The 111,909-nt window shown below is 68.7% G+C and carries 118 protein-coding genes and 1 pseudogene (1 of these 119 only partly in view); 87 read left to right on the plus strand and 32 right to left on the minus strand.

The window, feature by feature from the left end:
- Positions 1-367 precede the first annotated feature (367 nt).
- Together ACFWCK_RS15795 and ACFWCK_RS15800 are read left to right on the plus strand one after the other, a co-directional pair.
- Complete coding sequence (locus ACFWCK_RS15795) at positions 368-763, plus strand: hypothetical protein (RefSeq protein WP_233312413.1); 396 nt, start codon at positions 368-370, stop codon at positions 761-763.
- 266 nt (positions 764-1,029) lie between these two features.
- Entirely contained in the window at positions 1,030-1,518 is a 489-nt protein-coding gene (locus ACFWCK_RS15800) for an FBP domain-containing protein (protein ID WP_233312412.1), read from the plus strand.
- A gap of 54 nt (positions 1,519-1,572) precedes the next feature.
- Here the strand turns inward: ACFWCK_RS15800 and ACFWCK_RS15805 are convergent, their stop codons facing one another.
- From ACFWCK_RS15805 to ACFWCK_RS15815, 3 genes are all read right to left on the minus strand, one after another.
- Positions 1,573-1,920 (minus strand): hypothetical protein, encoded by a 348-nt coding sequence (locus tag ACFWCK_RS15805; protein ID WP_378806769.1) that lies wholly within the window; start codon positions 1,918-1,920, stop codon positions 1,573-1,575.
- A 137-nt stretch (positions 1,921-2,057) separates the two neighbouring features.
- Positions 2,058-3,749, minus strand: coding sequence for an amidase (locus ACFWCK_RS15810; RefSeq protein WP_378806770.1), 1,692 nt, complete (start codon positions 3,747-3,749; stop codon positions 2,058-2,060).
- Positions 3,750-3,915: 166 nt separating this feature from the next.
- Positions 3,916-4,944, minus strand: a complete 1,029-nt coding sequence (locus tag ACFWCK_RS15815; protein WP_378806771.1) for an agmatine/peptidylarginine deiminase — start codon at positions 4,942-4,944, stop codon at positions 3,916-3,918.
- Between the two features lie 69 nt (positions 4,945-5,013).
- Between ACFWCK_RS15815 and ACFWCK_RS15820 the strand changes: the two genes are divergently transcribed.
- Positions 5,014-5,610, plus strand: a complete 597-nt coding sequence (locus ACFWCK_RS15820) for a TetR/AcrR family transcriptional regulator (RefSeq protein ID WP_378806772.1) — start codon at positions 5,014-5,016, stop codon at positions 5,608-5,610.
- 57 nt (positions 5,611-5,667) lie between these two features.
- Here ACFWCK_RS15820 and ACFWCK_RS15825 read toward each other — a convergent pair whose 3' ends face one another.
- Together ACFWCK_RS15825 and ACFWCK_RS15830 are read right to left on the minus strand one after the other, a co-directional pair.
- Positions 5,668-6,264, minus strand: coding sequence for a cysteine hydrolase family protein (locus tag ACFWCK_RS15825; RefSeq protein ID WP_378806773.1), 597 nt, complete (start codon positions 6,262-6,264; stop codon positions 5,668-5,670).
- A complete protein-coding gene (locus ACFWCK_RS15830) occupies positions 6,261-7,721 on the minus strand; it encodes a purine-cytosine permease family protein (protein WP_378806775.1) in 1,461 nt (486 codons plus the stop codon). The genes ACFWCK_RS15825 and ACFWCK_RS15830 overlap by 4 nt, the downstream gene beginning before the upstream one ends.
- 229 nt (positions 7,722-7,950) lie before the next feature.
- Here ACFWCK_RS15830 and ACFWCK_RS15835 point away from each other — a divergent pair, with 229 nt between their 5' ends.
- A complete protein-coding gene (locus ACFWCK_RS15835) occupies positions 7,951-9,324 on the plus strand; it encodes a pyridoxal phosphate-dependent decarboxylase family protein (protein WP_378806776.1) in 1,374 nt (457 codons plus the stop codon).
- Between the two features lie 155 nt (positions 9,325-9,479).
- On the opposite strand, the gene ACFWCK_RS15840 is transcribed toward ACFWCK_RS15835, so the two are convergent.
- Positions 9,480-10,766, minus strand: a complete 1,287-nt coding sequence (locus ACFWCK_RS15840; protein ID WP_378806777.1) for a M18 family aminopeptidase — start codon at positions 10,764-10,766, stop codon at positions 9,480-9,482.
- Between the two features lie 394 nt (positions 10,767-11,160).
- On the opposite strand from ACFWCK_RS15840, the gene helR reads away from it, so the two are divergent.
- Complete coding sequence (gene helR, locus ACFWCK_RS15845; RefSeq protein ID WP_378807375.1) at positions 11,161-13,341, plus strand: RNA polymerase recycling motor ATPase HelR; 2,181 nt, start codon at positions 11,161-11,163, stop codon at positions 13,339-13,341.
- Positions 13,342-13,344: 3 nt separating this feature from the next.
- Here the strand turns inward: helR and ACFWCK_RS15850 are convergent, their stop codons facing one another.
- The gene (locus ACFWCK_RS15850) at positions 13,345-14,361 is read right to left on the minus strand and encodes a DUF5937 family protein (protein WP_378806778.1); all 1,017 of its coding nucleotides are present in this window, start codon (positions 14,359-14,361) and stop codon (positions 13,345-13,347) included.
- A 67-nt stretch (positions 14,362-14,428) separates the two neighbouring features.
- Between ACFWCK_RS15850 and ACFWCK_RS15855 the strand changes: the two genes are divergently transcribed.
- Genes ACFWCK_RS15855 through ACFWCK_RS15865 form a run of 3 tightly spaced genes read left to right on the plus strand, consistent with a single transcriptional unit; the run spans position 14,429 to position 15,799 of the window.
- On the plus strand, positions 14,429-14,785 hold the full coding sequence (locus tag ACFWCK_RS15855; RefSeq protein WP_378806779.1) for a cupin domain-containing protein: 357 nt from the start codon (positions 14,429-14,431) through the stop codon (positions 14,783-14,785).
- Between the two features lie 39 nt (positions 14,786-14,824).
- Positions 14,825-15,118, plus strand: coding sequence for a DUF4287 domain-containing protein (locus tag ACFWCK_RS15860; RefSeq protein WP_378806780.1), 294 nt, complete (start codon positions 14,825-14,827; stop codon positions 15,116-15,118).
- 36 nt (positions 15,119-15,154) lie between these two features.
- A complete protein-coding gene (locus ACFWCK_RS15865; RefSeq protein ID WP_378806782.1) occupies positions 15,155-15,799 on the plus strand; it encodes a dihydrofolate reductase family protein in 645 nt (214 codons plus the stop codon).
- A 38-nt stretch (positions 15,800-15,837) separates the two neighbouring features.
- Here the strand turns inward: ACFWCK_RS15865 and ACFWCK_RS15870 are convergent, their stop codons facing one another.
- The gene (locus tag ACFWCK_RS15870) at positions 15,838-16,134 is read right to left on the minus strand and encodes a DUF4229 domain-containing protein (protein WP_233312399.1); all 297 of its coding nucleotides are present in this window, start codon (positions 16,132-16,134) and stop codon (positions 15,838-15,840) included.
- 160 nt (positions 16,135-16,294) lie between these two features.
- On the opposite strand from ACFWCK_RS15870, the gene ACFWCK_RS15875 reads away from it, so the two are divergent.
- The 3 genes from ACFWCK_RS15875 to ACFWCK_RS15885 all read left to right on the plus strand — a co-directional run bounded on the left by ACFWCK_RS15875 (position 16,295) and on the right by ACFWCK_RS15885 (position 19,242).
- A complete protein-coding gene (locus ACFWCK_RS15875; RefSeq protein ID WP_233312398.1) occupies positions 16,295-16,642 on the plus strand; it encodes a PLD nuclease N-terminal domain-containing protein in 348 nt (115 codons plus the stop codon).
- Positions 16,639-18,318, plus strand: a complete 1,680-nt coding sequence (menD, locus tag ACFWCK_RS15880; protein WP_378806784.1) for a 2-succinyl-5-enolpyruvyl-6-hydroxy-3-cyclohexene-1-carboxylic-acid synthase — start codon at positions 16,639-16,641, stop codon at positions 18,316-18,318. Before ACFWCK_RS15875 ends, menD begins: the two co-directional genes overlap by 4 nt.
- A gap of 66 nt (positions 18,319-18,384) precedes the next feature.
- A complete protein-coding gene (locus ACFWCK_RS15885) occupies positions 18,385-19,242 on the plus strand; it encodes a polyphosphate kinase 2 family protein (RefSeq protein WP_378806785.1) in 858 nt (285 codons plus the stop codon).
- Positions 19,243-19,446: 204 nt separating this feature from the next.
- On the opposite strand, the gene ACFWCK_RS15890 is transcribed toward ACFWCK_RS15885, so the two are convergent.
- Positions 19,447-20,745, minus strand: a complete 1,299-nt coding sequence (locus ACFWCK_RS15890; RefSeq protein WP_378806786.1) for an isochorismate synthase MenF — start codon at positions 20,743-20,745, stop codon at positions 19,447-19,449.
- Between the two features lie 153 nt (positions 20,746-20,898).
- Here ACFWCK_RS15890 and ACFWCK_RS15895 point away from each other — a divergent pair, with 153 nt between their 5' ends.
- Together ACFWCK_RS15895 and ACFWCK_RS15900 are read left to right on the plus strand one after the other, a co-directional pair.
- Entirely contained in the window at positions 20,899-21,480 is a 582-nt protein-coding gene (locus tag ACFWCK_RS15895) for a hypothetical protein (RefSeq protein WP_378806787.1), read from the plus strand.
- Between the two features lie 56 nt (positions 21,481-21,536).
- On the plus strand, positions 21,537-22,262 hold the full coding sequence (locus tag ACFWCK_RS15900) for a class I SAM-dependent methyltransferase (protein ID WP_233312393.1): 726 nt from the start codon (positions 21,537-21,539) through the stop codon (positions 22,260-22,262).
- Between the two features lie 16 nt (positions 22,263-22,278).
- On the opposite strand, the gene ACFWCK_RS15905 is transcribed toward ACFWCK_RS15900, so the two are convergent.
- Positions 22,279-22,689 carry an ester cyclase gene (locus ACFWCK_RS15905; RefSeq protein WP_378806788.1) on the minus strand — a complete coding sequence of 137 codons (411 nt, stop codon included), beginning with the start codon at positions 22,687-22,689 and terminating at the stop codon, positions 22,279-22,281.
- Positions 22,690-22,817: 128 nt separating this feature from the next.
- Here ACFWCK_RS15905 and ACFWCK_RS15910 point away from each other — a divergent pair, with 128 nt between their 5' ends.
- Together ACFWCK_RS15910 and ACFWCK_RS15915 are read left to right on the plus strand one after the other, a co-directional pair.
- A complete protein-coding gene (locus ACFWCK_RS15910; protein ID WP_378806789.1) occupies positions 22,818-23,879 on the plus strand; it encodes a polyprenyl synthetase family protein in 1,062 nt (353 codons plus the stop codon).
- 25 nt (positions 23,880-23,904) lie between these two features.
- Positions 23,905-25,278, plus strand: a complete 1,374-nt coding sequence (locus tag ACFWCK_RS15915) for an FAD-dependent oxidoreductase (protein WP_378806790.1) — start codon at positions 23,905-23,907, stop codon at positions 25,276-25,278.
- A gap of 101 nt (positions 25,279-25,379) precedes the next feature.
- Here the strand turns inward: ACFWCK_RS15915 and ACFWCK_RS15920 are convergent, their stop codons facing one another.
- Complete coding sequence (locus ACFWCK_RS15920) at positions 25,380-25,814, minus strand: hypothetical protein (RefSeq protein ID WP_378806791.1); 435 nt, start codon at positions 25,812-25,814, stop codon at positions 25,380-25,382.
- Positions 25,815-25,903: 89 nt separating this feature from the next.
- On the opposite strand from ACFWCK_RS15920, the gene ACFWCK_RS15925 reads away from it, so the two are divergent.
- A complete protein-coding gene (locus ACFWCK_RS15925) occupies positions 25,904-26,953 on the plus strand; it encodes an alpha/beta hydrolase (protein WP_378806792.1) in 1,050 nt (349 codons plus the stop codon).
- 49 nt (positions 26,954-27,002) lie between these two features.
- Here the strand turns inward: ACFWCK_RS15925 and ACFWCK_RS15930 are convergent, their stop codons facing one another.
- The 6 genes and pseudogenes from ACFWCK_RS15930 to ACFWCK_RS15955 all read right to left on the minus strand — a co-directional run bounded on the left by ACFWCK_RS15930 (position 27,003) and on the right by ACFWCK_RS15955 (position 30,129).
- Positions 27,003-27,638, minus strand: a complete 636-nt coding sequence (locus tag ACFWCK_RS15930) for a GntR family transcriptional regulator (protein ID WP_233312387.1) — start codon at positions 27,636-27,638, stop codon at positions 27,003-27,005.
- 188 nt (positions 27,639-27,826) lie between these two features.
- Entirely contained in the window at positions 27,827-28,021 is a 195-nt protein-coding gene (locus ACFWCK_RS15935) for a DUF1905 domain-containing protein (RefSeq protein ID WP_378807377.1), read from the minus strand.
- Positions 27,987-28,112: pseudogene (locus ACFWCK_RS15940) on the minus strand (DUF1905 domain-containing protein); the annotation flags it as partial. The gene ACFWCK_RS15935 and the pseudogene ACFWCK_RS15940, both read right to left, overlap by 35 nt.
- A complete protein-coding gene (locus ACFWCK_RS15945) occupies positions 28,109-28,498 on the minus strand; it encodes a VOC family protein (protein WP_378806793.1) in 390 nt (129 codons plus the stop codon). The gene ACFWCK_RS15945 and the pseudogene ACFWCK_RS15940, both read right to left, overlap by 4 nt.
- Before the next feature lie 97 nt (positions 28,499-28,595).
- The gene (locus ACFWCK_RS15950) at positions 28,596-29,084 is read right to left on the minus strand and encodes a YajQ family cyclic di-GMP-binding protein (RefSeq protein ID WP_233312384.1); all 489 of its coding nucleotides are present in this window, start codon (positions 29,082-29,084) and stop codon (positions 28,596-28,598) included.
- A gap of 25 nt (positions 29,085-29,109) precedes the next feature.
- Entirely contained in the window at positions 29,110-30,129 is a 1,020-nt protein-coding gene (locus ACFWCK_RS15955) for a LacI family DNA-binding transcriptional regulator (protein WP_233312383.1), read from the minus strand.
- Between the two features lie 325 nt (positions 30,130-30,454).
- On the opposite strand from ACFWCK_RS15955, the gene ACFWCK_RS15960 reads away from it, so the two are divergent.
- The 19 genes from ACFWCK_RS15960 (at position 30,455) to ACFWCK_RS16050 (ending at position 53,061) form a co-directional block, all read left to right on the plus strand.
- A complete protein-coding gene (locus tag ACFWCK_RS15960; RefSeq protein ID WP_233312382.1) occupies positions 30,455-31,693 on the plus strand; it encodes a maltose ABC transporter substrate-binding protein in 1,239 nt (412 codons plus the stop codon).
- A gap of 87 nt (positions 31,694-31,780) precedes the next feature.
- A complete protein-coding gene (locus ACFWCK_RS15965) occupies positions 31,781-33,409 on the plus strand; it encodes an ABC transporter permease subunit (protein ID WP_378806794.1) in 1,629 nt (542 codons plus the stop codon).
- A gap of 1 nt (position 33,410) precedes the next feature.
- The gene (locus ACFWCK_RS15970) at positions 33,411-34,337 is read left to right on the plus strand and encodes a sugar ABC transporter permease (RefSeq protein ID WP_378806796.1); all 927 of its coding nucleotides are present in this window, start codon (positions 33,411-33,413) and stop codon (positions 34,335-34,337) included.
- Between the two features lie 97 nt (positions 34,338-34,434).
- A complete protein-coding gene (locus tag ACFWCK_RS15975) occupies positions 34,435-36,327 on the plus strand; it encodes a glycoside hydrolase family 13 protein (protein WP_378806797.1) in 1,893 nt (630 codons plus the stop codon).
- Positions 36,328-36,424: 97 nt separating this feature from the next.
- Positions 36,425-36,568 carry a hypothetical protein gene (locus ACFWCK_RS15980; RefSeq protein WP_233312378.1) on the plus strand — a complete coding sequence of 48 codons (144 nt, stop codon included), beginning with the start codon at positions 36,425-36,427 and terminating at the stop codon, positions 36,566-36,568.
- A 131-nt stretch (positions 36,569-36,699) separates the two neighbouring features.
- Positions 36,700-37,836, plus strand: a complete 1,137-nt coding sequence (locus ACFWCK_RS15985; protein WP_378806798.1) for an ABC transporter — start codon at positions 36,700-36,702, stop codon at positions 37,834-37,836.
- 96 nt (positions 37,837-37,932) lie between these two features.
- Positions 37,933-38,370: a hypothetical protein gene (locus ACFWCK_RS15990; protein WP_378806799.1), complete on the plus strand. Its 438-nt coding sequence runs from the start codon at positions 37,933-37,935 to the stop codon at positions 38,368-38,370.
- A 199-nt stretch (positions 38,371-38,569) separates the two neighbouring features.
- Positions 38,570-39,217 carry a spermidine/putrescine ABC transporter substrate-binding protein gene (locus tag ACFWCK_RS15995; protein WP_378806800.1) on the plus strand — a complete coding sequence of 216 codons (648 nt, stop codon included), beginning with the start codon at positions 38,570-38,572 and terminating at the stop codon, positions 39,215-39,217.
- A gap of 106 nt (positions 39,218-39,323) precedes the next feature.
- The gene (locus tag ACFWCK_RS16000; RefSeq protein WP_233312374.1) at positions 39,324-39,800 is read left to right on the plus strand and encodes a DUF2975 domain-containing protein; all 477 of its coding nucleotides are present in this window, start codon (positions 39,324-39,326) and stop codon (positions 39,798-39,800) included.
- Positions 39,800-40,015, plus strand: a complete 216-nt coding sequence (locus ACFWCK_RS16005; protein WP_378806801.1) for a helix-turn-helix domain-containing protein — start codon at positions 39,800-39,802, stop codon at positions 40,013-40,015. Before ACFWCK_RS16000 ends, ACFWCK_RS16005 begins: the two co-directional genes overlap by 1 nt.
- Positions 40,012-43,977, plus strand: coding sequence for an SCO7613 C-terminal domain-containing membrane protein (locus ACFWCK_RS16010; protein WP_378806802.1), 3,966 nt, complete (start codon positions 40,012-40,014; stop codon positions 43,975-43,977). Before ACFWCK_RS16005 ends, ACFWCK_RS16010 begins: the two co-directional genes overlap by 4 nt.
- 299 nt (positions 43,978-44,276) lie before the next feature.
- Positions 44,277-44,645, plus strand: a complete 369-nt coding sequence (gene rpsL / locus ACFWCK_RS16015) for a 30S ribosomal protein S12 (RefSeq protein ID WP_017201609.1) — start codon at positions 44,277-44,279, stop codon at positions 44,643-44,645.
- Between the two features lie 5 nt (positions 44,646-44,650).
- Positions 44,651-45,121, plus strand: a complete 471-nt coding sequence (gene rpsG / locus ACFWCK_RS16020) for a 30S ribosomal protein S7 (protein ID WP_045271034.1) — start codon at positions 44,651-44,653, stop codon at positions 45,119-45,121.
- Between the two features lie 120 nt (positions 45,122-45,241).
- The gene (gene fusA / locus ACFWCK_RS16025) at positions 45,242-47,356 is read left to right on the plus strand and encodes an elongation factor G (protein ID WP_378806803.1); all 2,115 of its coding nucleotides are present in this window, start codon (positions 45,242-45,244) and stop codon (positions 47,354-47,356) included.
- A 155-nt stretch (positions 47,357-47,511) separates the two neighbouring features.
- The gene (gene tuf / locus ACFWCK_RS16030; RefSeq protein ID WP_105686027.1) at positions 47,512-48,702 is read left to right on the plus strand and encodes an elongation factor Tu; all 1,191 of its coding nucleotides are present in this window, start codon (positions 47,512-47,514) and stop codon (positions 48,700-48,702) included.
- A 206-nt stretch (positions 48,703-48,908) separates the two neighbouring features.
- On the plus strand, positions 48,909-49,133 hold the full coding sequence (locus tag ACFWCK_RS16035; RefSeq protein WP_045249928.1) for a hypothetical protein: 225 nt from the start codon (positions 48,909-48,911) through the stop codon (positions 49,131-49,133).
- Between the two features lie 255 nt (positions 49,134-49,388).
- Positions 49,389-50,912, plus strand: coding sequence for a polysaccharide biosynthesis tyrosine autokinase (locus tag ACFWCK_RS16040; protein WP_378806804.1), 1,524 nt, complete (start codon positions 49,389-49,391; stop codon positions 50,910-50,912).
- A 155-nt stretch (positions 50,913-51,067) separates the two neighbouring features.
- Positions 51,068-51,898: a helix-turn-helix domain-containing protein gene (locus tag ACFWCK_RS16045; RefSeq protein ID WP_378806805.1), complete on the plus strand. Its 831-nt coding sequence runs from the start codon at positions 51,068-51,070 to the stop codon at positions 51,896-51,898.
- A 260-nt stretch (positions 51,899-52,158) separates the two neighbouring features.
- Positions 52,159-53,061, plus strand: a complete 903-nt coding sequence (locus ACFWCK_RS16050) for a hypothetical protein (RefSeq protein WP_378806807.1) — start codon at positions 52,159-52,161, stop codon at positions 53,059-53,061.
- Positions 53,062-53,119: 58 nt separating this feature from the next.
- Here the strand turns inward: ACFWCK_RS16050 and ACFWCK_RS16055 are convergent, their stop codons facing one another.
- On the minus strand, positions 53,120-54,139 hold the full coding sequence (locus tag ACFWCK_RS16055) for a hypothetical protein (protein WP_378806808.1): 1,020 nt from the start codon (positions 54,137-54,139) through the stop codon (positions 53,120-53,122).
- A gap of 847 nt (positions 54,140-54,986) precedes the next feature.
- On the opposite strand from ACFWCK_RS16055, the gene rpsJ reads away from it, so the two are divergent.
- The 30 genes from rpsJ to rplQ all read left to right on the plus strand — a co-directional run bounded on the left by rpsJ (position 54,987) and on the right by rplQ (position 71,372).
- Positions 54,987-55,295 (plus strand): 30S ribosomal protein S10, encoded by a 309-nt coding sequence (gene rpsJ, locus ACFWCK_RS16060; protein WP_017201594.1) that lies wholly within the window; start codon positions 54,987-54,989, stop codon positions 55,293-55,295.
- 10 nt (positions 55,296-55,305) lie between these two features.
- The gene (gene rplC / locus ACFWCK_RS16065) at positions 55,306-55,965 is read left to right on the plus strand and encodes a 50S ribosomal protein L3 (protein ID WP_233312367.1); all 660 of its coding nucleotides are present in this window, start codon (positions 55,306-55,308) and stop codon (positions 55,963-55,965) included.
- A 5-nt stretch (positions 55,966-55,970) separates the two neighbouring features.
- Positions 55,971-56,627: a 50S ribosomal protein L4 gene (gene rplD / locus ACFWCK_RS16070; protein WP_233312366.1), complete on the plus strand. Its 657-nt coding sequence runs from the start codon at positions 55,971-55,973 to the stop codon at positions 56,625-56,627.
- Complete coding sequence (rplW, locus tag ACFWCK_RS16075; RefSeq protein ID WP_045249924.1) at positions 56,624-56,941, plus strand: 50S ribosomal protein L23; 318 nt, start codon at positions 56,624-56,626, stop codon at positions 56,939-56,941. Before rplD ends, rplW begins: the two co-directional genes overlap by 4 nt.
- 20 nt (positions 56,942-56,961) lie before the next feature.
- Positions 56,962-57,801, plus strand: a complete 840-nt coding sequence (rplB, locus tag ACFWCK_RS16080) for a 50S ribosomal protein L2 (protein ID WP_233312365.1) — start codon at positions 56,962-56,964, stop codon at positions 57,799-57,801.
- Positions 57,802-57,813: 12 nt separating this feature from the next.
- Positions 57,814-58,095, plus strand: a complete 282-nt coding sequence (rpsS, locus tag ACFWCK_RS16085) for a 30S ribosomal protein S19 (protein ID WP_233312364.1) — start codon at positions 57,814-57,816, stop codon at positions 58,093-58,095.
- Positions 58,095-58,475, plus strand: a complete 381-nt coding sequence (rplV, locus tag ACFWCK_RS16090) for a 50S ribosomal protein L22 (RefSeq protein WP_233312363.1) — start codon at positions 58,095-58,097, stop codon at positions 58,473-58,475. The genes rpsS and rplV overlap by 1 nt, the downstream gene beginning before the upstream one ends.
- On the plus strand, positions 58,475-59,230 hold the full coding sequence (gene rpsC / locus ACFWCK_RS16095; protein WP_233312362.1) for a 30S ribosomal protein S3: 756 nt from the start codon (positions 58,475-58,477) through the stop codon (positions 59,228-59,230). The genes rplV and rpsC overlap by 1 nt, the downstream gene beginning before the upstream one ends.
- Positions 59,230-59,649 (plus strand): 50S ribosomal protein L16, encoded by a 420-nt coding sequence (gene rplP, locus ACFWCK_RS16100; protein ID WP_184215346.1) that lies wholly within the window; start codon positions 59,230-59,232, stop codon positions 59,647-59,649. The genes rpsC and rplP overlap by 1 nt, the downstream gene beginning before the upstream one ends.
- A complete protein-coding gene (gene rpmC / locus ACFWCK_RS16105) occupies positions 59,649-59,963 on the plus strand; it encodes a 50S ribosomal protein L29 (protein WP_378806810.1) in 315 nt (104 codons plus the stop codon). Before rplP ends, rpmC begins: the two co-directional genes overlap by 1 nt.
- Positions 59,963-60,280, plus strand: coding sequence for a 30S ribosomal protein S17 (gene rpsQ, locus ACFWCK_RS16110; protein ID WP_052674221.1), 318 nt, complete (start codon positions 59,963-59,965; stop codon positions 60,278-60,280). Before rpmC ends, rpsQ begins: the two co-directional genes overlap by 1 nt.
- Positions 60,277-60,645, plus strand: a complete 369-nt coding sequence (rplN, locus tag ACFWCK_RS16115; protein WP_045249917.1) for a 50S ribosomal protein L14 — start codon at positions 60,277-60,279, stop codon at positions 60,643-60,645. Before rpsQ ends, rplN begins: the two co-directional genes overlap by 4 nt.
- 3 nt (positions 60,646-60,648) lie before the next feature.
- A complete protein-coding gene (rplX, locus tag ACFWCK_RS16120) occupies positions 60,649-61,008 on the plus strand; it encodes a 50S ribosomal protein L24 (protein WP_233312360.1) in 360 nt (119 codons plus the stop codon).
- Complete coding sequence (gene rplE, locus ACFWCK_RS16125; RefSeq protein ID WP_233312359.1) at positions 61,008-61,598, plus strand: 50S ribosomal protein L5; 591 nt, start codon at positions 61,008-61,010, stop codon at positions 61,596-61,598. The genes rplX and rplE overlap by 1 nt, the downstream gene beginning before the upstream one ends.
- 151 nt (positions 61,599-61,749) lie before the next feature.
- Positions 61,750-62,148 (plus strand): 30S ribosomal protein S8, encoded by a 399-nt coding sequence (rpsH, locus tag ACFWCK_RS16130; protein ID WP_233312358.1) that lies wholly within the window; start codon positions 61,750-61,752, stop codon positions 62,146-62,148.
- 6 nt (positions 62,149-62,154) lie between these two features.
- Positions 62,155-62,691: a 50S ribosomal protein L6 gene (gene rplF, locus ACFWCK_RS16135; protein ID WP_233312357.1), complete on the plus strand. Its 537-nt coding sequence runs from the start codon at positions 62,155-62,157 to the stop codon at positions 62,689-62,691.
- Between the two features lie 2 nt (positions 62,692-62,693).
- Positions 62,694-63,053: a 50S ribosomal protein L18 gene (gene rplR / locus ACFWCK_RS16140; protein ID WP_267920971.1), complete on the plus strand. Its 360-nt coding sequence runs from the start codon at positions 62,694-62,696 to the stop codon at positions 63,051-63,053.
- On the plus strand, positions 63,050-63,742 hold the full coding sequence (rpsE, locus tag ACFWCK_RS16145) for a 30S ribosomal protein S5 (protein ID WP_308192534.1): 693 nt from the start codon (positions 63,050-63,052) through the stop codon (positions 63,740-63,742). Before rplR ends, rpsE begins: the two co-directional genes overlap by 4 nt.
- Positions 63,742-63,927, plus strand: a complete 186-nt coding sequence (gene rpmD, locus ACFWCK_RS16150; RefSeq protein WP_045249910.1) for a 50S ribosomal protein L30 — start codon at positions 63,742-63,744, stop codon at positions 63,925-63,927. Before rpsE ends, rpmD begins: the two co-directional genes overlap by 1 nt.
- On the plus strand, positions 63,927-64,448 hold the full coding sequence (gene rplO / locus ACFWCK_RS16155) for a 50S ribosomal protein L15 (RefSeq protein ID WP_105686040.1): 522 nt from the start codon (positions 63,927-63,929) through the stop codon (positions 64,446-64,448). The genes rpmD and rplO overlap by 1 nt, the downstream gene beginning before the upstream one ends.
- A 103-nt stretch (positions 64,449-64,551) precedes the next feature.
- Complete coding sequence (gene secY, locus ACFWCK_RS16160; RefSeq protein WP_233312356.1) at positions 64,552-65,874, plus strand: preprotein translocase subunit SecY; 1,323 nt, start codon at positions 64,552-64,554, stop codon at positions 65,872-65,874.
- Complete coding sequence (locus ACFWCK_RS16165; RefSeq protein WP_233312355.1) at positions 65,871-66,485, plus strand: adenylate kinase; 615 nt, start codon at positions 65,871-65,873, stop codon at positions 66,483-66,485. Before secY ends, ACFWCK_RS16165 begins: the two co-directional genes overlap by 4 nt.
- Before the next feature lies 1 nt (position 66,486).
- Entirely contained in the window at positions 66,487-67,338 is an 852-nt protein-coding gene (map, locus tag ACFWCK_RS16170; protein ID WP_378806813.1) for a type I methionyl aminopeptidase, read from the plus strand.
- Positions 67,339-67,468: 130 nt separating this feature from the next.
- Positions 67,469-68,140 (plus strand): DsbA family protein, encoded by a 672-nt coding sequence (locus tag ACFWCK_RS16175; protein ID WP_378806815.1) that lies wholly within the window; start codon positions 67,469-67,471, stop codon positions 68,138-68,140.
- A 146-nt stretch (positions 68,141-68,286) separates the two neighbouring features.
- A complete protein-coding gene (gene infA, locus ACFWCK_RS16180; protein ID WP_017201569.1) occupies positions 68,287-68,508 on the plus strand; it encodes a translation initiation factor IF-1 in 222 nt (73 codons plus the stop codon).
- A gap of 65 nt (positions 68,509-68,573) precedes the next feature.
- A complete protein-coding gene (gene rpmJ / locus ACFWCK_RS16185) occupies positions 68,574-68,690 on the plus strand; it encodes a 50S ribosomal protein L36 (protein WP_005050492.1) in 117 nt (38 codons plus the stop codon).
- 147 nt (positions 68,691-68,837) lie between these two features.
- Entirely contained in the window at positions 68,838-69,212 is a 375-nt protein-coding gene (gene rpsM, locus ACFWCK_RS16190; RefSeq protein WP_045249906.1) for a 30S ribosomal protein S13, read from the plus strand.
- 27 nt (positions 69,213-69,239) lie between these two features.
- Entirely contained in the window at positions 69,240-69,638 is a 399-nt protein-coding gene (gene rpsK, locus ACFWCK_RS16195) for a 30S ribosomal protein S11 (protein ID WP_017829189.1), read from the plus strand.
- 126 nt (positions 69,639-69,764) lie between these two features.
- Positions 69,765-70,754 carry a DNA-directed RNA polymerase subunit alpha gene (locus tag ACFWCK_RS16200; protein ID WP_233312352.1) on the plus strand — a complete coding sequence of 330 codons (990 nt, stop codon included), beginning with the start codon at positions 69,765-69,767 and terminating at the stop codon, positions 70,752-70,754.
- Positions 70,755-70,820: 66 nt separating this feature from the next.
- On the plus strand, positions 70,821-71,372 hold the full coding sequence (gene rplQ / locus ACFWCK_RS16205; RefSeq protein ID WP_233312351.1) for a 50S ribosomal protein L17: 552 nt from the start codon (positions 70,821-70,823) through the stop codon (positions 71,370-71,372).
- Positions 71,373-71,832: 460 nt separating this feature from the next.
- Here rplQ and ACFWCK_RS16210 read toward each other — a convergent pair whose 3' ends face one another.
- Both ACFWCK_RS16210 and ACFWCK_RS16215 read right to left on the minus strand, forming a co-directional pair.
- Positions 71,833-73,410, minus strand: a complete 1,578-nt coding sequence (locus ACFWCK_RS16210) for a hypothetical protein (protein ID WP_378806816.1) — start codon at positions 73,408-73,410, stop codon at positions 71,833-71,835.
- On the minus strand, positions 73,407-74,222 hold the full coding sequence (locus ACFWCK_RS16215; RefSeq protein ID WP_233312349.1) for a glycosyltransferase family 2 protein: 816 nt from the start codon (positions 74,220-74,222) through the stop codon (positions 73,407-73,409). The genes ACFWCK_RS16210 and ACFWCK_RS16215 overlap by 4 nt, the downstream gene beginning before the upstream one ends.
- Before the next feature lie 161 nt (positions 74,223-74,383).
- Between ACFWCK_RS16215 and ACFWCK_RS16220 the strand changes: the two genes are divergently transcribed.
- A complete protein-coding gene (locus ACFWCK_RS16220; RefSeq protein WP_378806819.1) occupies positions 74,384-74,866 on the plus strand; it encodes a GtrA family protein in 483 nt (160 codons plus the stop codon).
- Between the two features lie 18 nt (positions 74,867-74,884).
- On the opposite strand, the gene ACFWCK_RS16225 is transcribed toward ACFWCK_RS16220, so the two are convergent.
- Positions 74,885-76,459: an AMP-binding protein gene (locus ACFWCK_RS16225; RefSeq protein WP_378806820.1), complete on the minus strand. Its 1,575-nt coding sequence runs from the start codon at positions 76,457-76,459 to the stop codon at positions 74,885-74,887.
- Between the two features lie 262 nt (positions 76,460-76,721).
- Between ACFWCK_RS16225 and truA the strand changes: the two genes are divergently transcribed.
- The 4 genes from truA (at position 76,722) to ACFWCK_RS16245 (ending at position 81,701) form a co-directional block, all read left to right on the plus strand.
- On the plus strand, positions 76,722-77,633 hold the full coding sequence (truA, locus tag ACFWCK_RS16230; RefSeq protein ID WP_378806822.1) for a tRNA pseudouridine(38-40) synthase TruA: 912 nt from the start codon (positions 76,722-76,724) through the stop codon (positions 77,631-77,633).
- 240 nt (positions 77,634-77,873) lie between these two features.
- A complete protein-coding gene (locus ACFWCK_RS16235; RefSeq protein ID WP_233312345.1) occupies positions 77,874-78,542 on the plus strand; it encodes an endonuclease/exonuclease/phosphatase family protein in 669 nt (222 codons plus the stop codon).
- Between the two features lie 366 nt (positions 78,543-78,908).
- Positions 78,909-80,219 carry a UDP-glucose dehydrogenase family protein gene (locus ACFWCK_RS16240; protein WP_378806824.1) on the plus strand — a complete coding sequence of 437 codons (1,311 nt, stop codon included), beginning with the start codon at positions 78,909-78,911 and terminating at the stop codon, positions 80,217-80,219.
- Between the two features lie 288 nt (positions 80,220-80,507).
- A complete protein-coding gene (locus ACFWCK_RS16245) occupies positions 80,508-81,701 on the plus strand; it encodes a hypothetical protein (RefSeq protein WP_378806825.1) in 1,194 nt (397 codons plus the stop codon).
- Positions 81,702-81,780: 79 nt separating this feature from the next.
- On the opposite strand, the gene ACFWCK_RS16250 is transcribed toward ACFWCK_RS16245, so the two are convergent.
- From ACFWCK_RS16250 to ACFWCK_RS16260, 3 genes are all read right to left on the minus strand, one after another.
- Positions 81,781-83,697 (minus strand): DUF4012 domain-containing protein, encoded by a 1,917-nt coding sequence (locus ACFWCK_RS16250; protein ID WP_378806826.1) that lies wholly within the window; start codon positions 83,695-83,697, stop codon positions 81,781-81,783.
- 82 nt (positions 83,698-83,779) lie between these two features.
- Positions 83,780-84,802 carry a UDP-glucose 4-epimerase GalE gene (galE, locus tag ACFWCK_RS16255; protein ID WP_378806827.1) on the minus strand — a complete coding sequence of 341 codons (1,023 nt, stop codon included), beginning with the start codon at positions 84,800-84,802 and terminating at the stop codon, positions 83,780-83,782.
- A gap of 18 nt (positions 84,803-84,820) precedes the next feature.
- The gene (locus ACFWCK_RS16260) at positions 84,821-85,126 is read right to left on the minus strand and encodes a PqqD family protein (protein ID WP_233312340.1); all 306 of its coding nucleotides are present in this window, start codon (positions 85,124-85,126) and stop codon (positions 84,821-84,823) included.
- A 446-nt stretch (positions 85,127-85,572) separates the two neighbouring features.
- Here ACFWCK_RS16260 and ACFWCK_RS16265 point away from each other — a divergent pair, with 446 nt between their 5' ends.
- The 10 genes from ACFWCK_RS16265 to ACFWCK_RS16310 all read left to right on the plus strand — a co-directional run bounded on the left by ACFWCK_RS16265 (position 85,573) and on the right by ACFWCK_RS16310 (position 95,600).
- Entirely contained in the window at positions 85,573-87,390 is a 1,818-nt protein-coding gene (locus ACFWCK_RS16265; protein WP_378806829.1) for a polysaccharide biosynthesis protein, read from the plus strand.
- Positions 87,383-88,516, plus strand: coding sequence for a DegT/DnrJ/EryC1/StrS family aminotransferase (locus ACFWCK_RS16270; RefSeq protein WP_378806830.1), 1,134 nt, complete (start codon positions 87,383-87,385; stop codon positions 88,514-88,516). Before ACFWCK_RS16265 ends, ACFWCK_RS16270 begins: the two co-directional genes overlap by 8 nt.
- 6 nt (positions 88,517-88,522) lie before the next feature.
- Positions 88,523-89,140: a sugar transferase gene (locus ACFWCK_RS16275; RefSeq protein ID WP_378807379.1), complete on the plus strand. Its 618-nt coding sequence runs from the start codon at positions 88,523-88,525 to the stop codon at positions 89,138-89,140.
- Positions 89,137-89,784 carry an acetyltransferase gene (locus tag ACFWCK_RS16280; protein WP_378806831.1) on the plus strand — a complete coding sequence of 216 codons (648 nt, stop codon included), beginning with the start codon at positions 89,137-89,139 and terminating at the stop codon, positions 89,782-89,784. The genes ACFWCK_RS16275 and ACFWCK_RS16280 overlap by 4 nt, the downstream gene beginning before the upstream one ends.
- 34 nt (positions 89,785-89,818) lie before the next feature.
- Positions 89,819-90,034 (plus strand): acyl carrier protein, encoded by a 216-nt coding sequence (locus ACFWCK_RS16285; protein ID WP_378806832.1) that lies wholly within the window; start codon positions 89,819-89,821, stop codon positions 90,032-90,034.
- Positions 90,035-90,039: 5 nt separating this feature from the next.
- Positions 90,040-90,804 (plus strand): SDR family NAD(P)-dependent oxidoreductase, encoded by a 765-nt coding sequence (locus ACFWCK_RS16290; protein ID WP_378806833.1) that lies wholly within the window; start codon positions 90,040-90,042, stop codon positions 90,802-90,804.
- A 45-nt stretch (positions 90,805-90,849) separates the two neighbouring features.
- On the plus strand, positions 90,850-91,854 hold the full coding sequence (locus ACFWCK_RS16295; protein WP_378806835.1) for a 3-oxoacyl-ACP synthase III family protein: 1,005 nt from the start codon (positions 90,850-90,852) through the stop codon (positions 91,852-91,854).
- A gap of 177 nt (positions 91,855-92,031) precedes the next feature.
- Positions 92,032-93,174 carry a glycosyltransferase gene (locus ACFWCK_RS16300; protein ID WP_378806836.1) on the plus strand — a complete coding sequence of 381 codons (1,143 nt, stop codon included), beginning with the start codon at positions 92,032-92,034 and terminating at the stop codon, positions 93,172-93,174.
- Positions 93,167-94,435, plus strand: coding sequence for a lipopolysaccharide biosynthesis protein (locus ACFWCK_RS16305; protein WP_378806837.1), 1,269 nt, complete (start codon positions 93,167-93,169; stop codon positions 94,433-94,435). Before ACFWCK_RS16300 ends, ACFWCK_RS16305 begins: the two co-directional genes overlap by 8 nt.
- A gap of 67 nt (positions 94,436-94,502) precedes the next feature.
- Complete coding sequence (locus ACFWCK_RS16310) at positions 94,503-95,600, plus strand: glycosyltransferase family 4 protein (RefSeq protein ID WP_378806838.1); 1,098 nt, start codon at positions 94,503-94,505, stop codon at positions 95,598-95,600.
- Here ACFWCK_RS16310 and ACFWCK_RS16315 read toward each other — a convergent pair.
- From ACFWCK_RS16315 to wecB, 3 genes are all read right to left on the minus strand, one after another.
- The gene (locus ACFWCK_RS16315) at positions 95,597-96,946 is read right to left on the minus strand and encodes an O-antigen ligase family protein (protein ID WP_378806839.1); all 1,350 of its coding nucleotides are present in this window, start codon (positions 96,944-96,946) and stop codon (positions 95,597-95,599) included. The genes ACFWCK_RS16310 and ACFWCK_RS16315 overlap by 4 nt on opposite strands.
- 23 nt (positions 96,947-96,969) lie before the next feature.
- Positions 96,970-98,124 carry a glycosyltransferase gene (locus ACFWCK_RS16320; protein ID WP_378806841.1) on the minus strand — a complete coding sequence of 385 codons (1,155 nt, stop codon included), beginning with the start codon at positions 98,122-98,124 and terminating at the stop codon, positions 96,970-96,972.
- 154 nt (positions 98,125-98,278) lie between these two features.
- On the minus strand, positions 98,279-99,349 hold the full coding sequence (gene wecB / locus ACFWCK_RS16325) for a non-hydrolyzing UDP-N-acetylglucosamine 2-epimerase (RefSeq protein ID WP_378806843.1): 1,071 nt from the start codon (positions 99,347-99,349) through the stop codon (positions 98,279-98,281).
- Positions 99,350-99,440: 91 nt separating this feature from the next.
- Here wecB and ACFWCK_RS16330 point away from each other — a divergent pair, with 91 nt between their 5' ends.
- The 7 genes from ACFWCK_RS16330 to ACFWCK_RS16360 all read left to right on the plus strand — a co-directional run bounded on the left by ACFWCK_RS16330 (position 99,441) and on the right by ACFWCK_RS16360 (position 107,219).
- Complete coding sequence (locus ACFWCK_RS16330) at positions 99,441-100,247, plus strand: glycosyltransferase (protein ID WP_378806844.1); 807 nt, start codon at positions 99,441-99,443, stop codon at positions 100,245-100,247.
- A gap of 54 nt (positions 100,248-100,301) precedes the next feature.
- Positions 100,302-101,201, plus strand: a complete 900-nt coding sequence (locus tag ACFWCK_RS16335) for a nucleotidyltransferase family protein (RefSeq protein ID WP_378806845.1) — start codon at positions 100,302-100,304, stop codon at positions 101,199-101,201.
- 74 nt (positions 101,202-101,275) lie between these two features.
- Positions 101,276-102,568, plus strand: a complete 1,293-nt coding sequence (locus ACFWCK_RS16340) for a nucleotide sugar dehydrogenase (protein WP_378806847.1) — start codon at positions 101,276-101,278, stop codon at positions 102,566-102,568.
- Positions 102,569-102,602: 34 nt separating this feature from the next.
- Positions 102,603-103,214, plus strand: a complete 612-nt coding sequence (locus ACFWCK_RS16345) for an acyltransferase (protein ID WP_233312326.1) — start codon at positions 102,603-102,605, stop codon at positions 103,212-103,214.
- Positions 103,211-104,308, plus strand: a complete 1,098-nt coding sequence (locus ACFWCK_RS16350; protein WP_378806849.1) for a DegT/DnrJ/EryC1/StrS family aminotransferase — start codon at positions 103,211-103,213, stop codon at positions 104,306-104,308. Before ACFWCK_RS16345 ends, ACFWCK_RS16350 begins: the two co-directional genes overlap by 4 nt.
- Positions 104,305-105,294 (plus strand): Gfo/Idh/MocA family protein, encoded by a 990-nt coding sequence (locus tag ACFWCK_RS16355; RefSeq protein ID WP_233312414.1) that lies wholly within the window; start codon positions 104,305-104,307, stop codon positions 105,292-105,294. Before ACFWCK_RS16350 ends, ACFWCK_RS16355 begins: the two co-directional genes overlap by 4 nt.
- 116 nt (positions 105,295-105,410) lie before the next feature.
- Complete coding sequence (locus tag ACFWCK_RS16360) at positions 105,411-107,219, plus strand: DUF4012 domain-containing protein (protein WP_378806850.1); 1,809 nt, start codon at positions 105,411-105,413, stop codon at positions 107,217-107,219.
- Between the two features lie 10 nt (positions 107,220-107,229).
- Here ACFWCK_RS16360 and ACFWCK_RS16365 read toward each other — a convergent pair whose 3' ends face one another.
- The 5 genes from ACFWCK_RS16365 to glmM form a co-directional block, all read right to left on the minus strand.
- Entirely contained in the window at positions 107,230-107,706 is a 477-nt protein-coding gene (locus tag ACFWCK_RS16365) for a VanZ family protein (RefSeq protein ID WP_378806852.1), read from the minus strand.
- 28 nt (positions 107,707-107,734) lie between these two features.
- Complete coding sequence (locus tag ACFWCK_RS16370; RefSeq protein WP_233312322.1) at positions 107,735-108,838, minus strand: glycosyltransferase; 1,104 nt, start codon at positions 108,836-108,838, stop codon at positions 107,735-107,737.
- Between the two features lie 17 nt (positions 108,839-108,855).
- Positions 108,856-110,313, minus strand: a complete 1,458-nt coding sequence (locus tag ACFWCK_RS16375) for a sugar transferase (protein ID WP_233312321.1) — start codon at positions 110,311-110,313, stop codon at positions 108,856-108,858.
- A 224-nt stretch (positions 110,314-110,537) separates the two neighbouring features.
- Positions 110,538-110,984 carry a VanZ family protein gene (locus tag ACFWCK_RS16380; protein WP_233312320.1) on the minus strand — a complete coding sequence of 149 codons (447 nt, stop codon included), beginning with the start codon at positions 110,982-110,984 and terminating at the stop codon, positions 110,538-110,540.
- Positions 110,985-111,079: 95 nt separating this feature from the next.
- Positions 111,080-111,909: the 3' portion of a phosphoglucosamine mutase gene (gene glmM / locus ACFWCK_RS16385; RefSeq protein WP_233312319.1), read on the minus strand. 526 nt of this gene lie beyond the right edge of the window; the window shows 830 of its 1,356 coding nt (coding positions 527-1,356); its start codon lies off the right edge, out of view; its stop codon occupies positions 111,080-111,082.

The raw sequence follows: 111,909 nt of genomic DNA on the forward strand, positions 1-111,909 counted from the left end.
GCCGATGGTACTGCAGGGGGGACCCTGTGGGAGAGTAGGACACCGCCGGACTTCCTTTAACAGAAAGGCCACCCAACGCAGGGTGGCCTTTCTGCATTTCTGAGTCTGAACGATTCAAGGCCGCCCCTCGGGGCGGCCTTTTTTCGTGCGTGCGCGGCCCCGCGACCTCCGCCGCTCCGCGGCGGGATTCGCGTGCCCGCTCACGGGGCCGCTGCGCCCGTCATGGTCCGTTTCCGCCGGCCGCGAGCTCTATGGAAGAAGGTCGCGAACGGAGCTCGTCTGGGCATCGACTCAACGGCGACGCGGGGCTACCCTGGGCGTCAGACGGGCCGTTCGCCCGCCTTCCCGGTGGACGAAGGAGCTCGCGATGGACGCGATGATGATGGACTCGATGAAGAGCATGGACATGATGCCCGGCATGGAGATGATGGACATGGCTCTGATGCAGGCGTGCATGGACGCGTGTTCGGCCTGCGAGCAGGCCTGCACGGTGTGCGCGACGCAGATGATGGACTGTTCGCCGTCGTGTATGAACTGCGCAGACATGTGCAACACGATGATGCGCTCGATGATGCGCATGCAGGGGATGACCCCGGCGGTCATGATGTCGATGCTCGACGCCTGCATGGCGATGTGCCAGCTCTGCATGGACATGTGCATGAAGCACGAGGCCCACAGCGAGGTGTGCCGGATGTGCGCGGCGGCGTGCAAGGCGTGCATGGACGCGTGCATGGCGATGCGCGACTCGATGATGGCGGCCTGAGCGGGAGCTGTGTCCCCGGCCGCGCCGGGTGACTTAGGATCGGAAACATGCTCGTTGTTCGAGGCGCCCGTCCGGTGCCGAAGGAGGTCACTGGCGCGCTCCGCGCCGGTGACAGAGGCTGACGCCCCTGCCGGTGGTTCTGCTGCCGGCTCGTTCGTCGCGCCTGCGTGAGTTCTCCGCAGGCAATCCTCCGGCTGCGTTCAGCAGCCGTCTTCTCGCGTCCATCCCCTGAGGCGGACGCTTCGATCTCGCACAGAGAGCACGACATGCTTCCCATCGACGAGCGCGCCATCCGCGCGTCCTTCCGCAACGCCTCCCGCAAGGAGGCGTCCTCCATGACCCTGCCGCCGGAGTTCGGCGCGTCCGACTTTCCCCAGCTCGACTTCCTGGGGTGGTCGGATCCGAAGATGCCCCGCCGCGCGTACGTCGTAGCGCACCGCGACGACGGTTCGCCGGTGACGGTGCTGTTGCAGCAGGCCGAGCAGCGCACGAGCGCTCGAGCACAGTGCTCGTGGTGCGAGGACGTCACGCTGCGCAACGACGTGCAGTTCTTCGCCGCGCGCAAGGCCGGTCCCGAAGGGCGCAACGGCAACACGCTCGGCGTGCTGATCTGCGCGAACTTCGGCTGCTCCGCCAACGTGCGGCGCCTGCCGCCGCTGGCCTACGAGGGATACGACCGGGAGGCGGCGCGCGAGCAGCGGATCCTGCGCCTGCAGCAGCACGTGCAGGGCTTCCTCCGAGAGCTCGGCGCCTAGTCGTCGGCCGGGGGCCTTCGTCTGACAGGGCGGAGGCCCCCGACCGGGCGCCCTTCAGGCGCGCGCGACGTTGTAGCGCAGAGCGCCGATCGCGAGCACGTCCCACCGGGTGTGCACGGCGACGGGCTGACCGGGCTCGACCTCGAGAGCCGCGCCGCCGGCGTTCCACAGCGAAAGCGTGTCGCCGTCGAGCGTGGTCACCCGCACGATGCCGGACGCGCGGTCGACGCCGGACACGAGCGCGTCGGTCCAGCCGGCGGCCGTCGCGGAAGCGAGGCGCGCCTGGATGAGGTGCAGCGCGTGGCCCGGGGCGTAGGAGGAGCAGACATCGCCGTGATCGCACATGCACGCCACAGCCTGTCGCGCCAGAACGGGCGAGAGCTGAGTGCGGTGCGTGGTCACGGTGTTCTCCTCACGGGATCGGTCCGACCAGGCTACGGCCGGGCGTGTCGCGGACGGTAACGCCCATGAAATGTGCCGACACACAGAGACGGATCCGCGCGCGATGCGCACGGATCCGCCTGGGTGCTGAACGCGGGTCAGAGCCGCGGAGTCCGCGACGGAGACGTGCGCCGGTCGCCGGTCGCCTCGAAGGCCGCGGCGAGCTGCAGCAGCCGGGTGTCGTCATAGGCGCGGCCCGAGATGGTCAGCCCGACCGGCATCGCGATGTCGGAGAGCGTGCCCATCGGCACCGTCACAGAGGGGATGCCGAGGTGGCGCGGCACGATGTTGCCGTTGGCGACCCAGACGCCGTTGCGCCACCCCTGGTCGGCGGACGCGGGATTCACGTCCATGTCCGCCGGGCCGATGTCGGCCATGGTCGGGTGGATGACCGCGTCCAGCCCGAGGCTGTCCATCCACTGCTCGAAATCGACCCGGCGCGTCTCCTCGAGCCCGCGCAGGCCGGCTTCCATGAGCGGGATCGCCGTCATGTCGGTGACCGGGTGCGCCCGGAACAGATCGGGCAGCTCGTTGATGTCGTCGTCGAAGCCGGTGTAGCGATCGGGGAGGGCACCCGCGGGTGCGGGGAAGATCTTCGCCCCGTCGACCTGCGCCAGCGAGCCGAGTGCCGGGTCGCCGTTCGCGCCGAGGAAGTCGTCCCACCCCCACGCGCACAGCTCGATGACCTCGCTGCGCAGGAACTCGGGCGGCACGATGCCGCGGGTCGCGATGGTCGGCGCGCCGGTGCGATCCCCCTCGTAGTTGGAGACGGCGGGGAAGTCGACCTCGATCACCTCGGCGCCGGCTGCTTCCAGGGCGGCGCGAGCGGCGCGCCACAGCTGCATGATCGACGCGCGGGTCTCGATGCGCTGACCCGTCGGCCCGCCGATCCCGGTGCCGGTGCCTGCCTCGGGATCCGCGTTGATGAACATCCGGGGGACGCCGAACCGCTTGCCGTGCAGATCGGCCGGCTCCAGGGCGACGTACGACTGCGGCCGCACTGCGGATGCCGCCGGCAGCGGCACCCAGGGCTGCGCCCGCCAGAAGTCCCCGCGCGTGGTGTGGTCGTCGGCGACGACCACGTCGAGGACCTCGAGCAGATCGGCGACCGTGCGCGCATGCGGCACGACGATGTCCTGCGTCGGCACGAGCGGCCAGTTGCCGCGCACCGAGATGACGCCGCGGCTGGGGCAGTAGGCGACGAGAGCATTGTGGGATGCCGGCGCCCGACCGCTCGACCACGTCTCCTCGCCCAGGCCGAACGCGCCGAATGACGCCGCCGTCGCTGTGCCCGAGCCGTTCGACGACCCGGATCCGAAAGCGCTCGTCAGCCAGTCCGCGTTGTAGGGGCTCTCGGCGCGACCGTAGACGCCGCGCTGCATGCCTCCGTTGGCCATGGGAGGCATGTTCGTGAGACCGAGGCAGATCGCACCGCCCGCGCGGAGTCGCTCGATCGTGAACGCGTCGCGCTGCGCGACGAGCTCGGCGAAGGCGGGGGATCCGGCCGCCGCCGTCAGCCCGCGCACGAGGTAGCTGTCCTTCGCGGTGTACGGAATGCCGTCGAGCGGGCCGAGCGTCTCGCCTCGGGCGCGCCGGGCGTCGGAGGCCTCTGCCTCGCTGCGCGCCGCGGGGTTGGACACGACGACGGCGTTCAGCGCCGTCGCAGTCTCCGGCCCGTCGTACGCCTCGATGCGGGCGAGGTAGGCGTCGACGAGAGCGACGGCCGTGGTCTCGCCGGACTCGAGGGCTTCGCGGAGACGGGCGATGGGGGTCTCGACGACGTCGAACATGGTGACCTCATTCGGATGGCGGGGCTGTCGTCCGGGCGGTTCCCGAGTGCCCCTTCGGCTCGATGTGCTTGTGCGGTGCGAGTCCTCGAGAGCCGAAGGGGGCTCGACGACCGGGGCGAAGGCGATCCGTCCCGGTCGCGCGGGGCGGCCGGGACGGGCGCCGGACTCAGAGCGTGGGCTGCTGCTGGGTGATGCAGTGGATGCCGCCGCCGCGGTCGAACAGCGGACGGGCGTCGACGGTGACCACGCGGCGACCGGGGTAGGCGTCCGCCAGGATCTCGCGGGCGCGCGCATCCGCGACGTCGTCGCCGAATCCGCAGGCGATGACGCCGTCGTTCGTCACGAGGTGGTTGACGTAGCTCCAGTCGACGAAGCCCTCCTCGTCGCGCAGGGTCGCCGGGGCCGGCAGATCGATGACCTCGAACGAACGCCCTGTTGCGTCGGTCTGAGCGGCCAGGTGCTCCCGCAGCGCGGCCGACACCTCGAAGTCGGGGTGTCCGGGATCCTGCTGCGCATGCAGGAGGATCCGGCCGGGGGAGGTGATCGCCGCGACGATGTCGACATGGCCGTTGGTGCCGAAGTCGTCGTAGTCGCGGGTGAGGCCGCGCGGCAGCCACACCGCCTTGGTGGCGCCGATCGTGCGGAGCATCTCCGCCTCCACGCGCTGACGGTCGAGGTAGGGGTTGCGGCGCGGGTCGAGCTGCACCGTCTCGGTGAGCAGTACCGTGCCCTCGCCGTCCACGTGGATGCCGCCGCCCTCGTTCACGAGCGCGGAGCTGACGAGCTCGGCGCCCACTTCGGCCGCGATGATGCGTGCGTGCTGCGCCGCGTCGTGCCAGCGGGCCCACTCCGGGGCGCCCCAGCCGTTGAACACCCAGTCCACGGCGCCGAGCACGCCGGGACGCTCGGGGTCGACCACGAACGTGGGGCCGGAATCGCGCATCCAGAACTCGTCGACCGGCGCTTCGAGGATGGTGACGTCGGAGGACAGCATGCGCCGGGCGCGGGTCATCTCCTTGGGATCGACGAGGATCGTGACCGGGGTGAAGGCCGAGACCGCGTGTGCGACGGCGGTCCATGTCGCGTAGCCCTCCTCGCGCAGGGCGTCGGTGTCGCCGAGGGTCTCGCCCTCGGCGGGGAAGGCCATCCAGACGCGGTCGTGTCGGGCGGTCTCGCTGGGCATCAGCCAGGGCATCGGTGCTCCTCGGATCGGGTTCATCACGCTTATTGAACAAGCGGCCAACTAGCGATACGGTATAGCCCCATGAGCACCTCGTCAACCCCCAAGCCGAAGAGGATGCCGCCGGCGCAGCGCGAGAGGGCGATCCTCGACGCCGCCATCGCACTCGCGCGGCAAGGTGGGATCGCGCCGCTGACGGTGCGCACGGTCGCCGCAGCCGCGGGCGTGACGCCGGCGCTCGTCACGCACTACCGGCCCAGCATGGACGCCTTCGTCGCCGACGTGTTCGGCGCGATCGTCGGTGCGGAGCGTGAAGAGGTCGTCGCCGATGGCCGCACGGGGGCCACCCTCCGGGAGCGGATCACGCGCATCGTGGAGACCCTGCTCGACGGCGATCGCGACGACGTCACACTGGTGTGGGTGCAGGCCTGGGCGGCCGGCGCGGGCAACGATGTGCTCGCCGCGCGGGTGCGGCTGGAGATGGATCACTGGCAGCAGGACCTCGAGGCCATCGTGGCGGAGGGCGTCGCGGCCGGGGAGGTCAGTGCGGCTCGGGCGGACGGCGCGGCATGGCTGCTGCTCGCGACCGTGGACGGGATGAACGCCCACTCGCTGGTGAAGTGGGCCCCGGAGGACCGGGGCGCGCTCGCGCGGCGCACGGTCGCGGCCGTCCTCGGCTGACGAACCGGATCCGATCGGTCTGTCGTCTCGCACCTGGGCAGGCGTTACGCGGTCCGGTCAGCGGGCGTCGTTCAGGATCGCGAGCGCCGCCTCCGTGTCGGCCACGGTCAGCTGCGGCGGATAGAGCCCCATGACCGTGAGGGCGGCGGCATGGTTCTCCGGCGTCGACCCCGCGCAGGCGTCGGCGGCGATCGTGACGCGCGCGCCCGCATCGGCCGCAGCGAGCGCGGTCGAGATCACGCAGCAGTCCGTCGAGATGCCCGCGAGCACGACGGAGGCGGATCCGATGATCCGTTCGAGCCCGGGCCCCCACTTGCCGAACGTGGGCAGATCAAGGCTCGGATGCGCAGAGAGGATCCGCGCTTCCGGCACGAGGTCGTACAGCGGATCGTCGGCGGCCTTGTCCGCGAACGGCCAGGCCGCGAAGTAGTCGCCCCACGACGTGCGCCGATCCGCGGTGGGCAGCCAGCGCGTCACGAGGACCCTGCCCTCCGCGGCTTCGGCGAGGCGGCGGATGTTCGCGAACGCGGCGGGGAACATCGGGGATCCCCAGGCCGAGTCCGGCGCGGCGAAGATGTTCTGCGGGTCGATCACGACCAGCCAGGGGGCCTTCGACGGGCTCAGAGTCGGGCCGATTCCAGGCCGCTCCGTCACGCCTGCTCCTGGCGGCGGATCCTGGCGGCGCGGGCGAACCAGGTCACGACGAAGCCCAGCACGAGCGCGAAGAACACTCCGAGATTCGCGTAGGCCCACTCTCCGTCCTTGCCGCCGATGAGGCCGAGGAAGTAGCCCTGCCAGTTGTTCCACGGAGCGGCCTCCGCGAAGGTGTTGATCACGAAGCCCCAGCCGATCACCGACGCGACGACGAGCGTGCCGATCGAGACCCCGTCCCAGGCGCCGTAGCGTCCGCGGGAGTCGAACAGCGCCGCCTCGTCATAGTCCTTCTTCCTGCGCAGGATGTCGGCGATCAGGATCCCCGCCCACGCCGCCATCGGGACGCCCAGCGTGATGAGGAACGACTGGAACGGGCCGATGAAGTTCTGCGCGAAGAACACCACCACGATCGTGCCGATCGTGAGGATCACGCCGTCGACGGCCGCGGCCGCGGGCCGGGGGATCCGGATGCCCAGGCTCAGCAGCGTGAGGCCGGAGGAGTAGATGCCGAGCACGGCGCCGGAGACGAGGGTGAGGATCGCGACGATGAGGAACGGGAAGAGCGCCCACGTCGGGAGCAGGGTCGCGAGCGCGCCGATCGGGTCGGCGGCGACCGCGGCGCTGAGCTTGTCGTTCGAGCCCGCCAGCAGCAGGCCGAAGAACACCAGCACGATGGGGGCGACGGATCCGCCGATCGTGTTCCACGTGACGATCTGCGCATCGGAGGCGGTGCGCTTCTGATAGCGCGACCAGTCGGCGGCGATGTTGATCCAGCCGAGTCCGAAGCCCGTCATCACCATGACCAGCGCGCCGATCGTCTGAGCGAGCGTGCCGTCGGGGTGCGCGAACGCCTTGGTCCAGTCGATGCTGCCCACCGTCAGGATCAGGAACAGGATCGTGAACGCCCCGGTCAGCCAGGTGAGCACCGACTGCAACTTCATGATCGTGTGATAGCCGAGCACGGAGGCGCCGACGATGAGCGCCGCGACCAGCACGGTGGCGATGAGATGCACGGCGACATCGCCGTCGGCGCCGACCCAGCCGAGCGCGTGCAGCACGGTCGTGGTCGCGAGCACGGCCGTGATCGTGAGCGAGGTCTCCCAGCCGATCGAGGTCAGCCACGAGACGATGCCGGGGATCTTCTGCCCCTGCACGCCGAACGCCGCCCGGGACAGCACCATGGTCGGCGCGGATCCGCGCTTGCCGGCGATCGCGATGAGTCCGCACAGTGCGAACGACACGACGATGCCGATGATCGCGACGAGAGTGGCCTGCCAGAGTGAGATCCCGAACCCGAGCAGGAAGGAGCCGTAGGACATGCCGAACACCGACACATTCGCGGCGAACCACGGCCAGAACAGGTCGCGGGGGCGCGCCGTGCGCTCCGACTCGGGGACGATCTCGATGCCACGCCGCTCGATGAGGGCGGCGGATCCGGGCTGGGAATCGGCGGACATGGCTTCATCCTGGCAGGGGTCTCGATCCTGTGGGTGCTCCCGCGGGAATTCGGTGCCCTCGGGCCGCGCTTCTGCGGCCGATCCGCGCTCGGATCCGCGTCATTGCAGGCATGTCGCGCCCGATGACGGGGCGGCGGCGACGCGGTACGATATCGCCGACCCGTTGATCCGGCGCGGCATTCTGCTCGTCGCCGGGCGCTCGTAGGCTTCCGGGTCGGAAGGATCCTCCATGGACGCCGCGCGCATGCATGCCGCCTCGCCCGAATCCGCCGCGATCGTCGACGCCGTGCTCGACTACTCGCGCCGCCGGATGCTCGCCACCGATGTGCCCCTCGACAAACCCCAGCCCGAGGCGGAGCTGCGCCGCCTGGTCGGCACCACCATCACGGACAAGGGGCTCGGCGGGCAGCGTGCGCTGAGCGTGTTCGAGCACATCCTCGCACCGGCCTGCCTGACCACGAGCCACCCCAACTACCTCTCCTTCATCCCCAACGCCCCGACCGTCGCGGCGATGGCGTTCGACCTGGTCGTCTCCGCGTCCGGGCTCTACGGCGGCAGCTGGCTCGAGGGCGCGGGCGCCGTGCACGCGGAGAACGAGGTGCTGTCGTTCCTGGCCGCCGAGTTCGGGCTGCCCGATACGGCCGGCGGCGTGTTCGTGCAGGGCGGCACGATCGGCAATCTCTCGGCGCTCGCCGCGGCGCGCGACAAGGCCGGACGGCGCCTCGACGCCGCGGGCACGCCGCGGCCCGCGCGGTGGAAGCTCGTGTGCAGCCTGGAGGCGCACTCGTCCAACAAGTCGGCCGCGAAGATCATGGACGTCGACGTGATCGCCGTCCCCGCCGGAGCCGACGGCAAGCTGCACGCCGACGAGGTGCGCGCGGCGCTGGAGGAGCACGGGGAGGCCGTGTTCGCCGTCGTCGCGACCGCCGGATCCACCAACTTCGGCATCCTCGACGACATCGCCGGCATCGCCGCGCTCAAGGACGAGTTCGACTTCTGGCTGCACATCGACGGGGCCTACGGGCTCACCGCGATGCTCGCGCCCGAGGCACGGGCGTGGTTCGCGGGCGTCGAACGGTGCGACTCGCTCGTCGTGGATCCGCACAAGTGGCTGTACGCCCCGTTCGACTGCTGCGCGCTGCTGTACCGCGACCCGGCAGACGGCCGTCTGGCGCACACCCAGCACGCGGAGTACCTTGACACGCTCACCGACACCGATGAGTTCAGCCCCTCGGACTACTCGATCCAGCTCACCCGTCGTCCGCGCGGGCTGCCGCTGTGGTTCTCCCTGGCGACCTACGGCGTGGACGCGTATCGCACCGCCGTCTCCGAGACGCTCGCGCTCACGCGCCGCATCGCGGACGAGATCTCCTCGCGTCCCGAGCTGCGCCTGGTGCGCGACCCCGAGCTCTCGGTGGTCGTGTTCGAGCGCGAGGGCTGGGAGCGCGCCGACTACGACCGCTGGTCGGACGAGCTGCTGCAGTCGCAGCGCGCGCTCGTCGTGCCGAGTTCGCACGCCGGACGGGTCAACACGCGCTTCGCGATCCTGAACCCGCTCACGACGTTCGAGGATCTCGTCGGGATCCTCGACACGATGCGCTGATCCCGTTCCGGGACGTCTTCCCGGGGTCGTTGAGCGACGACGCCGGAGGCGACGGAGACGAAACGCGGTCACCGACGAGTGCGCCGCGTTTCGTCTCGCTCCTCGCTGCGCTCGGGGCTCGCTCAACGACCCCGGGGCGGTGCCGGGCGGCTGACTCAGCCCGCGAAGAACGCCTTCGCGACGGCGGTGAGATCGTGCAGGTCGCTCACGCCCGCGAGCTCGCGCGCGGAGTGCATCGACAGGATCGGGATCCCGACATCGACCGTGCGGATCCCGAGCCGGGTCGCCGTGATCGGGCCGATCGTGGATCCGCAGGGCACGTCGTTGTTCGAGACGAACTCCTGCGTGACCACGCCCGCGGCATCGCACCAGCGGTGCCACGCCGCCGCGCCCACCGCGTCCGTGGCGTAGCGCTGGTTGGCGTTGATCTTGAGGATCGGCCCGGATCCGAGCACGGGCTGCACGACCGGGTCGTGCTTGCCGGCGTAGTTGGGGTGCACCGAGTGGCCGACGTCGCTGGACAGGCACCACGACGCGGCGTAGGCGCGGTGCACGTCGACCGCATCGGCACCGAGTCCGGCGTAGACGCGCTCCAGCACGTCCTCCAGGATCGGGCCGGCGGCGCCCGAGCGTGAGCCGGATCCGAGCTCCTCGTGGTCGAACGCGGCGAGCACCGCGATCGCCTGCGGGTCGCCGTGGGCCGCGATCTCGCCGAGTGCGACCACGCCCGCGTGGACCGAGGCGAGGTCGTCCAGGCGGCCGCTCGCGAAGAACGCGTCGTCCTTGCCGAACACGGCGCCGCGCGCACTGTCGGCGACGACCGCGTCGAAGCCGCGGATCTCGAGCGGATCCACTCCTGCCGCGTCGGCGAGCTCGGCCAGGATGTCCGCCTCCTCCGGGTCGCCCAGTCCCCAGACGGGCTGGGTCTCGGTCTGCTTGTCGAGCGCGAGTCCGTTGTTGACGCCGCGGTCGAGGTGGATCGCGAGCTGCGGCAGGCGCAGCAGCGGTCCGGTCGCGGCGAGCACGACCCGCCCGTCGGCGAGTGCGAGCCGTCCGGCCAGGCGCAGCTCCCGGTCGAGCCAGGAGTTCAGCAGCGGCCCGCCGTACACCTCGACGGCCGCCTGCAGCCAGCCGCGGGATCCGGTGGTCGGTCGCGGCTTGAGCTTGAAGCCGGGGGAGTCGGTGTGCGCGCCGAGCACGTGCACCGGCGTGGTGGTCGTCGCGCCGGCGGGCACGACCCAGGCGATGGCCGCGCCGTCGCGCACGATCACGAAGCGGCCGCCGGCCTGTGCCGGCCAGGCCTCGGTCTCGTCGAGGCGGGTGAAGCCCTGCTCCTCCAGGCGCCGGGCGACCTCCCCCGCCGCGTGGTAACTGGACGGTGAGGCGGCGACGAAGTCGGCCAGGTCCTCGACATGCGTGCGGGCGGAGGCGGCGTGGGACATGCGGATCCTTCCGGGGCGGGTGCGCGACCGCCGAGGCGGCGCAGAGCACCTTCGATCGTAGTTGCGCGGCCTGTGCCCGCGGCGGACGGGTGCGCAGGCTCAGATCGCGATCTCTGTTGGTGCAGGCGCGGATTCTGCGTCGAAAGTGCGACCTGAGCGGAGGGAGTGCGACCTGAGCGCGCGGGGCGGACGACGAAGGGAGCGGATCCGTGCGGACCGCTCCCTGCATCTCCAGGATACCGGAGGAGGTGGGGCTTGCGGCAAGGCCCCCCTGCCGGGGCAGACTATGTGGTTTCGCCCAGGAATCGGAGGATCCGTGCGCCCTGAATCCACCCCTGAAACCACTCCCGCTGCCACCCCGCCGACGACCTTCTCGACGGCTGCCTGGTCGCCGATGGTCTTCGCCCTTCCGGCCGCCCTCGCCCGCAAGGCGCATCAGGCACTCATCGCCGCCGACGACGCCCACCTCATCGCGATCGGCGACCGCCTCGCCGAGGAGATCGCCGCCCTCGAGGCGCGGCTCGTCCGGCTGCGCGCCGCACCCGCCAGGCTCGGGCAGGAGGCGCTGGACCGCGACCTCGAGATCCACCGCTCGAGCTCCCGCCTGCAGCTGCTGCGCCGCTTCGGGGTCGACCTGTGCCTCGGGCGGATGGCCGTCGCACCGGGCGGCCCTCACGGCGACGGACCCGCACCCGACGCCGCCGCCCCCGAACTCGTCTACATCGGGCGCATCGGGTTGTCCGACGCCGAGGGGCGGCGCCTGCTCGTGGACTGGCGCGCCCCCGCGGCGGAGCCGTTCTTCGCAGCTACCCATGCGGATCCGCAGGGCCTGGTCAGCCGCCGTCGGTACCGCTGGGCCTCGCGCCGCATCACCGACTACTGGGACGAGGTGTTCGACCCGGAGGGGCTCGAGGGTGCTGCCGCGCTGGACGATCAGTCCGCCTTCATCGCGAGCCTCGGCGCCTCCCGCTCGCCGCGGATGCGCGATGTGCTGAGCACGATCCAGGCCGACCAGGACGCGATCATCCGGGCGTCGTCGCGCGCCCCTCTCGTCGTGGAAGGCGGCCCCGGCACGGGGAAGACGGTCGTGGCCCTGCACCGCGCCGCCTACCTGATGCATGCCGAGCAGCGGCTCAGCCACGGCGGGATCCTGTTCGTCGGGCCGCACCAGCCCTACCTCGCGTACATCGAGGACGTGCTGCCGAGCCTCGGGGAGGACAGCGTGCGCGTGTGCACGCTGTCGGATCTGGCGCCCGAGGGCCGGGCTGGCGATCGCATGCCGGAGGAAGGGGATCCGCTCGCCAGGACGCTGAAGTCGGGCGCGGGGCTGCTCGCCGCGGTCACCGCGGCGGTCCGCTACCACGAGCATGCCCCGAGCGAGCAGCTGCTCGTGGAGACGCCGTGGCGCGACGTGATCGTGCAGCCGGCGGCGTGGACAGAGGCGTTCGACACTCCGGAGCCCGGCACGCCGCACAACGACGCCAGGGATGTCGTGTGGGAGGCGCTGATCGGTGCTCTCGTGGAGGACAACGCCGACGACGACGTGCCTCCGCACCAGCTCGATCGCGCCCTGCGTCGCAGCGATCCGCTGCAGCGCGCGTTCGTGGCGGCCTGGCCGGTCCTGGATCCGGCCGGGATCGTCGCCGACCTCTGGTCGACCCCGGCGTACCTGCGGATCTGCGCTCCGTGGCTCGCCGAGGACGAGCGCGCGGCGCTGCGGCGCGACGACCCGAGGGCGTGGACCCGGCAGGATCTGCCGCTGCTCGATGCGGCCCGTGCGCTCACCGGGGATCCGCAAGGCGCGCGGCGACGGCGGTGGCGGGAGGTCGTGACGGCCGAGGAACGGGAGCAGCGCGAGCGCGTGCTGGATGAACTGCTCGCCGCGGACGACGACAAGGAGAGCGCGATCACCGGGTTCTTCTTCGGCGAGGACAGCGCGGGCGTGCGTGCGATGCTGCAGGACGAGGCCGCCCTGCCGCGGCTCGACTCCGATGCGCTCGCGGGGCCGTTCGCGCACGTGATCGTCGACGAGGCGCAGGAACTCAGCGATGCGGAATGGGCGATGCTGCTGCGCCGGGTCCCGTCGCAGAGCCTCACGATCGTGGGCGACCGCGCCCAGGCCCGGCACGGGTTCCGCGAGTCGTGGACCGAGCGTCTCGAGCGGGTGGGCCTGCGTCGCATCGAGCACGCGTCGCTGCGCATCAACTACCGCACTCCGGAGGAGGTCATGGCCGCGGCCGAGCCCGTGATCCGCGCTGCGCTGCCGGACGCGAACGTGCCGGTCTCGGTGCGGGAGAGCGGGATCCCAGTGCGGCACGCGGCTCTCGCCGAGCGCGACGGCGTGCTCGCCGACTGGCTCGCCGCGCACGAGGAGGGCATCGCCTGCGTGATCGGCGACGACCGGCCGTTCCCGGACGCGCGGGTGCGGTTCCGCACACCGACCACGGCGAAGGGGCTCGAGTTCGACCTGGTCGTGCTCGTGGATCCGGAGTCGTTCGGCGACGGCATCGAGGGAGCGGTCGATCGCTACGTCGCGATGACCCGCGCGACCCAGGAGCTCGTCGTGCTCAGCTGAGGATCAGAGCGCGGCGCCGACCAGCGCCTCGCCGAGCGGGGTGCGCAGGTGCAGCATGCGGGCGCCGTCGCGCGTGCTCACGACCAGGCCCGCATCGCGCAGCACCGTGAGGTGGTGGGAGGCGGTGGACGCGGCGATCCCCGCCTCCTCCGCCACGCGGGTCGTGGTGCGCGGCACATGCGCGGTGAGGAGGATCCCGGCGCGCACCGGGCCGACGAGCGCCTCCAGCGCCCGGACGAGATCGTCGGAGTCCTGCGCCCAGCCGGCGGTCACCCCACGGGCAGGGTAGAACAGCGTCGGCTGAGCAGGCGGTTCGGTGATCACCATGCAGCCCCACGACGACATCACCGAGGGCACCAGCACGAGCCCACTCCCGCGGCAGTCGACGTCCTCGCTGTGCCGGCGCAGCCGCACCCGCACGGATCCGTCGCCCCAGCTCACCCACGGGTGGATGCCCGACGCCATCGCCGCCAGGCCCTCGGTCGCGACGCTGCGCGAGCGCACGGCCACATCGGCACGCAGGATCCGCTCGAGTTGAGGCCAGACCGGGGCCATGGCGCTCTCCCACACCTCGCCCCATGCGTCGGCGATGACCGCGCGCGCCCGCGCCGGATGCTCCTGCATGCGCCGCAGCGCCTCCTGGCGCCGGCCCGAGGAACGGACGACCATCTTGCCGAGGTCCACGCGCATGCCCGGGAGCGGCGCCTCGCGGAGCGCCGCGAGCTCGTCATCCGGCGTGAGCTCCCAGCGGGCGGTCGCGGTGAGGAAGTCGGGCATGTAGCCGTCGGCGCCGATCACGTGCGCGAGCACCCCGAACGCCTCGCGCGGCAGCCGACCACGCGCATCCTTCAGCCATCCCCACGCGAGCGGGTACTGCTCGGGCCGCAGCAGCACGCGCACGGCGTGCGCGAGCTCGTGACCGGGCGAGATCCCGAACCGCACCGCCTGGATGTCGCCAGGGCTGAGGCGGAAGTCGACGCGGTGATGCTCCCACTCCACGCCCTCCATGTTTCGAACCACATCGAAACTCTACGGGCCCGACGACGCTGCCGCGAGAGTGGGATCACACCACCGAGAGGACCAGATCATGAGCATCATCGCCCCCGATGTCGCCGTCGTCGGCCCCGAGGAGATCCGCCTCGGCACCGGCGCCGGCCGTCGCTTCGAAGGCGCCGGGCACGGCGCCGGCGTCTCGTACTTCTACGTCGACAACCAGCCCGGCCAGGGGTCGCTGCTGCACTGGCACCCGTACCCCGAGACCTGGGTCGTGCTGGAGGGCGACGTCGCCTTCACCGTCGGCGACCGCACCATCACCGCCACCGCGGGCGACACCGTCACCGGACCCGCCTTCGTGCCGCATCGCTTCGAGAACATCGGATCCGGCACAATGCGATTGATCGGCATCCACGCCTCGGCCGTCATCATCCAGACCGTGGTCGACTGACGCAGCTCGCACCGACCAGATCCTCACAAGGAGAAGAACATGTCCTTCCAGGCATATCTCGACGCCGTCGAGACCAAGACCGGCCTCACCCCTCGTCAGATCCTCGACCTCGCCGCTGCACAGGGCTTCGGCCCCGACACCAAGGCGACGCCGATCCTGGAGTGGCTGAAGACCGAGTACGACCTCGGGCGCGGCCACGGCATGGCGATCGTGCACGTCATCACGAAGGGGCCCACGATCAGCACCAAGCATGTCGGCACCGACGGCGTGCACCGGGACGAGAGCGATACGCTCTGGCTCGACGGCAAGGACTCCAACCCGCTCCGCGGCTGAGGCCCGACGACTCCCACCAGCGAAGGAACCCCGCACATGGCCGTTCGCGCCGACCTCAACATCTCCCTCGACGGATACGCGACCACCACCGACCAGACCCCGGAGAACCCGTTCGGCGATGACTGGGGGCGCCTGGTGGCGGCGTACACGGCCACGCGCACCTTCCGCGAGCGCGTCATGGGGGATCCGTCCGGCGGCACCACCGGGGTCGACGATCGCTACGGCGCGGAGTACTTCGAGAACATCGGCGCCGAGATCATGGGTGCAGGGATGTTCGGACTGCACAACTTCCCCGACGACGCGGAGTGGCGCGGCTGGTGGGGCGAGGAGCCGCCGTTCCACTGCCCGGTGTTCGTGCTGACGCACAGCACGGGCCGCGCGCCGATCTCGTTCGCCAACGGCACCGAGTTCCGCTTCCTCGACGCCGCACCCCTGGACGCGCTCGCCCTCGCGACCGAGGCGGCCCGTGGTGCGGATGTGCGCATCGGCGGCGGCGTCGACACGGTGCGCTCGTTCCTGGCGGCCGGGCTCGTCGATCGGCTGCACGTGGGCATCACGCCGATCCTGCTCGGGCGCGGGAAGAATCTGTGGGCCGAGCTGCGCGGGCTCGAGAACGATTACGCGGTCACGAGCGAGATCGCCGAGAGCGGCGTGGTGCACGTGACCTTCGCGCGCGACTGACGTCGGGCGCGAGGAACGTCGAGGCCCCGCGTCGCGGCTCAGGCCGCGTGGCGGGTTCCTTCGGCGTCGTCGGACCCGTCCGCATCCTCGATGTCCTCGTCGGAGGGAGCGGATCCGGTCTTCGTCGAGCGCTTCTCGTAGATCGCACGAGAGGCGTCCGACAGCGGGCTGCGCAGGAACAGCAGGGAGATGCTGATGCCGATGAGAGCGGCGAACAGGGCCGCCAGCCACCAGAACTCCCGGAAGATCGGGAAGAAGAACCACAGGATCCCCAGCGGCACGAGGAACGCCAGCAGGCGCAGCACCGAGTACACGAGCAGGGGAGGAAGTTTCACGGGTCCAGTCTAGGAGGACGCGTTCGGCATGCGCTGTGAGGGCGGTATGTCGTCCGCCTCGATCAGTTGTGCGTGGGATGTACGCCGTCGTGCAGGGCGGCGTCCCTCCGGCGACGACCGTGCCGGATCCGGGATCTCCCCGCACGCCTAGACTGGAACCGTGGCACGTTTCCTCGTGATCGGCGGCTTCCTGGCCGCGGTCTTCTGGGTGTACAGCATCGTCGACTGCATCGTGCAGCCGGCGAGCCGGCACCGCGGCGTGCCCAAGGGCGTGTGGATCGCGATCGTGGTCGTCTTCCCCGTGATCGGCGGCCTGCTGTGGTTCGCGATCGGGCGCACCCGGCGCGGCCGCACCGCGGACCAGGAGCGCTACTTGCCGCTCGACGATGTCGACCCCGCCGCGCGGATCAGCCCCGCCGAGCAGGAGCGGCTGATCCGGGAGCTCCAGGAGGAGCTGTCCCGTCTCGACGATCGCGGCGACCCCGACACCCCCGGCCCTCGCTCGTGACGGCCCTGCCCCCTGCGGGCCCCGCGGCCGCACCGGCCGGGCAGGAGGCGTCCCCCGCGACCGAGGCCGCGGTGCGCCTGCTGACCGGTCTCATCGCCCACGGCGTCCGCGACGTCGTGCTGTCGCCGGGGTCGCGCTCGCAGGCGCTCGCGCTCGCCGCCGTCGCCCTCGCCCGGTCCGGATCCGTGCGCGTGCACGTGCGGATCGACGAGCGCGTCGCCGGCTTCACCGCCCTCGGCATCGGCCGGGAGTCGGGTGCTCCCGCCGTCGTCGTCTGCACCTCGGGCACCGCGGCGGCCGGATACCTGCCCGCGGCGATGGAGGCGTTCCACGCGGGGGTGCCGCTGATCCTCCTCACCGCGGACCGGCCGCCCGAGCTGCGCGGCGTCGGGGCGAACCAGGCCACGATCCAGCCCGGGATGTACCGGCCCTGGGCGCGGCTGAGCGTCGACGCGCCCGTGCCGGGCGAGACGGATCCGGCCGTGTTCGCCGACCTCGCCGCCGATGCCGTGTCGGCCGCGGTCGGCGTCACGGGGGAGGGGCTGGCCGGCGTGGCCGGCCCGGTGCACCTGAACCTCCCGGCGCGTGAGCCGCTGTCCGGCCGGTTGCCGGATCCGTTCCGCGCCGCCCCCGGACCCGTTCCGCGCCCGACCTCTGCCGAGCCGCTGCTCGTGGCCCGGGGCCCGCGCACCCTCGTCGTCGCCGGGGCCGACGCCGGCCCGGACGCCGAGCGGATCGCCCGCGCCGGCGGCTGGCCGCTGGTCGCGGAGATCGTGAGCGGATCCCGCTTCGGCGATCACGTCGTTCCCGCATATCGCGAGCGGCTGCGCGACCCGGCGCTCGCCGGCCGGATCGAGCGCGTGATCGTCTTCGGGCACCCGACGCTTAGTCGCGAGGTGGCCGCGCTGCTGCGCCGCACCGACATCGAGGTCATCGCCGTGCGTCGCGGCGGCGAGCGGCTGAACCTCTCCGGGGCCGCGGTCGACGCGCGCGCGATCGAGGTCGAGGCCGATCGGGCCGCCCGTACGGACGACGAGGCCGCCTGGCTGGCGGCGTGGACCCGGGCGGAGGCGCCGCATGCGGACGTCGATCCCGACGGGGCGCTGGATCGCGCCGCGCTCGTGCGGGCGGTGTGGGCCGCGACCGGATCCGACGACCGCCTGCTGTTCGGCTCCTCGCGGATCGTGCGCGTGGCGGACCAGGTGCTCGCAGGCAAGGACGTGCGCGTGCACGCCAACCGTGGACTCGCCGGCATCGACGGCACGATCGCGACGGGCATCGGCATCGCGCTCGCCGCCCGAGCGGGCGGCGAGGCGGCCGACGGCGTTCCCGAGGGTGCGGGCGTCGGCGTCACTCGCGTCCTGCTCGGCGACCTGTCCCTCCTGCACGACGTCGGATCGTTCCTGCTCCCCGCTGACGAACCGTCCCCGCAGATCCAGGTCGTGGTCGGCAACGACGGCGGGGGGACGATCTTCGACGGGCTCGAGGTCGCCGGCACCGCCGCGGCAGGAGACCTCGACCGTGCCTTCTACACCCCGCAGTCCGTCGCGCTGGGGCCGCTCGCCGCGGCGTACGGCTGGACCTTCGTCCGCGCCGACACCCCCGCCGGGTTGGAGCGTGCGCTCGCCACGTCGGCCGCCGGACCGCACCTGATCGAGGTGCCGCTCGCGCGCTGACGCGCCCGGCGCGCCGACGCGGGCCGTGCCCCGGATGGCGCAGGCCGGATGCGGCATCATGGGGGCATGAGCCAGCACTCCGCCGGATGGACCGCCCCGGCCGCCGATGTCCTCCGTGTCACGTCCGCAGGCCTCGCCGGAGTCGATCCCGAATCCACGCCCGGCTATCGGGGCCGGAAGACGGACGGAGCCGAGTCGCTGACCACCGGGCTCGCCGCGCTCGGCGATCTGCAGGAGCGGCTGTTCGCGCGCTCTGCGGTGGGCGAGGCGCAGGCGAGCGTGCTGCTCGTGCTGCAGGCGATGGACTCGGCGGGCAAGGGCGGCATCGTGCGGCACGTCGTCGGCGGTGTGGATCCGCAGGGCATCGAACTGGCCGCCTTCAAGGCGCCGACCGCCGAGGAGCTGCAGCACGACTTCCTCTGGCGCGTCGAGAAGCGCCTGCCGGCCGAGGGCAAGATCGGCGTCTTCGACCGTTCGCATTACGAGGACGTCCTGATCGGCCGGGTGCGTTCCCTCGCGCCGGCGGAGGAGATCGAGCGCCGGTACCGGGCGATCGTCGACTTCGAGAAGCGGGTGGCGGATTCCGGGACGCGCATCATCAAGGTCATGCTGCACATCTCCCGCGATGAGCAGAAGCAGCGCCTCATGGAGCGGCTCGAGCGCCCCGAGAAGCACTGGAAGTTCAACCCGGGCGACACCGACGAGCGCCTGCTCTGGGACGACTACATGGCCGCGTACGACACCGTCTTCGAGCGCACCTCGACCGATGTCGCACCCTGGTACGTGATCCCGGCGAACCGCAAGTGGTACGCGCGGCTCGCGGTGCAGGAGCTGCTGCTCGCCGCACTCGAGGACATCGACCCGCAGTGGCCTGTCGCCGACTACGACGTCAAGGCCGAGATGAAGCGCCTCGCCGCGAGCTGAGTTAATTCGGGAGGCCAGGGCCACCCGCAGCTGGGGTTCGGCGCTGGTCGGGTCCGTTCGGGGCGTGGTCTGCCGTTTCGGGGCGCGTTTCGACGTGGTTCTCGGGGCTGCTGCGCCCCGAAACGACGGAATACGCCCCAGAACGAGGATGGAACGCCAGCAGCCGGACACCGCGATCAGCGCGCTGTCGAAGAGGGGTGCGGGTCAGGCCAGGGCGTCGACGATCGGGCGGAACTTCACCCGCGTCTCCAGCAGCTCCGCCTCGGGGTCGCTGCCGGCCACGATCCCCGCTCCGGCATAGGCGGTGAGCGGGATCGGGGATCCGGACCCGGTCACGTCGAACTGGGCGCACCGCAGCGCGATCGCCCACTCGCCGTTGCCGTGCGCGTCGATCCATCCCACCGGCCCGGCGTAGCGACCCCGGTCGAAGGGCTCGAGCTCGCGGATCGCTGCGATCGCGGCATCGGTCGGGGTGCCGGCGACGGCGGCCGTCGGGTGCAGGGCGGCCGCGAGATCCAGCGCGGATGCGCCGTCGCTGAGCCGCGCGCGCACGTCGGTCGCGAGATGGAACAGGTTCGGCAGCTCCAGGATGAACGGGCCGCCCTCCGCGTCGAGCGCGGCGGTGTGCGGCGCGAGCGAGGCCACCACGCTGCGCACCGCGAACGCGTGCTCGTCGTTGTCCTTGGGGCTGTCGGCCAGCGACGCGGCGGCACGGGCGTCGGTCACCGCGTCGGCGCCGCGCGCGGTCGTGCCCGCCAGGACGCGGGCCGTCACCACGCCGTCCTGCGCCGTGACGAGCGTCTCCGGGCTCGCGCCGATGAGGCCGTCCACGGCGAACGCCCACGTGTCGGGGTATTCGGTGCTGAGGGCGCGCACCAGCCGGCGCAGGTCGGATCCGGCCGGGACCGTGCCGACGAGGTCGCGCGCGAGCACGACCTTGCCGTAGCGGGCGTCGGCGATCGCGGCCAGCGCCCGGCGCACCGAGGCCTGGTAGCCCTGCGCCGACTGCGCACCGGGGCCGAGCGTGCCCGCCCAATGCGGGCCGAGGGCGGTGGGCGCCGGAACCGCGTCGGCTGCCGGTCCGGCCGCAGAGGCCGCGGCCTCGTGCCCGTCGCCGTCCGCATCGCCGGCGTCGAGGATGCGCGTGATCCAGGTGCGCCCGCCGTGCCGGCCGATCACGGTGCGGGGCACGATGAGCACACTGTCGGCGGCGGAGGCCTCGTCGAACACCAGGGCGGCGAACGCGACGAGGCCGGTGCCGGGCAGTCGCACGGCGTCGTCGATGCGGGCCGAGGACCGGATGTCGTCCCAGGCGCGGGTGAGAGCGGCGGTGCGCGGCTCGGATCCGGCGGCGACGCGCACGACGTGCGCGGTGTCGGATCCGACGGCGACGATCCCGTCCCCTCGGCGCAGCCACGCGCGCGGATCCGCCGGATCGGCATAGGCGAGCAGGTCATCCGCGAGGTCGAACTCTCGCGTCTGAACGACCAGGCCGGCACTCACGGATCCAGCCTATTGCGTGCCGGACCGGTCGCCGTTCGGGAGGATGACCCGCCTTGGGGAGGACGGTGCCGGGGGGATCCTCCTCCCGAGACTGTGTTCTCCTCCCGCACAGCGATGGGTGGGTCCGTCCGAGGCGCGACATAGAGTGGCACCGTGACCGCCGAACGACCTGCACCCGGAACCGAGATCACCTTCCAGTGGCGCAAGTGGGACGGCTCTCCGCACTGGCGTCACGAGTGCGTCTACCTCGGCGCGGACGAGTGGGGCGACTGGGTGGGGCAGCCCGTCGGATGGGGGAGCGAACGCCCCGGTCGCACCTTCACGGCGGCGGCGCCCAACGTCACGCTCGTGCCGCCGAGCGGTGACTACGCGCTGACCGTGAACCGCGAACACCCCAAGGGCATGCGCATCTACATCGATCTCGCGTGGGACGTGCGCGCCGCGGAGCCCGCCGCACCCCGGGCGGGCGAGACCCCGGTGCTCTTCACGGGCATCGACATGGATCTCGATGTCGTGCGCGTCGAGGGGGAGCGTGGCACCTGGATCGACGACCAGGACGAGTGGGACGAGCACCGCGTGCACTACGGCTACCCCGTCGAGGTGCAGCAGCACCTGGAGGCGCTCGCCGCCGACCTCGAGTGGCGCGTCCGCGCGCAACTGCCGCCCTTCGACGACGCCACCGCCGACGTGTGGCTGGACCGGCTCGAATCGCTCGCCCTGCCGCCGCACCCGTAGCGCGACGAGAAAGGGTGCCCGGCATGCGCACGGCTCCGCCCGCGTAGGCTGGGCGGGTGAGTGCGAACGAGCAGCCGAACCGCGCAGACCTCGGCAAGGATCCGTCCCGCGTCAGCGGCATGTTCGATCAGGTCGCGGCCGGCTACGACCGCACCAACACGGTCATGACCGTCGGCAACGACGCCCTCTGGCGCGCGGCGACGACGCGCGCGGTCGGACCGAAGAAGGGCGAGCGGATCCTCGACCTCGGCGCCGGCACCGCGTCCTCCTCGGCGTCCCTCGCCGGCAGCGGCGCCGATGTGGTGGCAGCCGACTTCTCGCCGGGGATGCTGGCCGAGGGCAAGCGCCGTCATGGACATCTGCCGAACCTCAGCTTCGTCGAGGCGGACGCGACGAACCTCCCGTTCGACGACGACACCTTCGACGCGGTCACGATGTCGTACAGCCTGCGCAACGTCCAGGATCCGAAGAAGGCCATCGCCGAGCTGTACCGCGTGACCAAGCCCGGCGGCCGCGTGGTGATCAACGAGTTCTCCACGCCGCCCGCCAAGCTCCTGCGCGGCTTCTACAAGCTGTACAACGCGCAGGTGCTGCCGCGCGTCGCCCGGCTGGCCGGCACGAACGGCGAGGCCTACGACTACCTCAACGAGTCGATCAGCGCCTGGCCCGACCAGCGCACGCTCGCGAGCTGGCTGCGGGAAGCGGGCTGGGTCGACGTGGCCTGGCGCAACCTGTCCTTCGGGATCGTGGCGCTGCACCGCGCCCGCAAGCCGAAGGCGTGACGCCGCCGGGGTGCGATCAACCGCGCGGGGGTGTCAGGAGAGCCGCGATGTCCGCGATCTCCCACGCCTCGGCGATGAGTCCGTCCCGCAGGTGGCAGACGATCGCCTGATCGATCGTGAAGAGGCGATCGACGCCGGTGGCCTCCGTGGTGACGCTGCCGAGGTCGCCCACGATCGTCCCGGTCACGATGACCCGGGCCATCTCGGTGTCGCCGTCGGTGAGGATCTCCTGGATCTCGTGCCGCAGCCCCTGCAGCGAGGCCAGCGCGTCGCGCCAGACCTGCTTCTCCTCCTCCCGGCTGGTGGTCGACAGCCCTGCCGGGGCATGGACGACGACGTCGGCGTGCATGAGCCGGTCGAAATCGTCGACGTTCCCGCTGTCGCCGGCGGCGAGCCAGCGCGCCGTCACGGAGGATCCGGAGATCATGGCCCTCAGCATAGGACCGCGGTGCGCCGTGCGGCAGGGGCGGGACGGCTCGATGCCGGCCAGGGGATCCTGACGCCGTCGCGGCACAGGGAACCGGGCACGGTTCGCGCCCAGGTAGGCTGGACGACGTGACTTCGAGCCCCGCCGCCACGGGTTCGCGCCTCGCGAGCCGTCTCGGTTTCAGCGACCGCGTGTTCGTCGGCCCCGCCGCGCGCAAGCTCGCCCGCGAGGTCGAGGCGGGTCTCGACCTGGTCGAAGAGGGCCTCGCCGTCGACCTGCGCGTCGCCGACTCGATCGCCGACGCCCCGAGCCGCTACCTCTACGAGGCGGGCGGCAAGCGCGTGAGGCCGGTGCTTTCCCTGCTCACCGCGCAGCTCGGAGCCGGAAACGTGCCCGCCGTGATCGACATCGCGAAGGCGCTGGAGATGACGCACCTCGGCTCGCTGTACCACGACGACGTCATGGACGGCGCGGACCGCCGCCGCGGCGTGCCGGCCGCGCAGACCGTGTGGGGCAACAACATCGCGATCCTCACCGGCGACATCCTGTTCTCCCGGGCGAGCCAGCTCATGTCCCGGCACGGCGACCGCGCGATCCGTCTGCAGGCCGACACGTTCGAGCGGCTCGTGCTCGGACAGATGCACGAGACCGTCGGCCCGCAGGAGGGCGACGACCCGGTCGAGTTCTACATCCAGGTGCTCGCCGACAAGACCGGCTCCCTCATCGCGGCGGCCACGCAGGCCGGGGCGATATTCTCCGGCGCCCCCGCCGAGTACGAGGAGCCGCTGCGCAGCTACGGCGAGAAGGTCGGCGTGGCGTTCCAGCTGCTCGACGACGTGATCGACCTCTCGGCGAAGCCGGAGGACACCGGGAAGGTGCCCGGCACGGATCTGCGTGCGGGCGTGCCGACCATGCCCTCGCTGCTGCTCAGCGTCGAGACGGATCCGGAATCCACCGCGCTCGCCGCGGAGATCGAGGCCGGCGTGCAGCGGATCGCCGCAGGCGAGGATCCCGCGATCCTCGACGACGCCCTCGCGCGCCTGCGCGACCACGCCGTCACCCAGAAGACCCTCGATCTCGCCCGCAGCTGGACCCAGGGCGCGATCGACGAGCTCGCCGTGCTGCCCAAGGGGCCCGTGCGCGAGGCGCTGACCCGGTTCGCGGAGTCGCTCGCGGACCGCAGCAGCTGACGTCCTGCTGCCGAAAGGAACCACCATGACCAAGCTCAGGCTTGCCATCGTCGGAGCCGGCCCCGCCGGAATCTACGCCGCCGACCTCCTTCTGAAGGCCGAACGGCGCTTCGACGTCTCGATCGACCTGTTCGAGCAGCTCCCGGCGCCGTACGGCCTGGTGCGCTACGGCGTCGCCCCCGATCACCCGCGCATCAAGGGCATCATCACGGCCCTGCGCGACGTGCTGGACCGTGGCGACATCCGCCTGTTCGGCAACGTGAACTTCGGCACCGACATCACGCTCGAGGATCTGAAGCGGCACTACAACGCGGTGATCTTCGCGACCGGCGCGCGGCGCGACACCGGCATGGACATCCCGGGGATCGACGCAGTCGGATCCTACGGCGCTGCCGACTACGTGAGTTGGTTCGACGGGCACCCCGACGTGCCGCGCGAGTGGCCGCTGGACGCCGCGTCCGTCGCGGTGATCGGCAACGGCAACGTGGCGCTCGATGTGTCGCGCATGCTCGCCAAGCACGCCGAGGACCTGCTCGTCACCGAGGTGCCCGCCAACGTCTACGAGGGCATGAAGGCCAGCGCCGTCACCGACGTGCACGTGTTCGGCCGCCGCGGGCCCGCGCAGGTGAAGTTCACACCGCTGGAGCTGCGCGAGCTCGGCGAGCTGCGCGATGTCGACATGGTCGTCTACGACGAGGACTTCGACTACGACGACGCCTCCCGCGACGCAATCGCCAGCAATAAGCAGGTCATGGTCATCGACCGGGTGCTGCAGTCCTGGCGCAAGCGGGACTCGGTGAACAACGCCGGCGGATCCGCGTCGCGTCGTCTGCACCTGCACTTCTGGGCGCGCCCCGTGGAGGTCCGGGCCGATGAGAACGGTCGCGTCTCCGCGCTGGTCTACGAGCGCACCAAGCCGGACGGCACCGGCGGCGCCGTCGGCACGGGAGAGATGCGCGAGGTGCCGATCCAGGCCCTGTACCGCGCCGTCGGCTACTTCGGCTCGCCGCTGGACGGCGTGCCCTTCGACAAGAAGCACGGCGTGATCCCGAACCGCGAGGGCCAGGTGCTCGCGAAGGACTCCAACCAGCGCGTGCCCGGCATCTACGCCACCGGCTGGATCAAGCGAGGACCGGTGGGGCTCATCGGCCACACGAAGTCCGACGCGATGGAGACGATCCGTCACGTCATCAATGACCAGGGCTCCTGGTGGCAGCCGGAGGACCCGTCCGAAGAGGCGATCCCCGCACTGCTCGCCGAGCGCGGCGTGCGCTGGACCGACCTCGACGGCTGGCACCGGCTCGACGAGCACGAGATCGCGCTCGGCGCCCCCGAGGAGCGCGTCCGCGTCAAGCTCGTGCCGCGTGAGGACATGGTCCGCGTCTCCCGCGGGGAGTGACGCGGATCCGGATTCTCTTCGGGGAGCGATGTTCGTCCGGATCTCCCAGCGGAGGGGACAGACATCGCTCCTCGACCGCGCGTTCCGGCGGCCCGCGGCGGCTACTTCTTCGCGGTCACCTCGACGGTGAAGGCCAGGTGCTTGCCCGAGGCGCTGTTGTCCATCGTGACCTTCGTCGTGCCCTCGGCGAGGGCGTCGAGACCAGGGTTGAACTGAGCGGATCCGTCGTCCTTGCCGGGGACGAAGGAGACGATCTTCGCGTCGGCGATGTCGGCGGTCCAGTGCGTGAAGTCCTTGTCGTCGCCGGTGAGGTCGATCGTGTTGCCGAGGGGCACCTGGACCGTGGTCCCGTCGATCGAACCGAGATCCGCGATGATCGGCGGCAGCACGCCGGATCCCGTGGTGGCGGGGGCGCTGCCCGTGCTGCTGGTCGGCGCGGTGCCGCCGGAGCAGCCCGCGAGGGCGAACGCCCCGGTGGTCAGCGCGGCGACCGCCACGAGGCCGGCGATCGAGCGGTGCAGTCGAGTGCGGATCATGGTTCCTCCTGAGCGGTGCGCGTCGATGTGGCTCAGCGTAGAGGAGGCGGGCTCGGAGCGCCTCTGAACGGCGCGGATACCCTGGATCCATGAGCCGCCCCGCCTCCGCCGTGTGGACACCCGATGTGCTCGGCGACGAGTTCGAGCAGCTCACGCTGCCGCTCGGATCCGACGACGAGGGCGAGATCGTCGCGACCTTGGTGCGGGCGCTGCCGCAGCACAGCGCCTGGCGGAGACTTTTCGGGGACGGCCGGCAGCTCGCCGACACCGATGTGCTGTACGTGCACGGGTGGTCCGACTACTTCTTCCAGAAGCGGCTCGCACGGTTCTGGACCGGCCGCGGCGCACGCTTCTTCGCGCTCGACCTGCGCAAGTACGGCCGAAGCCTGCGCGAGTACCAGACTCCGGGCTACATCGGAGATCTCGTCGACTACGACAAGGACATCGCCGCCGCGCTTGCCGCGATGCAGGAGGGATCGGGCGCGGTCGGCCGCCGGCTGGTGCTGCTCGGCCACTCCACGGGCGGGCTGATCCTCAGCCTGTGGGCCGCGCGGCATCCCGGTGTCGCCTCGGCCGTGATCCTGAACAGTCCGTGGCTGGAGTTCCAGCTGTCGCGCTTCACGCGGGAGACGATCACTCCGCTCGTGGGTCTGCGGGCGAAATACCGTCCGCTCGACCGCGCACCGCAGGTCGACCTGGGCTACTACACGCGCGCTCAGCAGGAGGCGGCGGATCCGACGGATCCGATGGAGGTCAACCTCGACTGGCGGCCTGCGCAGACCATGGCCGTGCACGCCGGGTGGCTGCATGCGATCCTGGGCGGTCACGCGGCGATCGCGGCCGGGGTCGCGATCGGCGTCCCCGTGTGCGTGCTGCTGTCGGCGCGCAGCGCCGTGCCGACAGCCTGGTCGGATGACCTCACGCGTGCCGACAGCGTGCTCGTCGTCGACGACATCGCCCGCGCCGCGCTGAAGATCGGGCCCTCGGTGACGATCGAGCGCATCGACGGCGCACTGCACGACGTGTTCCTGTCCCGCCATGACGCCCGGGAGGAGGCCTACGCCCGCCTCGGCTACTGGGTCGACGGCTGGTCCGCGGCGGACCGCGTCGCACGGCGCGGGCCGGAGACGCGCGCCTGATCCGAGCGCGGCGAGAGGCCGGCCGCCGATCGCTCGCGGTTCCGTCCGGTCAGTCGACGAGGTGCACGGCGCGCATGAGATGCTCCGCGGCGTGCCCGTCACCGGCGAGGATCGCCTCCGCGAGCTCGGCGTGGAGCGTGCGCATGGCGTCCCGCTGCGAGGCGTCGACGGACCACGGTCGCAGATTGCGGGACAGCGGCATGCTCGTCTCATCGAGCACCGAGCTGAGGATCTCGTTCTCGCAGCGCTCGGCGAGGTAGTGCAGCAGCGCCCAGCGCTCGGCGGAGAGGGCCGCCGGATCGTCGAGGCCGTCGTTCAGGCCGCGAGCGAGAGCCGCCGCTTCCTCGCGCTCCGCGTCGCTCAGCCGCGGCACCGCGATCGCGGCGATCGCTCCGCCGAGATAGCCCGCATACTCGAGCGTCTTCGCCGTGAGCTGCGGCGGCACCTCGGTGACCTGCGTGTACCGGCTCGGGTACATCTCGACCAGGCCGACCCGCTCGAGCCGCTGCAGCGCCTCCCGGATCGGCATCCGTGACACGCCGAACTTCTCAGCCAGATCCGCATCCCGGATGCGCGATCCCGGCGGCAATGTGCCGTCGATGATCGACGCACCGACCTGCTGATACACCTCCTCCGCGAGGAGTTGCTTCGTCGCCCCCAGCGGCGACCGAACCACGCCAGTCATCGGACCGCGTTCGCCCATCACTACCCCCAAGTAGTTTCCCCAGAACAGCACTATCCCACCGCTCGGGGGCAAACCCAAATACCGGTATCGAAGTGATGTCCGAGTCGCGCATCCCGCGACATCGAGAGGTGTTTCTGCGACGTCAGGGGCAGTTTCGGGGCGATGGGACGTTCGGGACCAATCGGGGGTCAGCTGCGCCGGCGGGTGAGGCGGACGGTGACCTCGTCGCCCTCGTCCTTGCCGATCGCCCGGCGGATCGTGCTCGAGACCGGCAGCTTGTGGGTGCCGTCCGCCCAGCGCCATGAACGCGCCGTCGAACGGGTGCCCGTCGACGGTTCCGGACACCTTGACCAGGCCGCGCGTACCGAACACGGTCGCCGAATCGGGCAGCTGGACGCAGATCCAGGTGTCGCCCGTGTGCGCACGGCCGAGGATCGCGGTGAACGTGATGTCCAGCGGACCCGCGGTGCTCACGACCCCGCGCCGTCCGTCTCGGGCGCCGTCCCGGTGATCGAGAACGCGTTGCCGTCGGGGTCGCGCCAGGCGAACATCGCCGGAGTCCCGGGCCAGCGCAGGATCTCGTCGACGTCGATGCCTCCGGCGGCCATCGCGGCATGAGCGGCGTCGACGTCATCCGAGGTGAACCGGATCCCGATCGATCCGCGGTGCACGGCGGGATCCGCGGGCTCGAGAGTGACGACCACGTCACCACCCGGAGTCAGCTCGATCCAGCGGCCGTTCGGCGTGGGGACGTCGCGGAGCACAGCGAAGCCGAGGCTCCGGTAGAAGCGCAGCGCCGCATCCTGGTCGTCCACCGGGATGCTGACGGCACGAATGCCGGTGATGGGGGTGCTGTCCATGATGTGTCCCTTTCCGGAGCGGAGGATCCGTCCAGGAAGATGACGATCGACGTCGCCCGCGATCGACATGCCGCCCGGAATCGAGCGGCGCGTCCGGTCACCGGAAGTTGATGAACTGCAGATCCAGGTCGAGATCGGATCCCTTGAGCAGCGCGATCACGGCCTGCAGGTCGTCGCGGCTCTTGGACTGCACCCGCAGCTCGTCGCCCTGGATCTGCGACTTGACGGACTTGGGGCCCTCGTCGCGGATGATCTTGCCGATCTTCTTCGCGTTCTCCGAGCTGATGCCCTCCTTGAGGGTCGACTCGAGGCGGAACTCCTTGCCACTGGCCGTGGGGTCGCCGGACTCCAGGCTCTTCAGCGAGATGCCGCGCTTGATGAGCTTGGTCTGGAACACGTCCAGCACTGCTCGCGCGCGCTCGTCCGAGTTCGCCAGGATCAGGATCTTCTCGCCGCTCCACGCGATCGAGGCGCCGACCCCCTTGAAGTCGTAGCGCTGCTCGATCTCCTTGCGGGCCTGGTTGAGGGCGTTGTCCGCCTCCTGGCGATCGACCTTGGACACGATGTCGAATGAGCTGTCAGCCATACAGGCAGTGTAACGAGGGGCGGGCTCACGCGGTTTCGTGAACGGCGCCGCCCGGGCGAGCCGTCGACGAGCGCACCACGAACCGCGGGGTGAGCGTCCGGTGCTCCGGGGCCGCACCCGGGTTGTCCAGCTGTGCGAGCAGCAGGTGAGCGGCGAGACGTCCCTGGCCTGCGGGATCCTGGGCCAGCGTGGTCAGCCCGAAGAACGCCGACAGCTTGTGGTCGTCGATGCCGACGATCGACAGGTCGTCGGGGACACGCAGGCCCAGGTCGCGCGCCGCCAGCATGCAGCCGATCCCGATCTCGTCGCTCGCGGCGAAGATCGCGGTCGGCCGATCGTGCGCGAGCAGCGCCTTCGCGGCCGCGTACCCGGAGGGGATGTCGAAGTCGGCTTCCCAGAACCCCGTCTCCTCGACCTCGAGCCCCGCCGCGCGCATCGCGGAGAGCCAGCCGTCGTAGCGCGCGTCGCCGAGCTGGAACGCGCTCGCGATCGTCCGCCCGGCGCCCACGTAGGCGATGCGGGTGTGGCCGAGGGAGAGGAGGTGCTCGGTGGCGAGAGTCGCCATCCGCGCATTGTCGACGTCGACCGCCGTGGCGCCTTCGATGTGGCCGCCGATGCTGACGACGGGCTTGCCGAGAGCGCGCAGCGCGCGGATCTCATCGGGCGTCAGCTCGATGCTCGCCGCGATCAGGCCGTCGATGCTCGCGCGACGCAGCGAGCTGCCGAACACCTGGTCGCGCTGGGACTCGTTGCCCTGGAGGTCGTACAGGGTCACGTCGTACCCCTGGCTGAGCAGCACGGACTCGATGCCGGTGAGCAGATCCGTGAAGAACCAGCGGTCGATGAACGGCACCATGAACCCGATGTGCCGTGTTCGCCCCGATGCGAGCCCCGAGGCGTTCGACGAGATGACGTAACCGAGCTCGGCGGCTGCCGCCAGGACCTTCTCCCTGGTCGCAGGCGACGCCGTCTTCCCGTTCAGCGCTCGCGAGACCGTGGCGGTGGACACACCGGCGAGACGCGCCACATCGGCGATGTCAGCCACTCGGGCCTCCTGAGAAGTCGGGTCAAGGCAGGGTATCGGTCGGCACCGGCGAGCGACGCTCTTGCGGCGATCGTCGATGTTTGTTCGGCTCATTGTTGTAAACGCTTCCGAATGACGCAACCCTCAGTGGATCTGGCCTCATCGCCAGCAAACATAAGGGGTCTGTCGGATGCTGTCGAAGCCGGACGGAGACGACGAAGGGTTGCGCGATAGTGTTCGGATCCGCATACTGTAAACGCTTGCAATTCTCGCAGGCGGAGCGAGCGCCCTCGGGCGCGGGATCGGAGCCGATCGCGCTCCCTACAGCACCGAGAGAGGTACACCGATGAAGGTGAACAGGAAGAGCGTCGTCGCGTTCGGCGCACTCCTCGTGGCCGGCGCACTGGCGCTGACCGGCTGCGGCGGCAGCAGCAACGCCGGCGGCGCGTCTGCCGGCAGTGACAAGACCACGGGCTCGCTCACGGTCTGGGTCGACTCCAACCGTGCGGCCGCGATGAAGCAGGTCGCCGCCGACTTCAAGAAGGACAAGGGCATCACCATCAACCTGGTGGTCAAGGACTTCGGCAAGATCCGCGACGACTTCACCGCTCAGGTCCCCACCGGCAAGGGCCCCGACATCACGATCGGCGCGCACGACTGGATCGGATCCTTCGTGAAGGACGGCCTGGTCGCCCCCATCGAGCTGGGGGACTCCGCCTCGAAGTTCGAGAAGGTCGCCATCTCCGCCGTCACCTACGACAGCAAGGTCTACGGCCTGCCCTACGCGATCGAGAACATCGCGATCCTGCGCAACACGGCGCTCGCCGACTCCACCCCGGCCAGCTACGACGAGATGATCGCCAAGGGCAAGGCCGCCGGCACCAAGTACCCGTTCCTGATCGGGCTCGACGCGGCGACCGGCGACGCGTACCACACCTACCCGTTCCAGACCTCGTTCGGCAGCCAGGTCTTCGCGCAGAACGCGGACGGCAGCTACGACGCCAAGAAGCTCACGATCGGCGACGAGGCCGGGCAGAAGTTCGCCACCTGGCTGGGCGCGCAGGGCGCGGCCGGCATCTTCAACCCCGGCCTGACCGGCGACCTCGCCAAGGCCGCCTTCAACGCGGGCGAGGCTCCCTACTTCATCAGCGGCCCGTGGAACCTGCCCGACGCGGAGAAGGCGGGTATCAAGGTCTCGGTCGACCCCATCCCGAGCGCCGGCGGCCAGGAGGCCCGGCCGTTCGCCGGAGTGCAGGCCTTCTTCGTGAACGCGAAGTCGAAGAACACCCTCGCGGCGAACGAGTTCCTGGTGAACTACCTCGCCACCCCGGCGGTGCAGACCGCGCTCTACAAGGCGGGCGGTCGCCCGCCGGCGCTGACGGAGTCGTTCCAGGCCGCCCAGTCGGACCCCGCCGTGGCCGGCTTCGCCAAGGTCGGCGCCAACGCCGTGCCGATGCCGTCGGTGCCCGAGATGGGCTCCGTGTGGGACGACTGGGGCAAGTCCGAGGTCGCGATCATCAAGGGCGGCGACCCGGCCGGCACCTGGACCGGCATGGCCCAGGCGATCCAGACGAAGATCGGCTGATCCGATCATGAACCCGGTGCGGGGAGACGCGCGGTCGCGCCGCCTCCCCGCACCTCCGCCCGCTGACGACGTTGTGAAGGGGTCGAGATGACGGGTCCTGCCGTGCAGGAGAAGACGCTGGAACCCTCGGCCATGTCCGCCGAGGACCGGGCTCGCAACCGCCGCCAGCGGCGCGCCGCCGCCTACGCCGAGGCCGCTTCGGCCGGCTGGAAGGTGTGGCTGGTCAAGATCGTCGCGCTCGCGGTGATCGACGCGCTCGCCCTCTACGCCGTGTTCGCGCTCGCCGCGAGCGCGCAGTGGACGCCGGCCGTTCTGGTCGCCGTGGGCGTGCTCGCGATCAACGCCGTCTACCTCATCCCCGGCCTGCTGCCGGCGAAGTACCTGACGCCGGGGCTCGTATTCCTGCTGATCTTCCAGATCTTCGTGGTGCTGTACTCCGGCTACGTCGCCTTCACCAACTACGGATCAGGGCACAACTCCACCAAGGAGGACGCCGTGCAGGCGCTGCTGCTGCAGTCGCAGACGCGTGTCGCCGACTCCCCGACGTTCTCCGTCAAGATCCTGGAGAAGGACGGGAAGTTCTTCTTCCTCACCTCCGAGCCCGGCAGCGACGAGCCGCTGATCGGCGGCGCCGACCGTCCGCTCTCCACCGAACCCGGCATCACGTCCGACGGCGCCCCGGGCTTCATCACCCTCGACTTCCCGAGCGTGATCGCCCATCAGGACGACATCGCCGCGCTGGCCGTGCCGCTCTCGCACGATCTGAACAAGGGCTACCTCAAGACCACCGACGGATCCAAGGCCTACCAGTTCACCTCGACGCTGAGGTGGGATCCGAAGGCCGACACGATGACCGACACCAAGACCGGCGTCGTCTACTCCGACACCGGAAGGGGCGCGTTCACCGCGAAGGACGGCAAGGCCCTGCTGCCCGGCTGGCAGGTGTGGGTCGGCGGGGACAACTTCGTCCGCGCCTTCTCGGACCAGTCCATCCGGGGCCCGTTCCTCGCGGTGCTGCTGTGGACCTTCGCTTTCGCGATCCTCTCGGTCGCGACGACGTTCATCCTCGGTCTGTTCCTCGCCATCGTGTTCAACGATCCGAAGATGCGCAGCCGCAAGTACTACCGGCTGATCATGATCCTGCCGTACGCGTTCCCGGCGTTCCTGTCCGCGCTGGTGTGGGCCGGGCTGTTCAACAAGGACTTCGGCTTCATCAACCAGGTCGTCCTCGGCGGTGCATCGATCCCGTGGCTGACGGATCCCTGGCTCGCCAAGGCGGCGATCCTCATCGCGAACCTGTGGCTCGGGTTCCCCTACATGTTCCTCGTCACGACCGGCGCTCTGCAGTCGCTGCCCGACGACGTCGTCGAGGCCGCGCGCGTGGACGGCGCGAGCGTGTGGCAGACGTTCCGGCTGATCAAGTTCCCGCTGCTGCTCGTGGCTGTGGCGCCGCTGCTGATCGCGTCGTTCGCGTTCAACTTCAACAACTTCGGGCTCATCTTCCTGCTCACGAACGGCGGCCCGCAGTTCACCGGCGCGAGCATCAACGTGGGATCCACGGATCTGCTCATCTCGATGGTCTACAAGGTCGCCTTCGTGGGCTCCGAGCGGGACTATGGTCTCGCCAGCGCCTTCTCGATCATCATCTTCGTGCTCGTCGCCGTGATCTCCCTGATCGGATTCCGGCAGACCAAGGTGCTGGAGGATCTGAACTGACATGACCGACATCGCAACGACCTCCGCCACGACGGCGACCGCCGCGCTCATCGCAGCACCGGCGCCCCGCGCCCGTCGGCCGTTCGGACGCTGGTTCCGGGAGACCGGCTGGCGGCACATCATCGGCATCGTCATGCTCGTGTTCGCCGGCTTCCCGCTGGTCTACGTGCTGTCCGCCTCGCTGAACCCCGGCGGGACCCTGCTCAGCACGAACGGCCTGTTCTCGAAGATCAGCCTCGACAACTACGTGCAGCTGTTCCAGGATCCGTCCCGGCCCTACGGCGCCTGGTTCCTGAACACGATCTTCATCGGCGTGCTCGCCGCGGTGTCGAGCGTGTTCCTGTGCGCGCTCGCCGCATATGCCTTCTCGCGCATGCGTTTCCGCGGACGCCGCACCGGGCTCATGACCCTGCTGCTCGTGCAGATGTTCCCGCAGTTGCTGGCGATCGTGGCGATCTTCCTGCTCATGTCCGCGATCGGCGACATCTTCCCGGCGCTCGGGCTGAACTCGCAGATCGGCCTGATCCTCGTGTATCTCGGCGGCGCGCTGGGGGCGAACACGTTCCTGATGTACGGCTTCTTCAACACGATCCCGGCCTCGATCGACGAGGCGGCGAAGATCGACGGGGCTGGCCACGCCCGGATCTTCTTCACGATCATCCTGCGTCTGGTGGCGCCGATCCTCGCCGTCGTCGGCCTGCTGGCCTTCATCGGCATCACGGGCGACTTCCTCATCGCGTCGACGGTGCTGATCTCCCCGGAGAAGCAGACGCTGGCGGTCGGGCTCTACCAGTACGTCTCCACCGACGCGAAGAACTACGCGGTGTTCGCGGCCGGGGCCGTGCTCGCGGCGATCCTGCCGATGATCCTGTTCCTGTCGTTGCAGAAGTACATCGTCGGCGGCCTCACCGCCGGTAGCGTGAAGTGAAGATCCTCGAATCACAATCCAAGGGCTCTGTCACGGCATCGGTCGTGCAACCACGTCGACTCCGGCGGGCTGCCGCCGCACCACGAAAGGCCCCGACATGACCGCTCCGCTCCCGCACCACGACGGATCCCCGCTGCACGTCTCCGAGGACGCCCCCGCTCTCGGCGACGTCGTCCTGGTTCGTCTGCGCGTGCCGGCCGACTACGGCCCGCTCGCAGCCGTGCGCACGCGCTCCAACCCCGACCACGAACCGGAATGGACCGACGCCGCCCGGATCGGCGCCGCCGACGGCTGGGAGTGGTGGGAGGCGCCGGTCACCGTGCGCAACCCGCGGCACGGGTACCGGTTCCTGCTGCAGCACGAGGACGGCCGGATCGAGTGGCTGAACCAGACGGGGATCCACCGCCTGGAGACGCTCGACGCCGAGGACTTCGCCCTGGTCGCCGAACCCGCGCCGCCCGCCTGGCTGCACCAGTCGGTGATGTACCAGGTGTTCCCGGACCGCTTCGCCCGGTCCGCGCAGGCCGATGAGCACCCGACGCCGGACTGGGCGATCCCGGCGGACTGGGACACCCCGGTGGATCCGGTCATGCCCGGCCGCGCGCACCAGTTCTACGGGGGAGACCTCCCCGGGATCGTCGAGCACCTGGATCACCTCGTTGAGCTCGGCGTCAACCTGCTCTACCTCACGCCCGTCTTCCCCGCTGCGTCCAACCATCGCTACGACGCCTCGAGCTTCCTCCGGGTCGACCCGCTCCTGGGCGGCGATGAGGCGTATGCGCGCCTCATCGAGGAGGCGCACGCCCGCGACATCAAGGTGATCGGCGACCTCACCAGCAACCACTCGGGCGACCGCCACGAGTGGTTCCGCGCGGCGTTCGGCAATCCCGGAGCGCCCGAGGAGCGGTTCTACTACTTCACCGACGACGACAACACCGAGTACGAGTGCTGGCTGGGCGCGAAGAGCCTGCCCAAGTTCGACTGGGCGAGCGAGGAGCTGCGCGAGCGCTTCATCACGGGCGAGGGCTCGGCTGTCGCGCGCTGGCTGAAGCCGCCCTACGCAGCGGACGGCTGGCGCGTCGACGTCGCGAACATGACCGGCCGCCTCGGGGCGATCGACCTGAACGCCGACGTGCGCCGACTGCTGCGCGACACCGTGCGGGGGATCAACCCGGATGCGATCCTGCTCGGGGAGTCGACCAACGACGCGACGAGCGACCTGCAGGGCGACGGGTGGGACGGGGCGATGACCTATCCGTCCTTCACGCGCCCGGTGTGGGCCTGGCTGAGCGAACCGAACAGCGCGCCGTACCTCACCGCGGAGGGGGAGGAGCGCACCGAGAGCTGGTTCTTCGGCATGCAGACCGGGGGGATCCCTCGCTACACCGCGCGCGACGTCGTCGACTCGATGACCCGATTCACCGGGGGGATCCCCTGGCGGGTGCGGCTGGGCAACATGCAGCCGCTGGACACGCACGACACGGCGCGGTTCGCGACGAATGCCGCGCCGGGCACCGTGCCGGTGGCGGTCGGCCTGTCGATGACGCTGCCGGGGCTGCCCGTCGTGTTCGCCGGGGACGAGTTCGGCCTCATCGGCGTGGACGGCGAGGCCAGCCGCACGCCGATCCCGTGGGGGACCGAGGGCGAGGCGGACACGGCGGAGCGCATCGCGCTGTACCGCGACCTGGTCGGACTGCGCCGCGCGCACCCCGTGCTCGGCACGGGCGGGTTGCGGTGGCTCCATGTCGATGACGATGGCCTCGTGTTCGTGCGGGAGTCGGCCGAGGAGACCATCCTCGTGCTCGCCGCCCGTGGGGACGTCGACATCGAGCTCGCTGTCGGGGCGCTCGCCGGGGCCGCGGCGGCGGAGGCGCTGTTCGGCGATGCGACGCTCGCGTTCGCCGAGGGTGGCGCGGTCGCGCTCGTCGCGGAGGGGCCGGTGTTCGCCGCATGGGCCCTGCCGGGGGTGGCCGCTCCCGACGCCGGCTGAGTGCGGCACGGTCGCCCGACGCCCGTCGAGGCCCCGGGGCGACGCCTCCACCGCGCGCCGCCCTCGTCCACGCGCTCTGCGCTCGTACCCTCGAGGTATGGCACGGATCGGGGGGCGCAACACCGGGATCGCGTGGCTCGCGGGCGTCGTCTGCGCCGGGGTCATCGCCGGTCTCGTGTACCTCGCCGCGCCCATGGGGCCCGTGATGGTGAACTACTTCGCGGGCCTGCTGCATCAGTGAGGCGGATGCGCCCGTGACGCGGATCCGGACGTGATCCGGATCCGGCATCCGCGGTTTCCCGGCACGTCTCCGCGACGGCGCACCTCCTCGGAGATAGCCTCGAATCACCGTATCCGTATGGAGGAGCTCCCATGAGTGACCACGAGGTTTCGAAGCCGGCGCAGGCGCACGACGTCGACGACGCCGTGGCCGCCGCGCCCGAAGCGGACGTCCAGGGCGCCGACACCACGGCCGTCCACGCTGAGGCCGGCCCGATCGAGGGCGCCGACGTGCAGCCGACCCCGGCGGCCGCCGACGTGCAGGCGGTGCCTGCCGACGCCGCATCCCAGGACACCGCCGGCGAGGATGTCGCCCAGGCTGTGCAGCCGGACCACGCCGCCGTCGCCCAGAGTGCGAACCAGAGCCTCGCGGAGGCCGAGCGCGCCGCCGACGGGGCGACCGCACGGGGCGAAGCCCCGGCCGCGGACCAGCACGCTGCCGTCGACGCGGATCTCGCCGCCTTCGAGGCGGCGGAGGCCGCCTACCCCGGCACCTTCGGCGGCACCTTCACCCCGCCGTCGTCCGAGACCCCCACCGTCGTCGCGGCGGCGGCCGCCACGGAGACCTCGGCGTTCGAGCAGGCGACCACCCGCGTCGACACCGTCGCCGAAGCGCCCACGCAGGAGCTCGCGCCGGCCGTCATCACCCCGGGGGCGACCGACGTGCCGCCGCCCATCTTCGTGCAGGCTCCCGAGCCCCCGCGCGAGCGCGGCAACCGCGGTGCGATCTTCGGCATCGGCCTGCTGGCCGCGATCGCCTTCGCGATCCTCTACCTGGGCACGGCGCTCGGCATCGCCGCGTTCGACGGCAAGGTCACCACGGACAGCGTCGGCACGTACCTGCTCGACCAGGTCCGCAGCCCGGGGCTGTGGATCCCGGTCGTCGTGTTCGCGATCGGGTTCTGGCTGCTCGGCGGCATCATCAACCGCGGACGCTGGGGCTACTGGGTCGTCTTCGGCATCATCGTCGGCGGGTTCGCATACGGCGGTCATCTGCTCGGCGCGATCGGATCCGTCGAGTTCTGGAAGCTCGGCGCGACCCAGCTGGCCGAGAACGTGAACGGCCAGCTGCTCGCCCCGCTCGCGATCGCCGCGTTCATCTTCGGCCGCGAGCTCACCATCTGGTTCGGCGCCTGGGCCGCCCGCGCCGGCGCACGCCGCACCGCGCAGAACGAGGAAGCGCAGCGCGAGTACGAGCGCGTCCTCGAAGCCGGGCCCCAGCTGCCGTAGCGGCGCCGGCCTGCACCGCAGGAGAGCATCACGAACGGATTCGCGCCGAACCCCCGCGAGCCCCGGCCCGCGGGGGTTCGGCCTGTCCTCGCCTGGGTGATCGGGGTGATCTCGTTCTTCGCGCTGGCGATCATGGGCCTCGGCATGCTCAGCCTGCTCACCGAGCACGACCTCATCGCGGTCCCGCGGCTCGGCCAGCTGCCCGGCATCGTCGGCATGGTGCTCGCCGTCGTGGTCTTCGCCCTGTCACTGCGAGGCGTGCTCGCGAACCCGCATCCGTCGTTCGTCGCGACGGTGTTCCTCGCGCTGGGGGCGGCGCTCGTGCATCTGGGCGGCGTGTGGGGCGCGGCCGTGGCCGAGGGGGCGGGCGCGGTCGACGCCACCGCCGCCGCCGGTCAGCTCGTGCTGGGCGGAGCGAGCGCCGTCATCGTGGTGGCGGCACTGATCGCGGCGTGGGTGGCGATCGCACTGCGCCGCACGGAGGCCAGGGCGCCGCGCTGGCCGTGGGAGAAGGACGACGACGAGCAGCCGTGACGCCCCCTTGTCCGCTCGGCTCTGGCGTAGCGCGCCCTGATCAGGTGAAGGCGCCGAGAACAGATCCGAGTGGATCCGCCTGACTTCGGTCGATCGGCCCGATCGCGGCAGCGGCGCAGCCTTCCCGCGCGGCTGCCATGACGCCGCCGATCTCGCGTGCCGTGGCCGCCCGGGCGTGTCCGCCCCGTACGCTGGAGGCGTGGAGCGCTCGCTGGAGACGCAGGTGGACCAGGCCGTCGAGGCCTGGCTGCGCTGGGTGCCGCGCTGGGAGCCCTCCACGCACCGCGGTCGTGTCGCGCCGTGTCGCCGCTGCCTCGGCTCTCCCGTGCTGTCGGCCGCGGGCATCGGCGGGAACGTGCCGCACGGCGTGCAGCACGGGTTGTCCACGCGCATCAAGACCATCGTCGACCACGCCGTCGCCGAGTACACCGCCCGGAACCTGCCGATGCTGCAGGGCGAGCTCGACCAGCAGGCCGCGCGCAACCGCGCCCGCGCCTACCGGCCGACCGAGGACCTCGAGCCCGAGTACGAGGGCATGCCGCTGGATCCGGATCCGGTTCCCGGTGCGCCGTTCCTGTTCACGCTCGCGGGCATGGCCGATGAGGATGCGGGCGAACTGCCCCCGCTGCCGCCACTCAGTGACGACGCCAAGGCTGCACTGCGCCACGAGGTCGCGCTCGCCGACGACTACGCGAACGTCGTGGGTCGCGAGATCTGCGGCCTGCTGCTGCGGCACCGCCTGCGGGTGCAGGCGGCGATCAGCGAGTACGTCGAGCCCCAGATCGAGGCGATGCTCGCCGAACTCACCGAGGCGCTGGACTCGCCCTTCGACCCCGACACCCTCTGACCCGGAAACCGGACATTCGCTGGGAGACCGGATCCGGGCTGGCATCGCCACGCGTGCATGGCTATCGTTTTTCGATAGATAAAGATCGCTTTTCGATAGGAGCGCCATGCAACCCCGGATCACCGCCGCACTCAAGGCGCTCATCGTCGTGCTGCTCGCCCTGCTGCTGGCGACGCAGGTGGCGCTCATCCCCGGCGTGGCCGTGCTCACGGCCCAGCGCAATCCCGAGCTCGCGTATCTGACCGGTCCTGGCATCGTCGGCGGGGTCGTGCTGGTGGCGCTGATCGAACTCGTGCTGGTCTGCGTCTGGCGGCTGCTCTCCCTCGTGCGCCAGGATCGGATCTTCAGTTCAGGGGCCTTCCTCTACGTCGACATCATCATGGTGACCATGGCAGCCTCGGCGGTGCTGATCGCGGCGGCCGTGGTGGTGCTCCTGCTGGGGCGCGCGGTGAACCCCTCGATCCTGCTGCTCGGGGTGGTCGGCGTGGTGATCGGGATCGCCCTCGCCCTGCTGGTCGGTGTGATGCGCGGGCTGCTGCGCAAGGCGCTTGAGCTCGAGCAGGATCTGTCCGAGGTCGTCTGATGCCCATCGTGATCGATCTCGACGTGCAGCTCGCGAGCAAGAAGATGAGCGTGCAGGAGTTCGCCGACGCCATCGGCATCACGCCGGCCAACGTCGCCGTGCTCAAGAACGGTCGGGCCAAGGCGGTGCGCTTCACGACGCTCGACGCGATCTGCCGGGTGCTGGAATGCCAGCCCGGCGACATCCTGCGCTGGATCCCGGACGGCGAGGCATGAGCGCCTCCGCGATCTGGGTGGCCACCGCGCTGGAACGGCTGCGTGATGACGCGCACTGTCCGATCTGCGGCACCGCGGTCGCCGGGCCCACCTGCCGGGCCTGCGGAGCGGACTTCCGCGGCCCCGAGGCGCAGGACCTCTGGACGGCTTCGACGGAGGCGGCCGCCGCACTCGCACGTCGCGAGCAGCTGCTGGCCGCGCTGCCCCGGAGCAGCGCCGCCGCGAAGAGGGGCGCGGCTCCGGCCGAATCCGCCCGTGTCGGGGCCGCGAGGGTCGGAGCACGGCCCGTCTCAGCCGCCTCGGAGACGCCGATCGTCCCGCCGTCCGTGCGCCCGCCCGCCCCGAGCCGTCCCGGAGCGGCGCCGGAGCGGAGCGCTCCGCTGCAGTCGCTGCTGTCGCTGGCCGGGGCCGGGCTGTTCGGCACGGCGGCGATCGTGTTCAGCTTCTTCACTCCGGATCTCGCCGACGCGGCGCGCACCGCCATCATCGGTACGACCGGTGCGCTGTTCCTGGCGGGCGGCGCGCTGCTCGCCCGCCGTGGACTGCGGTTCTCCGCGGAGACCGTGGCCGGTCTCGCCCTGGTGTTCGCCGGGCTCGCGGCGCAGGGCGTCCTCGCCGCCGCGCCGGGTGCCGATCGATGGCTGCTCGGTGCCGGGGTGACCGCCGCGGGATCTGCGGCGCTCCTCGCGATCGCCGGCCGGGCGCGACTGCGCATCTGGCTCTGGACGGGGCTGGTCGGACTCGCGGTCGCTCCCGCGATGCTCGCGGGCGTCGCGGGCATCGGCGATGTCGGCCTGCTCGCCGTCCTCGCGGTCGCCTTCGTGGCGCTCGCCGAGGTCGCCCTGCTGCCGCGATTCGGGGCGCGGGTCCTCGCCGTCGCCGACACCGCGGATGCACCGGACCGCGCACGGGAGCCGGATCCGGTGCCGCTCGCCCTCGAGCATGGCTCGCTCATCGTCGCCCAGGCGGTCGCCGTGACGATCGTTCTGCTCGTGAGCGCCGGCCGGCTGGTGACGTTCTCTGGCACGATGCCCGTGCTCGCGATCACCGCCGTGCTCGTCTGCACGCACGCCCTGCTCGCCACCCGCAACGGGGGCGCGGTCGCGTGGAGCATCGTCGCGGGGGTCGCCGGTTCGGGTGCCCCTGTGCTGGTGGCGCTGAGCATCGCGCCGCGCATGGGGGAGCCGTGGTTCCTGGTCGCGTGCGGGGCCGGGGTGGGGCTGGGCCTGGTGCTGCTCGGCGCCGTGCTCCCGCTGCCGCGCACCGCGCGCCCGGTCGCCGTCGTCGGGGGCGCATTGGGCGTGCTCGCCGTCGCGCTCGCACCGGGAGCGCTCTTCACCGCACTCGCAGGCGGATCCGTCCTGGTCAGAGCCGGGCGCACCGGGCTCTCGGACGGCCCGATCGGCGAGCTGCCCGCCGATCTGGGATGGGCGCTGGTCGTGAACCTCGCCGTCGGCGCCGCCGCGCTCGGAGCCGTGGCCGCCCTGGCGTGGAGGCGGAGCGCGACGTTCCGCGCCGTGTTCGCGGTGCTGGCGATCGTGCCCGGCTCGTTCGCCGTGCTCGCACTGGGGGCGTCCCCGCTCCTGGGGGCGCCGCTGCGCATCGGCCTGCTGCTGGTCGCCGGAGTCTCGGTGTCGCTGGTGGCGAGGGTGCCGCGGCGGCGGATCGGGGAGGTCGCCCGGATCCTGCTGGTGCTCGCGGCCCATGTCGCGGTCGCCCTCGCGGCGTTCGTCGGCGCCGAGGATCCGGCCCTCATGCCCGTGGCGGGCGTGGTGACCCTGCTCGCCCTGTTCGCGCTCGGCGCGGCTCTGCCGGCGAACTGGCGGTTCCTGCTGGTCGGGGCGGGCTTCGGCTATGGGCTCCTGGTCCTCTCCTCGGGGCTCGCCCTCGCCGGCATCGGCGGCGTCGCGCTGCTCAGCCTCACCGCGACGACGGGTCTGCTCACGGTCGCCGCGGTCACCGCCGTGCGGGTGGTCCCGGGGAGCTCCTGGCAGGCGATGCTCGTGGTCGCCACCGTGCCGTTCGCCATCGGGGTCGCCCAGGTGCTCGTCGAACGCAGCGGCTGGACGGCGCTGCCCACGGCCGCGATGGCCGTGCTGGCCGCCCTGCTGCTGGGCACGCGGCGCGAAGGCGCGGTGCCCGCGGTGCGACTGCTCGCGGCCGCTGTGATCGTGCCGGCCCTCGCGGTGTCGGTGCTCTGCCTGGGCGCCCAGCTGCTCGCGACGAGCGCCTCGCCCGTGGTGCTGCCGGTGATCGCCGCGCTCGTGGCAGGCGTGCTGCCGTGCACGCGAGGGGTTCGCCGCGTGGTCGCGGACCGCGGGGTGGGCCGCATCGTGGCTGCGCAGGTGCAGACCGCTCTCGAGGCGGGCGCCCTGCTCACCGGTGCGCTCGCCGCCGTGCTGGCGCTCGTGCGCGAGGCCGCGGGCTTCGGCACGACGTGCGCGGTGCTGGCGCTGCTCGCGGCCGGATCGGGCGTCGCCGCCGCAACGACGGGCCGACGGCACCTGCGTGCGGTCGCGACGGTCGCCGCCACGGGTGCCCTGTGGTCGGCGTGCGCAGCAGCCGGGGTCGGCCTGGCCGAGGCGTACCTGCTGCCGCCCGCGCTCGCGGCGGTGGCGTTCGGCATCGTGCGCGCGCTGCGAGGGGGCGCCGGGGCCGTGTTCGTCGCGGTCGGATCCGCCGGCGCGGTGGTTCCGGTGCTCGTGCTGATCGGAGTCGGCGCCACGGAGGCCTCGCCCTGGCGCACCGGGGCGCTGCTCGCAGCATCGTGGCTGCTTGCGGCGATCGGCGGCGTGCTGGTCCGGAAGCTTCGCGGGCGCGGCGCCGACCGCGTCGCGAAGGAGGGGGCGTCTGCGACGACGGCGGCGAACGCGTCCGCGGCGACGCCGGGCGGGTCAGCCGCGGTCCGCCGCCTGCGGCCCGCCGTCTCGTGGCTGATGGCGGCGTCGATCGTGGCCGGGGTGGCGGGCGCCGTGCAGGCGATCCTGCTGAGCCGGGGAGAGGGCCTGGGCGAGCTGCTGCCCGCGCCGCTCTCGGCCGTTCCGCTGTTCCTCGCGTGCATCGGGCTCTCGGTCGCGGGGGGAGCGGGCATGGCCGCGGGTGCCGGAGCGCTGCGTGCGGTGGCCCCGATCGCCGCGGTACGACAGTCCCCGTGGCTCTTCGTCCCCGCACTCGTGGCGACGACGGCGGGCGTGTGGCCCGCGATCCAGCGGGATTGGTTCTCGATCTGGGGCATGTGGTCGCTGATGCTCGTGCTGCTGGCGGCGACGGCCCTCACCGCGCGGCGGGTCGTCAACGGCGCGTTCACGGTCGCGCCGGTGTGGATCCTGTTCGCCCTCGCGTTCGTCACCGCCGTCGTGGCCTGGAGCCCGCGCGATCTGCGCGTCGAGTGGTTCTCCCTCCCGCTCGGGCTGTTCCTGATCGCGGCGGGGATGCAGGGACGGTTCGACGTCCCGTCCCCGCCCGCCGATCCCGCTTCGCGGTCTCCTCAAGACCGGGCCCGCAATCCGCGGGGCGCCGCCGCCGACGCGTCGTCGGGCGGTGCGGTCCCGACCGGGACGACCCCGCCACCGCTTTTCGCCGGCCTGCGCGACTGGCCGCGGGGCGCGACCGGATCCTGGGCGCTGCTGGCACCCGGCATCGTCGTGACCATGCTCGCTTCGGTCGTGTCGACGTTCACGGATCCGCTCACGTGGCGCGCGATCCTGGTCATGGTCTGCGCCCTCGTCGCGATCCTCGTCGGCGCGACCCGGCGGCTGGCCGCGCCGTTCCTCATCGGGCTGATCGTGCTGCCGATCGAGAACGTGTTCGTGTTCGCCGTGCAGATCGGCCGCGGGATCGAATCGATGCCCTGGTGGATCACGCTCGCGGTGATGGGTGCGGTGCTGCTCATCATCGCGACCACGGCCGAACGACGCGCCGAGCGCGCTCCGATGACGGCCAGACTGCGGGACCTGCGGTGACCGGATCGGATCCGCCGGCGGGCCGGTCGCGAGTCGGGGAGCGAGGCCGCGCTCGGGTGAGGATCGGCCCGCGCCGTGCCCCCGGCGCGCCGTCCGTGCGCATTTGACCGGGCGTGTTACCGCGCATTACCATAGAGCGGGTATGCGTGTGTCTTGACGCGCGCGTACCGGGCGCCGGCACTCGCCGGTTCCGCCCCCACGGCATACCCACCACTCAAACGCACGTCGTTCTCGGCGTGCGGGCGGGTCTGATGTGAAACCCATCACGCTGTCACCGTGCAGCACAACAAGGAGAAGCAGTGCCAACTATTCAGCAGTTGGTTCGCAAGGGTCGTTCGCCGAAGGTCACCAAGACCAAGGCTCCCGCCCTGAAGTCGAACCCGCAGCAGGCCGGCGTGTGCACCCGCGTGTACACCACCACCCCGAAGAAGCCGAACTCGGCGATGCGCAAGGTCGCTCGTGTGAAGCTCCGCAACGGTACCGAGGTCACGGCCTACATCCCCGGTGAGGGCCACAACCTGCAGGAGCACTCGCTGGTGCTCGTGCGCGGTGGTCGTGTCAAGGACCTCCCCGGTGTCCGCTACAAGATCGTCCGTGGCGCCCTGGACACCCAGGCCGTCAAGAACCGTAAGCAGGCTCGTTCCCGCTACGGCGCGAAGAAGGGTTGAGTTAGATGCCTCGTAAGGGCCCCGCCCCCAAGCGCCCCGTTGTCAACGACCCGGTCTACGGTGCTCCGATCGTCACCTCGCTGGTGAACAAGATCCTGGTCGACGGCAAGAAGTCCCTCGCCGAGTCGATCGTCTACGGCGCCCTCTCGGGCGTCGAGGCGAAGAACGGTCAGGACGCCGTCGCCACCCTGAAGAAGGCGCTCGACAACGTGCGCCCGACCCTCGAGGTCCGCAGCCGCCGCGTCGGTGGCTCGACCTACCAGGTCCCGGTCGAGGTGAAGCCGCACCGCGCGAACACCCTCGCCCTCCGCTGGCTCGTCAGCTACGCCAAGAGCCGCCGTGAGAAGACCATGACCGAGCGTCTCCAGAACGAGATCCTGGACGCCTCGAACGGCCTGGGTGCCGCGGTCAAGCGCCGCGAGGACACTCACAAGATGGCCGAGTCGAACCGCGCGTTCGCGCACTACCGCTGGTAATCACCAGTCGGGCCGGGATCGGCTCCTTCCGCTTCGCTCGTCGAAGCACAGGATCCGGTCCCGGCACCCCCACACTTTCCTTCGTCGCGTGACGACAGCAAGAAGATAAGGACACACCCCGTGGCACAAGAAGTGCTCACCGACCTGAGCAAGGTCCGCAACATCGGCATCATGGCGCACATCGATGCCGGTAAGACCACGACGACCGAGCGCATCCTGTTCTACACGGGTGTGAACCACAAGATCGGCGAGACCCACGACGGCGCCTCGACGACCGACTGGATGGAGCAGGAGAAGGAGCGCGGCATCACGATCACGTCCGCCGCCGTGACCTGCTACTGGAACAAGAACCAGATCAACATCATCGACACCCCCGGTCACGTGGACTTCACGGTCGAGGTGGAGCGCTCGCTCCGCGTCCTCGACGGCGCGGTCGCCGTGTTCGACGGCAAGGAGGGCGTCGAGCCCCAGTCCGAGACCGTGTGGCGTCAGGCCGACAAGTACAACGTCCCCCGCATCTGCTTCGTCAACAAGATGGACAAGCTGGGCGCGGACTTCTACTACACCGTCGACACCATCGTGAACCGCCTCGGCGCCAAGCCGCTCGTCATGCAGCTGCCGATCGGCTCCGAGAGCAGCTTCGTCGGCGTCGTCGACCTCATCGAGATGCGCGCGCTCGTCTGGGCCGGCGACTCCAAGGGCGACGTCACCATGGGCGCGTCCTACGAGGTCCAGGAGATCCCGGCCGACCTCAAGGACAAGGCCGAGGAGTACCGCCAGGCGCTGCTCGAGACCGTCGCCGAGAGCGACGACGTGCTGCTCGAGAAGTTCTTCGGTGGCGAGGAGCTCACTGTCGCCGAGATCAAGGGTGCGATCCGCAAGATGACGGTCGCCTCCGAGATCTACCCCGTGCTGTGCGGCTCGGCGTTCAAGAACCGCGGCGTGCAGCCGATGCTCGACGCCGTCATCGACTACCTGCCGAACCCGCTCGACGTGGGCTCGATCGAGGCGCACGACCCCAAGGACTACGACACGATCATCGAGCGTCACCCCGACGCGAAGGACCCGTTCGCGGCCCTCGCGTTCAAGGTCGCCGTGCACCCGTTCTTCGGTCGCCTCACCTACGTGCGCGTCTACTCGGGCGAGCTCGACTCCGGTGCCCAGGTCATCAACTCGACCAAGGGCAAGAAGGAGCGCATCGGGAAGATCTTCCAGATGCACGCCAACAAGGAGATCCCGGTTCCGGCGGTCACCGCGGGCAACATCTACGCCGTCATCGGTCTGAAGGACACCACCACGGGTGACACCCTCACCGACCCGGCCTCGCCGGTGGTCCTCGAGTCGATGACGTTCCCCGAGCCCGTCATCGAGGTCGCGATCGAGCCGAAGACCAAGGCCGACCAGGAGAAGCTGGGTGTCGCCATCCAGAAGCTCGCCGAAGAGGACCCGACGTTCCGCACGGAGCTCAACCCGGAGACCGGTCAGACGACCATCAAGGGCATGGGCGAGCTGCACCTGGACATCCTCGTGGACCGCATGAAGCGCGAGTTCAACGTCGAGGCCAACGTCGGCAAGCCCCAGGTGGCGTACCGCGAGACGATCCGCAAGGCCGTCGAGAAGCACGACTACACGCACAAGAAGCAGACCGGTGGATCGGGTCAGTTCGCCAAGATCCAGTTCACGCTCGAGCCGCTCGATCTCGACGCCGAGAAGTCGTACGAGTTCGTCAACAGCGTGACCGGTGGTCGCATCCCGCGCGAGTACATCGAGCCGACCAACCAGGGCTTCCAGGACGCGATGGCGGCCGGTGCTCTGGCGGGCTACCCGATGGTGGGCGTCAAGGCGATCCTGCTCGACGGCGCCTCGCACGACGTCGACTCCTCGGAGATGGCGTTCAAGATCGCGGGCTCGATGGGCTTCAAGGAGGCCATCAAGCGCGCGAACCCGGTGCTGCTCGAGCCGCTCATGGCCGTCGAGGTGCGTACGCCCGAGGAGTACATGGGCGACGTCATCGGCGACCTGAACTCGCGTCGTGGCCAGATCCAGTCGATGGAGGACGCCCAGGGCGTCAAGGTCGTGCGCGCGTCGGTCCCGCTGTCCGAGATGTTCGGCTACATCGGCGACCTGCGTTCGAAGACCTCCGGCCGTGCCGTCTACTCCATGGAGTTCGACAGCTACGCCGAGGTCCCGCGCGCCGTCGCCGACGAGATCATCCAGAAGACCAAGGGCGAGTAAGCCCTAGGAGCCGGTGAGGCTCGGATCGGATCCGGGCCTCACCGGCACTCAGACAACTTCACATCGTCTCTCTACTAAACTGAGAATCAAACCCGTAGGAAAGCGGTCACAATCCAGTGCCCGGTGCCCCTACATGACGTCCTGAGGAGGACCCAGTGGCTAAGGCCAAGTTCGAGCGGACCAAGCCGCACGTGAACATCGGAACGATCGGTCACGTCGACCACGGCAAGACCACGCTCACCGCTGCGATCTCGAAGGTGCTCGCCGACAAGTTCCCGTCGGCCACCAACGTTCAGCGCGACTTCGCGTCGATCGACTCCGCGCCTGAGGAGCGTCAGCGCGGTATCACGATCAACATCTCGCACGTCGAGTACGAGACCCCGAAGCGTCACTACGCTCACGTCGACGCCCCCGGTCACGCCGACTACATCAAGAACATGATCACCGGTGCGGCTCAGATGGACGGCGCGATCCTCGTGGTCGCCGCCACCGACGGCCCGATGGCTCAGACCCGTGAGCACGTTCTGCTCGCCAAGCAGGTCGGCGTGCCGTACCTGCTCGTCGCGCTGAACAAGGCCGACATGGTCGACGACGAGGAGATCCTGGAGCTCGTCGAGCTCGAGGTCTCCGAGCTGCTCGCCAGCCAGGGCTTCGCCGAGGACGCGCCCGTCGTGCGCGTCTCGGGCCTGAAGGCGCTCGAGGGTGACGAGAAGTGGACCCAGTCCATCCTCGACCTCATGGAGGCCGTCGACAACTCGATCCCCGACCCGGTGCGCGACAAGGACAAGCCGTTCCTGATGCCGATCGAGGACGTCTTCACGATCACCGGTCGTGGCACCGTCGTCACGGGCCGCGCCGAGCGTGGCACCCTCGCGATCAACTCCGAGGTCGAGATCGTCGGCATCCGCCCGACGCAGAAGACCACGGTCACGGGTATCGAGATGTTCCACAAGCAGCTCGACGAGGCATGGGCCGGCGAGAACTGCGGTCTTCTGCTCCGTGGCACCAAGCGCGAGGACGTCGAGCGCGGCCAGGTCGTGGTGAAGCCGGGTTCCATCACCCCGCACACCAACTTCGAGGGCACCGCGTACATCCTGTCCAAGGACGAGGGTGGCCGCCACAACCCCTTCTACACGAACTACCGCCCGCAGTTCTACTTCCGTACCACCGACGTCACCGGCGTCATCTCGCTGCCCGAGGGCACCGAGATGGTCATGCCCGGCGACACCACCGACATGTCGGTCGAGCTGATCCAGCCGATCGCCATGGAGGAGGGCCTCGGCTTCGCGATCCGTGAGGGTGGCCGCACCGTCGGCGCCGGCACGGTCACGAAGATCGTCAAGTAAGCATCTGCTTTCCGCAAAGGGGTCGAGCCTTCGGGCTCGGCCCCTTTGTCGTTCCCGCGCCGCACGCCGATGGCGGGTCCGTCGCCGGCGCGGGTGCTTCTTCATCTCCCGACACTTCGCGCGTGAAAGGGTTCCTTTCGGCCGCGCCGACCGGCAGAATGGCGACGTGCGGGCCGAAAGACGGCCCGATCTAGGGAGGGAACCCCATGGGTCTCGGTGACGCCATCAACGACGCGGTGAACAAGGGCAAGGAGTTCTTCGAGGAGAACAAGGACAAGGTCGAGGAGCTGCTGCACAGCGAGCAGGCCGAGGGCATCAGCGACACCGTCCTGGGCGGCGCCGCAGACCTCGCCAAGAAGGTCGCGCCGGGTGCTGCCGAGCAGATCGATGGCGTGCGCGACAACCTCGACAAGCAGGTCGGCAACGAGTGATCTCGATCTGAGTACTTCCGGAGGGCGGGGCGCTGCAGCGCCCCGCCCTCCGTCGTGCGTGCCGGATCCGTCCCGGTGATCGACGCGGTCGGATCCGATGCCGCGAACGGCGAGCCAGCAAGCGCGGGCCGCACCCGGCAGGCGCGGCGGAGCGGCGCGGGAACCGAGGGGTGACAGCGACGCCGCGCTCGATATACTGCGGGTGTCCTGTGGGAGGACGAGCAAGTACAGAACGCTGCTGGGGAGCGGATCGTTGTGAACATCGAAGATTACTGGCGTGTGGTCCGTCGACACTGGGTCGCCATCCTTCTGAGCACCGCGCTGGGCGTGGCCATCGCTTTCGGCGTGAGCCTGCTGGTGCCGAAGGTGTACACCGCGGATGCGAGCGGATTCGTGGTGTCGCAGAGCAGCGGCTCGACGGGCATCGCGTCGCTCGCCGACACCTACGCGAAGTCGCGTGCGAAGTCGTACATCGAGATCGCGAAGAACCGGTCGGTGGCGCAGGCGGTCATCGACCAGCTCGGTCTCACGACCTCGGCGCAGGCGCTGGTGAACCGGATCTCCGCCTCGGTGCCGCTCGACACGGTGACGCTGCGCATCACCGCCCAGGCGCCCACGCCGCAGCAGGCGCAGGATCTCGCCAATGCGTGGATCCGCGCGCTGGCGGTCGAGGTGCAGAGGCTGGAGAGCGGGCAGGTGCTCGCGCAGGCCGGGGCCGCCGCGACGGGCGACTCCGGCTCGGGCACCTCGGGCGTGGGAGACGGCAGCACGGGGAACGCGGCCGTGGTCGCCCTCGTGCCGGGCGACACCGCGGTGCTGCCGGGTTCGCCGTCGTCGCCGAACACGAGGCTGAACCTGCTGCTGGGCGCGCTCATCGGCCTCGCACTCGGCATCGCCTGGGCGCTCGTGCGCAACACGGCGGACAAGCGGATCCGCTCCGCTTCGGCCGTCGAATCGACGTTCGGGGTCTCGGTGATCGGCACCCTTCCCGCCGACCCGAAGCTGACAGGCAGCGAGCAGCGCCTGATCGCCACGTCGAGCGCGCGCGCCGACAACGAGCATCTGCCGCTCGCCGAGGCGTTGCGCGAGCTGCGCACCAACATCCAGTTCCTGCACGTGGACAATCCGCCGAAGGTGATCGTGCTGACGAGCCCGGTCCCCGGCGACGGCAAGTCGACGGTGGTCGCGAACCTCGCACTGGCGATCGCGGAGTCCGGAAAGCACGTCGTGCTCGTCGACGGGGATCTGCGGCGGCCCACCGTTGCGGGCACGTTCGGACTGCCCGGTGCAGCGGGGCTCACCGATGTGCTGGTCGGCAACGCGGCCATCGGGGATGTGCTGCAGCGCTCGGCGCTGCATCGCAACCTCTTCCTGCTGGCGGCGGGCAGAGTGCCGCCGAACCCGAGCGAACTGGTCGGCACGAACGTGATGCACGATCTGCTGCGCACCCTGTCCGAGCATGCGATCGTGCTGGTGGATGCGCCGCCTCTGCTGCCCGTGACGGACGGTGCGATCCTGGCCACGCAGGGCGACGGCGCGATCGTCGTGGTGAGGGCCGGCACCACGCACATCGACCAGCTCGGCAAGGCGCTGTCGAACCTCGACAAGGCCGGTGCGACAAGGCTCGGCGTCGTGATCAACCAGATCCCCCTGCGAGGGATGGACCGGGCCGGGTACGGGTACTACGGCGGCGGGTACGTCGGCCGGACCGGAGGATACGTCGCCGCGGATCCCGGATCCGCGCAGTTCGACGAGCTGATCGCGCAGGCCCGGCGATGACCGGCGAGGCTCTTACGGCGACCGCGCTGTCCTCGTCGCCGGCTCGCTCGGCCACCGTGACGAGGGAGCCCTCGTCTGCGACCTCGTCCGCACGCGTGTCCGCGGTGTCGCCGGCGAGTGGGTCCGGGGCGGCGGCTGGCACCGCGGCATCGCCAGTGGCCGGCCCCGTGTCGTCGGGTGCCGCGGTGTCGCCGGCCGGTGCCGTGCAGAGGCTGGAGCGCGAGTTCGGCGACGTGCGGATCCGGCTGACCAGGGCGACCGGCGGCGTGCTGTCGCTGAGCGCGGGCCCGGGCATGCTGGCCGTGCACGGTGTGCGGCGCGGGCGCGTGGCGGTGCGCGGCGGATCGACGCCGTTCGAGGTGACGCAGAACGGTGCGCTGCTGATGGCGGACTGCACCGTGATGGCGGCGGTGCTGCGGCCGAGCGAGCTGATCTCGATCACGGTGCCGGTGCCGCCGGGGGAGGACGTGCCGTCCGGAGCCCGTCCCGCGGTCGGCGGCGAGACGCTGCTCAGCGGCGTGATCGCGTTCGCGGGGGAGGTCGTGACCGCGGTCGATCGCGAGGTGATGGGCGTACCGCATCCGCACATCGAGCTGCTCGTGCGGGACATGGTGGCACGGCTGCTGACCGTCGAGGCGGTGCAGGAGGCGCCCAGTCCGATGCGGCGCGCGCTCGCGGTGATCATGCGCATGCACGCGGATCCGCGGCTCGGCTCGCGACGGATCGCCGAGGCCGTGAACCTGTCCGTGCGTCAGCTGGAGCGCCAGTTCCACGCGCACGGCACGACGATCGCGCGGGAAGTGCGGCACGCACGGCTGGATGCGGCGGTGCGACTGCTCAGCGAGGATCCCACCGGCCTGTCCAGCATCGATGAGATCGCGCATCGGGTCGGGTTCTCCGGCGGATCCCCGCTGGCGCGGGCCATGCTGCGCGAAGGGCTGCCCTCGCCGTCGGCGGTGCGCTTGGGAGTCAGGCTCGCAAGCTGAGCGGCCGGCCCGCTGCGCGGTCGGATCCGGCGGGCGATTCCGGCGCAGCGCAGCTATCCGCCACCCGCGGGCGACGGGCCGTGCCGAGCGCGACGCGTATCCGGCTGATTGCGTCATCTCGAAGGCAAGTCGCGAAGTCGCGTCGATCCGATGCGCTGTCATGAACTCGGGACACGACGCGCTGGGGCGCTGGTTATCGCATCCGGATGGGACCGGGTGCGGTCGAGATCGATGTAGGCGCAAGCCATCTGGGAGACATCATGGGCGAGACTCTGGGGAAGAACGCGACGGGGCTTCACCGCCGCACGGTGCTGAAGGGCGCCGCCTGGAGCGTTCCGGTGGTGGCCGCGGCCGTGGCGGTGCCGGCGTATGCCGCGAGCGCCTGCACCGATTACACGGTCGGCGGGCTCGGATTCGTGCCGAACGGATCCTCCTACACCGCGACCTATGGTGTGCAGTCGGCGGCGGGGCCCCAGTCGTTGGCCGGATGGTCGCTCGTGATCACTCTGGTGCCGAAAGCCGGTGGGCCGAGCATCATCGTTCCGGCGCAGACCACCTCCGGCACGACCATCACGCGCACCGACCTTCCCAACGGCAGCGTTCAGCTGCAGATCAGCGGTGCGACGGGCACGTCGGTCTCGTTCGGCGGCACCTTCACCGGTGGCTACACCGGGAGCGCGGCGTGGACCAAGGCCGCGTGCTCGATCAACAAAGGCATCGACTTCGGCGCTGCGATCCCGCCCTTCACCGGAATGAGCGCGACGCTCAATGCGACGGGTCGCACGGGCGCCTACCTCAGCGGAAGCGCAACCTTCACCCCGCCCACCGGAGTCGCGGCTGTCACCAACGCGACGCTGGCCTTCACCGTCCAGCAGAAGCAGAACAAGCACGTGCTCATCGGCAGCGGAACGACAGCAGCCACCGTGTTCTCCGGCTCCGGGTGGAGCTTCACCAGCGCCACTTCGTCGGGCGACAACATCACCTATGTCTTCACATATGCGGGAAGCGTCGCTGCGGGAGCGACCAGCACCCTGAGTTTCAGGCTCAACTCGTCGAGCTCGATCGGCAACGGTGATCTTCCGATCTCGATCGGCGCCACGCGGACCCTGTCGGGGACGCAGTTCGTGACCGTGACACCCAATGTGACGACCGGGACCTGGTAGCCGACGGTCTCGTTCGGCTCCTGAGGCCGCGGACGAAAGACACGGACTGCCCGCCCGCTCATCGCCCCCCGCGCCATCCGGCCTGCCGCAGCGCGGCGCGGACGCGGCGGGCGGGCTCGCCCGTCTGGCGGAGGTGCTCCGCCGTGATCTGCACGACACGCCAACCCGCCTGGGCGTAGGCCTGGTACTTGTCGATGTCCTTCGTCCAGCGCCGGCGGTCGGTGCGGTGATAGTCGCCCTCGTACTCGACGGCGACCTGGAAGTCGGGATAGGCGATCTCACTGCAGCCGAGGAATGCGCCGCGAGAGTACACATCGAAATCGAGCGTCGGCGTGGGCAGACCCCGGCCGGCAATGAGGGCAAGGCGCAGATCCGTCTCCTTGGGTGACGCGGATCCGATGCGGATCAGGGTGCGCGCCTCCCGGAGCTTCGTGATCCCGATACGCCGGCCCGCTCGGATCACCGCATCGAGATCGTCGAACGTCGCAAGCGGTGCACGCAGCACACGACCGAACGGCCCCGGGATGCGCGGGATCCGAACGATCGCGTCTCCGACCGCCACGAGCTCATCGATGCCGAGGCGGCCGGCAAGCGACGCCCAGGTCGCGGCCGGCGTAGCGACAGGCAAGCCGCCGACGAACATCACCGGCTCGAGCGCAGCGACACACTGATGCCCGCGGATCCGCGGTCCGCGCGGTGCTCTGCCGGGTGCAGGAATGGCCGCTTCGACCTGGACGCGCTCGGAGACCGGACGGAGTGGACTTCCTGCCATCGGGAACGCCCGCGCGGGAAGCGGGATGCCGTGCAGCGCCGCCGCCGTGGAGTGGCTGAGGTGAGCGCCAGGTGGCAGAGCCAGCGCGTACGCGATGGCGAGTTCTCGCACGGTCGTGGCCACGGGATCCGCGAACGGATCCGGTGCCGGGTCGTCGTCGGGCGGATCCACGGATGTGCGCACTCCTCGGAACGGGCTGGTCAGATCGGGACGGCGCAACTGCTTCGCAGAGAGCCCTGCCGCTCGGCCCTGGGCGAAGGTGAACGAGGTGCCGAGGTGCACGGGGACGGGACGTCGTGGCTGCATGCGATCCAAGATGCTCGCGTCCGGCGCCTGGCGGGGCGGTGACCACGCAATCCGTGGGGACCCGGTTCGAATCGTGAGCTGTGGGGAGTGGTCAGTTGCTGCTCGCTGGTCGCGTGTCGCCCCTTGGGGGCCTGCGAAAGGGCGATACGGGACCAGCGAACAGTGTGGAGCGGGCGATCCGGGACCAGGGAGCGGGGGAGGGTGCGATCTGGTCGCGTGTCGCCCCTTGGGAGCCTGCGAAGGGGCGATACGGGACCAGCGAACAGTGTGGCGGGGGCGATACGGGTCCAGGGAGCGGCGGGAGGGTGCGATACGGGACCAGCGAACAGTGCGGAGGGGTGATCCGGAGCCAGCGAGGTGCGAGAGGGGGCTGTTCGCGACCGGCGAGCGAACGGGGAAGCCACCTCGGGAAGCCAGGGCCCGAAGCCGCCGCTCGACATCGCCGCGGAGGGACACGCCGGACACGCCGTCGCGACACGCCCGAGTTTGCGACACGCCCGGGCTGCACGTAGACTATGGAGGTTCCACATTCCGGCGTGCGTCCCGATGCGCGCTGGATCACTGCCAGGGCAGTGCACAGACGGCGTGCTTCACGCAGGGATCTGGGCCGCGGGCAGCAGAACAGACAACCGACACCTCCTCACCGAGGCCCTGCCATGTGCGGGGGTCGGCTTCCGCGGGTCGTGAGGCCCCGGGCTGACAGCAGAACAGTGGTGCGCCCCTTCGAACGGATCCGGCAACGGGTCAGGAGGAGGAGTGCGAAGGCGCAGAACGCGCCGTCGCGCGTCCAATGCCCCCGGATCACCCGGTCCGGGCAGGTACGACGCTTAATGAGAGAGAGCAGACAATGGCGGGACAGAAGATCCGCATTCGCCTGAAGTCGTATGACCACGAGGTCATCGACACGTCGGCCCGCAAGATCGTCGACACCGTGACCCGTGCGGGCGCGACCGTCGTCGGCCCGGTGCCGCTTCCGACCGAGAAGAACGTCGTGTGCGTCATCCGGTCGCCCCACAAGTACAAGGACAGCCGCGAGCACTTCGAGATGCGCACCCACAAGCGTCTGATCGACATCGTCGACCCGACGCCGAAGGCCGTTGACTCGCTCATGCGTCTCGACCTTCCTGCTGACGTCAACATCGAGATCAAGCTGTAAGGGGATCACGATGGTCGACATCAACGCAAAGATTTCCAAGGGCCTGCTCGGCACGAAGCTCGGCATGACCCAGGTGTGGAATGAGAACGGCAAGCTGATCCCGGTCACCGTGATCGAGCTGGCCCCGAACGTGGTCACCCAGATCCGCACCCCCGAGAAGGACGGCTACAACGCCGTGCAGATCGCGGCCGGTCAGATCGACCCGCGCAAGGTCAACAAGCCGCTCACCGCGCACTTCGAGGCAGCCGGGGTCACCCCGCGTCGTCACGTCACCGAGATCCGCACCGCGGACGCCGGCGACTACAGCCTGGGCCAGGAGCTCACGGTCGACGGCACCTTCGAAGCGGGCCAGCTGGTCGACGTCGTCGGCACCAGCAAGGGCAAGGGCTTCGCCGGTGTCATGAAGCGCCACAACTTCAAGGGCGTCTCCGCCTCGCACGGTTCGCACCGCAACCACCGCAAGCCCGGTTCCATCGGTGCTTCGTCGACCCCGAGCCGTGTCTTCAAGGGCATGCGCATGGCCGGTCGTATGGGTGGCGAGCGCGTGACCGTCCTCAACCTCACGGTGCACGCCGTCGACGCCGAGAAGGGTCTGCTGCTCGTCAAGGGCGCCGTCCCCGGCGCGCGCGGCCGCATCGTCTACGTCCGCAACGCAGTGAAGGGTGCCTGAGTCCCATGGCTGACACCACTCTGACGCTCGACGTGTTCGCCGGCGGCAAGAAGACCGGTACGGTCGACGCCCCCGCCGCGATCTTCGACGCCAAGACCAACGTTCCGCTGATCCACCAGGTCGTCGTCGCGCAGCTCGCCGCGGCACGCCAGGGCACCCACTCGACCAAGCGTCGCGGTGAGGTCTCCGGTGCCGGTCGCAAGCCCTTCAAGCAGAAGGGCACGGGTAACGCCCGTCAGGGCTCCATCCGCGCGCCGCACATGACCGGTGGTGGCATCGTCCACGGCCCGAAGCCGCGCGACTACTCGCAGCGCACCCCCAAGAAGATGATCGCCGCCGCCCTCGTGGGTGCGCTGAGCGACCGCTTCCGCGGTGAGCGCCTGCACGTCGTCGAGTCCTTCGGCATCGAGGGCAAGCCGTCCACCAAGACGGCCGCCGCCTTCCTGACCTCGCTCCCGGGCAAGAACCTCCTCGTGGTCATCGACCGCGAGGACGACCTGACCGCCCTGAGCGTCCGCAACCTGGCCGCTGTGCACGTGCTGTACTTCGACCAGCTGAACGCCTACGACGTGGTCAACTCCGACGACATCGTCTTCACCAAGGCGGCCTTCGACGCGTTCGTCGCGCTGAAGTCCGGCGCAACCGAGGAGGTCTCCGCATGAGCGACAACATCCTCGCCGCGGCTGCCAACAAGGACCCGCGCGACATCATCCTGAAGCCGGTCGTCTCCGAGAAGAGCTACGGCCTGATCGACGAAGGCAAGTACACCTTCCTGGTGGACCCCCGCGCCTCCAAGACCGAGATCAAGCTCGCCATCGAGAAGATCTTCGACGTCAAGGTCGCCAGCGTCAACACGATCAACCGCGTCGGCAAGGCTCGCCGCACCCGCTTCGGCACGGGCAAGCGCAAGGACACCAAGCGCGCCATCGTCGCCCTGAAGTCGGGCACCATCGACATCTTCACGGCAGTGAACTGACCGGGGGATAAGGACACAACATGGCTATTCGCAAGTACAAGCCCACGACCCCGGGTCGCCGCGGCTCGTCGGTGGCCGACTTCGCCGAGATCACCCGATCGACGCCGGAGAAGTCGCTGCTCCGTCCGCTCAGCAAGACCGGTGGCCGCAACAACCAGGGCCGCATCACGACCCGTCACATCGGTGGTGGCCACAAGCGCCAGTACCGCGTCATCGACTTCCGTCGCAATGACAAGGACGGCATCGACGCCAAGGTCGCTCACATCGAGTACGACCCCAACCGCACCGCGCGCATCGCGCTGCTGCACTACTTCGACGGTGAGAAGCGCTACATCATCGCGCCGAACAAGCTGAAGCAGGGCGACATCGTCGAGTCGGGTGCCGGCGCTGACATCAAGCCGGGCAACAACCTCCCGCTGAAGAACATCCCGACGGGTACGGTCATCCACGCCATCGAGCTCCGCCCCGGCGGCGGCGCGAAGATGGCCCGCTCGGCCGGCGCCTCCGTGCGTCTGGTCGCGAAGGACGGCCCCTACGCCCAGCTGCGTCTGCCCTCGGGCGAGATCCGCAACGTCGACGCGCGCTGCCGTGCGACGATCGGCGAGGTCGGCAACGCCGAGCAGTCGAACATCAACTGGGGCAAGGCCGGCCGCAAGCGCTGGCTGGGCGTGCGCCCGACCGTCCGCGGTGTCGCCATGAACCCGGTGGACCACCCGCACGGTGGTGGCGAGGGCAAGACGTCCGGTGGACGTCACCCCGTCTCCCCCTGGGGCCAGGCTGAGGGACGCACCCGTCACGCCAACAAGGAAAGCGACAAGTACATCGTGCGTCGCCGTAACGCCGGCAAGAAGCGCAAGTAGGAGTAAGAGAAGATGCCTCGCAGTCTTAAGAAGGGCCCCTTCGTCGACGAGCACCTGCTTCGCAAGGTGGTCGTGCAGAACGAAGCCGGCAGCAAGAACGTCATCAAGACCTGGTCGCGCCGGTCGATGATCATCCCCGCCATGCTGGGACACACCATCGCCGTGCACGACGGACGCAAGCACATCCCCGTGTTCGTGTCCGAGAGCATGGTCGGTCACAAGCTGGGCGAGTTCGCGCCCACCCGCACCTTCCGCGGCCACGTGAAGGACGACAAGAAGGGGCGGCGCCGCTAATGGTCGAATCCGTCGCACGCGTGAAGCACATCCGCGTGACCCCGCAGAAGGCTCGTCGTGTCGTCGCCCTCATCAAGGGCAAGCAGGCGCAGGAAGCCCTCGCCATCCTGAAGTTCGCGCAGCAGAGCGCCTCCGAGCCGATCTACAAGCTCGTGCACTCCGCCATCGCCAACGCTCAGGTGAAGGCCGACCGCGACGGCGAGTTCCTCGATGAGCAGGACCTCTACGTCAAGAACGCCTTCGTGGACGAGGGGACGACGCTGAAGCGTTTCCAGCCCCGCGCCCAGGGTCGCGCGTTCCAGATCAAGAAGCGCACGAGCCACATCACGGTCGTGCTGGCCACCCCTGAGGTCGCCAAGAACGAGAAGGCGAGCAAGTAATGGGACAGAAGGTAAACCCGTACGGCTTCCGCCTCGGCATCACCACGGACCACGTGTCCCGGTGGTTCTCTGACTCCACCAAGCCGGGTCAGCGTTACGCCGACTACGTCGCCGAGGACATCAAGATCCGCAAGCTCCTGCAGACGCAGCTCGACCGCGCCGGCGTGAGCAACATCGAGATCGAGCGCACCCGCGACCGCGTGCGTGTGGACATCCACACTGCTCGTCCGGGCATCGTCATCGGCCGCCGCGGCGCCGAGGCGGAGCGCATCCGTGGCGACCTCGAGAAGCTCACGGGCAAGCAGATCCAGCTGAACATCCTCGAGGTCAAGAACCCCGAGGCCGACGCTCAGCTCGTCGCTCAGGGCATCGCCGAGCAGCTCTCTGCTCGCGTCGCCTTCCGTCGTGCCATGCGCAAGGGCCTCCAGGGTGCCCAGCGCGCCGGCGCCAAGGGCATCCGGATCCAGGTCTCGGGCCGCCTCGGCGGCGCGGAGATGAGCCGGTCGGAGTTCTACCGCGAGGGTCGTGTGCCGCTGCACACGCTGCGCGCGAACATCGACTACGGCTTCTACGAGGCCAAGACCACCTTCGGCCGCATCGGCGTGAAGGTCTGGATCTACAAGGGCGACCTCACCAACAAGGAGCTTGCTCGCGAGCAGGCCAACGCACCGAAGTCCCGTCGTGACGACCGTGGCGGCGACCGCCGTCGTGGCCCGCGCAACGAGGCTCCCGTCGCAGAAGGAGCGTCTGCCTGATGCTTATCCCTCGCAAGGTCAAGTACCGCAAGCAGCATCACCCCAAGCGTGATGGTGCGGCCACCGGCGGCACGAAGGTCTCCTTCGGCGAGTTCGGGATCCAGGCCCTCACCCCCGCTTACGTGACCAACCGTCAGATCGAGTCCGCTCGTATCGCGATGACCCGTCACATCAAGCGTGGTGGAAAGGTGTGGATCAACATCTACCCCGACCGTCCGCTCACGAAGAAGCCTGCCGAGACCCGCATGGGTTCCGGTAAGGGTTCCCCCGAGTGGTGGGTCGCCAACGTCAAGCCGGGTCGCGTCCTGTTCGAGGTCGCGGGCGTCAACGAGGAACTCGCTCGTGAGGCCCTGACCCGTGCCATTCACAAGCTGCCGCTCAAGGCACGCATCATCAAGCGCGAGGAGGGCGACGCGTAATGGCGATCGGCACCAAGGAGCTCGGTGTGACCGAGCTCGACACGTTCGAAGACCAGCGCCTCGTCGAGGAGCTGCGCAAGGCCAAGGAGGAGCTGTTCAACCTCCGTTTCCAGTCGGCCACCGGCCAGCTGGAGAGCCACGGCCGCATCCGCGCCGTCAAGCGCGACATCGCGCGCCTGTACACCGTGATCCGCGAGCGCGAGCTGGGCATCCGTGCGACGCCCGCTCCGGTCGAGGCTCCGGCCAAGAAGGCGTCCAAGGTAAAGGCGAAGAAGGCCGACGAGGCTGACGCGCCGAAGGAGGAGGCCGAGTAATGGCTGAGAAGAAGGCTGCTGCCGCCGAGGCTGAGGTCGTCTCGCACGACGTCCGCGACGCCGACGCTCGTGGCTACCGCAAGTCGCGCCGCGGCTACGTCGTCAGCGACAAGATGGACAAGACCATCGTCGTCGAGGTCGAGGACCGCGTGAAGCACCCGCTGTACGGCAAGGTCATCCGCCGTACGACGAAGGTCAAGGCGCACGACGAGAACAACACCGCCGGCATCGGCGACCTCGTTCTCATCAACGAGACCCGCCCGCTGAGCGCCACCAAGCGCTGGCGTCTGGTGGAGATCCTGGAGAAGGCAAAGTGATCCAGACCGAGTCCCGACTCAAGGTCGCCGACAACACCGGCGCCAAGGAGCTGCTCACCATCCGCGTGCTCGGCGGTTCCAGCCGCCGTTACGCGGGCCTGGGCGACATCATCGTCGCCACGGTCAAGGACGCGATCCCCGGTGGGAACGTCAAGAAGGGTGACGTCGTCAAGGCCGTCATCGTCCGCACCGTGAAGCAGACCCGCCGTCCCGACGGCTCGTACATCAAGTTCGACGAGAACGCCGCCGTGATCCTGAAGAACGACGGGGAGCCCCGCGGCACCCGCATCTTCGGCCCGGTCGGTCGTGAGCTCCGTGACAAGAAGTTCATGAAGATCGTCTCGCTCGCCCCGGAGGTGCTGTAACTCATGGCGAACATCAAGAAGGGTGACCTGGTTCAGGTCATCACCGGCCGCAAGCAGGAAAAGGGCGGCGACCGCGGCAAGCAGGGCAAGGTCCTCGAGGTCCTCGTCGAGCAGAACCGCGTGATCGTGGAGGGCGTGAACTACGCCACCAAGCACACCCGCGTCGGCCAGACGCAGCGCGGCACGAAGACGGGCGGCATCGAGACCATCGAGGCCCCCATCCACATCTCGAACGTCGCCCTGGTCGACCCCGAGACGAAGAAGCCGACCAAGGTCGGTCACCGCGTCGAGGAGCAGGTCAAGGACGGCGTGAAGCGCACGGTTCGCGTGCGCTACGCGAAGAAGAGCGGTAAGGACCTCTGATGGCGGCTGCTGACGCCGCGGGCGCTGTCAAGGTGCAGCCCCGCCTGAAGGCGAAGTACAACAACGAGATCAAGAAGGCTCTGCAGGACGAGTTCGGCTACGAGAACGTCATGCAGATCCCCGGCCTGGTCAAGGTCGTCGTCAACACCGGTGTCGGTGAGGCGGCTCGCGACTCCAAGGTGATCGATGGTGCGGTCGACGACCTCACCAAGATCACCGGCCAGAAGCCGATCGTCACGAAGGCCCGCAAGTCCATCGCGCAGTTCAAGCTGCGCGAGGGCCAGCCCATCGGCGCGCACGTCACCCTCCGCGGTGACCGCGCCTGGGAGTTCGTGGACCGCCTCGTGAACCTCGCACTGCCCCGTATCCGCGACTTCCGCGGTCTCTCGGACAAGCAGTTCGACGGCAACGGCAACTACACCTTCGGTCTCACGGAGCAGAGCGTGTTCCACGAGATCGATCAGGACCGCATCGACCGCGTCCGCGGTTTCGACATCACTGTCGTGACCACGGCGAAGAACGACGACGAGGGCCGGGCGCTGCTCCGCCACCTCGGCTTCCCGTTCAAGTCGGACGAGGTCCAGGCGTAAGACCATGTCTTGAAGACCGGATCCCGGGGGCTTCCTCGGGATCCGGTCTTCGGGCGTGTTGCACGTGACGTACAATTGAAAATTGCGTGCTCATCGCAGGCCGTCTGCCGTGTAACGGCAGCCGGAACCTCATGAACGAAAGAAGACAACTATGACGATGACAGACCCGGTCGCAGATCTGCTGACCCGTCTGCGCAACGCGAACTCGGCGCATCACGACTCCGTGACCCTGCCGTCGAGCAAGCTGAAGACCCACATCGCTGAGATCCTCCAGCAGGAGGGCTACATCTCGGGTTGGGAGATCTCCGACGCCCGCGTCGGCAAGAACCTCACCATCTCGCTGAAGTACGGCCCGAACCGCGAGCGGTCGATCGCCGGCATCAAGCGCGTCTCCAAGCCCGGCCTCCGCGTGTACGCGAAGTCGACGGAGCTCCCCAAGGTGCTCGGCGGCCTCGGTGTCGCGATCCTGTCCACCTCCTCGGGGCTCCTCACGGACCGCCAGGCTGAGCAGAAGGGCGTGGGCGGAGAAGTTCTCGCCTACGTGTGGTGATCTGAAATGTCGCGTATTGGACGACTTCCCATCGAGATCCCCGCGGGCGTGACCGTTTCGGTCGACGGCCGTGCGGTGTCGGTGAAGGGCCCGAAGGGCGAGCTCTCGCTCACCGTGGCCTCCCCCATCGAGGTGTCGGTCGAGGAGAACCAGGTTCTCGTCACCCGTCCGGACGACGAGCGCGCCTCGCGTTCGCTGCACGGTCTGACCCGCACGCTCATCAACAACGACATCATCGGCGTGACCCAGGGCTACTCCAAGGGCCTCGAGGTCGTCGGCACCGGTTACCGCGTGCAGCAGAAGGGCAACTCGGTCGAGTTCGCCCTCGGCTTCTCGCACCCGGTCCTGATCGACCCGCCCGCCGGCATCACCCTGACGGTCGAGGGCGCCAACAAGCTCACCGTCAGCGGCATCAGCAAGCAGGCCGTCGGCGAGGCGGCTGCGAACATCCGCAAGATCCGCAAGCCCGAGCCGTACAAGGGCAAGGGCGTGCGCTACGCCGGCGAGGTCGTGCGTCGCAAGGCCGGAAAGAGTGGTAAGTAACCATGGCTATCAAGACGAAGTCCGACGCCCGCTCGCGTCGTCACGCCCGCCTTCGCAAGAAGATCCAGGGCACCGAGGCGCGTCCGCGCCTGGTCGTCACCCGTTCGGCCCGCCACGTCTTCGTGCAGCTGGTCGACGACAGCAAGGGCCACACCGTGGCCAGTGCCTCCACCCTCGAGACCGACCTGCGCGGCTTCGACGGTGACAAGACCGCCAAGGCCCGCAAGGTCGGCGAGCTCGTCGCCGAGCGCGCGAAGGCCGCCGGTGTCTCGGAGGCCGTGTTCGACCGCGGTGGCAACCGGTACGCCGGTCGTGTCGCGGCCATCGCCGACGGCGCCCGCGAAGGGGGTCTGGCACTGTGAGTGACAACAAGGAGAACGAAGTGACCGAGACGGCTACGGCTCCCGCCGAGACGGCGGCCGGTACCGAGGCTCCGCAGCGCGACGAGCGCCGCGGCGGCCGTGGTGGCCGTGACCGCGGTCAGGGCGGCCGCGACCGCAACTCCCGCGACCGTGGGGACAACCAGTTCCTCGAGCGCGTGGTGACCATCAACCGCGTGTCGAAGGTCGTCAAGGGCGGCCGTCGCTTCAGCTTCACCGCGCTCGTCGTGGTGGGTGACGGCAACGGTCTCGTGGGCGTCGGTTACGGCAAGGCCCGCGAGGTCCCGCTCGCGATCTCGAAGGGCGTCGAGGAGGCGAAGCGCAACTTCTTCCGCGTGCCGCGCTCCGCGTCGACCATCCCGCACCCGGTGCAGGGCGAGGCCGCTGCCGGCGTCGTGCTGCTGCGTCCGGCCGCTGCCGGTACCGGTGTCATCGCCGGTGGTCCGGTCCGCGCCGTGCTCGAGTGCGCCGGTATCCACGACGTGCTGTCGAAGTCGCTCGGCTCGTCGAACACGATCAACATCGTGCACGCGACGGTGGCCGCCCTGAAGCAGCTCGAGGAGCCCCGTGCGGTCGCCGCGCGTCGTGGCCTCGAGTTCGACCAGGTCGCCCCGGCGCGTCTCGTCCGCGCAGAGGCCGACGCCATCGCTGCGCAGAAGGCAGGTGCCTGATGGCTGCGCGCCTCAAGGTCACGCAGGTCAAGTCCAAGGTGAGTGAGAAGCAGAACCAGCGCGACACGCTGCGTTCGCTCGGCCTCAAGCGGATCGGCGACTCGGTCGTCCGTCCCGACGATGCCCAGACCCGCGGTTACGTCCGCGCGGTCGCTCACCTCGTCAAGGTTGAGGAGATCGACTAATGGCTGAGAAGAAGGAAGCGGCCACCAAGACCGCCGCCAAGAAGCCGGCCGCCAAGAAGGCCGAGGAGACCACGGTCTCCCGTCCCGGCGTCCTGAAGGTGCACCACCTGCGTCCGGTCCCCGGCGCCAACACCGCGAAGACCCGTGTCGGTCGCGGTGAGGGCTCCAAGGGCAAGACCGCCGGTCGCGGCACCAAGGGCACCAAGGCCCGCAACACCGTTCGCGTCGGTTTCGAGGGTGGGCAGATGCCGCTGCACATGCGCACCCCGAAGCTGCGCGGGTTCAAGAACCCGTTCCGCGTGGAGTACCAGGTCGTGAACCTGGAGAAGCTCGCCGAGCTCTACCCGGCCGGTGGCGACGTGACCGTCGCCGACCTGGTCGCCAAGGGCGCGGTCCGCAAGAACGAGAAGGTCAAGGTCCTGGGCAACGGCGACATCGCCGTGGCTCTGACCGTGTCGGTCGACAAGGTCTCCAGCTCCGCGGAGCAGAAGATCGTCGCCGCCGGCGGATCGATCAAGTAACACCCGTCGAGAGGGGCCGGAGATTTCTCCGGCCCCTCTTGCGTTACCCTGGGTAATCGACTGTCCCTCGTCGGGCGTCATCCCTTTTCAGGAAGGCAAGCTTTTGTTCAGCGCCATCGCGCGGATCTTCCGCACGCCGGATCTTCGACGCAAGATCGGCTTCACGATCGCGATCATCGCGATCTACCGCCTCGGATCCACCGTGCCCGCTCCGTTCGTGAGCTTCCCGAACGTCTCCGAGTGCCTCGCGCAGAACAGCGGCACCGAGGGGCTGCTCGGACTCGTCAACCTGTTCTCCGGCGGCGCTCTGCTGAAGCTGTCGATCTTCGCGCTCGGCGTGATGCCGTACATCACGGCCTCGATCATCACCCAGCTGCTGCGCGTGGTCATCCCGCACTTCGAGGCGCTGCACAAGGAGGGCCAGGCCGGCCAGGCCAAGCTCACGCAGTACACGCGCTACGTCACCATCGCGCTGGCGCTGCTGCAGTCCACGACTCTCGTCACCGTCGCGCGCACCGGCCAGCTGTTCGGTCAGACCGGCGTCGCGGCGTGCAACCAGCTGCTCACCAACGACGTGTGGTGGGCGCAGCTGCTGCTCATCATCACGCTGACGGCCGGCACCGGCCTGATCATGTGGTTCGCCGAGCTCGTCACCGAGAAGGGCATCGGCAACGGCATGTCGCTGCTGATCTTCACCTCGATCGCTGCGACCTTCCCCGGCGCCATGTGGGCCATCATGCAGACGAAGGGCTTCGAGGTCTTCCTGCTCGTCCTGCTCGTCGGCATCGTCGTGATGACCCTGGTCGTCTTCATCGAGCAGTCGCAGCGCCGCATCCCGGTGCAGTACGCCAAGCGCATGGTCGGACGCCGAACCTACGGCGGCACCAACACCTACATCCCGATCAAGGTGAACATGGCGGGCGTGATCCCGGTCATCTTCGCCTCGTCGCTGCTGTACATCCCGATGCTGGTCGCGCAGTTCAACATCCCGCAGGACGGCAAGACGCCGCCGGCGTGGGCGACCTGGATCATGACGTACTTCGTCAAGGGCGACCACCCGATCTACATGATCACGTACTTCCTGCTGATCATCGGCTTCACGTACTTCTACGTCGCGATCACGTTCAACCCGACCGAGGTCGCCGACAACATGAAGAAGTACGGCGGCTTCATCCCGGGCATCCGGGCGGGCCGTCCCACCGCCGAGTACCTCGACTACGTGCTCACCCGCATCACGCTGCCCGGATCCCTCTACCTCGGCATCATCGCGTTGATCCCGCTGATCGCGCTGGCCACGGTCGGCGCGAACCAGAACTTCCCGTTCGGCGGCGCATCGATCCTGATCATCGTCGGCGTCGGCCTGGAGACGGTCAAGCAGATCGACGCGCAGCTGCAGCAGCGACACTACGAAGGGCTCCTACGATGACGGCATCCGCAACCTCCACCGCACGCCTGCTGATCGTGGGCCCGCAGGGCTCCGGCAAGGGCACGCAGGGAGTGCGGATCGCCGAGGCCTACGGCATCCCGGTCGTCTCGACGGGCGACATCTTCCGCGCCAACATCAAGGAGGGCACGGAGCTGGGCAAGCAGGTCACCGCGATCCTCGATGCGGGCGACCTCGTCTCCGACGAGCTCACCGGCGCGCTCGTGCGCGACCGTCTGTCCCAGCCCGACGCGGAGGCCGGCTTCCTCCTGGACGGCTACCCCCGCAACGCGGCGCAGGTCGAGGATCTGGACGCGTTCCTGGGGGAGCAGGGCACCTCGCTCGACGCGGTGATCCTGCTCGACGTGCCGCGCGAGGAGAGCATCGCCCGGATCACCGTGCGCGCGGTCGAGCAGGGTCGCGGGGATGACACCCCCGATGCCATCGCGAAGCGCCTGGACATCTACGAGGAGCAGACTGCTCCGATCCTCGACGTGTACGGCGCGCGCGGCATCGTGGACACGATCGACGGCGTCGGCAGCCTGGACGAGATCACCGAGCGCGTCTTCGCAGCGCTGAGCGCGCGCGGCCTCGTGCGCACGGCTGCGGTCTGACGTGGCGTTCCGCCGCTCCATCTACAAGAGTCGCGCTCAGCTCGAGGCGATGGTCGAGCCCGGTCTGATCACCGGTGCGGCTCTCTCCGCGGTGCGCGGCGCCGTGCGCTCCGGCATCGCGACGGGGGAGCTCGACGCGATCGCCGAGCGTGTGATCCTGGATCGCGGCGCCGAGTCGAACTTCAAGCTCGTGCGCGGTTACCGGCACACCACGTGCATCTCGGTCAATGACCAGGTCGTGCACGGCATCCCGGGTTCCCGCGTCCTGCAGCCCGGCGACATCGTCTCGATAGACTGCGGTGCCCAGTTCCGCGGCTGGAACGGCGACAGCGCGATCACCGTCGTGGTCCCCGACCCGTCCGAGGCGGCGGCGGTCGGCCCGCGTCAGACGCTCTCCGATGTCACCGAGGGATCGATGTGGGCCGGCATCGCCGCGATGGCGTCCGCGAGGCACCTGGGGGACATCTCCGCGGCCATCGAGGACCACATCCTCGCCGCAGGCCCTTCCGCGGTCTCCGGGAAGCCCTACGGGATCCTGCGCGAGTACGTCGGACACGGCATCGGCCGCAAGATGCACGAGGCGCCGAGCCTGTTCAACTACCGCACGCCCGACCGCGGCGCCGAGGTGCGCCCCGGCCTCGTGCTCGCGATCGAGCCCATGGTCACGGCCGGCTCGGATCAGACCTACGTCGAGGACGACGACTGGACCGTCACCACGACCGACGGATCCGACGGCTCGCACTGGGAACACAGCGTCGCCCTGCACGATGACGGCATCTGGGTGCTGACCGCCGCCGACGGCGGTGCAGCGGGGCTCGCGGCCTTCGGGATCACCCCCGCGCCGATCGCCTAGCGAGGCTCGTCGGCCCGACCTGGCCCGACGCGGCGAATGCTCCCACGGACCTCAAAGGCTTCGCACGGCACAATGGGAAGACACAGCTGAGCGGATCCGCCGGGCGGGTCTGGACTAAGGAGACACACACATGGCCGCTGCCAAGGGCAGGACCAACGGGTTCGCCATCGGAATCACCGCCGCAGTCGTCGCCGTGCTCATCGCACTGGTCGGCGTCGTCGTCTGGCTGAACAACAAGGCCACGGACCCCGGTGCCGCTCCGAAGAGCGCGATCATCAACTCCGACACCGGCGCCGTCACCACCGGCAACGGCAAGGACAAGGTCGCGCTGTACGTCGACTTCCAGTGTCCGATCTGCAAGCAGTTCGAGACCCAGTACGGATCCACTCTGCAGACCCTTGCGAAGGACAACAAGATCACGCTCGAGTACCACCCGATCGCGATCCTCGACCGCTACTCGCAGGGCACGAACTACTCGTCGCGCGCCGCGGCGGCCGCCTACAGCGTCGCTCAGGAGAACCCCGACAAGTTCCTGGACTACCTCAACACGCTGTTCGAGAACCAGCCCACCGAGAACACGCCCGGTCTCACCGACCAGCAGCTGATCGACTACGCCAAGCAGGTCGGCGCCGACAAGGCCGAGGCGACCATCAAGGCGGGCACGTTCTTCAAGTTCCCCACCGCGCAGGCGACCGCGCACAAGATCCAGGGGACGCCGACGATCGAGATCAACGGCGAGCGTCTCGACACCAGCAAGCCGGCCGACGTCGCCAAGCTGCAGAAGATCGTCGACCAGAAGTAACAGCTCCGCATTTTGCGGATCCGCGGATCCGGACTACCATAGATCTTTGGTGCTTTGCGCCTTGGTCCGGCGTGTCCGGATCCGCACAGTTCCACCACCACCCACCCACCGCAGATCGACCGGTCTGCAGAAGCGTCAGCGAGGCTATGGCTAAGAAAGACGGTGTCATCGAGATCGAGGGCGTGATCTCCGAGGCTCTTCCCAACGCGATGTTCCGCGTTGAGCTGAGCAACGGACACAAGGTCCTTGCAACGATCTCCGGCAAGATGCGGCAGAACTACATCCGCATCATCCCCGAGGACCGTGTCGTCGTGGAGCTCTCTCCGTACGACCTCACGCGCGGTCGCATCGTCTACCGCTACCGCTAGACCGGTCGAGAAGTAACACCCCAGGCGTTCGCGCCTGCCCGGTGAAGACAGCGATAAGGAACAACATGAAGGTCAACCCCAGCGTCAAGCCGATCTGCGACCACTGCAAGGTGATCCGCCGTCACGGCCGCGTCATGGTGATCTGCAAGAGCAACCCGCGCCACAAGCAGCGCCAGGGCTGAGCATCCGGGCTCCGGCCCGGATCTCTCGCGATCTCACAACTCAATATCTGAAACAGGCAGGATCAGAACCCGCAAGGGGGACACCTCGGGCGGAGGCCCGGGCACCGATCCTGCTCCACACCTCCACAACACTCCAGGAGTCACCGCATGGCACGTCTTGCCGGCGTCGACATCCCGCGCGACAAGCGCGTGGTGATCGCCCTCACGTACATCTACGGCATCGGCCGTACCCGCTCGGTCGAGATCCTCAAGGCCACCGAGATCGACGAGTCGATCCGCGTCAAGGACCTCTCCGACGACCAGCTCGTCGCCCTCCGCGACTACATCGAAGGCACCTACAAGGTGGAGGGTGACCTCCGCCGTGAGGTCGCCGCCGACATCCGCCGCAAGGTCGAGATCGGCTCCTACGAGGGCCTTCGTCACCGCCGTGGCCTGCCGGTCCGCGGTCAGCGCACCAAGACCAACGCCCGTACCCGCAAGGGCCCGAAGCGCACCGTCGCCGGCAAGAAGAAGGCCCGCTAAGCGGCCAGGGAATAGGAGAACACTTTCATGGCTGCACCTAAGGCCGCCGCGCGCAAGCCGCGCCGCAAGGAGAAGAAGAACATCGCGCTGGGCCAGGCCCACATCAAGTCGACGTTCAACAACACCATCGTCTCGATCACCGACCCGTCCGGCGCCGTCATCGCCTGGGCCTCGTCCGGTGGCGTGGGCTTCAAGGGCTCGCGCAAGTCCACCCCGTACGCCGCCGGCATGGCCGCGGAGTCGGCCGCCCGTCAGGCTGCCGAGCACGGTGTGAAGAAGGTCGACGTCCTCGTCAAGGGTCCGGGCTCCGGCCGCGAGACCGCGATCCGCTCGCTGCAGGCCGCAGGCCTCGAGGTGGGTTCGATCCAGGATGTGACGCCCCAGGCGCACAACGGCTGCCGCCCGCCGAAGCGCCGTCGCGTCTGACGCGTTCTGAGGATCCTCGGATCTCGATGCTGTCGAGACCGGGGATCCTCACCCGCGTTTCCTCCACAACTCAAGACCTCACCCACACGTGTCATATAGCGGGCACGTGATCGAAAGGAACACACAGTGCTCATCGCACAGCGTCCCACTCTCACCGAGGAAAAGATCTCCGAGAACCGCAGCCGGTTCGTCATCGAGCCGCTCGAGCCCGGCTTCGGTTACACGATCGGCAACGCGCTGCGTCGCAGCCTGCTCTCCTCGATCCCCGGCGCGGCCGTGACCAGCGTCCGCATCGACGGCGTCCTCCACGAGTTCAGCACCATCCCCGGTGTCAAGGAGGATGTCACCGAGATCATCCTCAACATCAAGCAGCTCGTCGTCTCCTCGGAGCGTGATGAGCCCATCACCGCCTACCTCCGCAAGACGGGCGCCGGCGAGGTCACCGCGGCGGACATCTCCGCTCCGGCCGGTGTCGAGGTGCACAACCCCGAACTGGTCATCGCGACCCTCAACGAGACCGCCAAGTTCGAGCTCGAGCTCACCATCGAGCGCGGCCGCGGCTACGTCTCCGCGGCGCAGAACCGCAGCGAGTACGCCGAGGCGGGCCAGATCCCGATCGACTCGATCTACTCGCCCGTGCTCAAGGTCAGCTACCGCGTCGACGCCACCCGTGCCGGCGAGCGCACCGACTTCGACAAGCTCGTGCTGGACGTCGAGACCAAGAACTCGATCATCCCGCGCGACTCCGTCGCCTCGGCCGGCCGCACGCTGACCGAGCTGTTCGGTCTCGCCCGCGAGCTGAACGTCGAGGCCGAGGGCATCGAGATCGGCCCCGCGCCGGTCGAGGCCGTGCTCTCGAACGAGCTGTCGATGCCGATCGAGGATCTCGATCTGTCGGTCCGCTCGTACAACTGCCTCAAGCGCGAAGGCATCAACACGGTGTCCGAGCTCGTCGCCCTCTCGGAGACGCAGCTCATGAACATCCGCAATTTCGGACAGAAGTCGGTGGACGAGGTGCGCGACAAGCTCGTCTCGCTCGGCCTGTCGCTGAAGGATTCGGTGCCCGGTTTCGACGGCGCCCACTTCTACGGCGGCTCCGAAGACGAGTCCTTCTGACCTACCCGTTCTGTCAGCTGGCAGAGGCCCGCTGACCCGAACCTTTCCGATCCAGGAGTATTAACAATGCCTAAGCCCACCAAGGGTCCCCGCCTCGGAGGCGGCCCGGCCCACGAGCGTCTGCTGCTCGCGAACCTCGCTGCACAGCTGTTCGTCCACAAGTCGATCAAGACCACCGAGACCAAGGCCAAGCGCCTGCGTCCGCTGGCCGAGCGCCTTGTCACCTTCGCCAAGCGCGGCGACCTGCACGCGCGCCGTCGCGTGCTGACGGTGCTGCGCAGCAACAAGGAGGCGACGCACATCCTGTTCGCCGAGATCGCGCCGCTCGTCGCCGAGCGTGAGGGCGGCTACACCCGCATCACCAAGGTCGGCAACCGCAAGGGCGACAACGCGCCCATGGCCGTGATCGAGCTCGTGCTCGAGCCCGTCACCCCCAAGGTGAAGAAGGCCGCTGCGAAGCCCGCCAAGGCGGAGAAGGCCGCTCCCGCCGCCGAGGCTCCGGCCGAGGTCGTCGAGACCGAGGTCGTGGAGGAGGCCGTCGAGGCTCCCGCCGCCGAGGCCACCGAGGCCGCTGCTGAGGCTCCGGCCGAGGCCGCCGCGGAGGAGAAGGCCGAGTAAGGTCCGTCGCTCGTACGAAGCCCGTCGCCCCCTGTGGGCGGCGGGCTTCGTCGTCCCCGCCGGGGCGGCGTTGTTGCTTCGCCCGGTGCCCTTCACCCGGGGCCGGGGGCCCGGTGCCCGGTGCCCTTTGCGACGTACTCGCTGGTCGCCAGGATGCGCACCGTCCGGTGTTCGCTGGTCGCCAAGCGCCCCTTCACGGCCGCGGAAGGGGCGTTTGGCGACCAGCGAGCAGGGCTGCAGTGCGGCTAGCGCGGCAGGGCGGCAGCGCGGCAGCGCGGCAGGGGTAGTGTGACAGCGTGGCAGGGCTGCAGGGCTGCAGGGCTGCAGGGCGGCAATGCGGCTAGGACGGTAGGGCGGCAGGGCTGCAGTGGGGCTAGGGCGGTAGTGCGACAGGGCGGCAGCGCCGCGGTGCGAGACCACGGACGTGCTGGACGCCAGGGAGGCGCGGATCCGGCTCGCGTCAGGGGGCGGGGCAGATGCCGGCGCCGGCTGACGCGACGAGGGGAGCTCCGCCGGAGCAGGCCTCGGGCGTGAGGATCGGGGTGTGCTGCATCGCGGGGGCGTCGAACAGGCCGACGTGCGCTCCGGTCAGCACCACCGACGACACCGGCCATCCCCACGGCTTCGCAGCCAGCCATTGCACGTCGTTCTCGCGCACCCACGCGGCGAGGGGGGCGACCGCGGCGCGCTGCTGGTCCAGCGTCTGGGCCGTCGACGGCTGCGCGGCACGCAGAGTGTCACCGGAGGCGCCGGCGGCCACCACCACGGCCAGAACCGAGGCTGCGACGACGGCCGTGACGCGCGCGAGGCCCGGCGCCGCCGCGGTGCCGTGCCGCCGCCACAGCGCGGCCGTGGCGCGCACCGCGATCGCGGCGAGGATCGGGGCGAACGCGAACACGCCGACCGCGGGGTGGCGCACCCACAGCGGCAGCTGGGCGGCCTGCGCCCACCAGCCTACGAAGGCGAGCAGGCCCACGGCCGAGCCGAATCCGAGCGCGAGCAGCTGAGGGTCCCGCTCCCACCAGCGTGGGCGATGCGGATCCGGTACCGCGGAGCCCCCAGGCGCAGCGGCTGCGGCTGCGGCGCGATGCGGATCCGACACGGCACCGTTGTCGGCCGGCCCCCGGGCGGGCACCGCAGCCCACGCGATCACGACGGCGGCGAGCACCGCGGCGACGGCGACGAGCCACCACGGCAGGAACCAGGATCCCGCCAGCGTCCCGAGCTTCTGCGGCACCGTGGTCGGCGTGATGTGCTGACCGCCGCTGAGCAGGAACCCGCCCAGCGCGCGCACGTGCCGGGCGTAGCCGGTGAGACCCATCGACGCGAGCGCGAGCGCCTCCAGCAGCACCGTAGGTGCGGCGACCAGCACGAGCGGCACCACGCTGCGGCGCAGAGTCGCGCGCAGGCGCGGCCAGAACGGCGCGGCGGGCGTGAGCAGGAACAGTGCCACGGCGAACGCGGGCAACGCGAGCAGCGCGATCAGCTTCGCCTGCACGGCGAGCCCCAGCAACAGCCCCGCGAGCCACGCACGGCGCGGCAGCAGGATCAGCGCCCACACGATGAGCGCGGCCGCGGCGATCTCGCCGAGCAGATCCGCGGGCCCCTGGATCGGGGAGACGCTGTCGGCCGTGTTGAACGCGAGCGGCAGCGCCACGGCGACCAGCGCGCCGAAGCGTCCGGCGAGGCGGCGGCCGAGCACGCCGAGCCCCACGAGCAGCAGCACCCAGTAGGCGAGCGGCACGAGCCGAGCGCCGATCACCGGGTCCACGCCGAACGCGAGCACGCCGGCGACGGGCAGCAGCACGACGGGTCCGGTGGAGATCCGCGGATCGAACGGCGTCAGGGTCGAGCCCGACAGCGTGCCGTCGCTCGTGTAGCCGAGGCCGGCCAGCAGGTTCCGTGGCACGGTGAGGTTGAACGCCTCGTCCTCCCAGAATCGCAGCGCGGTGAGGCTGTGCCACATCACGATCGCGTTCGCGACCAGGAGCAGCCCGAGCAGGAGCCAGAACGCGATTCCGGAGAGGCGACGAGTCATGCGGATCCGGATCCCTCCGGTGCCGCAGCGGCCGCGGAGAGCCCCTCGAACTCGAGCGCGCGCAGCGGCGCACCCGGGCGCAGCGACCACATCCACGCCTCGCGCAGCGCGCGGAGCGCGAACAGCACGAGCTTCTTGGGCGGCAGGGACGGGCGTGCCACCTTGCCCCACATGGTGCCCGTGCTCGACGCGCCGCGGCGCGGGATGCTGCGCACGCGCAGGTAGCGCACGGCGAATCCGGCGCGCACCTCGGCGAGCGAGAAGTGCACGTGCGGCACGAGGGCATCGGAGGGCACGGCGTTCACGAGGATCTGCAGGGCCTCGGGGCGGTACACCCGCAGCGGGGTGTTCACGTCGGGCACGCCGCGCCCGACGACCGCGGCGGTGAGCAGGCGCACGCCGGCGGTGAGCAGGCGACGGTACCAGGCGTCGGTGCGGGAATGGCGCACGCCGTGCACGACGTCCGCGCCGGTGCGGTGCAGGGCGCGAACTGCGGACGCGATCTCGGATCCGAGGAACTGTCCGTCGCCGTCGACGTGCACGAGGGCATCGGGGGCCAGCGCGAGCCCGGCGCGGTACGCGGCGAGAGCGGTCGGACCGTGGCCGCGGTTGGCCGGCTGGGTCTGCACGTCCACGTCCTCGATGCCGGACAGGGCGGCGGCGGTGCCGTCCGTGGAACGGTCGTCGGCGATGACGAAGGTCACGCGCTCCGCGAGCGGGGCGACGGCGGTGCGGATCTCGTCGATGAAGCCGCCGATGCCCTCGGCCTCGTTGTAGGCCGGCATCACGACGGCCAGATGGGCGTACTGCACTCGAACCTCGAGCCTTCTCCTGGAGGGCCCGTGCGGGCCGGGGCGGGACCCGTCGGTGCCACGGCAGCACCGGCGGAGTCTTCGCGGGGGACGAGCGGGGATCCGCCCGGTTCACGCTGGCGTCCTGGGCCGCACCGTCCCCCGGGTATTCTAGTAGGGCTATGGATCGCCGCTCCCGGTTGCGCCGTCTGGCGGGAGTCGGCACCCGCTTCCTGATCGTCGGCGGCATCAGCACGCTCATCGAGGTCGGGGCGTTCAACCTCTTCGTCTTCGTCTTCGGGTGGGATCTCGTCGTCGGCAAGATCGCCGCGAGCCTGGTCGCCCTGGTCAACGCCTACATCGGCAACCGCGAGTGGGCGTTCCGCGGGCGCGACCGGCGCGGACGCGTCGCCGAGATCGTGCTCTTCCTCGCGGTCAACCTGGTCTGCACCCTGCTCGGGGCGGGCATCGTGTGGCTCGGCGCCGAGGTGGTCGAAGGCGCGACGGGCCATGCCCCGGGCCCGGCCGTCGTGAACCTGATCAACCTCGGCAGCATCGCGGTGATCGTGGTCGTGCGCTTCGTGCTGTACCACTACATCGTGTTCCGGCACACGCCCAAGGACGCGCCGACCGAGGTGGCGGAACCGACCGAGCCGGCTTCCTGACCCCTCGCCCTCGGCGACTCAGGCCCGCGCGCGGAGATCCTTGCGGAGGATCTTGCCCGAGGCGGACTTCGGGATCGCGTCGATGAACTCCACCATGCGCACCTTCTCGTGCGGGGCCACGTGCGCAGCGACGTGCGCCTTCACACCGTCCTCGTCGAGCTCGGTGCCTTGCTGCAGCACCACGAAGGCCTTGGGCACCTCCTGACCGTCCTCGTCCGCCGCGCCGATCACCGCGGCGTCCGCGATCGCGGGGTGCTCGAGCAGCACGGCCTCGAGCACGGCGGGCGCGACCTGGTAGCCCTTGTACTTGATGAGCTCCTTCAGACGGTCCACGATCCGGAACACCCCGCCGGCGGTCACGGTGGCGACGTCGCCGGTATGCAGCCAGCCGTCCACGTCCAGCATGTCGGCGGTGGCGTCGGCGCGGTTGAGGTAGCCCTTCATGACCTGCGGTCCGCGGATGAGAAGCTCACCGGGCTCGCTCGCGCCCTCGGCCGGAACGGCCACATCGGATCCGTCTTCCGACAGCAGGCGCGCCTCGGTGTTCGGGATCAGCAGCCCGACCGAGGAGAGGTCGATGTCGTCGCGCTCCACCGGGATCGTGTGCGTGACGGGGCTGGTCTCGGTCATGCCGTAGCCCTGCCGCACGGTGCAGTCCAGCCGCTCCGCGACCGCGTGTGCGAGAGCGCCGTCCAGCGGCGCGGCGCCCGAGAAGACGACCTTGACCGCGCTCATGTCGTACTGCGCGACGAGCGGATGCTTGGCGAGCGCGACGGCGATCGGCGGCGCGATGAAGAGCCAGCTCGTGCGCTGCTCCGCGATGATGCGCAGGAACTCGACCAGGTCGAACTTCGGCATCGTGACGAGCGTGGCCCGCAGGCGCACGGCGAGGTTGAGCAGCACGGTCATGCCGTAGATGTGGAAGAACGGCAGCACGGCGAGGATCCGGTCCTCGTCGTTCAGCTCGATCGAGACGGTGCTCTGCGCGACGTTGGCGACGAGGTTGCGGTGCGTGAGCATCACGCCCTTGGGACGCCCGGTCGTCCCCGACGAGTAGGGCAGCACCGCGACATGCGTGGCCGGGTCGAACGTGATCGCCGGCGCGTGGTGGCCCTCGGAGAGCAGGTCGCGCAGCGATGGATGCCCCTCTGCGCCGTCGAGCACGATGACCTGATCGGCGGGCAGTCCGAGCTGCTCTGCCGCGGCCTGCGCCTGAGGCAGCAGCGGACTGACCGTGATGAGCCAGAACGCGGACGCGTCGCGCAGCTGGTTCGCGATCTCGTCGGCGGTGTAGAGCGCGTTGATCGTGGTCGCCGTGGCGCCGGCGCGCAGGATCCCGTGGAACACGGTCGCGAACGCCGGAACGTTCGGGCAGAGCAGCCCCACGGCGTCGCCCACGCCGATGCCGCGCGCGGCCAGTGCTCCGGCGAAGAGATCGATCTGGCCGATGAGCTGGCGGTAAGTGGTCTCCGCTCCCGACATGCCGTCGACCAGCGCGACACGGTCGAGGTCGTGCTCGGAGATGTCGCCGAACAGGTACTCGTGGATCGGGACCGCGGGGATCTCGACGTCGGGGAACATGCTGCTGACCATGGGATCTCCTTCGATCTCGGTCTGACTCGTTGTCGCGCTGCGCCGCCGGCTCGGGCGCCGGTACCGCTTCCTGAAATTCAGTGTCGCACAGAATGAGACTGAGTCCCAGGGTGATTCCGGATCCGCCCTCGTGGGACGCGATCTGTGAGACACCATACTCCCGGCCGGGATCCGGGGGAGCGGGGACGCGTTCTGCCCGGGACGCGTCTGCCCGATGAGAACGGGAACGGGGGAGGGCGAGCGGGATCGGTACCCTTGAACCGTGCGCATCCGTCTCGACATCGCCTACGACGGCACCCACTTCCGGGGCTGGGCGAAGCAGCCGGGGCTGCGGACCGTGCAGGGCACGATCGAGCAGGCGCTCGCCCGCATCGTCGGGCCGTCGGCGGAGCAGGACCCCGGAGCCTCGTCGGACACAGGGCCGCGGCTCGTCGTCGCCGGACGCACCGACGCCGGCGTGCACGCCACGGGGCAGGTCGCGCACGTCGACCTCGACGAGCAGCAGTGGTCCCGCGTGGTCACGCGCAACGGCCGTGCCGCGGCCGATCCGGCCTCCGGCGCCTCCGGCGCCGCCGACCCGGCCTCCTCCCTGGCGTCGCGGATCCGGGGTGTGCTCGGGCAGTACCCCGACGTCACGGTGTCGCGCACCGCGCTCGCACCGGAGGGCTTCGACGCGCGCTTCTCCGCGGTGTGGCGGCGCTACCGCTATCGACTCGCCGATGCCCGGGCCGGCTACGACCCGCTGCTGCGCCACGACACCACGACGATCAAGGGATCCCTCGACGAAGGCGCCATGGACGCCGCCGCGCAGACCCTCATCGGCCTGCACGACTTCGCCGCCTATTGCAAGCCGCGCGAGGAGGCCACCACGATCCGCACGCTGCTCGACTACCGCTGGGTGCGCGATGCGACCGGGGTGCTCGTGGCCGAGGTGAAGGCCGACGCGTTCTGCCACAGCATGGTGCGCGCGCTCGTGGGCGCGTGCGCGGCCGTGGGGGAGGGGCGCCTCGAGGTCGCCGACCTCGCCCGCCTGCGCGACGAGCTCACCCGCACGAGCGCGTTCAAGGTGCTCGCCGCGCGCGGCCTCACGTTGACCGAAGTCGGCTACCCCGCGGACGAGCTGCTCGCCGCACGCGCCGAGCAGACCCGCAATCGCCGCGGTCAGGACGACTGAGCCGGATCCACGTCCGGGGATCCGCGCGACGCCGGTCCCGGGAGGGTCTTCGCTGCTTCGGGCGGAGATCTCGCGCTGGGGAGGAGCTTTCGCGCGGGATCCTCCTCCCCAACACAGGAACTCCTCCCGACCGTGCGGGCAACATGCGCATCGCGCGCCGCGGATCCGGATCCGTAATACCCCGTGAACACCGCGCAACCGCCCAGGCTGCCGAGAGCGCGCGCGGGTACGGTGGGGACCGTGCGGATCATCTCCTACAACCTGCGCAAGCACCGGGCGGCGCATGAGCTCGACGACCTCGTCGATGCCCATGACCCCGACGTGCTGTGCCTGCAGGAAGGCGACACCGCCTCACTGCCGGAGCGCGCCGGAGGGCTGGTTCTCGCGCACACGACGCAGCGCAACCGACTGGGACTCGCGATCTACTACCGCTCCAGCGCGTTCCGCCTCGTCGACATGGCAGCGGTCTCGGTGAAGAAGTCGCTGCACGACCACGTGCTCCGCCCCGCGCACGAGCGGCTGCTGGGCGTGCGGCTGCGCGACATCGACGCCGGCCGTGACTTCCTCGTGGCGTCGCTGCACGCGGCTCCGCTCACGGCGCGCAATGCGCTGCGGCGGGACCAGATCCGCGCTGCGCTGTCGGAGCTCTCCGAACTCGGCTGGGGTCTGCCTCAGCTCATCGTCGGCGACTTCAACTACCCCGTGTTCAAGGAGCGGCTCAGCGAGCACATGCGCGACGTCGGGTACGAGCTGGTCATGAGCGACCAGCACACGTACACGCGCTATCGGGTGTTCCGCGGGTTCTACGACTTCGCCGCGGCGTCGGGGTTCGTCGTGGAGTCGGTGCGCACGCTGCCGCAGGGGGAGTCGGACCATCTGCCGATCCTGGTGACGGCGACCCCGAAGTAGGTTTCCCGACGATCGGCGGGCCCTCGTCTGTCGTTCATCACCTTGGGGGTCATTCGGATGCTGTTCGCTGGTCGCTTGTGGCCCCGGGGTGCTGTTCGCTGGTCGCGTATGGCCCGTTAGGGCGTCGTGAAGGGGCGATTGGCGACCAGCGAACGGGCACCGGGCCGCGACCGGGCCGACCAGCGAACGGGCGCCGGGCCGACCAGCGAACGGGGCCCCGGGCCGCGCGTCGGCGCGACCGCACGCCAGCGCCTTCCTGTGCACGTGCACCCCGAGCGTGCGCCTGCCCCAACCGTTCACCCAGAGGTCGCCGTCGCGACGCCTGCTCGTCGTGCGGAGGAGAGGCGGATCCGGTGATGTGGCCTCATGCGGATGTCTGTGATCGGCTGCGGGTATCTCGGCGCCGTGCATGCGGCGGCCATGGCATCGATCGGGCATGACGTGATCGGGATCGATACGGATCCGGACAAGATCGCCGCGCTCGCCGCAGGGCGCGCGCCGTTCTTCGAGCCGGGGCTGGACGAGCTGCTGGCGAGCGGTGTGGAGCGCGGGCGGCTGACGTTCTCGGCCGACATCGCCGATGCCGGCGGTGCGCGGGTGCACTTCCTCGCCGTGGGCACCCCGCAGCAGCCGGACTCGTCGGCTGCCGACCTGCGCTACGTGCATGCGGCGCTCGACGCGCTGCTCCCGCACCTGCAGCCCGGCGACGTGGTGGCGGGCAAGTCCACCGTGCCCGTCGGCACCGCCGCGGCGCTGGCCGTGCGCGTGGCCGAGACTGGCGCGACCCTGGTCTGGAACCCGGAGTTCCTGCGCGAGGGGTGGGCGGTGCACGACACACTGCGCCCGGACCGGCTCGTGGTCGGCGCCGACGGGGATGCCGCCGGTGCGCGTGGCACGGACGTGCTGCGCGAGGCGTATGCGGATGCGATCGCGAGCGGCAGCCCGTTCCTCGCCACCGACCTCGCCACGGCCGAGCTCGTGAAGGGCGCGGCCAACGCCTTCCTCGCCACGAAGATCTCGTTCATCAACGCGATGGCGGAGATCGCCGAGGCGTCCGGCGCGGACGTGACCCTGCTCGCCGACGCGATCGGCCATGACGAGCGGATCGGTCGGCGCTTCCTGGGCGCGGGGATCGGGTTCGGCGGCGGCTGCCTGCCGAAGGACATCCGCGCCTTCGCGGCGCGCGCGGAGGAGCTCGGACGCGGGGCATCGGTGGGCTTCCTCCGCGAGGTCGATGCGATCAATCTGCGTCGCCGGGAGCACGCCGTGCGCCTCGTGGTCGACGCGTTCGGCGGCAGCGTGGTGGGGCGGCGGATCACGATGCTGGGCGCCGCGTTCAAACCGCACAGCGACGACGTGCGCGACTCGCCCGCACTCGACGTCGCCACCCGGTTGCGCGGACTGGGGGCGAAGGTCACGGTGACGGATCCGGAGGCGATCCCGAATGCGAAGCGCCTGCATCCGCAGCTGAAGTACAAGCGCGATCGCGACGAGGCGATCCGCAGGGCCGAGGCGCTCGTGCTGGTCACCGAGTGGGATCTCTATCGCCGCGAGCTGACCCCCGCGCACGCGGCGTCGCTGACCCCGGGACGCATCGTCGTCGACGGACGCAACTGCCTGGATCCGGCCGCGTGGCGTGCCGAAGGGTGGACGTACCTGGGCATGGGACGCCCGTAGCCGTCCGACCGCGGGGGAGCTTCGGCCGCACCGCACGCTCGCCTGTCGTGACTCGCCCTGGTGCCGGGGTTCGCTGGTCGCGAGTCGCCCTCGTGCCGGGTTCGCTGGTCGCGAGGCGCCCCTTCGAGCGCGCTGATAGGGCGTATCGCGACCAGCGAATGCCGGCGAAGAGTGCGGGGACAGCGGGGGCGCCCGATCCGGCGGGTGCCGCATCCGTCGCCTCACGAAGCCGGCGTCGCTTTGTCGATAGAGTCGAGTACCGCGTCGACGTGGGAAAGGCAGAGACAGATGCCCGACGATGACCTGCCCCGGGACGGGGCCGGCACCGCAGCGGCTGCGAACGGCGAACGCCCGCAGCCCGGCGACGGGAGCGCCTTCGACCTGTCGGCGCTGTTCCCGCACGAGCAGGGGCCCGAGCAGGCTGCCGGTGAGAGCCATCACGACGATGTGGGAGCGCTGTTCGCGGACCTGACCCCTTCGCAGCAGAGTCCGGCAGTCCGGCAGGACGAGGTCGACGACCTGCATCTGACGCCCGCGACGGCCCTCATCGACACGACCGAGGGGCACCTGTTCGACGAGGCCGAGATCGAGGCGCATCCTTACACGCACTCGTTCCCGTCGCCCGTGCCCGCCCGCCCCGAGCCGCAGCACGCGCAGACCTACGGATTCGCGCGCCCACAGGCGATCGCGATGGCCGTGGGGCTCGTGATCACCGCGGCCGGCGCCGGCTGGGCCCTAGCGACGCCGGCGGCGTCCGCGCCCGTGACCGTGCAAGCGTCTCCGACCGCGACCGTCGACCCCGAGCGCGTGGCGAAGGTCAACGAGTCGGTCGACGCGCTGGCCGCCGCCGTGGTGGCTGCGAAGACCAGTGCCGATTCGTTCGCAGCGCCGCTGGCGGCGATGGCCGGATCCAGCGACGAGTCCGCGCGTCTCGCCGCCGATGCCGCGCGTCAGGCCTACGTCGCCGCGATCGCCGCGGTGAAGGTGCCGAAACCCGCGGGCAAGAGCGCGACCAACGCCTCGCTGGACCAGCTCGAGCGCGACATCGCAGCGGGGCAGGCGTCCCTCACCGCCGCGAGCGCCGGGTTCCGCGGGGCGATCACCACCTTCCGGCAGTCGATCCCGGCGTTCGCGGCGACGGCCGTGGCCGAGAACGCCGACGCCGCGGAGCCGTTCCGCATCGCGGCGACCGACACGGCGGCCGCAGCAGCGGCCTCGGATCCGTTCGGTCCGACGCCGTTCGCCGCGATGGAGGCCTGGCGCAGCGCGCTCGCCGCGCTCATCGCGGACCAGGCGCGTGCCGTCGCGGAGGGCGCATCGGGTGGATCCGGCCGCACCGGAGGCACGGGCACCAGCGGCGGGGCCACGGCGGAGCCGACCGTGCCGCCGGCGGAGCCGTCATCGCCGCCGCCGTCGGACCCGTCGCAGCCGCCGGTGAGCACTCCGCCCGCGGATCCCACGATCGTGCTGCCTTCGCCGTGAGCCTCAGTCGATCCCGGAGCTGACCAGCCCCGCGGGGGATCGAGCCGTGGCCGCGTATCTGGCCGCACACCGTGCCGCACTACTTCTTCGCCGGCGTGCACCCCGGGGTGTCGATCGTGACGGGCGTCGCCTTCACCATCGGAGTGTGACGCACCTCGAGCGGTCCGAATGCGCCGGCGGGAGCGCTGAACGAGGCCGCGATGGTCGCGGTCTGGCCGGGCGCCATGAGCACGTTGACCTTCGCCACGGTGCGGCCCAGGTGCGGCAGCCCGGACGTGGCGACGGGCTGACCGTCGACCGTGACGCCGGTGAGAGTGGATCCGACCGGTCCGTAGAGGTACACGTCCGTCGAGGCGTGGCCTTTGGGGAAGAAGAGCCCCGGATCGACGTACGGCGGCAGACCGGGGACTGCGGCCGGGTCGAGCGTGTTCTGCAGCGTGACCGTGCTGGTGAACGTCGGCGCATCGGGCTTCTGGCATTGCGTGCTCGACGCGGCGATGCCCATCTGCATGTAGTAGTCGAGCTTGCTTGCCGTGAGATCGTCGATGTAGACGCCGAGGTCGGTGGTCTTCGCGTTGTCAACGGGCATGTTGCCGCCCACCGGGGTGCCGGCCAGCAGCTTTGCCTGCGCCGCGTCGCCGGGGGAGTACATCAGGCGCCCCTCGTTCGAGGCGTGCACCAGTGCGGTCAGCAGTGCCTTGGGATCGGCGTGCGTGGTGAGGAGCGCGTCGAAGACGGTCTTGGCGGCGGACGCGAAGAACGCGTCCTGCGTGGCGGGATCCGGGTACTTCGCGTACACCTCGTTCAGCAGCAGCGGCACCGCGTTGTCCGCCGTGAGCGTCTCGCCGAACGGAGCAGGCATGGTCACGGGACCGATGGCGCGCAGCACGTAGCTGAGCGCGACCGGGTCCATCGACGCGACGGCATCGACCGGAGTGCCGTATGTCTCCGCCCACCAGGCGCGAACGATCTGCGCGGTCTCGCTGAAATCGGGGGAGAGCGTGGCGTCCTGGATGTAGCGGCCGATCTTGTCGCCGTAGAGTGCCTCGGTCTCGGGGTTCAGTGCGATGACCGGATCCGGGCGGCCGTTCCTGAAGTCGGTGGAATTGGCCTGCTGCGTCATCGAGATCTTGCCGTTCTCGGCCGTCAGCAGGGTGATGGCGGCGGGGTTGCCGCCGGTGCCGCGCGACTCCGCGTTGTTCTGGAAGATGAGCAGGTAGTGCTGAGGGCCGTCGGCGCCGAGGGCCTTCGGCAGGATGGTGAGCGCGTTGTGGATCGGGGTCACGGCGGGTTCGATCTTCGCCATGGCGGCGTCAAGCTGGGCGACGCCGGAGGCCACCTGAGGCACGAGGGCCGAACGGTCGAGTTTGTCGAGGCTCGTCCTGATGCGGGTGACGCTCGTGTTCGCCGTCTCGATCGTGGCGGCGAGCTTGGAGAGGTTGGCGACGTCGATGGCGCCGTCCTTCGGCATCAGGGCCTTCAGGTCGACCGCGGTGAGTGGCGTGATCGCGTTGGTGACGAGGTCGTTGACGGATCCGGCGACCACGCGTGCGGCGACGAGGTTCGGCCCGGCCACCGGCACCCACTCCGCGCTCTTCCACAGCCGGCCCGTGGTCTCCTTCTCGGCGGCGGCCGTCAGCTGCGAGATCTGCGCGATCGTGGCCTTCGCGCCGGCGGTGTCGCCGTCGAGCATCTGCTGCTGCACGGTGTCGACGAGCGGGATGGCCTTCTCGAGGTCGGCCTTCGCCGCCATCGCGTGCCCGTACAGCTGCTTCGCGGCGAGGACGCCGGCGATGGCGAGCCCGATGAGCACCAGCAGGATCGCGATCGGCACCCAGAACCGGGCGCTCTTCAGCAGAGGGCGACGGTATCGCTTCTTGGACTTCTCGTGCTCGAGGTCCGCGTCGACGAGAAGGCGTGCGAGCGAACCGTCCGATTCGGGTGAAGAGTTCTCGGGAGCCGGGCGCGCCCCACGTTCTTCGTGTCGGGAAGGCACGGTGCGATTCTAGGGATCCGGCACGCCGCAGGCCATGGTCGCGCGGCGTCGATTCGGCCACAGTTGCGTGCGGCGGTCCCGCTCAGTCGACGGAGTCGAAGCCGCGCGGATTCTGCGACTGCCAGCGCCAGCCGTCACGAGCCATATCCGCGATGTCGCGGGTGGCTCTCCAGCCCAGTTCGGCCTCTGCGCGCGAGGTGTCGGCCCAACTGCGCGGCAGGTCGCCCGCGCGACGGGGTGCGATGACCGCCGGGATCCGAATGCCCGAGGCCGATTCGACGGCGGCGATCAGCTGCTTCACCGACGTCCCCTGCCCGGTGCCCAGATTCCATGCCCGTGCACCTTCGATCGCCACGATCTTCTCGAGCGCTGCGACGTGTCCTTCCGCGAGATCCGCGATGTGGATGTAGTCGCGTTCGCCGGTGCCGTCGGCGGTCGGGTAGTCGTCGCCGTAGATGCTGACGTGCGGGCGGCGACCGATGGCCACCTGCAGCACGTACGGCACGAGGTTGTTCGGCACGCCCTTCGGATCCTCTCCGATCAGACCGCTCTCATGAGCTCCGATCGGATTGAAGTAGCGCAGCAGCGCGATGTGCCATCCCGGCTCGGCATCGGCGACATCCGAGAGGATCCGCTCGAGCATCACCTTGGTCATGCCGTACGGATTGTTCGCGTCGAGCGGCCCGCCGTCCTCGCCATAGGGCGGCTCCTGGCCTTCGCCGTAGACCGTCGCCGAAGAGGAGAAGACGAGGGTGCGCACGCCGTGCTTCTTCATCGCGTTCAGCAGCGAGAATGTGCTGCTGAGATTGTGCTCGTAATAGCGGAGCGGATCGATCGAGCTCTCGCCGACCGACTTCAGCCCGGCGAAATGGATGACGGCGTCCGGGGCTGTGGCCGCGAACGCGGCGTCGAACGCGTCCTCGTCGCGCAGATCGACCTCCGCCACTGCTGGTCGGATGCCGGTGATCTGCTCGATCCGGTTGATCACCTCGGGTGACGAGTTGTCGAAGTCGTCGGCGATCGTGACGTCGTGCCCGCGCTCGAGGAGAGCGACGACCGTGTGCGAACCGATGAATCCGGCGCCGCCGGTGACGAGGACGTGCATGGTGGTGGCTCCTTCGAGTCAGATGCCGGCGGAGGTCGTGCGGCGGATCAGATGCCTGTCGCGGAGTTCATCGAGCAGGGCGAGGACATCGTCTCTGACGATCTCCTCCCCGACCTCGTAGGCATCAGCGACGTTCGTGACCAGCGAGTTCGTGGAGATCGGACTGTTCACCGCGATCTCCTCCCAGATGTACGCCGCCGTCTCCTGCAGCGTCATCGGATGCGCCGTCGAGGACTCGAGATCGAGGGCGACGACGTCGTTGCCGCTGATCGTCCACGCGACGGCGTCGGCGATACGCCACTGTGCCGTCTGCTCCCCACCCACGCGGTCAGCCTAGCGAAGCACGCGCTGGTCGTTCGCCGTGGCGGGCGTGAAGCACGGACGGACGCCCTCGGGTGGTCAAGGGTCCTCCTCGCATTTCCCCCGAACATCGGAGCGACGCCGGCAAGCCTCACTCCTCCGCGGCGACGGTCGGACGCGGCCGACATCGTCGTCGATACCGTACGAAATGCGAACGGAAACCGTACGCTTTGCGTCACTTTCCGGACAACGGCACACGGCGTTCTCACAGGTATGGGATCCTGAAGGGCAGGGATGGTGGGGCAGAGCGTGCATCTCTCCTCATCTGGGGCTAGCGATGTTGAGCGTCCGTGCGCTCAAGTGCCGCGGATCGAGTGTGGGGGGATGCTGTCGTGCAGAGTGCCGTTCAAAGCGAGAACGTGGTCGTCGCCGGTCGTGTCACCCGCGTGGGGCACCGGCGACGAGGATGGGTGGCTGCTCTCGACGCGTTCGCCTGGGTGTTCGGCACCTTCCTCGCCGTGGGACTGCGCGTCGATTTCAAGCTTCCGTTTTCGGGATGGGTCGCGACGTTCTGCCTGGGCCTCATCGCGGCCGCGATGCAGCTCATCGTCGGGTATGTGCTCGCCCTTTATCGAGGTCGCTACTCCTACGGCTCGTTCAGCGAGGTATGGACGCTGGCGCTCGTGGCGGGCGGCATCACACTGATCCTCTCGTCCGTGGTCGTCCCCTCGGGAAACCACATCGGCGTCCCGCGCGCCACCGTCCTGCTCGCCGGCCCGTTCGTGCTTCTGCTCATGTTCGGCGTGCGCTACGTCGCGCGACTCGTCGTCGAGCGCTCCCGAAAGCCCGGCACGAACGCGGAGCGCGCACTGGTCGTCGGCGCGGGATATCTGGGTGACCGTCTCCTCCACACCATCATCACCGACCCGGGATCGCCGATCCTCCCGGTCGGGCTGATCGACGACGATCCTGCGAAGAAGAACCTGCGGCTGCGCGGCGTCCCGGTGCTCGGTCGCCGCAGTCAGCTCGCCGAGATCGCGGAACGGACGGGCGCTACCCGACTGGTGATCGCGCTCGGCAACGCCGACAGCGTGCTGCTGCGAGAGCTGAGCGACGCGGCGGACGCCGCCGGTATGAGCGTGTCGGTCACGCCGACGATCACCGACTACATGCTCGACGGACATGCCAGCGTCGATGTCCGCGACATCGAGATCGAAGACCTCATCGGTCGGCACCCGGTCGACACCAACGTCGAGCTGATCGCGGGGTACATCACGGGCAAGCGCGTGCTCGTCACAGGTGCCGGAGGATCCATCGGATCCGAGCTGTGTCGCCAGCTCGCGAAGTTCGGGCCCAGCGAGCTGATCATGCTCGACCGGGACGAGACCGGTTTGCAGACGGCGCAGCTCGGTACGGCCGGCAACGGACTGCTCGACTCCAAGGAGGTCGTGCTCGCCGACATCCGCGACGTGTCAGTGCTGAATGCGATCTTCGATGAGCGCCTCCCTGAGGTCGTGTTCCATGCCGCCGCCCTGAAGCACCTTCCGATGCTCGAGCAGTATCCCGACGAGGCCTGGAAGACCAACGTCATCGGATCACTGAACGTCCTGCAGGCTGCGCGCCGGGTCGGTGTGAGCCACTTCGTCAACATCTCCACTGACAAGGCCGCGAACCCGACCAGTGTGCTGGGTCACTCCAAGCGCGTCGCGGAGAAGCTCACGGCCTGGGTCGGTGAGCAGACCGGCATGCAGTACCTCTCGGTGCGCTTCGGCAATGTGATCGGCAGCCGCGGATCCATGCTCCCGACCTTCCAGCGTCTGATCGCCGAGGAGAAGCCGATCACGGTGACGCACCCCGACGCGACTCGCTACTTCATGACCATTCCGGAAGCTTGCCAGCTGGTGATCCAGGCCGGAGGAATCGGTCGTGCCGGCGAGGTGCTCATCCTCGACATGGGGGAGCCGGTGTCGATCCTCGAGGTCGCCAAGCGCATGATCGCGATGTCGGGGAAGCAGATCGAGATCGTCTTCACGGGTCTGCGCCACGGCGAGAAGCTGCACGAGGAACTGGTCGGTGCCCGGGAGAACCTCGAGCGGCCCTTCCACCCGAAGATCTCGCACGCGCACGCCGATACGATCAGTCCTGAGCGACTGGACAAGTCCGGCTGGGAGGCGCGGATGAAGGCGGAACCCCGCAACAACGACACCGCCGTGGTCGACCGGATCGTGATCAGCCAGGTCGTCAACGGCTCGACGCGCGTCCCACAGGAGGCACCTTCGAATGGCTGACCGGATCTACATGTCATCGCCCGATGTGACCGAGTTGGAAGAGCAGTCGATCATCTCGGCGATCCGTTCCGGTTGGATCGCACCTCTCGGCCCAGACGTCGACGCGTTCGAGCGTGAGCTGGCGGAGCGGCTGGGCGTCGGGCACGGCGTCGCATTGAGCTCAGGAACGGCCGCGCTTCACCTGGGATTGCTGACATTGGGCGTCAAACCCGGAGACGTCGTGGTGACCTCGACCATGACCTTCGCTGCGACCACCAACGCGATCGTGTATACGGGTGCCGAGCCCTACTTCGTCGACGCCGATCCGCAGACGGGGAACATGGATCCCGTACTGCTGAGGGAGGCTCTGACGACGCTGCGCGACGCGGGGGAGCACGTCGCGGCGATCGTGCCCGTCGATCTGCTCGGCAAAGCCGTGGACTACACGACTATTCTCTCCATCGCGGAGGAGTTCGGCGTCCCCGTACTGGCGGATGCCGCGGAGTCGCTGGGAGCGTCTCACATGGGTCGCGCCGCAGGGAGCTTCGGCCGGGCATCGATCGTCTCCTTCAACGGCAACAAGATCATGACCACCTCGGGTGGCGGGATGCTCCTCACCGACGACGCCGACTTCGCCCAGCATGTGAGGTATCTCGCCACACAGGCGCGTCAGCCCGTCGTGCACTACGAGCACATCGACATCGGCTACAACTACAGGATGAGCAACCTGCTCGCCGCCCTCGGGCGTGCACAGCTGTCCCGGCTCGACGCGATGATCGCGCGTCGTCGAGAGATGCGGGAGCTCTACAAGGAACTCTTCGCGACGGTCGACGGCGTCGAGGTCTTTGGTGCGAACGGCGACGAGCACGACAACGTGTGGTTGACATCGATCCTTGTCGATGAGGAGCGCACGGGCTGGGCGCCCTCCGAACTTGCGGCCGCCCTCTCACAAGACGACATCGAGAGCCGCCCGCTCTGGAAGCCGATGCACAAGCAGCCGGTGTTCGCTCATTATCGAGGCGTCATCAACGGCGCCTCGGAACAGTTGTTCGCGCGCGGGCTGACGTTGCCCAGCGGATCCGTGCTGACTGAACCACAGCGGGCTCGTATCGTTGAAGGTGTCAATGCCTTCGTCGGAGAGCGCTGAGCCGTGGTGCGCGGCAGCCGACCCTACGACGTCGTCAAGCGCTTCCTCGACATCGTGACGTCCGTCGTGGCGCTTGTCCTGCTGTCTCCTGTGCTCGCGATCGTCGCCGTAATGGTTGCTGTCCGCCTTGGTAGACCGGTTCTGTTCGTGCAGCCGAGACCCGGCAAGGATGGGCGCATCTTCCGGCTGCGCAAGTTCCGGTCGATGCGCGACGTCGATGAATCCAAAGGACTCGTCAGCGATGCGGATCGGCTGACAACGTTCGGCCGTAAGTTGCGCTCCACCAGCCTCGATGAACTGCCTTCGTTGTGGAACGTGCTCCGTGGGGACATGAGCATAGTCGGACCGCGGCCGCTCCTCGTCGAATATCTGTCGAGGTACTCACCCGAGCAAGCACGCCGACACGAGGTCCGCCCTGGGATCACCGGCCTTGCACAGGTGAGTGGGCGCAATGCTCTGAGCTGGGATGACAAGTTCGTTCTCGACGTCGAGTATGTCGACAAGCGCAGCCTCGTGCTGGACACCCGCGTCGTCTGGGCGACGGTAGGATCGGTGTTCGCTCGTGAAGGTATCTCAGCCGATGGGCACGCGACGATGACGAAGTTCGACGGGGGACAGGTATGACTGGCGTGATCGTGGTCGGCGCCGGCGGGTTCGGACGCGAGGTACTCGATGTGCTTCGCGATCAGCGGATCGACATCGAGGGGGTCATCGACGACTCCCCGACCGAGCAGAACCTGTCATTGCTCCGAGAGCAGGAGGTCCCGTTCCTCGGTGACGTCCGGTACTTCGTGGACCGCTTTGCCGGAAGCAGCGTCGAGTATCTCCTCGGGATCGGCAACACTGCAGCGCGCAGGGCGCTCGACGAGCGTTTCGTGGCCGAAGGATTCGCGTCTGCGACGGTCGTGCATTCCACCGCGAGCACGGGATTTGGAGTGCGGATCGCGCCGGGCACCGTCATCTGTGCGGGGGTCCGCGTTACCACGAACGTGACGTTGGGTCGTCATGTGCATCTCAACCTCAATGCGACGGTGGGTCATGACACTGTTCTCGAAGACTACGTATCGGTCAACCCCGGTGCTGCGATTTCTGGCGCGGTCACGATCCGCGACGAAGCTCTCATCGGCGCGGGCGCCTTCATCCTCCAGGGGACCGAGGTTGGCCGACGCAGCATCGTCGGGGCAGCTGCTGCAGCTATGAAGCCCGTAGAGCCCGATACCACCGTTATCGGTGTCCCAGCGCGTCTGCTCTCTCGGCGCTCCTCTTGATCACGACACACGAATCTACGGAGAAGAAACTTCCATGGAACAGAACGAATTGCTTGCCCTTGTCGCAGAGATCCTCGAGATCGAATCGGTGCAGCCGACCGATGATCTGCTCGACAAGGGGTGGGATTCATTGTCGAATCTGACGTTCATCGCAGAGGTCGACGAACGCGTCGGAGTCGCAGTCGACGCCGACCGGCTCACCCGGGCGGTGACCGTTGCTGACCTTCTTCCGCTGACTAGCCCGAGTTGAATGCTGTGGATAGCCCACTCTCGAATGATTTGGGCGGGTATCGCGTCGCGATCACAGGGGCGTCTTCTGGAATCGGCCGGGAATCCGCGATTCAGGCGAGTCGACGGGGAGCCAGAGTCGCGCTGATCGCTCGTCGCGAGGGTGAGCTCGAAGCCGTGCGCCAGCAGCTGTCCGGTAGCGGGCACGCTGTCGTCGTGGCGGATGTCGCTGATGAGCAGGACGTCAGCCGCGTTCTTCCTGAGGCTTCGTCACAGATCGGGCCACTCGATGCCCTGGTGCATGCGGCAGGGGTGCACCAGACGACTCCGTTGCGGGCAGTCTCGACGGCTGTAGTTCGCCGACTGTTCGACGTGAACGTGACGAGCGCCCTGATGCTCGCCAAGTCTTTCCGACGGAAGGGTGTCCGCACTGAAGATGCCAACATCGTCTTCATGTCGTCCGCGATCGGGTTGGTCGGTGGGAGCGGAGTCAGCGTTTACGCCGCAACCAAGAGCGCGGTGGCCTCGTTGACCCAGTCGCTTGCTCTGGAGCTTGCCCGCGAGCGGATCCGTGTCAATGCGGTTGCGGCGGGGATCGTTGCAACACCGCTAACAGACGATCTGCATGCGCGTCTCGGTGATGATGCCTGGGCGCAGATCGAGGCGGCGCACCCGCTCGGCGTCGGCGAACCAGTGGACGTGGCATCCGCGGCGCTGTTCCTGGCGTCGCCGGCCGCCCGCTGGATCACCGGAAGCATACTGCGCGTCGACGGCGGATACACCGCTCAATGACGGTTCGCCGAAACATACGTGTAGAAGTAGAAGGAGACTGCACTCATGGGTATGAGGATCAGTGCGATCGAGTATTACCTCCCTGAAGGCACCCTCAGCAACGAAGATCTGGCTGCGTCCTTCCCGGAATGGAGCGTTGAGAAGATCTCGGCCAAAACCGGAATCCGATCGCGCCACATCGCAGGGGAGGCGGAGTACTCGTCTGACCTCGCAATCTGTGCTGCGGAGAAGCTTTTCCAAGCCAGCCCGGAGATGCAAGATCTTATCGACTACATCGTGGTCTGTTCACAGACGCCTGACTACGTGCTCCCGGGGATTGCCGGCATGGTCCAAGATCGGCTTGGGTTACCGACGGGGGTCGGTGCAGTCGACATCAACCTGGGTTGTTCGGGTTATGTCTATGCCTTGGGCATCGTCAAGGGGCTGATCGAGTCGAAGCAGGCGACTCATGTGCTGTTGGTCACGACTGACACTTATACGAAGCTGCTGAATGAGGGCGACAAGTCGGTGCGGACGATCTTCGGTGACGGCGCAACCGCAACTGTGATCGAGTCTGTCGAGAGCGACGACGGGTTCCAGATCGTTTTTGGAACAGATGGCGCAGGCGCGAAGAACCTCATCGTCCCCGGCGGCGGTATCCGTGACGGACGCGGACTTCAGCCTCTGGCGGACAGCGCGGCGCGGCAGCTGGACCGAGGGCGTTTTGATCTATTCATGGACGGGCCGGAGATCTTCAACTTCACCCTCCGAGTGGTGCCGCCCACGGTCAGCACGCTTCTTGAGCGGGCCGGACTTCGCGAAGACGAGGTCGACCTCTTTGTATTCCATCAAGCCAACGCATTCATGCTCGAACATCTACGACGGAAGTTGAATATTCCGAGCGAACGGTTCTTCATGTCGCTCGAAGATACCGGGAATACGGTGTCCTCGACCATTCCAATCGCCATAGTCGAGGCTTCTCGTGTCGGTGCGCTTCGCCGAGGAATGACTGTGATGCTCCTGGGGTTCGGCGTCGGACTTTCTTGGTCCGGTCTGATTCTTCGGTGGTGACGGCTCACAGATGACACACATCAATGCATCCGCTGACGCGCTCGTCCTGGACAATCCTGGTGTGATCGCTCGCAATGAGGTGACAGGCAACGTCGGATTGGAAGCTGTGTTCGTCCGCGTTCCCGCTCGGATACGGGAGTTGCTCTCGTGATGGGCGGACCAGCCTGCGGCAAAATCATGGTCGTGGTCACGGCCGGTGTGACTGCTCGCTTATTCATGCGCGGTTACGCCATGTTTCTCGCTCAGGCCGGTTATGAGGTCACACTGGTCGCAAATGACGTCAGCGACATCAGCAGAGCGCTGGCTGAAGCCGGCGTCGCCGCCTTCTCGCTCCCGATGCGGAGGGATCCGTCTCCGATGCAGGACGTCCGCAGCCTGGGACGAATGATTTCGCTCATGCGGCGGATACGCCCTGATGCGGTCATCTACGCGACACCCAAGGCGAGCCTGTTGGCATCGATCGCCGCACGGCTGGTGCGCGTCCCCGTGCGGATCTATGAGCTGTGGGGTATCCGTTTCGAGACGGCCTCCGGTGCGGCGCGTAGAATCTTCCGGGGCATCGAACAGACGATCGCCGCGAGCTCAACCGCAATTCTTGCCAACAGTGCGAGCCTCGCCGATCAAGCCATCAGGCTCGGGATCACGAAAGCCGGTCGCATTGAAGTTCCTGCATCCGGGTCTTCCCATGGGGTCGACTCAGGGCATTTCTCCCCGGCCGCGCCTCGCCCTGCGTTGGATGTGGACACGGCACGATTCCTGGAGCAGTACGCCGGGACAACCATCGGTTACATCGGGCGGTTGCACCCTGACAAGGGCGTGGAAACTCTGCTCGAGGCGGCAGCCCTCGTGAGGGAGGATGGACTTGAGGTGCGCGTGGTCCTGGTGGGTGGGGATGAGGGCCTTGACATCCGTAACGAACGGCGGTTCCCTGTGCATCGGACGGGAGAAGCGGGCGACGTACGTCCGTATCTTGCGGAGTTCGACATCCTTGTTCTCATGAGTCTGCGGGAGGGATTCCCTAACGTCGTGCTCGAAGCCGCTGCGATGGAGGTGCCCGCAATTGTGTCGGACGCCACCGGGTGCGTCGACTCGGTCATCCCTGGTGTCACCGGAGTAGTCGTGCCGGTCGGCGATGTTGCTGGACTTCGTGAAGCGCTTAAGGCCGTCGCCACGGATCCGACGTGGGCTCGACAGATGGGCATCGCTGCACGAGGACGCGCTGTGGAGGCGTTCGAGCCCCGTGTCGTCTGGGCGGCTCTGGAGCAGCATCTTCGGGCGCAGCTGAACCGAGTTGGTGAGCGGAAGAACTACCGTGGTTGATACAGACGCCACTGCTCGGCGAGAGGGTCGCTCCGCCTTGCGAAGTATCGCTACGCTGCTCACCGGGACGGTAGCCGCCCAGATCGTCGGTGTTGTGACGATGCCGATCCTCAGTCGTATTTATGGGCCAGCCGCCTTTGGCATCCTCGCGGTCTTTCTCTCGGTCAGCGCCGTGGTCAGCATGGTCGCCGCATTGCGTTACGAGTTTGCGATAGTGCTTCCTGAGACTGACGAGGACGCACATCGACTTCGACAGCTTTCGACGGGGCTGGTTAGCCTCATCTCGGTGCTCACGGTGATCGCGACTGTCGTGGTGTTCTGGCTCTCGCCATCCAACGGCCGGCAATGGTGGGTCTTGCTCATCGGGGCGAGCGTCTTCCTCGCCGGGGAGACATCGATTCTGTACTTCTGGTTGACGCGGAAGCGTCGTTATCGAATGCAGAGCATTTCGCGCGTCGTTCAGGCGCTGGTCACGGCGGCAACCCAAGCTGGCCTTGGGCTACTCGTGGCACCGACGGGTGAATGGCTTATCGTAGGCTTTCTGGTCGGCCAAGTTTTCGGAGTGGCTCTTCTGCTCGTCACTGATGATGCCCGCAAGAGTGCACCGATCCGCGATCATCGGAGCTGGTGGTCGCTGATGGTTCGCTACAGGAAGATGCCGCTGCTCAACGCCCCCAACGCACTAGTGGACTCGTTGCGAATCAACGGGATCAACATGATCATCGGCGGCCGCTCGTTGCACGCTCTGGGACAGTTCTCCATGGCATGGAAGCTCGCTCAGGCACCGATGGCGCTGATCGCAAGCGCAATCTCCCAGGTGTACTACCAGCGCATGGCGGTCGCTGAGCCAGGGACGCTCAAGACCTTGGTGAGAGACGTGACGTGGCGCGCGCTGCTCTTCGGCTTCTTCCCCTTTCTGTTGCTTGGTATCGTGGCGCCAATCCTGGTCCCGTGGTTCCTGGGCGAGCAGTGGGCTGAAGCCGGGCTTATCGTGCAGGCACTAACACCGTGGCTCTACCTCAATATCGCGACCGCGCCACTGTCAACCGTGTTCATCGTTGCCGAGCGACAAGGAGCCATGCTGGTCTTCGCGATCGTCTATTTCATCGTGCCGATCACGATCCTGTTGCTAGCTACAGGCGACCTTGTTCGCGCGGTGTGGTTCACGAGCGCCGCCATGACGCTGTTGCTGGCATTTCTCATAGCGCTCGCTCATCGCGTCGCTGAACGATACGACGGTGAGCGCATCGCGATTGACTAGATCTTGGCGGCCGAGCGCGTGTCGCTTAGAGGGAAAACGCGTGACTAGGTTTCGGTAGGATGCGTCCATGCGTGTGCTGGTGGTGACTCGGTGGTTCCCTGACTCACTTTCGGCCATGAGCGGTGTATTTAACATGCGGGACTGTACGCTCCTCTCGGCGGATCATGATGTGACGGTTCTGCATCTCGGCAGCTCCGATCCCGACGTCCGTCTCTCCGATTCGCTTCGAGTTGTCCGCATCCCCTTTCGGACGAAGGACATTCGCCCAGGCGGCAGCGTGAGGCCTCTCTTGCGCCGGATGCTAGGCGAGGCCGACCTTTTGCACACGATGGCCTATCCGACGCTGACTGCCTTTCTCGGGCTACAGGTCGATATCCCCTGGGTGCACACCGAGCACTACAGCCTTCTCATCACGAAAGCTCCGACTTGGCGTGCAGGATTGCTTATGAGCGATCCGATCCGTCGCCTGCTTCGGCGCCCAGATGAGGTGATCGCGGTCGGTCAGGAGCTGGCAGCTGCGGTCCGTCGGAGCGGTGCCCCCTCGGTGTCCGTAATCGGGAACGATGTCGCGTTGCCGTGTAAGGGCGCACCTTTGCCGGAGCCGCTGAGAGCCTCATCGCCGATCCGAATGGTGGCGACCGGCGGGCTCGTCTCAAACAAGGGGCCAGTCGAGGCAGTCAAAGCGACTGCGCTTCTCCGCGAGCGAGGGTTCGACGTCTTCCTAACCTGGGCGGGTAACGGGCCGCTGCGCGAAGAAGTACAACAGACAGCCTGGGGCCTCGGCATTGAACGGTTCGTACAATTCATGGGACACGTCGACACGTCCAAGATTCCGGAGCTGCTTCGTCAGCACCATCTCTTTCTCCTTCCCACCGCTTATGAGACGTTTGGCGTCTCGATCGCTGAGGCAATCGCGCAAGGGCTCCCAGTGGTTACTTCCGGTACGGGCGAGTTCCAGTCGTTTCTTCCTCCTCGCGGATCCAGAATCGTGCATGACCGTACGCCTGAGGCGCTCGCGGATGCGGTGGAATCGTTGATCCATGACGGGAAGCGCTTGTCAGCCGAGGAGCTGCGCGCTTATGCGGTCTCGAAGTTCGGTGCCGAGACACGCCGGGAAGGATATCGAGAGGTGTATCGAAGGGCGGTCGATCCGGGCGCCCGCTAAGCCCCTGCGGAGATCTGTGCTGGGGGCTCAGAGGCCGTTTCGTCGTCGGGCTGGATTCGTTTGGGTATCGTGGCCGACAGGCTCTGGGAGCGGAGATAGACGCCGATCGCCACGCACGTCGCGAACCCTGCCCATTCGTGCGGCACTCCGACGAACGAGCTGTTCATCACGAGGATGAGCGGGAGCACGGTGATCACGCACGCTAGGGCCGAAGCGAGCGCACGTTCGGGCGTTCCTTTGCCGTATCTGCTGTTGGTGCGGATCGACAGCGCGAAGAGCGCGACGGTGATCACGACGGCGAGGATTCCGAGTAGGACGCCGAACTGCGTAAAGAACTCGATCGCGCCGTTGTGCGGGTTGGTGATGTTGAAGGTCAAGCGCGATGACCCCTCCGCCTGCGCAGTGACCGTGTATCCGCCCGGGCCGGAGCCGAGCGGATTCTGGGCCATCATGTCGAGACCATTGAGCGAGAGGTTCCAGCGAGCCAGCAACGAACTATCGGCGGGGATTTGGAGCCCGAGGAAGTCGATCGTGTAGCTATCCCCCGCCCGGGTCGGCGCAATGTCCCCCGCCGCGGAGCCCTGCTGGAACCGGAGGATGAGAACGGCACCGACAAGAGTCAACACGAACGCGATGGCCTGGGTGACGTGTGAGCGGAGCCGGAGGAAGATCCAGGTGGCGGGCGCGATAAACAGCGTGGCGAGCCCGAAGCGGCTGCTGGTCGCGACCATGAGAGGAACAGAGACGATCGCGGCTAGGACGTAGATGACCCGGAGCCATCTCCTGGTCGTTATCGCGGCGCCCGCGAGAAGGAGAGGAATGGCCAACGCCAGGAACGCTGCGTAATTGTTGGGGTTGTAGAACACCGTAACGACGCCGAGCTTTGTCGCGTCGGGGTTGGCGTCGAGATAGGTGGCACCAAAGTGTCGGCCAGTTGTGATCTCGATTAGAGCGAAGAGCGACGTGCACAGCGAAGCGAATAGCACGCCGAACATCAGGGACCGGATGACGTTGATCGAGAGCGGGAGGGCGAGCAAGCCCAAAGCGATGAATACACCACCGGACATCACGACCGCCTGGGGGAAGACGTACTGCACGTTGAAACCGTTCACGACGGCCAGCAACGAGATCGCGAGCAATGGCACACAAAGGAGCACGACTAACTGCCGTAGGCTGTCGGGCTTCTGCTTTCGCATGTGCAGGAGTCCGTAAACGAAGAACAACACCGAGAAGCCCGCGAATGCCGAGACGGGGCCCAGGTGCGGGAGGACCGGATTGAGCACGCTCACGGGGGCGATCAGCGCGAGAAGCAGTATGCCCACGCGGGTCAGGGGCCGGTGTCCCATCTGAGACGAAGTCCCGTTAGCGCTCATTGCCGTTGCCCGTGGATCCCTTTGGTGGCCTCTTGCGTCGTCGCAGGGACGTTTCCTGCTCCGAGCTGTGAGATGAGTGACTCCATGATTGCCCGCTTGTCAATGTAACGCCGTGCAGCCTCGCGGACGGAGGCGCGGCGACGATCCTTGAGCGCGTCGTGGAACGCGATCATCCGCTCGATGCTGAACCCGTTGTCGTCGCAGAAGTAATAGGGGAAGTCGTTGGGAAGGCCAGCATCGACGTGGGTGGAGTAGACGGGTAGGCCGGCCGCCAGGTATTGCCGAACCTTGAGGGTACTGGCCTCGCGCAGGCTGTTTCGATCGAGCGCCAATGATGCAATCGCGACTCGTGCCTCTTTGAAGACAGCGAGCATCTCCTCGGTGGAGAGATTGCCATGGATCATGACAAGGCCCTTATCCGCAAGCGGCTCGACCCTTGCCTGTTGCTCCTCGTCGAGCGTTCCCACCAGGTCAACCACCACTGGCGGAGTCCCGTCGGTCACGGGCAGCGCCTCGAGCGTATCGAGGAGTCGGTCGAGGCCATGCCAAGCATAGAAGACGCTGCAAACGAAGACCACGCGCAGCGGGACCGCGCCAGGAGAGGGATCCTCGGCGATCTCGAGGCTCCCGATGTCAATTCCATTCGGATAGGTAGCGACGATTGGCGCACGCGGAAAGCGCTTGGCTTCGTAACTTGCGATCTCGCCCGTGACACCGACGACCCCGCGTAGGCGGCGGAAGGCCCAGCGCTTGAACCCACCTTCGAGGAAGAGGGTGAGCGCGAGGCGAGGACCTTTCGTAACGAGCGAGATCTCTTCGATCTCCTTGCTGTGGTGGACAGTGAGCAGGTTGGAGACAAGAGGAGCCATCAATGCCGCGAACGGGTCCGGCGAGATTGACCTCATCAACACCACGTCGTACTCGGAGCGATGACGCCAAATGTGCCACCAGGCGTAGAGCTTGGCGAGCTGGAAACGCCGCGCCCAGCTTGGGATACGAGGGCCGCCATCGGTCCGCTCCGGTGTAGGGGTCAGAGTGTGCGTCTCCCAGATCGTTCCTTCGAGTGAACGTGCCGCGGAACGTTCGTACTCAAGTTGTGCGCGCTGTCCGCTTCCCAGGTTGCGGAAGAGTCCGACGTGAAGAATTCTCATGTGGGGTAGCGCATCCTCGATAGGCGGCATCGGTTCCTCGAGGGCATCGATGGTCTGACGGTTCCACCGATTCTACGGGTGACAGCCATCACCTGGTTCGCGGTAGTGGGTTCGCGTTTGATGCGAACGAAGGGCGCGAACTCGATGATGGCGCTCAGTGGCCGAACGCGTTGGCGATGGCGCTGACGGCACGTGCCGCTGCGTGGCCGTCACCGTACGGCGCGGCATCCGTCGGGGCAGGCATCGCGCGGCTCAGCGCTGCGGCGATCTCCTCGGCAGTGTTGGCGAGCACGTTCCAGCCGAGTTCCACGGTCTCGACCCACTCCGTTTCGCGGCGGACAGTGGTGCCAGGCACCCGGAGGAGGAACGCCTCTTTCTGCAAACCACCGGAGTCGGTCACGATGCCGGCGCTCGTGCGAGCGGCCTCGATCAGGGCGGGGTAGGGCAGCGGGTCGCGGGTCCGGAGCGCGCCCGCATTCAGGGGAATGCCATGTTCGGCGGCTTTCGCGCGTACGCGCGGGTGGGCGAGGAGGATGACTGGTCGATCCGCGGCAGCTAGAGCATCGATGATCTGGCGCAGCCGATCGGGTGCATCGGTGTTCTCCGCGCGATGGATAGTTGCGAGGTAGTAGTTCCCCGGTTCCGCCTCCCCGACCAGAGGATGCGGAGAATTGCGCAGCGCGACCGCGTCTCTGACCCGGTAGAGAACGTCAGTCATGACGTCCCCGACGAGAACTGAGCGTGCGGCGAGTCCTTCTGCTGCGAGATGTCCGATAGCGGCCTGTGTTGGCGCGAGGCAGAGATCGGCCGCATGGTCCGTGAGCACCCTATTGTGCTCCTCCGGCATGTCCCGGTTGAAGGACCGCAGTCCGGCCTCGAGATGCGCGACGGGGAAGTGAAGCTTGGTCGCGCTGATTGCTGCGGCGAGTGTCGAATTGGTGTCGCCGTAAACCAAGACCGCGTCGGGTTGGAAGCGCTCTAGTACCTCATCCATTTGAGCCAAGATCGCGCCGGTCTGGACGCCGTGTGAGCCCGAGCCCACGCCGAGGTGCGCGTCCGGTGCCGGGATGTCCAGGTCGCGGAAGAAGACGTCCGAAAGCATCGGATCGTAGTGTTGACCGGTGTGCACGATCACGTGCTCGTGACCGACGTCGACGACGGCCTCAGCGACCGGGGCCAGTTTGACGAACTGGGGGCGGGCGCCGACGACGCTCATGATCCTCATACCGCGAGTTTACGGTTCCAGACCGCCTCCGGGCCGCCAGCCCGCAGGCGCCTCTCGCGCCGTACTCGTGAGGTATCGGTAGGGTAGCGGCGTGACAGACAATGTCGGCCGCATCCCGATCTCGGTCCTCATGGCTGAGTACAACACCGACCCCGACCGGCTGCGAGCCGCTATCGGCTCTATCCTCGACCAGACGGAGCGCCGGTTCGAGCTGATCATCGTCGATGACGGTTCGGGAACGGACGTGCACTCCATCGCCGCGGAGTTCGATGACCAGCGGATCCGTGTGGTGGGGTACGGCGAGAATCGAGGCTTCGTCGCGGCGTTGAACTATGGCCTCGCACAAGCACAGGGCGAGTACATCGCGCGGATGGACACGGACGATGTGGCAGAGCCGGACTATCTGGCGACGGTATGCGGATGGCTGTGGGAGCACCCGGAGTTCGCTGTCGCATCCGGACGGGCGCGGGAAGTGTCTTCTGATGGCGCGGATCTGCTCCTTGGGCGACCAGGAGAACTGACTCGCAAGCTCGTGATGCGCGGCTTCACGCCCATTCATCCTGCGACGGTCATGCGGGCGGCCGCGGTGCGGGAGGCTGGCAGCTACCCAAGCTTTCGCCGTTCAGAAGACCTGGCTCTGTGGTGTGAGTTGCTCCTCAGAGGCCACCGTCTCTATATGGTTCCGGAGGTTGTTATCGCCTACCGGGTGGAGAAGGAGGACTTCTCGAAGCGCGCGCTTCGGAACCGACGCGACGAGATCCGTGTGCGGCTCCGGTATTACCCGAGGCTCGGGGCCGGCCCGCGCGAGTACGCGAAGATCGCCGCCTCGATTGTGAGCGGGTTGCTGCCTGTCGCGCTGGTTCGCGCGTTTCGCACTCGGATACATCGTGGTTCTTGAGTGCGTCGTTGCCATCGGCAGACCTGCGTCTGATTCTCTCCCTAGGATGGGCCCGTGGAGTCGGGGCATCTGGATTTGAGCGCGGGTACGCTGCTTGCGCACGCGCTCGCCGCAGCGATTGCCCGAAAGAGTGGCATCAAGGCGCTGAGCCTGAAAGGGCCGGTGGCAGAACATTATGCGCTCCGCCCGCCCCGCGTCTCGGCGGACGCGGACATTCTGATCGAACCTGCGCGCTTCGCGGAGTTCTGCGAGGGCCTCGAACGCCACGGGTGGCACACCCGTGTGGGTCGAGCGACACCGGCATTGCTCCCTCAGCACTCGGTCACCTACATTCACACGGACTGGCCATGCGATATCGATGTGCACTGGATGTTCCCCGGGTTCTTCGCCGATGCGGCTGATGCGTTCGATGCGCTGTGGGCGTCGCGACAGCCGGTCATAGTCGCGCATACTCCGGTGCAGGCGCCGTCGAAGGCTGGCGCGGCGGTCATCATGGCGCTTCATGCTGAGCGCGATCGACGATCGCCCAAGCACGTCGAGGAGCACGAGCTCGTCATGAAAGCCCTCATCGAGACATTCACCGCGACAGAACGCGACGAGTTTGTCGGGATTGCCCGTGCGGGGAAGGCGATTTGGGCGCTTCGTGACTACTTCTATGACGCCGATCTCGGTGCTGTCGCCATCGACGCCGATCTGGAGCAGCAGCGACTCTGGGAGCTCTTCTCGAATCAGGTGGATGACGCCTCGAGCATTGCGTGGTGGCAGCGAGTGCGGACGGCTTCCTGGGCGCACAAACCTCGCTGGATTCTGCGTGCGATCTGGGTCTCTCGCCTCGACATACCAAGGAATGAGGCGGAAGAGGTTCCCTCGCGAAGCGAGATGTGGAAATACCAGGTTCGTCGATGGCGGCGCGGCCTCGAGGCGACGATGCGGTACGTTCGCCAGGGCCGGTGAAGCGCGACGGAACAGGCAACCGTCGGTAGGTCACTGCGCGCCGAGCGCGCTAAGCCCACCGATAGCATGATTCCATGCGCATCGCCGTCGTGGCCCTGGGAAAGATCGGGCTTCCCCTCGCTGTCCAGTTCGCCTCGTCAGGCCACGATGTGATCGGCGTCGATGTCAACCAGAAGACCGTCGACACGATCAACGCGGGGCTGGAGCCGTTTCCCGGCGAGGCGCACCTGCAGGAGAAGCTCGCCGAGTTGATTCCGTCGGGTCGTCTTCGAGCGACCACCGCCTACGCCGAAGCGATTCCCGGTGCTGACGCCGTCGTTCTGGTGGCTCCCGTCTTCGTGAACGACGAGACCTGGGAGCCCGACTTCAAGCACATGGACGCTGCGACTGCGTCTCTTGCGGAGCATCTCACGGCGGGAACGCTGGTCTCCTACGAGACGACGTTGCCCGTCGGCACCACGCGCAATCGATGGAAGCCCATGCTGGAGGACGGCTCCGGTCTGACGGAGGGCGTCGACTTCCACCTGGCGTACTCGCCGGAGCGAGTGCTGACCGGGCGCGTGTTCGAGGACCTGCGCAAGTACCCCAAGCTGATCGGCGCGCTCTCGCCGGAGGGCACGCGACGTGCGCGTGAGTTCTACGAGGCGGTGCTCCAGTTCGACGAGCGCCCTGACCTCCCGCGCCCCAACGGGGTGTGGGATCTGGGGACGACAGAAGCGTCCGAGATGGCGAAGCTCGCCGAGACGACCTATCGCGATGTGAACATCGGCTTGGCGAACCAGTTCGGGCTCTTCGCCGCGGCCAACGGGATCGACGTCTACAAAGTCATCGAGGCGTGCAACTCGCAGCCGTACAGCCACATCCATCGTCCCGGCATCGCCGTGGGCGGCCACTGCATCCCCGTGTACCCGCGGCTCTATCTGTCCACCGACCCCGGCGCGGACATCGTCCGCACCGCGCGGCAGCTCAACGCATCGATGCCGGAGCGGCTGGTAGCCCAGGCGGAGACGGTTCTCGGTTCCCTCTCCGGGCTGACGGCGGTCGTGCTGGGCGCGGCATACCGGGGCGGCGTGAAGGAGACCGCGTTCTCGGGAGTGTTCCCCACCGTCCAGGCACTGCGTGAGCGCGGTGCCGACGTCCGCGTGCACGATCCGCTGTACACGGACGAAGAGTTGCGGGCACTCGGTCTCGAGCCGTTCGCGATCGGCGAGGCGGCGGACGTGGCCGTGCTGCAGACGGATCACGCTGACTACCGAACGCTGGCGCCTGCGCAGATCCCCGGTGTGAGGCTGCTCGTCGACGGGCGTGCGGCGAGCGATGCCGCGCTCTGGGCCGGCACGCCTCGCATCGTGGTCGGATCCGCCTGACTGTTTCTGGCATTTCATCAAACGGGGGGGCTGAATGACCGAGAGATCTGACGTGCGGATCGTGGAGTCCGCTGACGTCTCGCCTGAGGCTGAGATCGGGGCGGGATCATCCATCTGGCACCTCGCTCAGGTGCGTGAGCGCGCCCGGCTGGGGGAGAACTGCATCGTCGGGCGGGGCGCGTACGTCGGCACGGGTGTCGTGATGGGGGACAACTGCAAGGTGCAGAACTATGCCCTGGTCTACGAACCGGCGCGACTGGCTGACGGCGTGTTCATCGGGCCCGCGGTCGTCCTCACCAACGACACCTACCCGCGTGCGATCAACGCGGACGGGTCGCTCAAGAGCGCACACGATTGGGAGCCCGTCGGAGTGACGATCGAGCGCGGCGCGGCGATCGGGGCGCGTGCCACGTGCGTCGCGCCGGTGACGATCGGCGCCTGGGCGACCGTGGCGGCCGGCGCGGTCGTGGTCAAGGACGTTCCCGCGTACGCCCTTGTCGCGGGGGTACCTGCGAAGCGCATCGGCTGGGTCGGTGAGGCCGGGGTGCCCTTGACCGCGGGTGACACGACCGGCATCTGGATCTGTCCGCAGAGCGGCGCAACGTACCGCGAGCAGAACGGCACACTGACGAAGGAGATCGCGTGAGCGAGTTCATTCCCCCTGCCAAGCCGATCATCGGCGACGAAGAACGCGAAGCCGTCGATCGAGTGCTGCGGAGCGGCATGGTCGCGCAGGGCCCGGAGGTCGCGGTTTTCGAGGCCGAGTTCTCCGCGCATTTCGTGCAGGGGCGCCCGGCTGTCGCGGTGAACTCCGGAACCGCGGGCCTGCACCTCGGACTGCTTGCCGCAGGCGTCGGCCCCGGTGACGAAGTCATCGTGCCGTCGTTCACGTTCGCCGCGACGGGCAACTCGGTCGCACTCACGGGAGCGACCCCCGTCTTCGTGGACATCGAGCCCGACACGTTCACGCTCGACCCGGATGCGGTGGCGGCGGCGGTCACGTCCAAGACGAAGGGCGTGCTGCCGGTTCATCTCTACGGGCACCCCGCGCGCATGCGTGAGCTGGAGGCGCTCGCCGCCGAGACCGGCATCGCCCTGTACGAGGACGCAGCGCAGGCGCACGGCGCCGCACTGGATGGACGGCCGGTCGGAACCTTCGGCGAGTTCGCCATGTTCAGCCTCTATCCGACCAAGAACATGACCAGTGGCGAGGGCGGCATGGTCTCGACAGCGACGGATGAGATCGCGCGCATGGTCAAACTGCTGCGGAACCAGGGCATGGAGCGTCAGTACGAGAACGAGGTCATCGGGTTCAACGCGCGCATGACCGACATCCACGCAGCGATCGGTCGCGTGCAGCTGACCAAGGTCGACGGCTGGACCACGACGCGCCAAGAGAACGCTGCGTTCCTCGACGCGAACCTGCAGGGCGTGGTCGTCCCTCCGGTCGCAGAAGGTGCGGTGCACGTGTATCACCAGTACACGGTTCGCGTTCCGGAGGACCGGGACGGGTTCGTGGCGGCGTTGAAAGAGGAGCACCAGGTCGGTGCCGGTGTGTACTACCCCATCCCGAACCACCGTCTCCCGTCGCTCGCACATTTCGTCCCGGGACTGGATCTGCCCGAGACCGAGCGCGCGGCGCGGGAGGTCGTCTCCCTGCCGGTCCATCCGTCGCTGTCGCAGAACGACCTCGAGCGCATCGTGGCCGCGGTGAACGCCGTCGCAGGGGCGGGCGCCTGATGGCCTTGCGCGCCGGCCTGCTCGGCGTCGGCATGATGGGACGGCACCACGCTCGCGTGCTGCGCGAGATCGATGGCGTCGAGCTCGTCGCGATCGCGGACCCGGGCGGGGATCCGCACGGTGTCGCCGGCGAGTTGGACATCCTGCCCGACATCGATGCGCTGATCGATGCAGGGCTCGACACCGCCGTTGTGGCGGTGCCGACTCGATTCCATGAGGAGGCGGCACTCAAGCTCGCCGCCGCCGGCGTGCACACCCTCGTCGAGAAGCCGATCGCGCACAGTCTCGATGCTGGACGCCGCATGGTCGAGGCGTTCTCGCGAGCGGGGCTGGTCGGCGCCGTCGGGCATATCGAGCGTTTCAACCCTGCCTTGCAAGAGCTCCGACGGCGGCTCGCGGCCGGTGAGCTGGGGGCCGTCTACCAGGTCGTCACCCGGCGTCAGGGGCCCTTTCCGTCCCGGATCGCCGATGTCGGCGTCGCGAAGGACCTGGCCTCGCACGACGTGGACCTGACGGCGTGGGTCGTCCAGTCCGACTACGAGCGTGTGTTCGCGCAGACCGCGTTCAAGAGCGGTCGTGAGCACGAGGACATGATCACCATCACGGGCCGAACGGAGAGCGGCGTGATCGTGAACAACATCGTGAACTGGCTGAGCCCGATGAAGGAGCGGGTCACCGTTGTCACGGGGGAGAAGGGCGCGTTCGTCGCCGACACCGCGACCGGCGACCTCACCTTCTTCGCGAACGGCACCATTCCACTCGAGTGGGAGTCGGTGTCCAGCTTCCGCGGCGTCTCGGAAGGAGACGTCATTCGATACGCGTTCACCAAACGCGAGCCGCTCCGGGTGGAGCACGAGGCCTTCCGGGATGCCGTGCTGGGCAGCCGTTCCGACGTCGTGACCATGGAGCAGGGGCTGCGCACGCTCGCTGTCGTCGAGGCGGCGCTGGAGTCGTCACGGCTGATGGAGACCGTAAAGATCGACTAGTCGCGTCGTCGCGGGCTCTCCTCATCGTGGGACTTCGAGATGCGCGCAGGCCGAGCCGCCCTGTTGCTGGGAATACGCGCCCAAGAGGCTTCTGCCGGTGATGGTTGGATGGAGTCATGAGTAGCACGCCTCCCTCGCGCCGTGAACTCCGCGATCGCCAGGCGGAACGCCTCGAGTCCAAGCCCCGACGCCGTCGGATCTGGCCATGGATCGTGGGCGGAGTGTTCCTTCTGCTCATCGTGATCGCCGTGGTCGGCGGCATCATCGGCAAGCAGGTCTACGACAAGGCGATGTCTGCGCGCGGCCATCTGGAGGCGGCGATGACCGGCGTGCAGCAAGTGCAGAAGTCGGTGCTCACCGGCGATCTCGACGCCGCGGCCAAGAGCTCGGCGACGGTGTCGGCGCAGACCGCAGCTGCGGTCGCGGCGACGAAGGGGTGGCAGTGGAGTTTCGCAGAGAAGCTCCCCGTCGTCGGTTCCAATCTCTCCGCTGTCCGCACCGTCGCCGAAGTGACAGACGGCCTCGCGATGGACGTCGTCCGGCCCGCGGCGAGCGTGAAACTGAGCGATCTGAACATCGCAGATGGGCGGATCGACCCTGCATCGATCACCGCGCTCTCGAAGACCTTCGATTCCGTCGATGCCGGGATCCAGAAGGCGACGGCCGACCTCCGCAAGGTCGACAAGGCTCAGCTCGTCGGTCCCGTCGCCGACGGGGTCGGCAGGCTCGACTCCGAGCTGACGAAGCTGCAGCCGACGATGAAGACCGCGCGCGAGGTGCTGAGCGTCCTGCCGGACGCGCTCGGGGCGAAGGGCCCGCGCACCTACCTGCTGATGTTCCAGGGCAACTCGGAGGCGCGGAGCCTCGGCGGCAACGCGGCGCAGTTCCTTCCGATCACCGTCGACAACGGTACGATCACGCGCGGCACGGTCGTGAGCAGCTCCGATTTCAAGCATCAGGGCAGTCCGAATCCCGTCACGGACCTGGACCCGCAGGCCGTCAACATCTTCGGCGACAAGATCGGTCGCTACACGCCCGACTTCACGATGGTGCCGAATCTGCCATATGCGGTCCAGATCCTGCGCGCATGGTGGGCGAGGGACGTCGGGACGAACTTCGACGCGGTGCTGTCGATCGACCCGGTCACGCTGTCCTACATCCTCGAGGCGACTGGTCCGGTGACCTTGGCGACCGGCGATCAGCTGACCTCGCAGAACGCGGTCCCGCTGCTGCTCAACCAGGTGTACTTCACCTATCCGACCGGTCCGGAGCAGGACGCGTTCTTCGCTTCCGCTGCGGACACGATCTTCTCGGCGGTCACCTCCGGCAAGGCTTCGCCGGTGAAGCTGATCCAGGCGCTGTTCCGTGCATCCGACGAGGGGCGGCTGCTCTACCTCAGCAATGATCCCCAGCAGACCGCGCTGGTCGACAATTCACGGATGAGCGGCATCATGCCGACGGACGACAAGGAGCAGAGCGTTCTGGGCGTCTACCTGAACGACAACACCGGGTCGAAGAAGAGCTACTACCTCGACATGAAGATCGATGCCTGCCGCACCGATCAGGTGGTCAAGGGCACGATGACGCTCACATCGAGCCTGACCGAGGAGGCGGCCGCTGGCCTGCCGCCGTACATCACGGGTCCCTACTTCGCAGCGGGAGACATCAGCAGCTACGCCGTCTTCTACGGACCGGCGGGCGGCACGCTGTCGAGCATCACGATCGACGGGCAGCCTGCGAACATCCTCAGCCAGGGCGAACACCTCGGCCGACCTGCCGTGAAGATCGAGGTCTTCAGCCACTTCGCCGATACGCACACCGTGAACGTCGAGTTCACCGCACCGGGTCCGGGTGGGCCACTCAAGGTCTGGACGACACCGATGTCGCGCGCGACGCCGACGACCGTCGAGCCGACCTGCAAGTAGACCGGCTGCGTCAGGCTTCGTCGGCCCTCCGTCGCCGGGAGAACGCCCGCGCGATCACCAGGCCGACGGCCGTGCCGAGCGTGTTGGCGATCACGTCGGAGAGCGTCGAGTAGCGGCTCGGGAGGGCCAGCTGCACGAGTTCGATGACGGTGCTGGCGGCGCACCCCACGGCGATGACGACCCCGGCATGCATCCGCCGCCAGCCCGCGGCCAGCAGCACCCCCAGCGGCACGAATAGGGCGATGTTCGCCGCGAACTCGAGCACGGCGTAGGCGGACGCGAACGGGATGCCCGATGCCGCGACAAGGCGTGCAAGGACAGCGACGATGCCGGTCACCTTTCCGGCGTCCTCCGCGGGCAGCCAGGTGACCAACAGCACGGCGATCGCGTACGGCACGAGCAGGATCCGCGCGACGAGGGCGATGCGTCGCGTCACGGCGCGCGGTCGGGGCCGGCTGGCGGTCGGCGGCGGTGGGGCGGAGGGCACGATCAGCAGGATAGGGGGCCCGGCGCGCTCAGACCTGGACGAACTCCTGCAGCTCACGGGCGAAGCGGTCCGCCCCGAACCGCTCACTCAGGATCCGGGAGTCGAACGGGGCCAGACGCAGTGCGTCCTCGATGCCGACGGCCAGATCGCCCGGATCAGTGGACTCTGCGATCACCCCCGATACGCCGGGGACGATCGTCTCGATCTGGCCGCCGATCGGTCCGGTGACCACAGGGGTTCCCGCCGCCTGCGCTTCGACCGGGACGATCCCGAAGTCCTCGATGGGCGGGAAGACGAACACGGCGCTCAGCTGCATCAACGCGTACATCAGGGCGTCCGAGGGTGCGATGACGAACTCGACGGGGACCCCGGCCTCCGCCGCACGCGCGCGGAGGCGCATCTCGTCGGGCCCCCGGCCGGCGATGACGACGGGCAACCCGACACGGTCGGCAGCCGCGATCACCAAATCCAGCGCCTTGTAGGGGGTGAACCGCGACGCACCCATGATGAAGGTCTCCGGCAGCCGTTCGAGGATGCGTCGCTCCTCGGCATCGAGGACCTGAGTGCGCCAGTCCTGGTGCTCGCCGATCGCCTCGACCGCGACGGGCGGGTGGATCACGGTGGCATCGCGCTGCCATGCCCGGGCGATCCTGTCTCGGACGAATCGGCTGTTCGCCGCGATCGTCGTGGCCTCCTGCGCCCGGTGGCGATCGATGCCGCGGAACGTGGGCGAGGCGGCGCGCACGAGCGCATGCCGGCCGCGATCGTCGGATTCCGGATCCCAGAGATAGCGTGCCGGGCTGTGCGCGTAGACGAACTTCGGCACCGACGGATCAGGAACCCGCACGTGGTGGGCGAACACGTAGGAACTCGCGAGCACCCATTCGTGGTCGCTACGCACCGGTGCGCGCCGCCATGTCGCGTCGAGCAGGGGGAGCGACGCCGCCTTGTGCTTGCGGAACGGCGTCCGCGACAGCCACGACTCGGCGACGCGTCCCTTCGCGAACCGTTCGGGCGCATCGTTCCACAGGCAGAAGATCTCCGAATCGGGGAAGACCTCGCCCATGGCGTCCAGGACCCGCTCCGCCCCGCCGGACCGCTCGATCCACTCGGTGACGATCAGCCCCGACACGTCGCGCGCCTCGGCCTTCAGTAGGCGCCGACGCCGGTCGACACCACCCGCAGCGTCCGCCACAGGATGATCAGGTCGCCCGTCAGGGACCAGTTCTCGACGTAGAACAGGTCGAGTCGCACGCTGTCGTCCCAGGAGAGGTCGGAACGGCCGTTCACCTGCCAGAGGCCGGTGAGGCCCGGGCGCACCAGGAAGCGGCGCTGCATGCGGTAGTCGTAGTGCTCGACCTCGCTCGCGAGCGGCGGGCGGGGTCCGACGAGCGACATGTTGCCGCGCAGCACGTTGACCAGCTGCGGAAGCTCATCGAGGCTGTGCCGGCGCAGCAGGCGCCCCACGGGAGTCACTCGGGGATCGTGCCGCATCTTGAAGAGCACGCCATTGCCGTCGGTGTGGTCCAGCAACGTCGGCAGCCGGTCCTCCGCGTCGACGACCATGGTGCGGAACTTCAGCATCTCGAAGCGCCGGCCGTCGACGCCGATGCGCTGCTGCCGGAACAGCGCGCTGCCGCCGTCCTGACGCACGAGCAGCGCGATGATCGCGAACAGCGGGCTCAGCACGATCAGCGCGACGATGGACGCGGCGATGTCGAGCGTGCGCTTGGCCACGTACTTCATGCCCTCGAACGTCGGATAGTCGACCTGGATGAGCGGCAAGCCGGGCGTCGGGTTCGAGTGCAGGCGCGGGCCCGCGACGCCCGTGAGAGCGGGGGCGACCAGCAGCTCGATCTTCGCCTCCTCGAGCTCCCAGCCGAGCTCCTGCAGCGCCTCGGGGCTGATCCGATCGGATCCGCTGTAGACGACGGTGTCGGCGCCCGACGCGCGGATCGCCTCGATCGCGCGGTCGAACCCGCCGATCACGGGCACGTCGGGGAGCAGGTCCTGATCGCTGCCGTTCTCGGTGACGGCCCCCAGCAGCCGCACGCCCAGACCCGGCTCGCGCAGGATCGATGCCCCGACGTGCCGCGACTTCTCGCGCTCCCCGAGCAGCACCGCATGATGCGCATACCGGCCGGCGGTGCGCTGCCTCAGAAGCCAGCGGCGCCATTGCCACCGGCCCAGGAACAGCAGCCCCAGCCCGATCGGGAACGCGACCAGCACGTAGCCGCGCGCGATCTGCAGCTGGAACCCGAACGCGAGGATCGCCAGTACGCCGAACAGACGCACGCTGGCGTCCATGACGCGCTTGTACTCCAGCGTTCCGCCGCCGACGAGCTTCGGATTGCGTGATCCGGTCAGCCGCAACGACAGCAGCCAGGCGAGGGCGAGCCCGATCGAGAACATCGAGTATCCGAGCTCGGTGTCGAGGAGATTCAGTCCGACGACGTGCGAGTCACCGAATCCGAATCTCACGACCTGCGCGATCATCACGGATGCGAACACGACGACCGTGTCCGTGATGGCGAGACGTGTGGCGTACGCGTGACGCCACTGCGCGACGGTATGAGACGTCGCTACAAGATCGACTTTTTCAAACACTCCCCAGAACTCCCCAGAACCGTTCCCACAACGGCGGATGGCACTCGCCATCCTCCCCAGAGCATCGGCTTCCCACGGCCGACGTCGCTCACCGACTCGAGGCTGATCTTTCGGGTCGAACAGCCGTGGAGCCGCCGCCCGCATCCTCCCAAAGGATGCGAACGTGGCTTCATGCTAACCCGGAGTCGGCCCAGAATCCAGACCGCGGAATATCGGAAGCCTGCTCAGTCGCCGTCCGTCCGCGCGAATCTGCGGGATCGGCGCCGGGACGCGTCGACGAGCTCGACGATGAGGAGACCGATGGCGGCGCCGGCGGTGTTCGACAGGATGTCGAGCACGGAATCGCTGCGGGACATCAGGAACAGGCCCTGCACGGTCTCGATGGTGACGGTGGTGACGAAGCCGATGGGAAGCACGAGGTATCGGCGGCGAGGGAGGAACACGGCCAGGAAGATGCCGAACGGCACGAACATCGCGATGTTCGCGATGAACTCGGCGCGGACGAGCGTGAGCCCCGGGACCACCGCTCCGATCCTCTGGATCAGCGGATCGAACACCGAGAGGAACGGATACGGCGAGAACACGATGATGGCGACGACGGCTCCGTAGATGAGAGCCCAGGTGGTCAGCCGATGCCAGAACGGGGCCGCGGTCGGCGGGGAATCGCTCACGCCTTCACCCCCAGGATCCTCAACGCGGCAGAACGTCCATTGTGACAGAACGGCCGCACAGGAATCCTGTGCGGCCGTTCCGGATGGTGCGGATGTCAGAGCGCGAGTCGCTCGCGCACGACCTCGGCGAGCTGGTGCGCGTACTCGTGGGCGGAGGTCTCGTCGGCGGCCTCCACCATCACGCGCACGAGCTGCTCGGTGCCCGAGGGGCGCAGCAGCACGCGGCCGGTCTCGCCGAGTTCGGCCTCCACCGCCTGCACCGCCTTCTGCACGTGCTCGTCGTCGGTCCTGGTGCGGTCGACGCCCTTGACGTTGACGAGCTTCTGCGGGTACACGGTCATGACCGCGGCGAGCTCGGCCAGCGACTTCTTCTGGCGCGCCATCTCGGCGACCAGGTGCAGACCGGTGAGCACGCCGTCGCCGGTCGTGGCGAAGTCGCTCATGATGACGTGGCCGGACTGCTCACCGCCCAGCGAGTAGCCGCCGGCGTTCATGTCCTCGAGCACGTAGCGGTCGCCGACCGCGGTCTGGCGCACGGTGATGCCGTGCTCGCGCATCGCGACGTGCAGGCCCAGGTTGCTCATCACGGTGGCGACGAGGGTGTTCTCGGCCAGGCGCCCGCGGTCCTTCATCGCAACCGCGAGGATCGCCATGATCTGGTCGCCGTCCACGATGTTGCCGTCGGCGTCGACCGCGAGGCAGCGGTCCGCGTCGCCGTCGTGCGCGATGCCGACATCGGCGCCGACGCGGATGACCTCGGCGGCGAGCTTGTCGAGATGCGTGGATCCGACGCCGTCGTTGATGTTGATCCCGTCAGGATCCGCACCGATCACGGTCACCCGGGCGCCTGCGTTGCGGAACGCCTCGGGGGAGGCGCCGGACGCTGCGCCGTGCGCGCAGTCCAGCACGACGTGGAGGCCGTCGA

The sequence above is a fragment of the Microbacterium sp. NPDC060117 genome, from assembly GCF_042729315.1.
GTDB lineage: Bacteria > Actinomycetota > Actinomycetes > Actinomycetales > Microbacteriaceae > Microbacterium.

What these genes read in the sequence shown, in the direction of transcription:
- ACFWCK_RS15795 (WP_233312413.1), top strand. Translation starts at nt 368, where the DNA reads ATGGACGCGATGATGATGGACTCGATGAAGAGCATGGACATGATGCCC.
- ACFWCK_RS15800 (WP_233312412.1), top strand. Translation starts at nt 1,030, where the DNA reads ATGCTTCCCATCGACGAGCGCGCCATCCGCGCGTCCTTCCGCAACGCC.
- ACFWCK_RS15810 (WP_378806770.1), bottom strand. Translation starts at nt 3,749, where the DNA reads ATGTTCGACGTCGTCGAGACCCCCATCGCCCGTCTCCGCGAAGCCCTC.
- ACFWCK_RS15815 (WP_378806771.1), bottom strand. Translation starts at nt 4,944, where the DNA reads ATGCCCTGGCTGATGCCCAGCGAGACCGCCCGACACGACCGCGTCTGG.
- ACFWCK_RS15820 (WP_378806772.1), top strand. Translation starts at nt 5,014, where the DNA reads ATGAGCACCTCGTCAACCCCCAAGCCGAAGAGGATGCCGCCGGCGCAG.
- ACFWCK_RS15830 (WP_378806775.1), bottom strand. Translation starts at nt 7,721, where the DNA reads ATGTCCGCCGATTCCCAGCCCGGATCCGCCGCCCTCATCGAGCGGCGT.
- ACFWCK_RS15835 (WP_378806776.1), top strand. Translation starts at nt 7,951, where the DNA reads ATGGACGCCGCGCGCATGCATGCCGCCTCGCCCGAATCCGCCGCGATC.
- ACFWCK_RS15840 (WP_378806777.1), bottom strand. Translation starts at nt 10,766, where the DNA reads ATGTCCCACGCCGCCTCCGCCCGCACGCATGTCGAGGACCTGGCCGAC.
- helR (WP_378807375.1), top strand. Translation starts at nt 11,161, where the DNA reads ATGGTCTTCGCCCTTCCGGCCGCCCTCGCCCGCAAGGCGCATCAGGCA.
- ACFWCK_RS15855 (WP_378806779.1), top strand. Translation starts at nt 14,429, where the DNA reads ATGAGCATCATCGCCCCCGATGTCGCCGTCGTCGGCCCCGAGGAGATC.
- ACFWCK_RS15860 (WP_378806780.1), top strand. Translation starts at nt 14,825, where the DNA reads ATGTCCTTCCAGGCATATCTCGACGCCGTCGAGACCAAGACCGGCCTC.
- ACFWCK_RS15865 (WP_378806782.1), top strand. Translation starts at nt 15,155, where the DNA reads ATGGCCGTTCGCGCCGACCTCAACATCTCCCTCGACGGATACGCGACC.
- ACFWCK_RS15885 (WP_378806785.1), top strand. Translation starts at nt 18,385, where the DNA reads ATGAGCCAGCACTCCGCCGGATGGACCGCCCCGGCCGCCGATGTCCTC.
- ACFWCK_RS15905 (WP_378806788.1), bottom strand. Translation starts at nt 22,689, where the DNA reads ATGATCTCCGGATCCTCCGTGACGGCGCGCTGGCTCGCCGCCGGCGAC.
- ACFWCK_RS15915 (WP_378806790.1), top strand. Translation starts at nt 23,905, where the DNA reads ATGACCAAGCTCAGGCTTGCCATCGTCGGAGCCGGCCCCGCCGGAATC.
- ACFWCK_RS15920 (WP_378806791.1), bottom strand. Translation starts at nt 25,814, where the DNA reads ATGATCCGCACTCGACTGCACCGCTCGATCGCCGGCCTCGTGGCGGTC.
- ACFWCK_RS15925 (WP_378806792.1), top strand. Translation starts at nt 25,904, where the DNA reads ATGAGCCGCCCCGCCTCCGCCGTGTGGACACCCGATGTGCTCGGCGAC.
- ACFWCK_RS15930 (WP_233312387.1), bottom strand. Translation starts at nt 27,638, where the DNA reads ATGACTGGCGTGGTTCGGTCGCCGCTGGGGGCGACGAAGCAACTCCTC.
- ACFWCK_RS15945 (WP_378806793.1), bottom strand. Translation starts at nt 28,498, where the DNA reads ATGGACAGCACCCCCATCACCGGCATTCGTGCCGTCAGCATCCCGGTG.
- ACFWCK_RS15950 (WP_233312384.1), bottom strand. Translation starts at nt 29,084, where the DNA reads ATGGCTGACAGCTCATTCGACATCGTGTCCAAGGTCGATCGCCAGGAG.
- ACFWCK_RS15960 (WP_233312382.1), top strand. Translation starts at nt 30,455, where the DNA reads ATGAAGGTGAACAGGAAGAGCGTCGTCGCGTTCGGCGCACTCCTCGTG.
- ACFWCK_RS15965 (WP_378806794.1), top strand. Translation starts at nt 31,781, where the DNA reads ATGACGGGTCCTGCCGTGCAGGAGAAGACGCTGGAACCCTCGGCCATG.
- ACFWCK_RS15970 (WP_378806796.1), top strand. Translation starts at nt 33,411, where the DNA reads ATGACCGACATCGCAACGACCTCCGCCACGACGGCGACCGCCGCGCTC.
- ACFWCK_RS15975 (WP_378806797.1), top strand. Translation starts at nt 34,435, where the DNA reads ATGACCGCTCCGCTCCCGCACCACGACGGATCCCCGCTGCACGTCTCC.
- ACFWCK_RS15980 (WP_233312378.1), top strand. Translation starts at nt 36,425, where the DNA reads ATGGCACGGATCGGGGGGCGCAACACCGGGATCGCGTGGCTCGCGGGC.
- ACFWCK_RS15985 (WP_378806798.1), top strand. Translation starts at nt 36,700, where the DNA reads ATGAGTGACCACGAGGTTTCGAAGCCGGCGCAGGCGCACGACGTCGAC.
- ACFWCK_RS16000 (WP_233312374.1), top strand. Translation starts at nt 39,324, where the DNA reads ATGCAACCCCGGATCACCGCCGCACTCAAGGCGCTCATCGTCGTGCTG.
- ACFWCK_RS16005 (WP_378806801.1), top strand. Translation starts at nt 39,800, where the DNA reads ATGCCCATCGTGATCGATCTCGACGTGCAGCTCGCGAGCAAGAAGATG.
- ACFWCK_RS16010 (WP_378806802.1), top strand. Translation starts at nt 40,012, where the DNA reads ATGAGCGCCTCCGCGATCTGGGTGGCCACCGCGCTGGAACGGCTGCGT.
- rpsG (WP_045271034.1), top strand. Translation starts at nt 44,651, where the DNA reads ATGCCTCGTAAGGGCCCCGCCCCCAAGCGCCCCGTTGTCAACGACCCG.
- ACFWCK_RS16035 (WP_045249928.1), top strand. Translation starts at nt 48,909, where the DNA reads ATGGGTCTCGGTGACGCCATCAACGACGCGGTGAACAAGGGCAAGGAG.
- ACFWCK_RS16050 (WP_378806807.1), top strand. Translation starts at nt 52,159, where the DNA reads ATGGGCGAGACTCTGGGGAAGAACGCGACGGGGCTTCACCGCCGCACG.
- ACFWCK_RS16055 (WP_378806808.1), bottom strand. Translation starts at nt 54,139, where the DNA reads ATGCAGCCACGACGTCCCGTCCCCGTGCACCTCGGCACCTCGTTCACC.
- rpsJ (WP_017201594.1), top strand. Translation starts at nt 54,987, where the DNA reads ATGGCGGGACAGAAGATCCGCATTCGCCTGAAGTCGTATGACCACGAG.
- rplC (WP_233312367.1), top strand. Translation starts at nt 55,306, where the DNA reads ATGGTCGACATCAACGCAAAGATTTCCAAGGGCCTGCTCGGCACGAAG.
- rplD (WP_233312366.1), top strand. Translation starts at nt 55,971, where the DNA reads ATGGCTGACACCACTCTGACGCTCGACGTGTTCGCCGGCGGCAAGAAG.
- rplW (WP_045249924.1), top strand. Translation starts at nt 56,624, where the DNA reads ATGAGCGACAACATCCTCGCCGCGGCTGCCAACAAGGACCCGCGCGAC.
- rplB (WP_233312365.1), top strand. Translation starts at nt 56,962, where the DNA reads ATGGCTATTCGCAAGTACAAGCCCACGACCCCGGGTCGCCGCGGCTCG.
- rpsS (WP_233312364.1), top strand. Translation starts at nt 57,814, where the DNA reads ATGCCTCGCAGTCTTAAGAAGGGCCCCTTCGTCGACGAGCACCTGCTT.
- rplV (WP_233312363.1), top strand. Translation starts at nt 58,095, where the DNA reads ATGGTCGAATCCGTCGCACGCGTGAAGCACATCCGCGTGACCCCGCAG.
- rpsC (WP_233312362.1), top strand. Translation starts at nt 58,475, where the DNA reads ATGGGACAGAAGGTAAACCCGTACGGCTTCCGCCTCGGCATCACCACG.
- rplP (WP_184215346.1), top strand. Translation starts at nt 59,230, where the DNA reads ATGCTTATCCCTCGCAAGGTCAAGTACCGCAAGCAGCATCACCCCAAG.
- rpmC (WP_378806810.1), top strand. Translation starts at nt 59,649, where the DNA reads ATGGCGATCGGCACCAAGGAGCTCGGTGTGACCGAGCTCGACACGTTC.
- rpsQ (WP_052674221.1), top strand. Translation starts at nt 59,963, where the DNA reads ATGGCTGAGAAGAAGGCTGCTGCCGCCGAGGCTGAGGTCGTCTCGCAC.
- rplX (WP_233312360.1), top strand. Translation starts at nt 60,649, where the DNA reads ATGGCGAACATCAAGAAGGGTGACCTGGTTCAGGTCATCACCGGCCGC.
- rplE (WP_233312359.1), top strand. Translation starts at nt 61,008, where the DNA reads ATGGCGGCTGCTGACGCCGCGGGCGCTGTCAAGGTGCAGCCCCGCCTG.
- rpsH (WP_233312358.1), top strand. Translation starts at nt 61,750, where the DNA reads ATGACGATGACAGACCCGGTCGCAGATCTGCTGACCCGTCTGCGCAAC.
- rplF (WP_233312357.1), top strand. Translation starts at nt 62,155, where the DNA reads ATGTCGCGTATTGGACGACTTCCCATCGAGATCCCCGCGGGCGTGACC.
- rplR (WP_267920971.1), top strand. Translation starts at nt 62,694, where the DNA reads ATGGCTATCAAGACGAAGTCCGACGCCCGCTCGCGTCGTCACGCCCGC.
- rpmD (WP_045249910.1), top strand. Translation starts at nt 63,742, where the DNA reads ATGGCTGCGCGCCTCAAGGTCACGCAGGTCAAGTCCAAGGTGAGTGAG.
- rplO (WP_105686040.1), top strand. Translation starts at nt 63,927, where the DNA reads ATGGCTGAGAAGAAGGAAGCGGCCACCAAGACCGCCGCCAAGAAGCCG.
- ACFWCK_RS16165 (WP_233312355.1), top strand. Translation starts at nt 65,871, where the DNA reads ATGACGGCATCCGCAACCTCCACCGCACGCCTGCTGATCGTGGGCCCG.
- ACFWCK_RS16175 (WP_378806815.1), top strand. Translation starts at nt 67,469, where the DNA reads ATGGCCGCTGCCAAGGGCAGGACCAACGGGTTCGCCATCGGAATCACC.
- infA (WP_017201569.1), top strand. Translation starts at nt 68,287, where the DNA reads ATGGCTAAGAAAGACGGTGTCATCGAGATCGAGGGCGTGATCTCCGAG.
- rpmJ (WP_005050492.1), top strand. Translation starts at nt 68,574, where the DNA reads ATGAAGGTCAACCCCAGCGTCAAGCCGATCTGCGACCACTGCAAGGTG.
- rpsM (WP_045249906.1), top strand. Translation starts at nt 68,838, where the DNA reads ATGGCACGTCTTGCCGGCGTCGACATCCCGCGCGACAAGCGCGTGGTG.
- rpsK (WP_017829189.1), top strand. Translation starts at nt 69,240, where the DNA reads ATGGCTGCACCTAAGGCCGCCGCGCGCAAGCCGCGCCGCAAGGAGAAG.
- rplQ (WP_233312351.1), top strand. Translation starts at nt 70,821, where the DNA reads ATGCCTAAGCCCACCAAGGGTCCCCGCCTCGGAGGCGGCCCGGCCCAC.
- ACFWCK_RS16210 (WP_378806816.1), bottom strand. Translation starts at nt 73,410, where the DNA reads ATGACTCGTCGCCTCTCCGGAATCGCGTTCTGGCTCCTGCTCGGGCTG.
- ACFWCK_RS16220 (WP_378806819.1), top strand. Translation starts at nt 74,384, where the DNA reads ATGGATCGCCGCTCCCGGTTGCGCCGTCTGGCGGGAGTCGGCACCCGC.
- ACFWCK_RS16225 (WP_378806820.1), bottom strand. Translation starts at nt 76,459, where the DNA reads ATGGTCAGCAGCATGTTCCCCGACGTCGAGATCCCCGCGGTCCCGATC.
- ACFWCK_RS16240 (WP_378806824.1), top strand. Translation starts at nt 78,909, where the DNA reads ATGCGGATGTCTGTGATCGGCTGCGGGTATCTCGGCGCCGTGCATGCG.
- ACFWCK_RS16245 (WP_378806825.1), top strand. Translation starts at nt 80,508, where the DNA reads ATGCCCGACGATGACCTGCCCCGGGACGGGGCCGGCACCGCAGCGGCT.
- galE (WP_378806827.1), bottom strand. Translation starts at nt 84,802, where the DNA reads ATGCACGTCCTCGTCACCGGCGGCGCCGGATTCATCGGTTCGCACACG.
- ACFWCK_RS16270 (WP_378806830.1), top strand. Translation starts at nt 87,383, where the DNA reads ATGGCTGACCGGATCTACATGTCATCGCCCGATGTGACCGAGTTGGAA.
- ACFWCK_RS16280 (WP_378806831.1), top strand. Translation starts at nt 89,137, where the DNA reads ATGACTGGCGTGATCGTGGTCGGCGCCGGCGGGTTCGGACGCGAGGTA.
- ACFWCK_RS16285 (WP_378806832.1), top strand. Translation starts at nt 89,819, where the DNA reads ATGGAACAGAACGAATTGCTTGCCCTTGTCGCAGAGATCCTCGAGATC.
- ACFWCK_RS16295 (WP_378806835.1), top strand. Translation starts at nt 90,850, where the DNA reads ATGGGTATGAGGATCAGTGCGATCGAGTATTACCTCCCTGAAGGCACC.
- ACFWCK_RS16300 (WP_378806836.1), top strand. Translation starts at nt 92,032, where the DNA reads ATGGTCGTGGTCACGGCCGGTGTGACTGCTCGCTTATTCATGCGCGGT.
- ACFWCK_RS16310 (WP_378806838.1), top strand. Translation starts at nt 94,503, where the DNA reads ATGCGTGTGCTGGTGGTGACTCGGTGGTTCCCTGACTCACTTTCGGCC.
- ACFWCK_RS16315 (WP_378806839.1), bottom strand. Translation starts at nt 96,946, where the DNA reads ATGGGACACCGGCCCCTGACCCGCGTGGGCATACTGCTTCTCGCGCTG.
- ACFWCK_RS16320 (WP_378806841.1), bottom strand. Translation starts at nt 98,124, where the DNA reads ATGAGAATTCTTCACGTCGGACTCTTCCGCAACCTGGGAAGCGGACAG.
- wecB (WP_378806843.1), bottom strand. Translation starts at nt 99,349, where the DNA reads ATGAGGATCATGAGCGTCGTCGGCGCCCGCCCCCAGTTCGTCAAACTG.
- ACFWCK_RS16340 (WP_378806847.1), top strand. Translation starts at nt 101,276, where the DNA reads ATGCGCATCGCCGTCGTGGCCCTGGGAAAGATCGGGCTTCCCCTCGCT.
- ACFWCK_RS16345 (WP_233312326.1), top strand. Translation starts at nt 102,603, where the DNA reads ATGACCGAGAGATCTGACGTGCGGATCGTGGAGTCCGCTGACGTCTCG.
- ACFWCK_RS16360 (WP_378806850.1), top strand. Translation starts at nt 105,411, where the DNA reads ATGAGTAGCACGCCTCCCTCGCGCCGTGAACTCCGCGATCGCCAGGCG.